This window comes from Amphibiibacter pelophylacis (assembly GCF_037688875.1).
GTDB lineage: Bacteria > Pseudomonadota > Gammaproteobacteria > Burkholderiales > Burkholderiaceae_C > Amphibiibacter > Amphibiibacter pelophylacis.
The window spans coordinates 1-86,479 of record NZ_JAWDIE010000014.1 but is presented as its reverse complement, the minus strand read 5'-3'; the positions used below and the strand labels follow the sequence as shown (position 1 = coordinate 86,479).

General features: G+C 67.2%; 78 protein-coding genes, 4 tRNA genes and 1 pseudogene. 31 read left to right on the top strand and 52 right to left on the bottom strand.

Annotated features, from left to right (window positions below):
- From RV045_RS10060 to RV045_RS10020, 9 genes are all read left to right on the top strand, one after another.
- Positions 1-758, top strand: a 758-nt coding sequence (locus tag RV045_RS10060) for a UPF0149 family protein (protein WP_423235648.1), incomplete at its 5' end; no start/stop codon positions are given.
- 9 nt (positions 759-767) lie between these two features.
- Positions 768-1,787, top strand: coding sequence for a heat-inducible transcriptional repressor HrcA (gene hrcA, locus RV045_RS10055; protein WP_423235647.1), 1,020 nt, complete (start codon positions 768-770; stop codon positions 1,785-1,787).
- Positions 1,784-2,440, top strand: coding sequence for an RnfABCDGE type electron transport complex subunit B (locus RV045_RS10050; RefSeq protein ID WP_423235646.1), 657 nt, complete (start codon positions 1,784-1,786; stop codon positions 2,438-2,440). Before hrcA ends, RV045_RS10050 begins: the two co-directional genes overlap by 4 nt.
- Entirely contained in the window at positions 2,437-3,387 is a 951-nt protein-coding gene (locus RV045_RS10045) for a DMT family transporter (protein ID WP_423235645.1), read from the top strand. The genes RV045_RS10050 and RV045_RS10045 overlap by 4 nt, the downstream gene beginning before the upstream one ends.
- Complete coding sequence (nth, locus tag RV045_RS10040) at positions 3,384-4,037, top strand: endonuclease III (RefSeq protein ID WP_423235644.1); 654 nt, start codon at positions 3,384-3,386, stop codon at positions 4,035-4,037. The genes RV045_RS10045 and nth overlap by 4 nt, the downstream gene beginning before the upstream one ends.
- Positions 4,034-4,234, top strand: coding sequence for a hypothetical protein (locus RV045_RS10035; RefSeq protein ID WP_423235643.1), 201 nt, complete (start codon positions 4,034-4,036; stop codon positions 4,232-4,234). The genes nth and RV045_RS10035 overlap by 4 nt, the downstream gene beginning before the upstream one ends.
- 28 nt (positions 4,235-4,262) lie before the next feature.
- Entirely contained in the window at positions 4,263-4,496 is a 234-nt protein-coding gene (locus tag RV045_RS10030) for a hypothetical protein (protein ID WP_423235642.1), read from the top strand.
- A gap of 340 nt (positions 4,497-4,836) precedes the next feature.
- The gene (locus RV045_RS10025) at positions 4,837-5,094 is read left to right on the top strand and encodes an excalibur calcium-binding domain-containing protein (protein ID WP_423235653.1); all 258 of its coding nucleotides are present in this window, start codon (positions 4,837-4,839) and stop codon (positions 5,092-5,094) included.
- Between the two features lie 7 nt (positions 5,095-5,101).
- Positions 5,102-5,563 (top strand): methyltransferase family protein, encoded by a 462-nt coding sequence (locus RV045_RS10020; RefSeq protein WP_423235641.1) that lies wholly within the window; start codon positions 5,102-5,104, stop codon positions 5,561-5,563.
- Between the two features lie 35 nt (positions 5,564-5,598).
- Here the strand turns inward: RV045_RS10020 and RV045_RS10015 are convergent, their stop codons facing one another.
- From RV045_RS10015 to RV045_RS09990, 6 genes are all read right to left on the bottom strand, one after another.
- Positions 5,599-6,822, bottom strand: coding sequence for a phosphopentomutase (locus RV045_RS10015; RefSeq protein WP_423235640.1), 1,224 nt, complete (start codon positions 6,820-6,822; stop codon positions 5,599-5,601).
- Positions 6,823-6,861: 39 nt separating this feature from the next.
- Positions 6,862-8,181, bottom strand: a complete 1,320-nt coding sequence (gene deoA / locus RV045_RS10010) for a thymidine phosphorylase (protein ID WP_423235639.1) — start codon at positions 8,179-8,181, stop codon at positions 6,862-6,864.
- A 25-nt stretch (positions 8,182-8,206) separates the two neighbouring features.
- Positions 8,207-9,004, bottom strand: coding sequence for a deoxyribose-phosphate aldolase (gene deoC, locus RV045_RS10005; protein WP_423235638.1), 798 nt, complete (start codon positions 9,002-9,004; stop codon positions 8,207-8,209).
- Positions 9,005-9,052: 48 nt separating this feature from the next.
- Positions 9,053-9,880: a purine-nucleoside phosphorylase gene (locus tag RV045_RS10000; RefSeq protein ID WP_423235637.1), complete on the bottom strand. Its 828-nt coding sequence runs from the start codon at positions 9,878-9,880 to the stop codon at positions 9,053-9,055.
- Between the two features lie 116 nt (positions 9,881-9,996).
- Positions 9,997-11,508 (bottom strand): glycosyltransferase family 39 protein, encoded by a 1,512-nt coding sequence (locus RV045_RS09995; protein WP_423235636.1) that lies wholly within the window; start codon positions 11,506-11,508, stop codon positions 9,997-9,999.
- A gap of 28 nt (positions 11,509-11,536) precedes the next feature.
- Entirely contained in the window at positions 11,537-12,139 is a 603-nt protein-coding gene (locus RV045_RS09990) for an OmpA family protein (protein WP_423235635.1), read from the bottom strand.
- A 145-nt stretch (positions 12,140-12,284) separates the two neighbouring features.
- On the opposite strand from RV045_RS09990, the gene pdxH reads away from it, so the two are divergent.
- On the top strand, positions 12,285-12,938 hold the full coding sequence (pdxH, locus tag RV045_RS09985; protein WP_423235652.1) for a pyridoxamine 5'-phosphate oxidase: 654 nt from the start codon (positions 12,285-12,287) through the stop codon (positions 12,936-12,938).
- A gap of 171 nt (positions 12,939-13,109) precedes the next feature.
- The gene (locus RV045_RS09980; protein WP_423235634.1) at positions 13,110-14,675 is read left to right on the top strand and encodes a TerC family protein; all 1,566 of its coding nucleotides are present in this window, start codon (positions 13,110-13,112) and stop codon (positions 14,673-14,675) included.
- A gap of 5 nt (positions 14,676-14,680) precedes the next feature.
- Here the strand turns inward: RV045_RS09980 and proC are convergent, their stop codons facing one another.
- Positions 14,681-15,604 (bottom strand): pyrroline-5-carboxylate reductase, encoded by a 924-nt coding sequence (gene proC, locus RV045_RS09975; RefSeq protein ID WP_423235633.1) that lies wholly within the window; start codon positions 15,602-15,604, stop codon positions 14,681-14,683.
- A gap of 40 nt (positions 15,605-15,644) precedes the next feature.
- Between proC and RV045_RS09970 the strand changes: the two genes are divergently transcribed.
- A complete protein-coding gene (locus tag RV045_RS09970; protein WP_423235651.1) occupies positions 15,645-16,919 on the top strand; it encodes a Glu/Leu/Phe/Val family dehydrogenase in 1,275 nt (424 codons plus the stop codon).
- Here the strand turns inward: RV045_RS09970 and RV045_RS09965 are convergent.
- The 7 genes from RV045_RS09965 to gyrA form a co-directional block, all read right to left on the bottom strand.
- Positions 16,910-19,297: a heavy metal translocating P-type ATPase gene (locus tag RV045_RS09965; RefSeq protein ID WP_423235632.1), complete on the bottom strand. Its 2,388-nt coding sequence runs from the start codon at positions 19,295-19,297 to the stop codon at positions 16,910-16,912. The two genes, RV045_RS09970 and RV045_RS09965, sit on opposite strands and share 10 nt — an antisense overlap.
- Positions 19,297-19,902 carry a rhomboid family intramembrane serine protease gene (locus RV045_RS09960; RefSeq protein WP_423235631.1) on the bottom strand — a complete coding sequence of 202 codons (606 nt, stop codon included), beginning with the start codon at positions 19,900-19,902 and terminating at the stop codon, positions 19,297-19,299. The genes RV045_RS09965 and RV045_RS09960 overlap by 1 nt, the downstream gene beginning before the upstream one ends.
- A 79-nt stretch (positions 19,903-19,981) precedes the next feature.
- The gene (locus RV045_RS09955) at positions 19,982-20,869 is read right to left on the bottom strand and encodes a prephenate dehydrogenase (protein ID WP_423235630.1); all 888 of its coding nucleotides are present in this window, start codon (positions 20,867-20,869) and stop codon (positions 19,982-19,984) included.
- Positions 20,869-22,008, bottom strand: coding sequence for a prephenate dehydratase (gene pheA / locus RV045_RS09950; RefSeq protein WP_423235650.1), 1,140 nt, complete (start codon positions 22,006-22,008; stop codon positions 20,869-20,871). Before pheA ends, RV045_RS09955 begins: the two co-directional genes overlap by 1 nt.
- A 104-nt stretch (positions 22,009-22,112) precedes the next feature.
- A complete protein-coding gene (gene serC / locus RV045_RS09945; RefSeq protein WP_423235629.1) occupies positions 22,113-23,201 on the bottom strand; it encodes a 3-phosphoserine/phosphohydroxythreonine transaminase in 1,089 nt (362 codons plus the stop codon).
- 12 nt (positions 23,202-23,213) lie between these two features.
- On the bottom strand, positions 23,214-23,786 hold the full coding sequence (locus RV045_RS09940; RefSeq protein WP_423235628.1) for a DUF2059 domain-containing protein: 573 nt from the start codon (positions 23,784-23,786) through the stop codon (positions 23,214-23,216).
- Positions 23,787-23,872: 86 nt separating this feature from the next.
- Positions 23,873-26,542: a DNA gyrase subunit A gene (gyrA, locus tag RV045_RS09935; RefSeq protein WP_423235627.1), complete on the bottom strand. Its 2,670-nt coding sequence runs from the start codon at positions 26,540-26,542 to the stop codon at positions 23,873-23,875.
- Between the two features lie 303 nt (positions 26,543-26,845).
- Between gyrA and ompA the strand changes: the two genes are divergently transcribed.
- The 5 genes from ompA (at position 26,846) to mnmC (ending at position 31,914) form a co-directional block, all read left to right on the top strand.
- Positions 26,846-27,508, top strand: a complete 663-nt coding sequence (gene ompA / locus RV045_RS09930) for an outer membrane protein OmpA (protein ID WP_423235626.1) — start codon at positions 26,846-26,848, stop codon at positions 27,506-27,508.
- 113 nt (positions 27,509-27,621) lie between these two features.
- Positions 27,622-28,341, top strand: a complete 720-nt coding sequence (ubiG, locus tag RV045_RS09925) for a bifunctional 2-polyprenyl-6-hydroxyphenol methylase/3-demethylubiquinol 3-O-methyltransferase UbiG (RefSeq protein WP_423235625.1) — start codon at positions 27,622-27,624, stop codon at positions 28,339-28,341.
- A gap of 8 nt (positions 28,342-28,349) precedes the next feature.
- Complete coding sequence (locus tag RV045_RS09920; protein WP_423235624.1) at positions 28,350-29,045, top strand: HAD family hydrolase; 696 nt, start codon at positions 28,350-28,352, stop codon at positions 29,043-29,045.
- Between the two features lie 104 nt (positions 29,046-29,149).
- The gene (efp, locus tag RV045_RS09915; RefSeq protein WP_423235623.1) at positions 29,150-29,704 is read left to right on the top strand and encodes an elongation factor P; all 555 of its coding nucleotides are present in this window, start codon (positions 29,150-29,152) and stop codon (positions 29,702-29,704) included.
- An 11-nt stretch (positions 29,705-29,715) separates the two neighbouring features.
- Positions 29,716-31,914 carry a bifunctional tRNA (5-methylaminomethyl-2-thiouridine)(34)-methyltransferase MnmC2/FAD-dependent 5-carboxymethylaminomethyl-2-thiouridine(34) oxidoreductase MnmC1 gene (gene mnmC, locus RV045_RS09910; protein ID WP_423235622.1) on the top strand — a complete coding sequence of 733 codons (2,199 nt, stop codon included), beginning with the start codon at positions 29,716-29,718 and terminating at the stop codon, positions 31,912-31,914.
- A gap of 63 nt (positions 31,915-31,977) precedes the next feature.
- Here mnmC and RV045_RS09905 read toward each other — a convergent pair whose 3' ends face one another.
- From RV045_RS09905 to leuA, 3 genes are all read right to left on the bottom strand, one after another.
- Entirely contained in the window at positions 31,978-32,442 is a 465-nt protein-coding gene (locus RV045_RS09905; protein ID WP_423235621.1) for a glutaredoxin family protein, read from the bottom strand.
- Between the two features lie 40 nt (positions 32,443-32,482).
- On the bottom strand, positions 32,483-32,830 hold the full coding sequence (locus RV045_RS09900; protein ID WP_423235620.1) for a RidA family protein: 348 nt from the start codon (positions 32,828-32,830) through the stop codon (positions 32,483-32,485).
- Between the two features lie 95 nt (positions 32,831-32,925).
- Entirely contained in the window at positions 32,926-34,617 is a 1,692-nt protein-coding gene (leuA, locus tag RV045_RS09895; RefSeq protein ID WP_423235619.1) for a 2-isopropylmalate synthase, read from the bottom strand.
- 329 nt (positions 34,618-34,946) lie between these two features.
- Here leuA and galU point away from each other — a divergent pair, with 329 nt between their 5' ends.
- A complete protein-coding gene (gene galU, locus RV045_RS09890; protein WP_423235618.1) occupies positions 34,947-35,840 on the top strand; it encodes a UTP--glucose-1-phosphate uridylyltransferase GalU in 894 nt (297 codons plus the stop codon).
- 1 nt (position 35,841) lies between these two features.
- Here galU and panC read toward each other — a convergent pair whose 3' ends face one another.
- From panC to RV045_RS09865, 5 genes are all read right to left on the bottom strand, one after another.
- Positions 35,842-36,807, bottom strand: a complete 966-nt coding sequence (panC, locus tag RV045_RS09885; protein WP_423235617.1) for a pantoate--beta-alanine ligase — start codon at positions 36,805-36,807, stop codon at positions 35,842-35,844.
- Positions 36,808-36,813: 6 nt separating this feature from the next.
- A complete protein-coding gene (minE, locus tag RV045_RS09880; RefSeq protein WP_423235616.1) occupies positions 36,814-37,077 on the bottom strand; it encodes a cell division topological specificity factor MinE in 264 nt (87 codons plus the stop codon).
- A gap of 3 nt (positions 37,078-37,080) precedes the next feature.
- Complete coding sequence (gene minD, locus RV045_RS09875) at positions 37,081-37,899, bottom strand: septum site-determining protein MinD (protein WP_423235615.1); 819 nt, start codon at positions 37,897-37,899, stop codon at positions 37,081-37,083.
- Between the two features lie 43 nt (positions 37,900-37,942).
- Positions 37,943-38,782: a septum site-determining protein MinC gene (minC, locus tag RV045_RS09870; RefSeq protein WP_423235614.1), complete on the bottom strand. Its 840-nt coding sequence runs from the start codon at positions 38,780-38,782 to the stop codon at positions 37,943-37,945.
- Positions 38,783-38,859: 77 nt separating this feature from the next.
- Positions 38,860-40,377 carry an N-acetylmuramoyl-L-alanine amidase gene (locus RV045_RS09865; protein WP_423235613.1) on the bottom strand — a complete coding sequence of 506 codons (1,518 nt, stop codon included), beginning with the start codon at positions 40,375-40,377 and terminating at the stop codon, positions 38,860-38,862.
- A gap of 165 nt (positions 40,378-40,542) precedes the next feature.
- On the opposite strand from RV045_RS09865, the gene dnaE reads away from it, so the two are divergent.
- Positions 40,543-44,136 (top strand): DNA polymerase III subunit alpha, encoded by a 3,594-nt coding sequence (gene dnaE, locus RV045_RS09860; RefSeq protein ID WP_423235612.1) that lies wholly within the window; start codon positions 40,543-40,545, stop codon positions 44,134-44,136.
- Positions 44,137-44,162: 26 nt separating this feature from the next.
- On the opposite strand, the gene RV045_RS09855 is transcribed toward dnaE, so the two are convergent.
- The 3 genes from RV045_RS09855 to RV045_RS09845 form a co-directional block, all read right to left on the bottom strand.
- Positions 44,163-44,552, bottom strand: a complete 390-nt coding sequence (locus RV045_RS09855; protein WP_423235611.1) for a ComEA family DNA-binding protein — start codon at positions 44,550-44,552, stop codon at positions 44,163-44,165.
- A 127-nt stretch (positions 44,553-44,679) separates the two neighbouring features.
- Positions 44,680-47,244 carry a putative bifunctional diguanylate cyclase/phosphodiesterase gene (locus RV045_RS09850; protein ID WP_423235610.1) on the bottom strand — a complete coding sequence of 855 codons (2,565 nt, stop codon included), beginning with the start codon at positions 47,242-47,244 and terminating at the stop codon, positions 44,680-44,682.
- Positions 47,241-49,766 carry a putative bifunctional diguanylate cyclase/phosphodiesterase gene (locus RV045_RS09845; protein WP_423235609.1) on the bottom strand — a complete coding sequence of 842 codons (2,526 nt, stop codon included), beginning with the start codon at positions 49,764-49,766 and terminating at the stop codon, positions 47,241-47,243. The genes RV045_RS09850 and RV045_RS09845 overlap by 4 nt, the downstream gene beginning before the upstream one ends.
- Positions 49,767-50,024: 258 nt before the next feature.
- Between RV045_RS09845 and RV045_RS09840 the strand changes: the two genes are divergently transcribed.
- On the top strand, positions 50,025-51,161 hold the full coding sequence (locus RV045_RS09840) for an SLC13 family permease (RefSeq protein ID WP_423235608.1): 1,137 nt from the start codon (positions 50,025-50,027) through the stop codon (positions 51,159-51,161).
- A 25-nt stretch (positions 51,162-51,186) separates the two neighbouring features.
- Here the strand turns inward: RV045_RS09840 and RV045_RS09835 are convergent, their stop codons facing one another.
- The gene (locus RV045_RS09835) at positions 51,187-51,528 is read right to left on the bottom strand and encodes a hypothetical protein (protein WP_423235607.1); all 342 of its coding nucleotides are present in this window, start codon (positions 51,526-51,528) and stop codon (positions 51,187-51,189) included.
- 328 nt (positions 51,529-51,856) lie between these two features.
- Between RV045_RS09835 and RV045_RS09830 the strand changes: the two genes are divergently transcribed.
- Positions 51,857-52,504 carry a C40 family peptidase gene (locus tag RV045_RS09830; RefSeq protein WP_423235606.1) on the top strand — a complete coding sequence of 216 codons (648 nt, stop codon included), beginning with the start codon at positions 51,857-51,859 and terminating at the stop codon, positions 52,502-52,504.
- Positions 52,505-52,663: 159 nt separating this feature from the next.
- Entirely contained in the window at positions 52,664-54,073 is a 1,410-nt protein-coding gene (gene fliD, locus RV045_RS09825; protein WP_423235605.1) for a flagellar filament capping protein FliD, read from the top strand.
- A 34-nt stretch (positions 54,074-54,107) separates the two neighbouring features.
- On the opposite strand, the gene aroC is transcribed toward fliD, so the two are convergent.
- Together aroC and RV045_RS09815 are read right to left on the bottom strand one after the other, a co-directional pair.
- Entirely contained in the window at positions 54,108-55,205 is a 1,098-nt protein-coding gene (gene aroC, locus RV045_RS09820; protein ID WP_423235604.1) for a chorismate synthase, read from the bottom strand.
- A 10-nt stretch (positions 55,206-55,215) separates the two neighbouring features.
- Entirely contained in the window at positions 55,216-56,043 is an 828-nt protein-coding gene (locus RV045_RS09815; RefSeq protein WP_423235603.1) for an outer membrane protein assembly factor BamD, read from the bottom strand.
- A gap of 113 nt (positions 56,044-56,156) precedes the next feature.
- Here RV045_RS09815 and RV045_RS09810 point away from each other — a divergent pair, with 113 nt between their 5' ends.
- From RV045_RS09810 to sodC, 4 genes are all read left to right on the top strand, one after another.
- On the top strand, positions 56,157-57,233 hold the full coding sequence (locus RV045_RS09810; protein WP_423235602.1) for an RluA family pseudouridine synthase: 1,077 nt from the start codon (positions 56,157-56,159) through the stop codon (positions 57,231-57,233).
- Positions 57,234-57,406: 173 nt separating this feature from the next.
- A complete protein-coding gene (gene groES / locus RV045_RS09805) occupies positions 57,407-57,697 on the top strand; it encodes a co-chaperone GroES (RefSeq protein WP_423235601.1) in 291 nt (96 codons plus the stop codon).
- 60 nt (positions 57,698-57,757) lie between these two features.
- Positions 57,758-59,404 (top strand): chaperonin GroEL, encoded by a 1,647-nt coding sequence (gene groL, locus RV045_RS09800; RefSeq protein WP_423235600.1) that lies wholly within the window; start codon positions 57,758-57,760, stop codon positions 59,402-59,404.
- 195 nt (positions 59,405-59,599) lie between these two features.
- Positions 59,600-60,151, top strand: coding sequence for a superoxide dismutase [Cu-Zn] SodC (sodC, locus tag RV045_RS09795; RefSeq protein WP_423235599.1), 552 nt, complete (start codon positions 59,600-59,602; stop codon positions 60,149-60,151).
- Positions 60,152-60,242: 91 nt separating this feature from the next.
- Here the strand turns inward: sodC and RV045_RS09790 are convergent.
- From RV045_RS09790 to leuC, 19 genes are all read right to left on the bottom strand, one after another.
- A tRNA-Asp gene (locus tag RV045_RS09790) sits at positions 60,243-60,319 on the bottom strand.
- A 45-nt stretch (positions 60,320-60,364) separates the two neighbouring features.
- A tRNA-Glu gene (locus RV045_RS09785) sits at positions 60,365-60,440 on the bottom strand.
- A gap of 40 nt (positions 60,441-60,480) precedes the next feature.
- Positions 60,481-60,556, bottom strand: a tRNA-Ala gene (locus tag RV045_RS09780).
- 123 nt (positions 60,557-60,679) lie between these two features.
- Complete coding sequence (gene gltX / locus RV045_RS09775; RefSeq protein WP_423235598.1) at positions 60,680-62,194, bottom strand: glutamate--tRNA ligase; 1,515 nt, start codon at positions 62,192-62,194, stop codon at positions 60,680-60,682.
- Positions 62,195-62,205: 11 nt separating this feature from the next.
- Positions 62,206-63,435, bottom strand: a complete 1,230-nt coding sequence (locus RV045_RS09770; RefSeq protein WP_423235597.1) for an O-succinylhomoserine sulfhydrylase — start codon at positions 63,433-63,435, stop codon at positions 62,206-62,208.
- 40 nt (positions 63,436-63,475) lie between these two features.
- Positions 63,476-65,050, bottom strand: a complete 1,575-nt coding sequence (gene purF, locus RV045_RS09765) for an amidophosphoribosyltransferase (RefSeq protein ID WP_423235596.1) — start codon at positions 65,048-65,050, stop codon at positions 63,476-63,478.
- 30 nt (positions 65,051-65,080) lie between these two features.
- A complete protein-coding gene (locus RV045_RS09760) occupies positions 65,081-66,028 on the bottom strand; it encodes an SPOR domain-containing protein (protein WP_423235595.1) in 948 nt (315 codons plus the stop codon).
- 9 nt (positions 66,029-66,037) lie between these two features.
- Positions 66,038-67,438 carry a bifunctional tetrahydrofolate synthase/dihydrofolate synthase gene (gene folC / locus RV045_RS09755; RefSeq protein WP_423235594.1) on the bottom strand — a complete coding sequence of 467 codons (1,401 nt, stop codon included), beginning with the start codon at positions 67,436-67,438 and terminating at the stop codon, positions 66,038-66,040.
- On the bottom strand, positions 67,438-68,355 hold the full coding sequence (gene accD / locus RV045_RS09750; RefSeq protein ID WP_423235593.1) for an acetyl-CoA carboxylase, carboxyltransferase subunit beta: 918 nt from the start codon (positions 68,353-68,355) through the stop codon (positions 67,438-67,440). The genes folC and accD overlap by 1 nt, the downstream gene beginning before the upstream one ends.
- Positions 68,352-69,233 carry a tryptophan synthase subunit alpha gene (trpA, locus tag RV045_RS09745; RefSeq protein WP_423235592.1) on the bottom strand — a complete coding sequence of 294 codons (882 nt, stop codon included), beginning with the start codon at positions 69,231-69,233 and terminating at the stop codon, positions 68,352-68,354. The genes accD and trpA overlap by 4 nt, the downstream gene beginning before the upstream one ends.
- A complete protein-coding gene (trpB, locus tag RV045_RS09740) occupies positions 69,230-70,489 on the bottom strand; it encodes a tryptophan synthase subunit beta (protein WP_423235591.1) in 1,260 nt (419 codons plus the stop codon). The genes trpA and trpB overlap by 4 nt, the downstream gene beginning before the upstream one ends.
- Positions 70,490-70,536: 47 nt before the next feature.
- Positions 70,537-71,241 (bottom strand): phosphoribosylanthranilate isomerase, encoded by a 705-nt coding sequence (locus RV045_RS09735; RefSeq protein ID WP_423235590.1) that lies wholly within the window; start codon positions 71,239-71,241, stop codon positions 70,537-70,539.
- Positions 71,238-72,134 (bottom strand): tRNA pseudouridine(38-40) synthase TruA, encoded by an 897-nt coding sequence (gene truA / locus RV045_RS09730; protein WP_423235589.1) that lies wholly within the window; start codon positions 72,132-72,134, stop codon positions 71,238-71,240. The genes RV045_RS09735 and truA overlap by 4 nt, the downstream gene beginning before the upstream one ends.
- Complete coding sequence (locus RV045_RS09725) at positions 72,127-74,670, bottom strand: type IV pilus assembly protein FimV (protein ID WP_423235588.1); 2,544 nt, start codon at positions 74,668-74,670, stop codon at positions 72,127-72,129. Before RV045_RS09725 ends, truA begins: the two co-directional genes overlap by 8 nt.
- Before the next feature lie 93 nt (positions 74,671-74,763).
- Positions 74,764-75,894 (bottom strand): aspartate-semialdehyde dehydrogenase, encoded by a 1,131-nt coding sequence (gene asd, locus RV045_RS09720; RefSeq protein WP_423235587.1) that lies wholly within the window; start codon positions 75,892-75,894, stop codon positions 74,764-74,766.
- A gap of 54 nt (positions 75,895-75,948) precedes the next feature.
- Entirely contained in the window at positions 75,949-77,022 is a 1,074-nt protein-coding gene (gene leuB, locus RV045_RS09715; RefSeq protein ID WP_423235586.1) for a 3-isopropylmalate dehydrogenase, read from the bottom strand.
- Positions 77,023-77,092: 70 nt separating this feature from the next.
- The gene (leuD, locus tag RV045_RS09710; protein WP_423235585.1) at positions 77,093-77,743 is read right to left on the bottom strand and encodes a 3-isopropylmalate dehydratase small subunit; all 651 of its coding nucleotides are present in this window, start codon (positions 77,741-77,743) and stop codon (positions 77,093-77,095) included.
- A gap of 95 nt (positions 77,744-77,838) precedes the next feature.
- Positions 77,839-77,979 carry an entericidin A/B family lipoprotein gene (locus tag RV045_RS09705; protein WP_423235584.1) on the bottom strand — a complete coding sequence of 47 codons (141 nt, stop codon included), beginning with the start codon at positions 77,977-77,979 and terminating at the stop codon, positions 77,839-77,841.
- 58 nt (positions 77,980-78,037) lie between these two features.
- Entirely contained in the window at positions 78,038-79,450 is a 1,413-nt protein-coding gene (leuC, locus tag RV045_RS09700) for a 3-isopropylmalate dehydratase large subunit (protein WP_423235583.1), read from the bottom strand.
- Positions 79,451-79,683: 233 nt separating this feature from the next.
- On the opposite strand from leuC, the gene RV045_RS09695 reads away from it, so the two are divergent.
- The 5 genes and pseudogenes from RV045_RS09695 (at position 79,684) to RV045_RS09675 (ending at position 83,358) form a co-directional block, all read left to right on the top strand.
- Entirely contained in the window at positions 79,684-80,505 is an 822-nt protein-coding gene (locus tag RV045_RS09695) for a leucyl/phenylalanyl-tRNA--protein transferase (RefSeq protein ID WP_423235582.1), read from the top strand.
- A complete protein-coding gene (locus tag RV045_RS09690; protein ID WP_423235581.1) occupies positions 80,502-81,335 on the top strand; it encodes an arginyltransferase in 834 nt (277 codons plus the stop codon). The genes RV045_RS09695 and RV045_RS09690 overlap by 4 nt, the downstream gene beginning before the upstream one ends.
- A 90-nt stretch (positions 81,336-81,425) precedes the next feature.
- Positions 81,426-82,715 (top strand): aspartate kinase, encoded by a 1,290-nt coding sequence (locus RV045_RS09685; RefSeq protein WP_423235580.1) that lies wholly within the window; start codon positions 81,426-81,428, stop codon positions 82,713-82,715.
- Between the two features lie 27 nt (positions 82,716-82,742).
- A tRNA-Ser gene (locus RV045_RS09680) sits at positions 82,743-82,835 on the top strand.
- Positions 82,796-83,358: pseudogene (locus tag RV045_RS09675) on the top strand (DUF29 domain-containing protein). The gene RV045_RS09680 and the pseudogene RV045_RS09675 overlap by 40 nt, the downstream one beginning before the upstream one ends.
- Positions 83,359-83,436: 78 nt before the next feature.
- Here the strand turns inward: RV045_RS09675 and rplI are convergent.
- The 5 genes from rplI to argA form a co-directional block, all read right to left on the bottom strand.
- Complete coding sequence (gene rplI / locus RV045_RS09670) at positions 83,437-83,889, bottom strand: 50S ribosomal protein L9 (protein WP_423235579.1); 453 nt, start codon at positions 83,887-83,889, stop codon at positions 83,437-83,439.
- Positions 83,890-83,900: 11 nt separating this feature from the next.
- On the bottom strand, positions 83,901-84,191 hold the full coding sequence (rpsR, locus tag RV045_RS09665; protein ID WP_423235578.1) for a 30S ribosomal protein S18: 291 nt from the start codon (positions 84,189-84,191) through the stop codon (positions 83,901-83,903).
- Positions 84,192-84,231: 40 nt separating this feature from the next.
- Positions 84,232-84,546, bottom strand: coding sequence for a primosomal replication protein N (locus RV045_RS09660; RefSeq protein ID WP_423235577.1), 315 nt, complete (start codon positions 84,544-84,546; stop codon positions 84,232-84,234).
- 13 nt (positions 84,547-84,559) lie between these two features.
- The gene (gene rpsF / locus RV045_RS09655) at positions 84,560-84,913 is read right to left on the bottom strand and encodes a 30S ribosomal protein S6 (protein ID WP_423235576.1); all 354 of its coding nucleotides are present in this window, start codon (positions 84,911-84,913) and stop codon (positions 84,560-84,562) included.
- A gap of 94 nt (positions 84,914-85,007) precedes the next feature.
- Positions 85,008-86,369 (bottom strand): amino-acid N-acetyltransferase, encoded by a 1,362-nt coding sequence (gene argA / locus RV045_RS09650; RefSeq protein WP_423235649.1) that lies wholly within the window; start codon positions 86,367-86,369, stop codon positions 85,008-85,010.
- Positions 86,370-86,479 lie beyond the last annotated feature (110 nt).

The window sequence follows — 86,479 nt, the reverse complement described above, 5'->3', positions numbered from 1 at the left end:
TCGCCATCCCCGAATCCTCCGAGGACGACATCAAAGCCCTCGAAGCCGCCTGCACACCCCTGAGCCCCGGCGAGGAAGACATCTCCATCGAATGGCTGGACGGCTACATGACCGCCCTGGCAGCCGGACCTTACCGCCCCACGCTTCATGAATGGGTGACGCAGCTGCGCCAGGATCTGGCCGAAAGCCAGGAGCCGCTTGCGCCCCTGCCCGAATCCGCCATGACGGCGCTGGCCGCGCGCTGGAAAGTGCTGCAGGCCCAGCTGGATCCGCAGGCCCTGATGGACGGTGACGAAAACGGCCTGCGCCTGCAGCCGCTGATCCTGACCCTGCCGGACGACGAGCGCGAGCGCCTGATCGCCTCTGGCGAGCTCACCGCCGACGACATCGACCCCGACGCCACCGTCTGGGCCAGCGGCTTCATGGCGGGCATGGATGCGGGCGGCTGGCCCGAAGCCGAAGCGCTGGATGGCGAGAACAGCGATCTCTACGAGGAAATCCTGGGCCGCATCATCGTGCTGACCGAAAGCGGCGAGGACCAGAAAGAATCGCTGCAGGCCCTGTTTGACGACGAAGGCGCGACCCTGACCCGCGAGGACCTGATCGACAGCGCACTCTTTGCCGTGCAGGACGCGCGCCTGCTGTGGCTGTCGGTGAAAATCGCCCGCGAGCCCATCACCGTCGCGCCCACGCCCGGCCGCAACGACCCGTGCTCCTGCGGCAGTGGCAAAAAGTACAAGAAATGCTGCGGCGCTTAAAATCGCTGCATGGATGAACGTGCCCAAGCCCTGCTGAACCTGCTGGTCGAACGCTATATCAGCGACGGCCAGCCGGTCGGATCGCGCACGCTGTCCAAAACGCCGGGCATGGTGCTGTCGGCCGCGACCATACGCAACATCATGGCCGATCTGGAAGAGCTGGGACTGATCGCCAGCCCGCACACCAGCGCCGGACGCATTCCCACCGCGCGTGGCTACCGTTTTTTCGTCGATACCCTGCTGACCGCACGCGGCCGCGACGGCCAGCGCGGACAGGTCGCGCTGCCGCCCCCGCTGGGCGAAGGCGGCCAGCCGCAGAAGGTCATCAGCCAGGCCGCGCAGGTGCTGTCGCAGCTCTCCAGCCTGGTCGGCGTGGTGACGGCGCCCAAGCGCAGCAGCATCTTTCGCCACATCGAATTTCTGCGCCTCTCGGAGCGCCGCGTGCTGGTCATCCTGGTCACGCCCGACGGCGATGTGCAGAACCGCGTGGTGCTGACGCCGCGCGATTTCACGCAGACCGAACTGATCGAGGCCAGCAACCAGCTCAACGAGCGCTTCACCGGCGTCGCGCTGGACACCGTGCGCCAGCGCCTGCAGGGCGAGGTCGAAGAGCTGCGCAGCGAAATCTCCAGCCTCATGCACACCGCCGTGCACAGCAGCGAACCGGCCAGCGATGCGGCCGGCGAGGTCGTCGTTTCGGGCGAGCACAACCTGCTGGATGTGCAGGATTTCGGCCAGAACCTGCAGTCGCTGCGGCGCATGTTTGATCTCTTCGAGAAGAAAACCGAGCTCATGCGCCTGCTGGACGGCTCCAGCCGCGCTGAGGGCGTGCGCATTTACATCGGCGGCGAAAGCCAGGTCGTGCCCTTTGAAGAACTGTCCGTGGTCAGCGCACCCTACCGCGTCGATGGCGAAGTCGTCGGCACCGTGGGCGTGATCGGCCCGACGCGCATGGCCTACGAGCGCATGATCGAAATCGTCGACATCACCGCCCGCCTGGTCGGCAACGCGCTGAGCCAGAAGGGATGAGCCCGCCCGCCAGCGAAGCGCAGGAGTGGGCTGACCTTTCGGTTGATCGTCTGGTTGATCGTATTGACGCCCTGCTGCCCCAGACGCAGTGCCAGCGCTGCGGCTACCCCGACTGCCGCGCCTATGCGCAGGCCCTGGTGGACGAGGCCGTGCCGCTCAACCGCTGCCCGCCAGGCGGCCCAGAGGGCGTGCAGCGCCTGGCGGATGTCCTGAACCGCCCCACCCTGCCGCTGGACCCGGATTGCGGCGAGGCGCAGGAGCGCTACGCCGTGCGCATCGTCGAATCCCAGTGCATCGGCTGCACGCTGTGCATCCAGGCCTGTCCGGTGGACTGCATTGTCGGCGGGCCCAAGCGCATGCACAGCGTCATCGAGGCCGACTGCACGGGCTGCGAGCTGTGCCTGCCCGCCTGTCCGGTGGACTGCATCACCTCGTTTTCCGTCACGCCCGGCCGAACCGGCTGGGACGCCTGGACGCCCGATCAGGCCGAAGGGGCCCGCCAGCGCTATCTGGACCGCCAGGCGCGCCAGCAGCGCCAGGCCAAGCGCCCGGACGATTCCCCCGTCGCGGAACTGGATCAACCCGGCACGCGCCAGGCCATTCTGGCGGCGGCGCTGGCCAAGGCGCGCCGCCTGCGCGGGGGTGCGGCATGACGCGCTGGCAATCGAACGCCGTCCTGACCTTCGTCTGCCTGATCTGGGGATCGGCTTTCGTCGGCCAGGCCTGGGGCATGAGCAGCCTGGGGCCGCTGTGGTTCACCGGCATCCGTTTTCTGATGGGCGCGGCGACCATCACGCCGCTGGTGTGGCTGGAACTGCGCCGCGTCGCGCGCCGCGAGGGCCTGGAGCCCACCCGCCAGCGCCTGCGCCACGGCCTGGGCCTGGGCGTGCTGGTCTGGCTGGGCGCCTGCCTGCAGCAGGCGGGCATCGTCCACACCTCGGTCACGCACGCGGGCTTTCTGACCACGCTGTATGTGCCGCTGGTGCCGCTGCTGGTGTGGATGCTGTTCCGCCAGCGCCCGCACTGGAGCGTCTGGCCCACCATGGTCGCCAGCCTGATCGGCCTGTGGCTGCTGACCGGCGAAGTCAATCTGACCCAGCTCAATCCCGGCGATGCGCTGGTGCTGGCCAGCGTCATCCCCTGGGCGCTGCACGTGGTCATGGTCGGCCACTGGGCCGGGCACAGCCAGCGCCCGCTGCTGCTGGCCTGGCTGCAGTTTGTGGTCTGCGGCCTGCTGTCGATGGCGACGGGCGCGGTGCTGGAGCCCGTTTCCTGGTCCGGCGTCCAGACCGCGATGGGCGCGCTGCTCTACACCGGCGTGCTGTCGGTCGGCGTGGGCTACACCCTGCAGGTGGTGGTGCAGCGCCACACCCAGGCCACCGACGCGGCCATCATCCTGACCAGCGAAACCCTGTTCGCCGCGCTGGCCGGGGCGATTTTCATGGGCGACCGCCTGGGCCTGGCCGCCTGGGCCGGCTGCGGCCTGATCCTGCTGGGAGTGGTTGCCGTGCAGCTCGTGCCGCTGCTGGAGCGTCAACGCCCCAATGCCCCGCCCCCCACCGCCGACCAGGCGCCCGAAGTGCCGCCCGCCCACCCATGAACCGCGCCGAAATCACCCGCTTCTTTGCCACCCTGCAGGCCGCCAACCCCGAGCCGCGCACCGAGCTGGAATACACCAGCCCCTTCGAGCTGCTGATTGCGGTGATGCTATCGGCGCAGGCCACCGACGTGAGCGTCAACAAGGCCACGCACCGCCTCTTCCCCGTCGCCCGCACGCCCCAGGCGATGCTAGCTCTGGGGCTGGAGCGCCTGGAAGACGCCATCCGCACCATCGGCCTCTTCCACACCAAGGCCAAAAACGTGCTGGCCACCTGCCAGATCCTGCTGGATGCGCACGGCGGCGAAGTCCCCGCCACCCGCGAAGCCCTCGAAGCCCTGCCCGGCGTCGGCCGCAAAACCGCCAATGTGGTGCTCAACGTGGCCTTCGGCCAGCCCACCATGGCGGTCGATACGCACATTTTCCGCTTGGGCAACCGCACGGGCCTGGCCCCCGGCAAAACCCCGCTGGCGGTCGAACAGGGCCTGCTGCGCCGCATCCCGCCCGAATTTATGCTTCACGCCCACCACTGGCTGATCCTGCACGGCCGCTATATCTGCACCGCCCGCTCGCCCAAATGCGCGCAGTGCGCCGTGGCGGATTGCTGCGACGAGGGGAAGCGGTTTTTGAAGAAGCAGAAGAAGGCGATATGAAATTCTCAAATCAACCCCTCACTGACAAAGAACTCGCCAGCTTTGAAACTGGGCGCGATCTTGCTGCTGAACTTCTGCAGGCCGTGCAGGAAATGAAGGCGGGGCACCTGCGTGTGGTGTCTTCACCTGTCATTGAAGCGCGGCAAAAAACGGGGCTATCGCCATTAATAACCCATCGCAGCGACGAAGTCGTATGATTTCAGTAATCGCTCATTTGAAAACAACATGAATTTCGATCTCTCCTTCAAAAATATTGCCGAATGGATCGCATTGGGTCATTCGATTTCAATTCAGACAGAAATCAATGGCTTATGCTGTGTCATTGCCTCCGATGAATCCAACATGCCCGTCGCCTTGATACACAAAGGCAAGTCACTGCACAAAACGCTCGAAAGACTGGATCGAGGCATTGCAAGCTACATGGAGGACGGCGAATTTATTGATGAAATCAACGGCTGAATTCACAAACCAGACCTCTTCGCCAACAAGTCACGAAAACACTCTACTGCCGTACACCTCAAGGAATCCCATGAAAAACTCTCTCGAACAGGTTCTGGGCGAAGTTGCAAAATTACCCCCCAGCGAACAGGATGTTCTGGCTAATTTACTCATAGATGAAATAAAATCCTAGCAAAAGTGGGCTCATCTTTTCAGTACTTCGGAAAATATTCTCGAATCGCTGGCCAACGAGGCATTATCTGAATTTGCAGTCGGTTCTGGGTTGGCTCGCATGCCGATTACGATGCGATGCTGAAGAAGATGTAAATCAATTTCGCAGAGAATTTGAGTGAGCCAATAAATCGCAATCTCACCACTCGTAAACATCAATACCCTAGTCCGCCTTCACCACCTCGCCAGGCTGGCTCTCGCGACACTTGCGATCACCCAGTCACTGGCAGTATCAGCAGCTCCTATCTACCGCTGCGACGGCCGAAAATTCTGCTCGCAGATGACCTCATGCGCCGAGGCGACGTATTTCCTGAAAAACTGCCCTACCGTCGAAATGGATGGTGACAACGACCGCGTGCCCTGCGAGGCACAGTGGTGCGGCAGGTAAGCCCCCCATGAACGCCCTGAACACCAAAATCCCACCGCCCATCGTCGCGCTGCTTCTGGCGCTTTTGATGGGCTGGCTGGCTGGTTGGGCGACTGGATTTTTCGTATTACCGCATTGGACCGCGTGGCTGGCGGTTCCGGTGCTGTGCGTGGGCCTGGTGTTTGATGTGTTTGGCATTATCCAGTTCATCCGGAACAAAACCACCATCAATCCGCTGTCGCCGCAGAAATCGTCGGTATTGGTGACACACGGCATTTACCGCATCACCCGCAATCCCATGTATGTCGGGATGGCACTGACTTTGACGGCGTGGGCGCTGTATCTGCAATCCATCCCAGCGCTGATCGGGCCGGTAATATTCGCCTCATATATCACCCGCTTCCAGATCAAACCCGAGGAAGATCACCTGTTGCAGATTTTCGGCGAGCCCTACAGAAACTATCTGCAGGAAGTTCGCCGCTGGCTGTAGGCAAGTGCATCAATAGCGATAGCGCAACTGCGCCGTCACTGCCCCAGCCGATTCACCCCATGCGCCAGCGCCCCCACGCCCAGCCAGTGGGACAGGCTCTGGCCGAGGTCGGCGAAGGTGTCGACGCGGCCCAGATCGTGCGCGGCGTGGATGCCAGGCCCGCTGAACAGCAGCGGCACGCACTCGCGGGTGTGGTCGCTGCCGGGCCAGGTGGGGTCGCAGCCGTGGTCGGCGCTGATGGCCAGCACGTCGTCCGGTCGCAGGCGGGCCTGGAGCTGCGGCAGCCAGGCGTCGAAGGCTTCCAGCGCGTCGGCGTAACCGGCCACGTCGCGGCGGTGGCCGTAGTGCATGTCGAAATCGACCAGGTTGGTGAAGACCATGCCGCCGTCCGGGCAGGCGTCCAGCGCGTCCAGCGTGGCGGCGCACAGGGCGGCGTTGCCGTCGGCTTTCCACAGGCGGCTGACGCCCCGGTGGGCGAAAATGTCGCCGATCTTGCCCACGGCGTGGACTTCGCGGCCCTGCGCCAGCAGGCGATCCATCAACGTCTCGCCGGGCGGGGGCGTGGTGTAGTCGCGGCGGTTGCCGGTGCGCACATAAGCGCCCGATTCGCCCTTGAAGGGCCGGGCGATGATGCGGGCGATGCGCGCCTGGTCAAAAATCGGCTTGGCCTTGACGCAGATGTCCAGCAGGCGCTCCAGCCCGAAATGCGTCTCGTGCGCCGCCACCTGGAAGACGCTGTCGGCGCTGGTGTAGCAGATGGGCCAGCCGGTGCGCACATGCTCGTCGCCGAACTGCGCGATCACTTCGGTGCCGCTGCCGTGGCCGTTGCACAGGCTGCCTTCCAGGCCGCATTCGGCCAGCCACTGCGCCATCAGCTCGGGCGGAAAAACGCTCTGCCCGGCGGGTGCGGATGCCGGTGCGGGGGCAAAGTAGCCCCAGTCGAAGGGCACGGGGCAGCCCATCATCTCCCAGTGGCCGCTGGGCGTGTCTTTGCCGAAGCTGATCTCGGCGGCAGCGCCATACACCGCCCGCGCAGGCTGTGTGTGCGGCAGGCCGTCGGGCCAGGCGCCGCTGGTGGCCTGCGCCGCCTGGCCCAGGCCCAGCGCCAGCAGGTTGGGCAGGTGCAGCGGCCGCCCCTGCTGCACAGCCCAGCGGGCGATGTGGCCCAGCGTGCTGGCGCCGGTGTCGCCAAAGCGGTCGGCGTCGGGCGCGGCGCCCAGACCAAAGGAATCCAGCACGATGACAATGGCTCGGGACATGGTGATTTCTCTCGTGGGTTGGGCCGTCAGTTTCGCAACTTATGCCGTGATTTTTTCAAGAAGAACCGGGGATGAGGCCACAGGCGCATCCGACCACTGCAGCGCGGCCAGCAGATCGGCCCTAGCCCGCTCAAACGACGCAGCATCGGCGGCATGGACGACGGCGAGGGGCTCGCCCGCCTGCACCGCCTGCCCCACCTGAACGAACTGGCTGAAGCCCACGCGGCCATCGACCGGATCGCTGGCGCGGTGGCGTCCGCCGCCCAGGGTGATGACGGCCACGCCGATGTCGCGCGTGGCCATGCCCGCGATGAAGCCGCTGCGTGGCGCCAGCACGGGCTGCACCACGGGGGCTTCGGCCACGTAGTGGTCAGGACGCTCCAGCAGATCGGCCGGGCCGCCCAGCGCCGCGACCATGCGGGCGAAGCGCTCGGCGGCAGCGCCGCTGTCCAGCGCGTGCAGCAGGCGCTCGCGGGCGGCGTCCGGCGTGGCGCACAGGCCTCCCAGCTGCAGCAGCTCGGCACCCAGCGCCAGCGTCACGTCCAGCAGGCGCGCATCGCGCCGCGGCGTGGTCAGGAAGGCGATGGCTTCGCGCACCTCGACGGCATTGCCCGCGCTCGTGCCCAGCACCTGGTTCATGTCGGTCAGCCAGGCGTGCGTGGGCAGCCCGGCCCCCCGGGCGACCTGGACCAGCGAGGTCGCCAGCTCGCGCGCCACGTCCAGCCGGGGCGCGAAAGCGCCGTTGCCCACCTTCACGTCCATCACCAGCGACTGCAGCCCGGCGGCCAGTTTTTTGGACAGGATGCTGGCCGTGATCAACGCTACGGGCTCGACCGTGGCGGTGACGTCGCGGATGCCGTACAGCCGCCGGTCGGCCGGAACCAGGTCCGCCGTCTGCCCGACGATGGCACAGCCGGCTTCGCGCACCGCCCGGCGCAGCGTGGCCAAGTCGGGCGCGGTCTGGTAGCCGGGGATGCTGTCGAACTTGTCCAGCGTACCGCCGGTGTGGCCCAGGCCGCGCCCCGAAATCATCGGGACCACGCCGCCGCAGGCCGCGACCAGGGGTGCCAGCATCAGGCTGACCTTGTCGCCCACGCCGCCGCTGGAGTGCTTGTCCAGCACCGACCCGGGTAAATCCTGGCCGCACCAGTCCATGCGTTCGCCCGAATCGCGCATGGCCAGGGTCAGCGCCACGCGCTCGGCGCGATCCATCCCCCGGAAGAAAATCGCCATGGCCAGCGCGGCCACCTGGCCTTCGCTCCAGCTGCCATCGACCAGGCCGTCGACAAAGCGCTGGATCATGGCGGGGTCGAGCGCGCCGCCGTCGCGTTTGATGCGGATGATTTCCTGCGCCAGCATGGCGGTGCCTCCGGTCAGCGGTGGATCAGTAGTGCGGGTTGGCGCCCGGCGCGGGAGCTTCCGCCGTGGCGCCCAGCACGCGGGCGATGTCGTTCCACAGGCCGCTGGCGCCAATGCGAAAACGCGCCGGAACCAGCGCCGCATCGCCCAGCGTGTCACGCACGGCCTGGAAATACGGCCGCGTGTCCGCCACCGTGCGGATGCCGCCCGAAGGCTTCAGGCCCAGACTGTCCCGGCGCGGGTCGGCGGCCATGGCGGCCAGCATGATCTGCACGGCCTCCAGGCTGGCGCCCTGCGGAATCTTGCCGGTGCTGGTCTTGAGAAAATCCACCCCCGCCGCCAGGCCCAGCGCGCTGGCGCGGGCGATCTGCGCGGCGTCCAGCGCGCCCGATTCCAGAATCAGCTTGAGCACCAGCCCCCGGCTGGCCTGGCGCACGCCGTTGAGCAGGCGGGTGCAGGCGGCGTCATCGCCCGCCTGCAGGGCGCGCCAGGGCAGGACGACATCCACCTCCTGCCCGCCGCCACTGCGGATGGTGTCGACCTGCGCGGTGACGGCCTCCAGCGCCTCGTCGCCGCCGGGGAAGTTGACCACCGCCGCCACCGCAATGCCCGGCGGCAACGCCGCACGCGCCTGCGCCACAAAGCGCGGCCAGACGCAGACCGCCGCCGTGCGCGGCAGCACGCCCGCTACGCCGCCGACCTCGCCCTGGGCCTTGCGGCACAGCGCGGCCACATCGGCCTCGGTGCAGGCGTCGCCCAGCTCGGTCAAATCCAGGCAGGCCAGCGCCAGTCGGGCGCAGCCGGTGTCAGAGGCGATATCCATAAACAGTCTCCAAAAAGAATGAGGGGAGGAAGATGACGGCTCGCCGTGTCAAAGAGCCAGTGCCGCGATCAAGCCATGCAGGAATCCGCTGGCGTGGGCGCTGCTGGCCTGCGCCTGCTGCAGGGTGTGGGCGTGGCTGAGGGTCTCGGCCGACAGCCCCGCGCCCATATTGGTCATGAGCGACAGCGCCAGCACGCGCATCCCGGCGTGGCGGGCGATGATGGTTTCGGGCACGGTGCTCATGCCGACGGCGTCGGCGCCCAGGACCTGCGTCATGCGAATCTCGGCCGGGGTTTCAAACTGCGGGCCCAGCAGCCAGGCGTAAACGCCCTCGTGCAGCGCCAGACCCTGCTGCGTGGCGTGCGCCCGGGCCTGCGCGCGCAGATCGGGGTCGTAGGCCTGCGCCATATCGACAAAGCGGGCGGAGCCGGTCTCGCCAACCAGCGGCGAGCGCTGCGCCAGGTTGAGGTGATCGGCCATCAGCATCAGGCTGCCGGGCGGCATATCGGCCCGCACGCTGCCTGCGGCGTTGGTCTGCACCAGCACGTCGCAGCCCCAGGCGCGCAGGGTGCGCAGCGGCACAACCATGCCGCTGGCATCGCCGGTTTCGTAGCTGTGTTTGCGCCCGGTCAGCACCGCCACCTCGTGCGCGCCGATGCGGCCGCACAGCAGATCGCTGGCGTGGCCCTGCACCGTCGGCTTGGGGAAGCCGGGCAGATCGGCGTAAGACACGCGCTGCGGCGCTTCGATGCGCTCGGCCACCCCGCCCCAGCCCGATCCCAGCACCAGCGCGATGCGCGGGCGGGCTTTGTGCAGACGCTGGCGCAGGACGTTCAAGGCGGCATCGACGCAATCGACAGGATCGGTGGGCGACATACAGGCTCCAGGCCAAATGAATGACCACCAGTCTAGCCCCGCTCCCGGGCGGTGTGGGAGGCAGTGTGAGACGTTTTTGGCGGGGGACTCACGCCGCGCCTCCGGTGCCGACCGCGTCAGTTCGGCGGAATGAACACCACGCTGTACGGCACGTCTTTCGGCTGACGCCAGTGCCAGCGCCAGCCGCTGGCATGCACGGTCAGGGTCTGCAGCGGCTGACCGCTGCGGCGGGCCAGCTGCTGCGCCTGCGCCGAGCAGGCGGCGTCGGCCCCAGCGCCCGGACACAGCCAGGCGCCCCACTGCCCGGCAAACTGGCCCTGGCGCGAGAACGTCAGGCTGACCGGGGTGTCGGGCCGTTCGGGCAGCACACGCACCTGCGCATCGCCATAAAAAGCCAACAGGGCAATTTCCGGCCAGGCGCCGCTGACCCAGGCCAGCTTCTGGCCCGGATGCTGCTGCTGCCACAGCGCCATCACCGCTTGGGCGGCGGCTTCGCGCGGCAGATCGTAAGCGCGCGACGGCTTGAAGGCGCTGACGGCCGTCATCACCCCCGCCAGGCCCAGCAGGGCTGCAGCGCCTTTGAGGCCATGACGGCGCAGAGCGGCCGCGCAGGCGTCGATCTGGCCATCATCCAGCGCCCGCACCAGCAGCACCGTGTAGGCAAAGCCGATGGGAATGATCCAGGGCAGCGACAGCTCGACAAAGCCCGACAGCCCAAAACCCATGGAAATCGCCCAGACCAGCACGCTGGCCGTCAGCAGGATGTCGTCCGGACCGCGCCAGATGCGACGCAGGGCGGCCCGGGGCTGGCGACGCACCGCCCACAGCACGCCCAGCAGCGGAATCGCCCAGTACATCAGCGGGCCCAGCGCAAACTTGAGCAGGTTGACCCCGCCGATCCGGCCATCGCCCTGATCTTCGACATATTTCAGCGGCAGACCTTCGTGGTGGACCAGCCAGGCCATGTGCGGCGAGAGCGCCAGCAGACACACGGCCAGCGCCAGCCAGGGCCAGCGCGTCAGGTACCAGCGCCGCCCGCTGGGCGACAGCAGCAGCGCCAGCGCCAGCGCCGTCAGCAGTACGGCCGAGTAGTATTTGCCCAGCATCGCCAGCGCAGCCAGCAGCCCCAGTGCCACGGCCTGCAGCAGCGGCCGACCGTGTGCGCGCACCGAGCGCAGCAGCACCCACACCAGCCAGGGCCACACGGCCAGCAGCACGCTGTTGGCGTTGAGCTTGCCCGCCAGCGTGCTGTAGGGCAGCGCCAGCGCGGCCAGCAGCACGGCCACCAGCGCGAGACTGCGGCTGCGCCCGGCTTTCGCGTCCTGACGCGCCAGCGCGGCAACCCCCGCCAGCGCCACCGCCACGTTCAGACCGGCCAGCAGCCAGTAGGCCCAGGCCGTGTCCGGCCAGACGCGAAACCAGGCCCCGGCCAGCCAGGCCTGCAGCGGCGGGTGCTTGTGCGTGCCCCACTCAAAGACCTGGCCCCAGGCGTAGTTCTCCAGCATGTCGCCGTAGCCGTCCAGATTCGGGCGGGCCAGGGTGCGCATGGCCCACCAGAGCAGCGTCCAGATAAAAACAAAACCGGCGACAGACAGGCTGCCACCGGTTCTCAGGCGCGGTATTTTCATCCGGCCTCTCCTTCAGCGTGAAAGGAGCTTATTTTTGCAGATTCAGCTCGACGCGGCGATCTTCTTTGGGGTCGGTGCTGAATTCGCTGGCGGCCGGCTTGTCCATTTCCAGCTGGCCTTCGGGCACACCCAGCTGGACCAGCGCGTCGCGCACGGCAAAAGCGCGCTTCTTGGCCAGTTCGGCGTTCTTGTCGGCGCTGCCGGTCTTGTCGTGATAGCCCGACAGGTGCAGTTTCAGCGCAGGCTCGGCCTTCAGGCGCTCGGCGACTTTGGCGATGCCGTCCTTGGCTTCATCGGGAATCGTTGAGGAAGCCACCGCAAAGTAGACGGTGCTCAGCACTTCCTTGCTGGGCGCTGCGGGTTCAGCCGCAGCAGCGTCCGCAGCCGGAGCGGCATCTGCAGCGGGAGCAGCTTCAGCGGCGGGTTCGGCGGCAGGAGCCGGCTCAGCCGGTGCAGGTGCCGGTTCTGCGGGCGCAGCAGGTGCCATGGCGGCGGGCGCGGCAGCCGCCAGCTTCTGCGGCTTGGTCGCCCACCAGGCGCCAATGGCGATGGCGGCGCCGACCACGGCAGCCAGGATCACGCCGGTGACGGCCATGCGTTCGCGTTCTTCGTCTTCACGTTCGGGAGTCATGGAATCTTCCTTGGGGTATCTTGGGATATAAACAGGCGGCAGTGTAAGTCAGCACGTCAGGCTGTTGGCCTGGCGTTTGCATCCGCAGCCCGCTTCGCTGCTTTTGACGGCATTTGGGCACTGCCTCGACATTTTTTTGTGGCTTTTGGAGCACACCGTGATCCGTATCAGTGAACTGCGTACCGACTACCAGATGGGCGAACTCGATGAGTCCAGCGCCCACGCCAACCCCATGATCCAGTTCCAGACCTGGCTGGACGAGGCCATTGCCGCCGGGGTGCCCGAACCCACGGCCATGACGCTGGCCACCGTGGACGCCGACGGCCAGCCCTCCACCCGCGTGGTGCTGCTCAAGGGCGTGGACGATGGCCTGGTCTGGTACACCAACCAGGACAGCCGCAAGGGCCGCGAGATCGCCGCCAACCCGCGCGTGGCGCTGCAGTTCCACTGGGTGCAGATGGAACGCGTGGTGCGCATCGAAGGCGTTGCGCAGATCGCCGAGAGCGAACTGGCCGACGCCTATTACCACTCGCGGCCGCTGGCCTCGCGCCTTGGCGCCTGGGCCTCGCCGCAGTCGCAGGTGATTGCCGGGCGCGACTGGCTGCAGCAGGCCTGGACGCAAGCTGGCGCCGAGCACGGCGAGCACCCGCAGCGACCGCCGCACTGGGGCGGCTACCGCCTTCTGCCGCGCGAATGGGAGTTCTGGCAGGGCCGCCGCTCGCGCCTGCACGACCGCCTGCGCTACCGCCTGGACCCGGCCGCGGGCGATGGCTGGCTGCGCGAGCGCCTGGCGCCCTGAGCGCGCGCAGTGGGGTCAGGAGGGTGAAACTTCGCTAGAATCAAGGGCTTTCAACTTTCTGTTCCCCGCTGTGAACCCAGACCCTGCGAGTCGACGCCCCTGCGCGTCGCACGGCTTTCCGAGCTTTTGTGAGGGCGCCTGTCGCGCCGTCCAGCCTGTCAGGAGGCCCGCATGGAACTGCTGATGGATCCGCAGATCTGGATTGGTCTGCTCACCCTGGTGGTGCTGGAAGTCGTCCTGGGCATCGACAACCTGGTGTTCATCGCCATCCTGGCCGACAAGCTGCCGCCCGAGCAGCGCGACCGCGCGCGCCAGATCGGCCTGACGCTGGCGCTGCTGATGCGGCTTCTGCTGCTGTCCGTCATCTCCTGGATGGTGACGCTGACCCAGCCGCTGTTCAGCGTGCTGGGCTGGCCGGTTTCGGGGCGTGACCTGATCCTGCTGGCGGGCGGGGTTTTCCTGCTCTTCAAGGCCACCACCGAGCTGCACGAGCGTCTGGAGGGCAACACCCAGCACGGCAGCGCCAACGTCGCCTACGCCAGCTTTGGTGTGGTCGTGGCGCAGATCGTGGTGCTGGACGCGGTGTTCTCGCTGGACGCCGTCATCACCGCCGTGGGCATGGTCCAGCATCTGGAAGTGATGATGGCCGCCGTGGTGATTGCGATGAGCCTGATGCTGCTGGCGTCCAAGCCACTGACGGCCTTCGTCAACGCCCACCCCACGGTGGTCATCCTGTGCCTGAGCTTCCTGCTGATGATCGGTTTCAGCCTGGTCGCCGAGGGCCTGGGCTGGCACGTGCCCAAGGGCTATATTTACGCGGCAATTGGTTTCTCGATCCTGATCGAGGGCTTCAACCAGTGGTCCATGCGCAACTCGGTGCGCCAGCAGGCCCGACTGCCGCTGCGCGAGCGCACCGCCGACGCCATCCTGCGCCTGATCGGCGGCCGCCAGCGTGGGGCCAGCGCCCCGGTGGCGGCCTCGGGCCAGGGATCGCACAGCGATGCCCGGCATGACGAACAGCCGCCCGCCTTCCGCGAGGAAGAGCGCTACATGATCAACGGCGTGCTGACGCTGGCCGAGCGCTCGGTCAAGGCCATCATGACGCCCCGCGCCAACATCAGCTGGGTCGATGTCGAGGACGACATTGACGCCGTGCGCCGCCAGATCCTGGACACGCCACACAGCCTGCTGCCGGTCTGCCGGGGTTCGCTGGACGAGGTGATCGGCGTGGCGCGCGCCAAAGATCTGCTCACCGCCGTGCAGGAGCACGGACACCTGCGCCAGTTCAAGCCCAAAACCCAGCCCAGCGTGGTGCTGGAGAGCGTGGACATCATCAAGCTGCTGTCGGTGCTGCGCCTGGCCAAGGGCTCGCTGGTGCTGGTCAATGACGAGTTCGGCACCGTGCAGGGCCTGGTCACACCGCTGGACGTGCTGGAAGCCATCGCGGGCGAATTCCCCGACGAGGACGAAACCCCCGACGTGATTTTTGACGGTCGGGCCTGGCTGGTCAAAGGCCACACCGACCTGCACCAGCTCGATCAGGTCATCGAAGGCGCAGGCTTTGTCGATGCAGACAGCGACAGCGTGTCGCTGGCGGGTCTGCTGCTGCGCTGGTTCGGCCACCTGCCCTCCAAGGGCGAATCGGTCGAGCGTCTGGGCCTGCGCTTTGACGTGCTGGAGGTGGCCGAGCGCCGCATCGCGCTGGTGCGCATCTCGCGGCTCAAGACCGCGAGCTGACAGGCTCAGGCCTGACCCAGCTCCTGCGAGCGCTCGCGCGCCTTGTGCAGCGCAGCCTGGACCAGCGCTGGCAGACCGCCGTCCAGCATGTGGCTGATGGCCGCGTGCGTCGTGCCGCCCGGTGAAGTGACGCGGGCGCGCAGCACGGCCGGATCGACCTCGCTGGCCCGCGCCAGCGCCGTGGCGCCCGCCAGGGTCTGCAGCACCAGCTGGCGCGCCGCCGCAGCGGGCAGGCCCATGTCGCGCCCGGCGGCCATCATGGCTTCCATCAGCAGAAACACATAGGCCGGGCCGGAGCCCGAGACGGCGGTGACGCTGTCCAGATCGCCTTCCGCTTCCACCCAGAGCAGCTCGCCCGTGGACTTCAGCAGTGCCTGCACGCTGTTGCGCTGCGCAGCGCTCACGGCCGGAGCTGCAAACAGCCCCGTCATGCCTTGCCCGACCAGCGCGGGCGTGTTGGGCATGGTGCGCACCAGCGCCGCTGCGCCGGTGGCCTGCGCCAGACGCGCCAGCGTCACGCCCGCCATGACGCTGACGTGCAGCGCCGGGGCCGCAAAGCCGGGTGGCAGTTCGGCCGCTGCCGCCGCAAAGCCCTGGGGCTTGACCGCCCACAGCACGGTGTCGCTGGCGTCCAGTTCTGGCGCCGCTGCAGGCAGCTCTGAGAGATCCGGCAGAACCGTCACGCCCAGATCGCGCGCCAGCGCGGTGCGCGTGTCTTCGCTGCGTTCGACCACGCGCACGCGGGCCAGCAGCGCTGCATCGGCCCCGGCCAGCGCGCCGCCCAGCAGGGCCCGCGCCATATTGCCGCCGCCCACCACCACAAGTCGGCCAGCCAGCGCTGCCGCCAGGCCCGGAGGCGGGGATGCGGGCAGGGTCTCTGGAGAGGGCGTCAGCCCCGTGTCATAAAATCCGCTGGTCTGGGTCTGCATGGTCGGGCCCCGCCGTTAGAACATCATTCCAAAAGGAGACATTATGCAAGGACTGTCCTTCGTCCAATCCCACCCCACCAGCCCGTGGACGACCTACCTGTCGCAGGTCGATCGCGTTGTGCCCTATCTGGGGCCGCTGTCGCGCTGGGCCGAAACCCTGCGCCGACCCAAGCGCACGCTGATCGTCGATGTGCCCATCGAGCTGGACAACGGCGTGGTGATGCATTACGAAGGCTACCGGGTGCAGCACAACCTGTCGCGCGGCCCGGGCAAGGGCGGCATCCGCTACCACCCGGACGTGACGCTGGAAGAAGTCATGGCCCTGTCGGCCTGGATGTCGGTCAAGACCGCCGCCGTCAACCTGCCCTACGGCGGCGCCAAAGGTGGCGTGCGCGTTGACCCCAAACAGCTCACGAGCAACGAACTCGAAAAACTCACCCGCCGCTACACCAGCGAGATCGGCATCATCATCGGCCCGCAGCAGGACATTCCGGCGCCCGACGTCAACACCAACGGCCAGATCATGGCCTGGATGATGGACACCTACTCGATGAACACCGGCGCCACTGCCACCGGCGTGGTCACCGGCAAGCCGATTCCGCTGGGCGGATCGCTGGGCCGGGTCAAGGCCACCGGCCGCGGCGTGTTCGTGACCGGGCGCGAAGCGGCGCGGCGCATCGGCCTGCCGCTCAACGGCGCGCGCGTCGCCGTGCAGGGCTTTGGCAACGTGGGCTCGTCCGCCGCCGAGCTGTTTGTGGGCGAAGGCGCCCGCATCGTCGCGGTGCAGGATCACACCGGCAGCATTTACCGCGAAGCGGGTTTTGACATGGCCGACCTGATGGCCCATGTGCGCGAGACCGGCGGCGTCGGCGGTTTTGCAGGCGGCGAGCCCATGGAGAACGAGAAGTTCTGGGACGTGCCCATGGACATCCTCATCCCCGCCGCGCTGGAAGGCCAGATCGACCCCGGACGCGCCCAGCGCCTCAGCGCGAAACTGGTGCTGGAAGGCGCCAACGGCCCCACCCTGCCCGAGGCCGACGACATGCTGGCCAGCCGCAACATCCTGGTCGTGCCCGACGTGATCTGCAATGCGGGCGGCGTGACGGTGTCCTACTTCGAGTGGGTGCAGGATTTCTCCAGCTTCTTCTGGACGGAAGACGAGATCAACCTGCGCCTGGACAAAATCATGGTCGATGCCCTGAAACGCATCTGGGACGTGGCTGACCACCACCGCATCAGCCTGCGCACGGCCACCTTTGTGGTCGCCTGCGAGCGCATCCTCGAAGCGCGCCAGGTGCGCGGTCTCTACCCCTGACCGGGGCTCTGCGGCCGGATCGGCGCGAAGCGGCGCAGGCGCAGCGCGTTGGTCAGCACGCAGACGCTGGACAGCGCCATCGCGCCTGCGGCAAAGCCCGGCGAGAGCGTCAACCCGAAGATCGGGTAGAACACCCCGGCGGCCAGCGGAATCAGCGCGGCGTTGTAGGCAAAAGCCCAGAACAGGTTCTGGCGGATGTTGGACAGCGTCGCGCGCGACAGCGCTACGGCGGTTGCCACGCCTTGCAGGCTGCCGGACATCAGCACCACATCGGCGGCCTCCATGGCCACATCGGTGCCCGTGCCCAGCGCCACGCCCACATCGGCTTCGGCCAGCGCGGGCGCGTCGTTGATGCCATCGCCCACAAAAGCCACTGCGCCAAAGCGTGCGCGCAAGTCTTTCACCGCCTGCGCCTTGCCGCCAGGCAGCACACCCGCCACGACCTCGGTGATGCCAAGCTGGCGCGCCACGGCCTGCGCGGTGCGGGCGTTGTCGCCGGTGATCATCGCCACGCGCAGCCCCATCTGGCGCAGCGTGGCCAGCGCCTGCGCGGTGTCGGGCTTGAGCGGATCGCTCACCGCCAGTGCGGCGGCGCAGTGGCCGTCAATGGCCACAAAAACCGGCGACTGCCCCTGATCCGCCCACTCAGCCGCTTTGGCGGTCAGCGCCGGGTTCAGGTTCTGGGCATGAACCTGACCCACGATCTGCTCGATATACGCCTGCGAGCCCAGGGCCACGCTGCGCGGCACGCCGCCCTGCAGCACCGTGCCGCGCACGCCCAGACCCACGGCGCCCTCGTAATCCCGCAGCTCGGGCAGCGTTAAACCGTCATCCTGTGCGGCGCGCACCAGGGCCTGCGCCAGCGGATGGCTGGAGCGCGACTCCACCGTCGCCACCGCCGCCAGCACCGTGGCGCGGTCAAAACCGGGCGCCAGATGCAGCGCGGTCAGCGCCGGTTTTCCGGCCGTCAGCGTGCCGGTTTTGTCCAGCGCCACCACACGGGTGTCGCGCAGCCCCTGCAGCGCCTGACCTTTGCGGAACAGCACACCCAGCGCCGCACCGCGCCCGGTGCCGACCAGAATGGCCGTGGGCGTGGCCAGGCCCATGGCGCAGGGGCAGGCGATGATGAGCACCGCCACCGCGCTGACCAGCGCGTGCGGCAGCGCCGGGACAGGCCCGAGCACCAGCCAGGCCAGGAAAGTCAGCAGCGCCAGCCCCATCACCACTGGCACGAACACCGCCGTCATGCGGTCCACCAGCGCCTGAATGGGCAACTTGCCCGCCTGCGCCTGCTCAACCAGCCGGATGATCTGCGCCAGCACGCTGTCACCGCCCACCGCCGTGGCGCGGATCACCAGGGCGCCCTGCTGGTTGACCGTGCCGCCGACCACGCGGTCGCCCGCGCGCTTGGCCACGGGCAGGGGCTCGCCGGTGATCATGGCCTCGTCCACCCAGCTCTCGCCGTCCAGCACCTCGCCGTCCACGGGCACGCGCTCGCCGGATCGCACCACCACCACGGTGCCCCGGGCCACCCGGGCCAGATCCTGCTCGGTGATGTCGCCGCCTGGCCCGCGCACCCAGGCCGTGCGCGGCTGCAGCCCGACCAGACGCCCGATGGCCAGCGCCGTGCGCCCGCGCGCCCGGGCCTCCAGCCAGCGCCCCAGCAGAATCAGGGTGACGATGACTGTGGCGCTTTCAAAATACAGGTGCGCCGCGCCTGCCGGCAGAAGCATCGGCGCCAGCAGCGCCACCATGGAATAGCCCCAGGCCGCCAGCGTGCCCACGGCCACCAGCGCGTTCATGTCCGGCGCGCCGTGCAGCAGCGCGGGCAGTCCACGCGCAAAAAAGCGCCGCCCCGGCCCAATCATCACCGCCGTGGTCAGCAGCGCCTGAAGGGCGCCGTTCAGGCCGTTCCCCAGCGTGGACTGGACCAGATGGTGCCAGCCGGGGATCAGGTGCGCGCCCATGTCCAGGACAAAAACCGGCCACGTCAGCAGCGCTGCCCGCAGCAGATCGCGGCGCAGCGAACGCAGCTCGGTGGCTTCGGGCGCTTCTTGGGGGTCGTACGCATGAGCGGATGCAGCAGATGCAGCGGATGAATCGGCTGAGTCGGCTTCAGCCGCTTTCTCTTCAGGAGCCGCTGGGTAGCCGGCCTTGTCCAGCACAGCGGCCAGAGCGTCACGCGACAGCGCCGCATTGCCTTCGACATCGGCCCGGCCGGTGACCAGGTTGACCGATACGGCGCTCACGCCATCCACCTTGCGCAGCACGCGCTCGACGCGCGCCGCGCAGGCCGCGCAGCTCATGCCGGTGACGGTGAGGTTCAGGTGCTGCGCGACCTCAGCCCTGTCGGGCGCCGCAGACTGCGCAGCAACCATCAGCGCCGACGGCGCGGAAACGGCGGCTGGCCGCGCCAGAAACGGATCATCAGAAAACCGCCCAGCATGCCACCCAGGTGGGCGAAGTGGGCGATACCGTCACCGCCGCCCGCCACGCCAGACAGCAGCGCCAGCGCGCCAAAGACCATCACGAAGTACTTGGCCTTCATGGGGATGGGCGGGAAGAGAGGCATGATCATGCGGTTGGGAAACAGCATGCCAAACGCCATCAGCAGGCCATAAAGTGCGCCCGAAGCGCCCACCGTGGGAGCGCTCATGCCGACAGAGAAGCTCAGCAGCAGCTGCGCCAGCGCAGCCGTCAGCGTGCTGGCCAGCAGGAAGTGCGTGTAGCGGCGGCCGCCCCAGATGCGCTCCAGCTCGCCGCCAAACATCCACAGGCCCAGCATGTTGAAGAACAGGTGGCCGAGGCTGGCGTGCAGGAAGCCGTAAGTCACCACCTGCCAGGGCCAGAACAGGCCGGAATTGACGGGCCACAAGGCCAGCCAGGCGCCCACGGCGCCAGCGCCGGGAACCAGCAGGGTCAGACAGAAGAGCGCCGTGCAGATCAGCATCAGCGCTTTGGTCACGGGAGGGATGGGCGGCACGATGAGCTCCGGCGGGTCGGTGGCGGGGCAGTATAGCAAGCGGCCTCAAGCCCCTGGGGAAGAAAGCGGCGGGCCAGGATCAGGCTGCAGGCCAGGCGCTGCGGCGGCGGGACACCGCCTCGATCTGCGCCTGCAGCGCGGCGCCGTCACCGCTGCGCAGGGTCTGGGCCAGATGCTCCAGCGCATCGCCAAAGGCCTGCGCCTGCGCCAGCACCGGGCCGCGGTTGGCCAGCAGAATGTCGCGCCACATGACCGGGTCGCTGGCCGCGATGCGGGTGAAATCGCGAAAGCCCGATCCGGCGTGCGCCAGCAGAGCCTCGCCGCCGGGCTGGTCCATCAGGCCCGCCATGTAAGCGAAGGCCAGCAGATGCGGCAGGTGGCTGACGGCGGCAAAGGTTTCGTCGTGCTGCAGCGGCGACATGCGGCTGACTCGCGCGCCCGTCAGCTCCCAGAGCTGCTGAGCGCGGGCGATGGCGTCGTCGCTGGACTGCGTCAGCGGCGTCAGGATGACGCGGCGGCCCTTAAAAAGTGCGCTCTCGGCGTGGGCCACGCCCGACTTTTCTTTGCCCGCAATCGGGTGCGCGGGCACGCAGTAGCCCAGATGCTGCGGCAGCGCCGCCTGCATGGCCGCCAGCACGTCGCGTTTGGTGCTGCCCGCGTCCATGACCAGCACCTGCGGCGCCAGGTGCGGAGCGATTTCTTCCAGCACCGCCTGCGTCGCGGCCACCGGCACCGCCAGCAGCACGGCATCAGCGCCCTGCACCGCCTGTGCGGCACTGGAGGCGACACGGTCGATGGCGCCCAGCTCCAGCGCTTTGTGCGCGCTGGCCGGGCTGCCGCTGCTGCCCGTCACTTCAGCGACCGCGCCAGCGGCCTTGAGCGCCAGCGCGAACGATCCGCCGATCAGGCCACAGCCGATCAGCGCCAGACGCTGAACGGCCGTCTTTTGCCCCATCTGGAGCGCCATCAGTGCGCGTCCAGCGGGTAGGTGCCCAGCTGGCGGTAAAAAGTGCAGACCTGGCGCAGACCCAGCAGCGCCCGCGCCACGTGCGGCTGGTCAGGATGGCCCTGAATATCGATGTAGAAGAAGTATTCCCACTGCCCGGAGCGCGCCGGACGCGATTCAAAACGCGTCATCGACACGCCGTTTTCCTTGAGCGGCATCAGCATGTCGTGCACCGCGCCCGCCTCGTTGGGCACCGAGACGATCAGGCTGGTGCAGTCGTTGCCGCTGGGGCCAGGCTGGCGCTGCGTCTGCGGGTGCGCCGCGATGACAAAGCGCGTGCGGTTGTGCGCATCGTCCTGGACGGCGGGCGAGACCACGTGCAGACCGTATTCGTTGGCCGCACGCGTGCTGGCCAGGGCGGCCAGGCTCACGTCCTGCCCGGCCAGACGCGCCCCTTCGGCGTTGCTGGATACCGGACGGCGCTCGGCGTGCGGCAGGTGCTGGCTGAGCCAGCCGTGGCACTGCGCCAGCGCCTGCGGGTGCGCGACGACGGCTTCGATGCCATCCAGCCGGTTCTCGCGGCGCAGCACATTGTGGCGCACGAACAGGCTGGTCTCGCCGATGATGAACAGCGGCGTGTTCAGGAAAAGATCCAGCGACCGCGCAACCACGCCTTCGGTCGAATTCTCGACCGGGATCACGCCGAAATCGGCCGCTCCGGCAGTCGTCGTGCGGAACACTTCGTCGATGCTGATGCACGGCAGGCGCACGATGCTGGAGCCGAAATAGGCCAGCGCCGCCTCTTCACTAAAGGTGCCCGCCGGGCCCAGATAGGCCACGCGCATGGGCGTTTCCAGGCTGCGGCAGGCGGCCATGATCTCGCGCCAGATCGGTGCGACGCTGGCCTCAGCGAGCGGGCCGGGGTTGATGTCTTTCAGGTTGGCGATGACCTGCACTTCGCGCTCGGGGCGGAAGACCACCGAACCCTCGTGCTTTTTGACCTCGCCGACCGCCTGTGCCAGGCGCGCGCGCTGGTTGATCAGATCAAGCAGCTGGCGATCCACGGCGTCGATTTCACCGCGCAGCGCGAGGAGCCGGGGATCGGGAGCCTGTCCAGCAGCAGGCGGCGTCGGGGATGGGGCGTCACTCGGGGTCATCAGCACACTCGTCAGGGAAGCACAATGCCCCGATTGTGCCGCGACTCCCGCGCCCTCAGGCACGCGGGGTCAGAAAAACTGGCGAGCGAAGTTGGCCAGAGCCCAACTCACTGCCCCCGCTCAAAATCCCGCAAAAAATCCACCAGCGCCTGTACGCCCGCCAGCGGCATGGCGTTGTAGATCGAGGCGCGCATCCCACCCACCGACTTGTGGCCTTTGAGCTGCAGCAGACCGCGGCTTTGAGCCTGCGCCAGGAAATCGGCGTTGCGCGATTCGTCCTTCAGGAAGAAGGGCACGTTCATCAGCGAGCGGCTGCCCGGCGCGACACGGTTTTCGTAAAAATCGCTGGCGTCCAGATAGTCATAGAGCAGCGCGGCGCGCTCCTGCGCAGCGGCCTGCATGGCGGGTACGCCGCCTTGGCGCTCGATCCAGTCAAACACCAGACCGGCCATATAAATGGCGTAAGTCGGCGGCGTGTTGACCATGGACTGCTGGGCCGCCAGCTCGGTGTAGTTCCACACCTGCGGACAGATGGGCAGCGCCCGGCCCAGCAGGCTGTCCTTGACAAAGACCAGCGTCAGACCCGCCGGGCCGATGTTTTTCTGCGCTCCGGCGAATGCCAGGCCAATGCGCGACCAGTCCATGGGCCGCGACAGGATGTGCGACGAGCAGTCGACCACCAGCGGCGCAGCGCTGCCCAAGGCGGCCAGATCCGGCCAGTCGGCCAGCTCGACGCCGTGGATGGTTTCGTTGCTGCACACATGCACATAGGCCGCGTCCGGGCGGATGCGCCAGGAGGCCGGGTCGGGCATGGCGCAGTAGCCGCTGTTTTTGGAACTGGCCGCAATCGCCACGTCGGCGTAGCGTGCGGCCTCTTGCGCCGATTTGGCCGACCAGGCGCCGCTGACCACCACATCCACCGCCCCGCCCCGGCTCAAATTAAGCGGCACAGCGGCGTTTTCGCCCAGCCCACCGCCCTGCACGAAGAGGATGTGAACATCATCCGGCACCGCCAGCAGGCGGCGCAGCGTGCTCTGGGCGTGATCGAGAATTTCGCCAAACGCACTGCTGCGGTGGCTCATTTCCATCACGCCAAGGCCGGTGCCGTGCCAGTCCAGCATCTCGGCAGCGGCCTGCTGGAGCACTTCCGTCGGCAGCGCGGCCGGGCCCGCCGAGAAGTTGTAGGGACGATGCACGGCCAACCCGGCTTACTTCTTGGGCGCAGCCACTGCAGGCGAGTTCGCCGGAATGTTCAGGCGCTTGCGCAGGCTGGTGTTCAGATTGGCGATTTTGGGCTGGATCTGCGCATCAGTGCTCTTGACCACGGCGTCCACCAGGGCCTGCTGAAGCTCGGGCGAAATCTGCTGCAGCTTTTTCTGCACGGGCGATTCCAGAATCTGGATGGCCTGCTGAAGCTCTTCAACCGTGAAGTTTTTCTCAAAAATCGGGCCCAGAACCGACGGCGCCAGCTTGGTCGCGCTGCTGCGCACCATGGGTAGGGCGTCGTCCATGTACTTCTTGACGTCGTCATCCACGCCCTTGGCCATGGCCTGCTGCTGCGCGGGCGGCACCTGCGTCTGGATGTAACCAGCGGCTTCGTCCAGCAGCTGCGAGGCAGGACCTTGAACCAGACCGCGCGACATGGCATCAATGCCCGGCTGCTGCAGCTGGACCAGCTTCTGGATCAGGGCCTTCTTGTCGGCCGACTGGGCCAGCGCGGGCTGCACCGCCAGAACGCCCATCACACACGCGGCCGCCACGGCCAGAGATTTGATTTTCATGACTTGCACTTGCACGTTTTTCCTTGGTAATTGATACGGTGAGCAACACGGGCTTGGAGTCAGTCCGCACGCAGAGGTTTCATCGTTTATTCAGCGGACGGTGTTTCAGGCCTGGCATCATCGGGGGCAGAAGCATCTGCGGCGCCGTCCAGCGTGACATCGGACACATCGTCAGCCGCATCGTTCTCGACAATGCGCTGCAGGCCGATCAGCTTGGCGCCTTCGTCCAGCGCAATCAGCGTCACGCCCTGGGTGGCGCGGCCCAGTTCGCGGATCTCGGACACCCGCGTGCGCACCAGAACGCCGGTGTCAGTGATGAGCATGATCTCGTCATCAGCGTGGACCAACGTCGCCGCCACCACGCGGCCGTTGCGGCCCGACTGCTGGATGGCGATCATGCCCTTGGTGCCGCGCCCGTGGCGGGTGTATTCGGTGATGCTGGTGCGCTTGCCGTAGCCGTTTTCGGTGGCGGTGAGCACGCTCTGTTCACCGTCGCCCGCGACCAGCATCGTGATGACGCTCTGGCCCTCATCCAGCATCATGCCGCGCACGCCGCGCGCCTGGCGGCCCATGGGGCGGACGTCGCCTTCGTCAAAGCGCACAGCCTTGCCGCCGTCACTGAACAGCATCACGTCGTGACGGCCGTCGGTCAGCGCGGCGCCCACCAGGTAATCGCCCTCGTCCAGGTCGACCGCGATGATGCCCGCCTTGCGCGGGTTGCTGAAATCGGGCAGCGCGGTTTTCTTCACGGTGCCCATGCGGGTGGCCATGAAGACAAAATGGTCCTCGGGGAAGCTGCGGAACTCGCCCGTCAGCGGCAGCACCACGGTGATTTTCTCGGCGGGCTGCAGCGGGAACATGTTGACGATGGGCTTGCCGCGCGAATTGCGTCCGCCCTGCGGCACTTCCCACACCTTCAGCCAGTAGACGCGGCCCATGTTGCTGAAACACAGCATCCAGTCGTGGGTGTTGGCCACGAAAAGCTGGTCCACCCAGTCGTCTTCCTTGGTCGTGGTCGCCTGCTTGCCGCGCCCGCCGCGCTTTTGCGCGCGGTATTCGGACAGCGGCTGGCTCTTGATATAGCCGGTGTGCGACAGCGTAACCACCATGTCCAGCGGCGTAATCAGGTCTTCCGTGCCCAGTTCCTGCGCGTTGTGCTCGATGTGGCTGCGGCGCGCGCCCAGTTTGGTCTCGCCGAACTCTTTGCGCAGCGCGTCCAGATCGCCCGCGATGATGGCGGTGACGCGCGCGGGCTTGGCCAGGATGTCGAGCAGGTCGGCGATCTGGTCCATGACCTCGCGGTACTCGGCGATGATTTTGTCCTGCTCCAGACCCGTCAGGCGCTGCAGGCGCATCTGCAGAATTTCGCCAGCCTGCGCGTCGGTCAGGCGGTAAAGGCCATCCGGCTGCAGTCCGAACTGGGCTGGCAGATTCTCGGGCGCGAAAGCGTCGCGGCCGCCCAGGCCCGCCAGCTCGGTGCGCTCCAGCATGGCCTTGACCATGGCCGAATCCCAGCCGCGTTCCATCAGCGCGGTGCGCGCAACGGGCGGCGTCGGCGATTCGCGGATGATGCGGATGAACTCGTCGATGTTGGCCAGCGCCACCGCCAGGCCTTCCAGGATGTGGCCGCGTTCGCGCGCTTTGCGCAGGTCGTAAACGGTGCGCCGGGTGATGACTTCGCGGCGGTGACGCAGGAAAACGGTGATCAGATCCTTGATGTTGCACAGGCGCGGCTGGTTGTCGATCAGCGCGACCATATTGATGCCGAAGCTGTCCTGCAGCTGCGTCATCTTGTACAGGTTGTTGAGCACCACCTCGGGCACTTCGCCGCGCTTGAGCTCAATCACCACGCGCATGCCGGATTTATCCGATTCGTCCTGGATGTGGCTGATGCCTTCGAGCTTTTTCTCGTTGACCAGCTCGGCCATGCGCTCCAGCAACGATTTCTTGTTGACCTGATAGGGGATCTCGTCAACGATGATCGCCTGGCGCTCGCCTTTGCCGATGTCCTCGAAGTGCACCTTGGCGCGCATGACCACACGGCCCCGCCCGGTGCGATAGCCTTCGCGCACGCCGGACAGGCCGTAAATGATGCCGCCGGTGGGGAAATCCGGCGCCGGGATGAACTGCATGATCTCGTCGATGCCAGCGTCGGGGTTCTCCAGCATGTGCTGGCAGGCGTCGACCACTTCGCACAGATTGTGCGGCGGAATGTTGGTGGCCATGCCCACGGCGATCCCGGCGCTGCCGTTGACCAGCAGGTTGGGCAGGCGCGTCGGCAGGACCAGCGGCTCGCTCTCGGAGCCATCGTAGTTGGGTCCGAAATCGACGGTTTCCTTGTCGATGTCGGCCAGCATCTCGTGGGCGATCTTGGCCAGACGGATCTCGGTGTAGCGCATGGCGGCGGCGTTGTCACCGTCGATCGAACCGAAGTTGCCCTGCCCGTCCACCAGCATGTGGCGCAGCGAAAAGGGCTGGGCCATGCGCACGATGGTGTCGTAAATGGCGCTGTCGCCGTGCGGGTGATATTTACCCATCACGTCACCGACTATGCGGGCGCTCTTGCGGAAAGCCCGGTTCCAGTCGTTGTTCTGCTCGTGCATGCCGTAGAGCACGCGCCGGTGCACGGGCTTGAGTCCGTCGCGGGCGTCGGGCAGCGCCCGGCCCACGATGACGCTCATGGCGTAATCCAGGTAGGACCGCTTCATCTCCTCTTCGAGGCTGATGGGCAGGGTTTCCTTGGCGAAAGAATTCATGGCGGTCCGGGAAGCGGTCAGTTCAACTAGTCATTGTAAAGGCTGCGCCAGGCGCTCACGCAGCGCTTTTGCACACCGGTGCGAAGCGGCCAGAAACCGGCCGCAAGCCGGTGGCTGTATCAAGTTTGCAACATTCGCCCACCGCCCCGGCAAGACCCCCGGGCAAAAAGCTCGCCCCCAAAAACCGTATGGCACAATCAGACCCGTTGGTGGTGATGCCCTGCGGCTCGCGGGTTCTCACCCTTCAAGTTTGCACGGGGCCTCTCTGTGGCCCGTGATTTATTTCCCACCGAGAGGAGAATCATGAAAAAACTCAACACCGTAACCCTGCTGGTTGCGTCTGCTGCCCTGTCCGCCTGTGCTTCCGTCGGCATGCCTTCTGGCAGCATGATGGACAACAGCCAGAACGCTGTGAACAACTGGCGCGCTGCTGATGGCACCGTCTGGATGAACGGCACCTTCGAGCACTGCTGGCGCAACAGCGTGTGGACGCCGGAAACCGCAGCTTCCGAAGCCTGTGGCAAGCCCGGTGCACCCGCTCCGGTGCCGGCACCCGCTCCGGCACCTGCACCCGCTACGGCACCTGCCCCCGCTCCGGCTGCTCCGGTCAGCGAAAAGGTCACCTTCCAGGCCGACGCCTTCTTCGACTTCGACAAGTCCGTGCTCAAGCCCGAAGGCCGCCGCAAGCTGGATGAGCTGTCGGGTCTGACCAAAGACATCAACCTGGAAGTCATCATCGCTGTTGGCCACACCGACAGCGTGGGCTCCGACGCCTACAACCAGAAACTGTCCCTGCGCCGCGCCAACGCGGTCAAGGAATATCTGGTCGGCAAGGGCATCGAGCGCAGCCGCATCTACACCGAAGGCAAAGGCGAAAAGCAGCCTATCGCCTCGAACAAGACGGCCGCTGGCCGCGCGAAGAACCGTCGCGTGGAAATCGAAGTCGTGGGTCAGCGCACCAAGTAATCCCTCACAGGATGCTCTTGGAGTCCGGCCCCGGCCGGGCCCACTGCTCGAAACCCCGCCTCGGCGGGGTTTTTGCATTGTGGCATCCTCCCCTTTGCTTTCAGGAGAGCCCCATGACTGTCGCCGCCGCCAACGTCAACCCACAGGAAATCGGCAAATTCGCCGCGCTGGCCCAGCACTGGTGGGATCCGGACGGCGAGTTCAAAACCCTGCACGACATCAACCCGCTGCGCACGCGCTGGATCACCGCACAGGCCCAGGTCGAGGGGCGCGACGTGTTGGATGTGGGCTGCGGGGGCGGTCTGCTGACCGAATCGCTGGGCCGCAACGCCCGCAGTGCGCTGGGCGTGGACCTGGCCGACGCCTCGCTGCAGGTTGCGCGCCTGCACGCGCTGGAGCAGGGGCTGGAGCACATCCGCTACGAAACCATCGCCGCTGAAGCGCTGGCCGAGCGCGAACCCCAGCGCTACGACGTGGTCAGCTGCATGGAAATGCTGGAGCACGTGCCCGACCCGGTCTCCATCGTCGCGGCCTGCGCGCGCCTGGTGAAACCCGGGGGGCAGGTGTTTTTTTCGACGCTCAACCGCCATCCGGCGGCCTTTCTGGGCGCCATTGTGGCGGCCGAATACCTGACAGGCCTGATTCCCAGGGGAACGCACGATTATGCGCAGTTCATCCAGCCGGCCGAGCTGGCCGCCTGGGCGCGCCATGCCGGGCTGCAGCTTGAGCGTGTCGCAGGCCTGGGTTACAACCCGATCACCCGGCGCGCCTGGATCAGCGCGCGCACCCCCATCAACTACATGATGTCCTGCCGCCGGCCGCTGCAGGGCTGAAACACGCCATGCCCTTGAACCGTAATCTGCCCACGTCACGGCCCGATGCCGTCTTTTTTGACCTGGACGGCACGCTGATCGACAGCGCCCCCGACCTGGCCGGTGCCGCCAACACGCTGCGTCGCCAGCGCGCTCTGGAACCGCTGCCCTTTGAAGCGCTGCGGCCGCAGGTCAGCAACGGCGCGCGGGGTCTGGTGGGTGTGGCGCTGGGGCTGACGCCCGACGATGACGGCTACGAGGCCGCACGGGTGGCTTTCCTGGCCGCTTACGAAACCGGGCTGCTGAACGAGACCCGCCCCTTCCCCGGCGTGCCCGAACTGCTGCAGACGCTGCACGATCTGGCCCTGCCCTGGGGCATCATGACCAACAAGCACACGCGCTACGCCCGGCCCGTGGTCGCCGGGCTGCGCGCGCTGGACGCCAGCCGTGTGCTGGTCTGCGGCGACACCACCGCGCACCCCAAACCGCACCCGGCGCCGCTGCTGCACTGCGCCGAAGCGCTGGGCGTGGCGCCGCAGCGCTGCGTGTATGTGGGCGACGATCTGCGCGACATCCAGGCCGCGCACGCGGCCGGCATGGTCGCGGTGGCGGCGGCCTGGGGCTACCTGGGCGACAGCGGCCCCATCGAAGGCTGGGGCGCGAATCACATTGCGCGCAGCCCGCAGGACCTGGCCGACTGGCTGCGCGACGGGCCCAGGGCCTGATTCCGGCGCATCGCGGCTGGCCGAATCGCCGCCGCGATGCGATAATGCCGGGTTATGCGCCGGACGCTCCGGCGAATCTCCTTTTTCGCTCCCCCCGAAACATCATGAAAATCGCTCAAGAAATCCGCGCCGGCAACGTCATCATGCACGGCAAAGACCCCATGGTCGTGCTGCGCACCGAATACAGCCGTGGCGGCCGCAACAGCGCCACCGTGCGCATGAAGCTCAAGAGCCTGCTGAACAACAGCGGCACTGAAGTTGTCTTCAAGGCCGACGACAAAATGGACCAGATCGTGCTGGAGAAGAAAGAGTGCACCTACTCCTACTTCGCCGATCCCATGTACGTCTTCATGGACGCCGAGTACAACCAGTTCGAAGTCGAATCCGAAAACATGGGTGACGCCATCTCCTACCTGGAGGACGGCATGGAAGTTGAAGTGGTGTTCTATGACGGCAAGGCCATTTCGGTCGAACTGCCCACCAGCGTCGTGCGCCAGATCACCTGGACCGAGCCTGCCGTCAAGGGCGACACGTCGGGCAAGGTGCTCAAGCCGGCCAAGATCGCGACGGGTTTCGAGATCATGGTGCCGATTTTCGTGGCGCAGGACGACATGATCGAAATCGACACCCGCACCCACGAGTACCGCAAGCGCGTGTGATTTCAGCCCGCATGTCGGCCAGCACCGGGCCGGATGATCAGGCCCCTTCGGGGGCCTTTTTTGTGTCTGGTCACGAAGGCAGCAACGCTGGGGGCGTGCGTCCGGCGCGGGTGGTGTTCGATGCTGAGGGCACGGCGCACGCGCCCGGCTTTGGCGATGTCTATCACAGCCGCGCGGGGGCCGCGGCGCAGGCGCGGGCGGTGTTTCTGGCGGGTAATGGCCTGCCGGAGCGCTGGCAGGATGCGGCGCAGTGGGGCGATCCGGCGCGGCCCTTCACGCTGCTGGAAACCGGCTTTGGGCTCGGGCACAACCTGCTCTCCACACTGCAGGCCTGGCGGGATACGCCCCGCACGCCCGGCGCACGGCTGCTTTATCTGGCCGTGGAGCAGTTCCCCGCCCGGCCGCAGGATCTGGCGCAGGCGCACGGCCTGGATCGCCAGAATCACCAGGTTGATCAAAAAGGCGACCTGGACCCGGCGGACATCCAGCGCCAGGCATTGGCCCGCGAACTGCTGGCCCAGTGGCCGCCCTGCACGCCTGGCAGCCACACGCTGCGCTTTGATGGCGGGCGCGTCACCGTTCGCCTGTGGCTGGGCGACGCCGCCCGCGTGCTGCCGCGCCTGCAGGCGCAGGTGGATGCGGTCTACCTGGACGGATTTTCCCCGCAGCTGAACCCCGCCCTGTGGTCGCCCGAGCTGATGCGCCAGGTGGCCCGGCTGTCGCGCCCCGGCGCCACGCTGGCTACTTGGAGCACCGCCCCGGCCGTGCGCGACGCGCTGACCGCCGCCGGGTTTGTCTGCCAAAGACGCCCCGGTTTTGGCGGCAAGCGGCGGCGCCTGGAAGCCCACTACCAGCCGCGCTGGCACGCACCGCGGCCCGCCGCCTTCCAGCCAGTGGCGTTGCCCCGGGACGGCGAAGCTCACGCCGTCATCGTCGGCGGCGGCCTGGCCGGGGCCAGCACCGCGCAGGCTCTGGCCCTGCGCGGCTGGCGTTGCACCGTCCTTGACGCCGCCGCACAGCCCGCCAGCGGCGCCTCGGGCAACCCGGCCGGGCTGCTGCACGGCATTGTTCACCTGGAGGACGGCAGTCACGCCCGCTGGCTGCGCAGCGCGGCGCTGTTCGCGCACGGACAGATCGCGCCGCTGCTGGCGCAAGAGACGGCGCCGGGGCGTGTGCCGGGTCGCCTGAACGGTTTTCTGCGCCTGCAGGATGACGACGCCCACGCCCTGCAGCAACAAATGGCCGCGCTGGGCATGGACGAGCGTTACGCCCGGGTGCTGGACGCCGCTGAAACCTCAGCGCTACTGGGCCTGCCACTGCAGCAATCGCCAAAGGGCAGCGCCTTGCTCTTTGCGCACGGCGGCTGGGTCAGCCCAGCCGCGCTGGTCCGCCACTGGCTGGATACGCCGGGCGTCCACTGGCGTGGCGGCGCAGACGTCGCCCGGCTGCAGCGGGAAACAGCGGGGGCCACAAGCGACACCCCGCCGCGCTGGCTGGCGCTGGACGCGGACGGCATGGCCCTGGCCGATCCGGCCGACGCCATCGTCGTCGCCAGCGCACACACTGCACTGCCCCTGCTGCAGCGCAGCCTGGCGCCGGATGGCGGCGCGCTGTGGTGGGCGCCCGAACTGCGCGCCCAGCGCGGCCAGATCAGCCAGATCCGCCGCGCCGACCTGGCTGCCGCTGGGCTGGGTAGCGCCCTGCCCCGCCTGCCGCTGTCGCGCTACGCCTACGCGCTGGACACCCAGCCTGGCCACCCCGGGGGCGGCGAGCTGGTTTTTGGCGCCACGCACCAGTGGGACGACGGCGATGAGCGCGTGCGGGACAGCGATCACCGGGACAACCTGCAGCGCCTGGCCGCCCTGCTGGGCGAGGACACCGCACAAAGCGCCTGGCAGGCCCTGCCCTGGCACGGACGCACCGGCTGGCGCTGCATCAGCCCCGACCGCCTGCCGCTGCTGGGCCGCGTCCCCAGCCCGGCGCCGTCCGACGCCCGCACGGCGCGCCGCCCCTACGCCAGCCAGCACATCGCGCGCGAAGACGGGCTGTATCTGTGCACCGCCCTGGGCTCGCGCGGCCTGACGCTGGCGCCGCTGCTGGGCGAGACACTGGCCGCGCTGATCACTGGCGAAGCCCTGCCGGTCGATACCCGCCTGATGGCCGCACTGGACCCAGCACGCTGGGCGCTGGCCACACTGGCCCGGAAATGACAGCGGGCGCCACCGGTATCACGGGGCGCCCGCTGACGGAATCAGGACGAGGTCAGAAGCTCATCAGCCCTTTTTGCGCAGCAGACGGATCACGCCATCCGGGTCGTAGCCCTGCATGAACTGCCCGCGCACCAGCGTCAGCGGCGTTCCGCGAATCTTGAGCGCGCGCTGGGCGGTGCGGAAGTTCTTCAGGCAATCGACATCCTCTTCGATGAAGCATTCGCCGAAGGGAATCTTGTGCGCTTCCATCCAGCCGCGCGCCCAGGAGCAGATGCCGCAGTTCACCGACGAGTACAGGAAAATGTCGCCCGCCTTGACCGTGCGGCGCAGCTGCTGGGCCTCATCGACGTACTCGGTGAGGAAATCGGCGTCGCCTTCGTCATCGTCAGCAGCCTGAACCTGCTGCGCCGCCGCCTTGGCGGGCGCTGCGTGAGACAGAACGGGCAGCGACAGACCCGCCACAGCAGCCAGGGAGAGCGCAGCAGTGCGCAGCAGACGCCAGAAAGGCAAAGAAGCGGTACGGGTCACGGCAGATCCTGCAAAGTCAAAAAACGGGGGGCGAAACGCCTCAGGCCGTGGCGGCGGTGATGACGATTTCAACGAGGTAAGCCGGGTTGGCCAGCGCCGCCTGCACCGTGGCCCGCGGCGGGGTCTGGCCGGGCACCACCCAGGCGTCCCAGATTTCATTCATGGCAGCGAAGTTGGCCAGATCGGGCAGGAAAATCTGCGCCATCACGATGCGGCTCTTGTCGCTGCCGGCCTGCGCGAGCAGGCGGTCTATGGTGGCCAGCACGTCGCGGACCTGGCCGCGAAAATCAAGCTGCGTGTCGCTGGCGACCTGGCCGGCCAGATAGACCGTGCCGTTGTGAATGGCGGCTTCCGACATGCGGTGCCCGACGCCCAGACGCTGAACCATGCTGAACTCCTAATACATCTGATGAAAATCCCTGATGAATCAGGGGTTTAGGCCCTGCCGCGACCCCTGAGGTCAAGGCAGGGCGTGATTCTAGCTCAGACCTTGACGGCGCTGGTGCTGGCCTCAGCCAAAGCCCCTGAGCGCTCCAGGCCCGACAGGATGGCTTTGAGCGAGGCCGACACGATGTTGGCGTCGCTGCCCACGCCAAACAGCGTGCGCTCGCCGATGCGCAGCTCCAGGTAGGCCACGGCGCGGGCGGCGGCGCCGGTGCTGATGGCGTGCTCGTGATAATCCAGCACGCTGACGCTCTGGCCGGTGACCGCCTGCAGGCCGTTGACAAAGGCGTCGATGGGGCCGGTGCCCTCGCCCTGCACGTCCATGTCGCGGCCGCCCAGACGGATGCGCGCCTGCAGGCTGACTTCGGTGCCCAGCTCGCCGGTTTTCTCGCTCAGGCTGTACTGCGGCGCGGTGGCGCTGCTCATGCGGAATTCGCGGTCAAAGAGCTGCCACAGGTCGTCGGCCACGAGTTCCTTGCCGTCGAAATCCATGACCTTCTGAACAATCTGGCTGAACTCGATCTGCAGACGGCGCGGCAGCTGCAGGCCGTATTCGCTCTCCAGCAGCCAGGCCATGCCGCCCTTGCCCGACTGGCTGTTGACGCGGATCACCGCCTCGTAGCTGCGGCCCACGTCCATCGGGTCGATGGGCAGATAGGGCATGACCCAGGGCGAATCGGGCTGGCGCGCGGCAAAAGCCTTCTTGATGGCGTCCTGGTGCGAACCCGAGAACGAGGTGTACACCAGCTCGCCCACGTAGGGGTGGCGCGGGTGGACGGGCAGCTGGTTGCAGTATTCAACCGTGTGGCGGATCTCGTCGATGCGCGAGAAATCCAGGCCCGGGTTCACGCCCTGGGTGTACATATTCAGCGCCACGTTGACCAGATCGAGGTTCCCCGTGCGCTCGCCGTTGCCAAACAGGCAGCCTTCCAGACGGTCTGCCCCGGCCATCAGCGCCAGTTCGCCCGCCGCCGTGCCGGTGCCCCGGTCGTTGTGGGGATGCACCGACACGGTGACGCTGTCGCGGCGCGCCATGTGGCGCAGCGTCCACTCGATCATGTCGGCGAACAGGTTGGGCGTGGAGTGCTCCACCGTCGAGGGCAGGTTGATGATGCACTTGTGCTGGGGCGTCGGCTGCCAGACTTCGGTCACGGCGTCGATGACGCGCAGCGAGAAATCCAGCTCGGTCCCCGAATACATTTCAGGCGAATATTCAAACGTCCAGTGCGTGCCGCCCTGTTTTGCGGCGAGATCGCGGATCAGCGCGGCGTGCGTGGTCGCCAGCTCGACGGTCTGGTCGCGATCCAGGCCCAGCACCACGTCGCGCATGATGGGCGCGGTGGCGTTGTACATGTGCACGATGGCGCGCGGCACGCCCTGCAGCGCCTCGAAGGTGCGTTGGATCAGCGCCTCGCGCGCGGGGGTCAGCACCTGCACGGTCACGTCGTCGGGGATCAGGCCGTCGTCGATCAGCTTGCGCAGAAAGTCGAACTCGATCTGCGAAGCCGACGGAAAGCCGACCTCGATCTCCTTGAAACCGATCTGCACCAGGGTTTTGAACAGGCGCAGCTTGCGCTCCATATTCATGGGCTCGATCAGCGCCTGGTTGCCGTCGCGCAGGTCGACGCTGCACCACACCGGCGGGCGGGTGATGACGGCGTCGGGCCAGGTGCGGTCCTTGAGCTGGATGGCGGGCGTGGCGCGGTATTTGGCGGCGGGATTCTGGAGCATGGACATGGTTTCTCTCGCTTTCTCGGTTCATGAAGCCCGGCAGCACAAACAAAAACGACCCGCTGCGTGGGCAGACGGGTCGCTGGTGGCTGGGCTGTGGCGCAGGCGGTATCAGGCTCCCGTCATGAGGGGGGCCAGTAGCAGCAGGGACAGGGGCAAGCCGGTGTTCATCCCGCAATCATCGCACAGAATCGGCCGTGTGGCGTGGGCTGCGGGCGACAGCGCGGACAAAATCGTGGCCCGAAATCCTCATCCGGCCCCGGTCTGGCGCTGCGGCTGGGCCACAATCGAAGGGTTGCCACTCTGCGCTGCCCACACAGCCTGCTGCCATGAACCAGAACCGCTCCCCCGTCAACAAGGCTGTTTTCCCCGTCGCGGGCCTGGGCACGCGCTTTCTGCCCGCCACCAAAGCGCAGCCCAAAGAGATGATGCCGGTGGTCGACAAGCCGCTGATCCAGTACGCCGTGGAAGAGGCTTACGCGGCCGGAATCCGCGAGATGATTTTCGTCACCGGTCGCCACAAGCGCCCCATCGAAGATCATTTCGACATGAGCTACGAGCTGGAAATGATGCTCGAAGAGGCTGGCAAGCAGGCGCTGCTGGAGGTGGTGCGCAGCGTCAAACCCGACGACATGGAGTGCATTTACGTGCGCCAGGCGCAGGCGCTGGGTCTGGGCCACGCCGTGCTGTGTGCGCGCCGCCTGGTGGGCAACGAGCCCTTTGCCGTGCTGCTGGCCGACGATCTGATGGTGGGCCAGCCGCCCGTGCTGGCGCAGATGGTCGAGCAGTTCCGCCACTGGCGCGTCTCGATGCTGGCCGTGCAGGAGGTGCCGCCCGAGCAGACGCGCCGTTACGGCATCGTGGCTGGTCGCGCCATCGACGACCGTCTGACCGACCTGGAGCGCATCGTCGAAAAGCCCGCCCCCGAAGCCGCGCCCTCGCTGCTGGGCGTGGCCGGGCGCTACATCCTGACGCCGGGCGTGTTTGACGAGCTGGCCACGCAGGAGCGCGGCGTCGGCGGCGAGATCCAGCTCACCGACAGCATCGCAGCGCTCCTGCGCCGCGAGAAGGTGTTCGCCTACCGCTACGAAGGCCAGCGCTACGACTGCGGCAGCAAGGAAGGGTTTCTGCAGGCCAATGTCGAGCTGTCACTGAATCACCCGGAAGTCGGCGCGGGCTTTCGCGCTTTTCTGCAGGATCTGGCGGCCCAGGGCCGGATTTGATTCAGGCGGGTGGCAGCAACTGCCACTCGTGATTATCAATCAGCCGGGTTTTACCCAGGCGCGCAGCGGCCAGCACCACCCAGCGGACATCGGCCTGCGCTTCCGGGCTGGCGCTGACAGCCTCCGCAGACAGCGCCTGCGGTGGGCAGAAATCGCGGGCGCTGCGCACTTCGACGTAATCGGGCGACCAGCCCAGGTCGCGCAGGCGCTGCAGAGCCACGTCCTGCGCGGCTTCGATGTGCGGGACGGCTGCGAGCGCGGCGGGCGACATCACGGCGCTGGCAGCAGCGTCTGACAGGCTCTGTGCCAGCGCCAAAAGCGTCTGGCGCAACTGGGGCGCGCGGGCGCGCTCGTCCGCGCTCAGGTAGGCGTTGCGCGAGGACAGCGCCAGGCCGTCTTCGGCGCGCACTGTGGGCGCGGCGACGATGTCCAGCGGCAGGCCCAGCTGCTGCACCATGTGGCGCACGATCAGGGCCTGCTGGTAATCCTTGCTGCCAAAAATGGCGACATCGGGCTGGACAAGGTTGAACAGCTTGAGCACCACCGTGCACACGCCCTCGAAAAAGCCGGGGCGGAACGCGCCTTCCAGCACCGCGCCCAGTTCGGGCGGCGTCTGCACGCGAAAGGTTTGCGCCACCGGGTACATGGTGCGCACCGACGGGGCGAAAAGCAGATCGCAGCCGCGCGCGTCCAGCAGCGCGGCGTCGCGGTCCAGGTCGCGCGGGTAGCTGTCGAAATCCTCGCTGGGACCGAACTGCAGCGGGTTGACGAAAATGGACGCCACCACAAGGCCCGGCGCGGAGTCACCCCCCGACTCAGCCGCAACGCGACGTCGCGCTTCGTCGATGAGCTGCAGATGCCCCTCGTGCAGACTGCCCATGGTCGGCACAAAAGCGATGCGCCCTTCCGCCCGGCGCACGGCGGCGATGCGCGCGCGCAGCGGCGCGATGTCGTGCAGCGTCTGCATGGGCGGTCAGCGGCGCTCGGGCAGCTCGATCTTGACCTGCAGCACGTCCAGATCGTCCTGCTTGCTCATATCGACCACGATGTCGTTGTCGCTGATCTGGATGTATTTGCGGATCACGGCGACCAGCTCTTTCTGCAGCTCGGGCAGGTAGTCGGGGTGACGGCCGGAGTAGTGGCCGTTGCGCTCGTGCGTCAGGATGATCTGCAGGCGCTCCTTGGCCAGGGAGGCGGATTTTTTCTTCTCGCCCCGGAAGAAGTCAAGAAAGGACATGGATCACCTCCCGCCGAAAAGGCGCTTGAAGAAGCCCGGCTTCTGGGCGTCGATGAAGCGCAGCGGGCGCTCGGTGTCGCCCAGGAAGCGCTCGACCACGTCGCCGTAGGCTTCGGCCACGTCGGTGCCCTGAAGGTGGATAGCGGGCAGGCCCTCGTTGGACGCCTTGAGCACGCTGTCGCTCTCGGGGATGACGCCGATCAGCTTGATGCGCAGGATGTCGGTGATGTCTTCCAGCGACAGCATCTGCCCGTCGGCAACGCGGCTGGGGTTGTAGCGCGTGATCAGCAGGTGCTCCTTGATGGGCTCCTTGCCTTCCATGGCGCGGCGCGTCTTGCTGCCCAGCATGCCCAGGATGCGGTCGGAATCGCGCACGCTGGAGACCTCCGGGTTGGTCACCACCAGCGCCTCGTCGGCGAAGTGCATGGCCATCAGCGCGCCGGTTTCGATGCCGGCCGGGCTGTCGCAGACGATGTAATCGAAGCCCATGGTGGCCAGATCTTCCAGCACCTTCTGCACGCCTTCGAGCTTGAGCGCATCCTTGTCGCGCGTCTGGCTGGCGGCCAGGACGAAGAGGTTGTCGCAGCTCTTGTCCTTGATCAGCGCCTGGTTGAGGTTGGCCTCGCCGTGGATGACGTTGATGAAATCGTAGACCACGCGGCGCTCGCAGCCCATGATCAGGTCCAGGTTGCGCAGGCCGACGTCAAAGTCGATGACGGCCGTCTTGTGCCCGCGCAGGGCCAGGCCCGTGGCGAAGCTGGCGCTGGTCGTGGTCTTGCCCACGCCGCCTTTGCCGGAAGTGACAACGACGATCTTGGTCATAGCGGGGTTCTTTCTGCCTGTTTTTCTGAAAAAGGATGCATGTTCAGGAGGTCAGCGCCTGGATGACCAGACGCTCCTGCCCGGCGCCGCCGCTGCTGTCCAGCCAGACCTGCGCGGGCTGGCCGTCCAGGCCGCCGGGCAGCGGGACTTCGCTGGTGCGGTAAATGCCCGCGATGGAGATCAGCTCGGGCGACAGGCCCAGCGCAAACACGCGCGCCTGCGGGTTGCCACGCGCCCCGGCGATGGCCTTGCCACGCAGCGCGGCGTAAACATGGATGCTGCCGTCGGCGATGACTTCAGCGCCCGGGTTGACCGTGCCCAGCACGATCAGATCGCGCCCGCGCGCATAGACACGCTGGCCCGATCGCACCATGCGGTCGATGACCAGCGGCTCGGGCAGCCCGGCAGTGGGGTCGGGCGCGGGCTCGATGGAAGCCTCGCTGGGCGTGGGCGTGGGCTCGCTGCGCTGGAAAATCGGCGCAAGGCCTCCCGGCGCCTGCAGCCCGGCGGCCACAGCGGCGGCGGTCTGGCTGGCGCTGCCACCGTAGACCGCCCACGGCTGCAGCCGGTAGCGGCGCAGCAGCGCGCACAGGGCGACAAAATCGACGCAGACATCGGGCACGGCGTCGTCCGCTTCGGGCGCGTCGGGGGCACCGTCGGAGCCGTCCGGGTCAGCGGCTTCAGAGGGCGGGGCCTGCAGCGGCGCCAGGTCGATGACCACGGGCTCGTCGTCGAAAAAATCGGGGATGGCGCCAAAGCGCTGGTCGAACTCCTGATCCAGCAGGGCCAGATCGCCCGAGCGCAGCTGCAGCGTCAGCGCCGGGACGCGGGCGCTCTTGATTTCGAAGGAGGACGGCGCCTGGGCGGCGAGAGCAACAGTCATGGCGGTGCGGCTGGGGCCGCAGGGCGGCCAGTGGAAATTCTGGTCTGTATCTTATCCGATCGCCAGACTGCCCCGCCTCAGGCGATGCGCCGCCGCGAAGCGGGCGGATTGCGCGAGAAATAGCCGCGCACGCCCGAAAACAGCGCCTGCGCCAGGGTCTCGCGGTAGGCGTTGGTGGCCAGCAGGGCCTCTTCTTCCGGGTTGGAGATGAAGGCCGTCTCCACCAGAATGGACGGGATGCTCGGCGAGCGCAGCACCGCGAAGTTGGCGTATTCGACGCCCTTCTTGTGCAGATCGCCGATGCGGCCCAGGTGACCCAGCATGGCTTGCGCGGCCACGGTGCTGTCCTTGATCTGGGCGGTGGTGCTCATGTCCAGCATGGCGCGCATGACCGATCGGTCGTGGGCCAGGCGGCTGCTGACGCCGCCAATGATGTCCGACGCATTTTGCGTGCCCTGCAGGTAGCGCGCGGTCGAGCTGGTGGCGCCGCGCGTGCTCAGGGCGTAGACCGAGCCGCCTTTGGGACGCGGGTTGGCCACCGCATCGGCGTGGATGGACATGAACAGATCGGCCTGGACGTGCTGCGATTTGCGCACGCGCTCGCCCAGCGGCACGAAGAAATCGGCGTCGCGGGTCATGAAAGCCTTCATGCCCGGCACGCTGTTGATCAGGTTGGCCAGGCGCGTGCCCACGGCCAGCACCACGGTTTTTTCCATCAGGCCGCTGGGGCCGATGGCGCCCGGGTCTTCGCCGCCATGGCCCGGGTCGATCATGACGATGGTCAGGCCGTTGACGCTGTTGCGCGCCTCAGCCACCGCCTGGCTGGCTTCGCGCAGTTCGGCCGGAGGTGCGGCCGGCGCGGGCCGGGCCGGACGACCCGACGACCGGGCGGGCGGGCGCGGGGTGGCGCTGGCCACGACGGGCGGTTTCGGGCCGTTGAGGCGCTCTTCCAGGGCGCCGTTGATGAAGCGGCTGAGTTCGTCCTCCTGCGCGACCTGCTCGTGGCGCTGGGCCAGGAAGTCGCGCAGCGCGTCGTCGCTGGCCTGGGTGCCGGATTTTTCGCGGATCAGCGCCAGCAGCGGGTCGCTGACCTGAACCGGGTGCAGATCAAACACCAGACGATTCTGGTAGGTGGCGACGGGCGCCAGCGCAAACTGCTCCGGGCGCACCGGCTGCTTGAGGCGCAGATCCAGCTGCACCGCGTCCGGCCCCGCCGCGCTGACCTGCAGCGCGGCAATGAAGGGATCGCCCGGCAGCACGCGGCCGCTCAGGCTGCTGAGGGCGTCGTTCAGCGCCAGGCCGGGGATGCGGATGCGCAGCGCCTGGCCGCCGTCCTGCAGGGTGTGCGTGGCGCTGAGCTTGCCGTCGCTCTCGATGGTCAGCCGGGTGTAATCGGGCGCGGGCCACAGACGCACGGCCACGGCGGTGGCGCCAAAAGCCAGCTGCGCCGGGCCCAGCCACAGCGCCGAGACGGCCGCGCCCAGCAGGCCGGTGCGGGGCAGCGCGGTCGCGGCCACGCCCGTGGCGACCTGGCGCAGCCAGCGACGGCGCTGGGGGTGGTGGGACGAAGAAGGGGCAGATTTGGAGCGGAACATGCGGCAGCAGGAGAAATCAGGCGATGGCGATCAGATCACAGATCAGCACGAATGGCTTTCAGTTTACACGCCAGGCCCCTGACGATAAAGGGATTTTTGAGCAGCGATCCGGCTGCTGCGCCGCGCTTTCACCCGCCAGCCAGGCCGACACCTACAATGCCGGGCATGAGCGACTCCCCTGCCCTGACCCCCGATTTTGTCCACCTGCGCGCCCACACCGAATACTCGGTGGTGGACGGCATCCTGCGCATTGACGACTGGGTGGACGCCGCTGCCGATGACGGCCAGGCCGCGCTGGGCATTTCTGATCTGAACAATCTGTTTGGCACCATCAAGTTCTACAAGGCCTGCCGGGGGGCGGGCCTCAAGCCGCTGATCGGCGCCGACGTCTGGCTGGCGCCGGTGGACGGCGACGGCGTGCTGACCCGGCTTTTGCTGATCGCGCAGAACCCCGAGGGCTACCACCACCTGTGCGAGCTGCTCAGCCTGGCCTGGCTGGGCGAGCCGTACGAGCACCAGGCCTGCGTGCAGCTGGACGACGTGCAGGCGCACAGCGCGGGCCTGATCGCGCTGTCGGGTGGCGCCACCGGCTGGCTGGGCCGCGCGCTGGCAGGCAGCGATCCGGCGCAGGCCGACCGGGTGGCGCAGCGCCTGGAGGATATCTTCCCCGGGCGCTTTTACATCGAGCTGCAGCGCGCCGGGCTACCGGGCGAAGAGGATTACATCGCCGCCGCCCTGCCCCTGGCGGCGCGGCTGCAGCTGCCGGTGGTGGCCACCCACCCCATGCAGTTCCTGACGCAGGTCGAGTTCGATGCCCACGAGGCGCGCGTCTGCGTCGCCGAGGGCGACAAGGTGGCCAACCCGGCGCGTGTGCGCCGCTTCACGCCGCAGCAGCACGCCCTGACGCGCGCGCAGATGCACGAGCTGTTCGCCGACATCCCCAGCGCCCTGGCCAACACCGTGGCCATCGCGCAGCGCTGCACCGTGCCGCTGGTGCTGGGCCAGCCGCGCCTGCCCGATTTCCCCACCCCGCCGCTGGCCGATGGCAGCGCCATGCCCATCGCCGACTACTTCCGCCAGCTCTCGCAGGAGGGCCTGGAAGACCGCCTGGCGCGGCGCTTTCCGGTCGCCGCCCAGCGCGACGCGCAGCGCCCCACTTACCAGGAGCGCCTGGATTTCGAGATCGGCACCATTCTCAAAATGGGCTTTCCGGGCTACTTCCTGATCGTGGCCGACTTCATCCGCTGGGCCAAAAGCCACGGCTGCCCGGTGGGCCCGGGCCGGGGCTCGGGCGCGGGCTCGCTGGTGGCTTACGCGCTGGGCATCACCGACCTGGACCCACTGCAGTACAAGCTGCTGTTCGAGCGCTTTCTCAACCCCGAGCGGGTCTCGATGCCCGACTTCGACATCGATTTCTGCCAGAGCAACCGCGACCGCGTCATCGATTACGTGAAAGAGCGCTACGGCCGCCAGGCCGTCAGCCAGATCGCCACCTTCGGCACCATGGCCGCCAAGGCGGCGCTGCGAGACATCGGCCGCGTTCTGGACATGAGCTACGGCCAGGTCGATGGCATCGCCAAGCTGATCCCGGCGCCGCCGGGCAAGACGGTGACGCTGGCCAAAGTGCCCGAAAAGCCCAGCAGCAAGCTGATTTACGCCCGTCTGGAAGCGCCCGAACTGAACGAGCGCGAGGCCAACGAGGAGGACGTCGCCATCCTGCTGGAGCGCGCCACCCAGGTCGAAGGCCTGGTGCGCAACGTGGGCATGCACGCGGGCGGCGTGCTGATCGCACCGGGCAAAATCACCGATTTCACCCCGCTCTACCAGCAGCCTGGCAGCGACAAGGCGGTCAGCCAGTTTGACAAAGACGACGTCGAGGCCGCGGGCCTGGTCAAGTTCGACTTTCTGGGCCTGGCCACGCTGACGATTCTGGAAGAGGCCAAAAAGCACATCCAGCGCCAGGGCAAGGCGCTGGCCGAGTTCGATTTCGAGCAGATTCCGCTGGACGACACGCGCACCTACAAGCTCTTCGCCGAAGGCCGCACCGAGGCCGTGTTCCAGTTTGAAAGCACGGGCATGCAGCGCATGCTGCGCGACGCCAAACCCAGCCGCCTGGAGGATCTGATCGCGCTCAACGCGCTCTACCGCCCGGGGCCGATGGACCTGATCCCCAGCTTCGTGGCGCGCAAGCACGGCGATGAAACGGTGGAATACCCCCACCCCTCGCTGGAATCCGTGCTGTCCGAGACCTACGGCATCATGGTCTACCAGGAACAGGTGATGCAGACGGCGCAGATCCTGGGTGGTTATTCCCTGGGCGGCGCCGACCTGCTGCGCCGCGCGATGGGCAAGAAAAAGCCCGAGGAAATGGCCCAGCACCGCCTGCTCTTCCGCGAAGGCGCCGCCAAGAACGGCATCGCGCAGGCGCAGGCCGACGAGGTGTTCGACCTGATGGAGAAGTTCGCGGGCTACGGCTTCAACAAGTCGCACGCCGCCGCCTACTCGCTGCTGGCCTATCACACGGCCTGGGTCAAAGTTCACCACACCTGTGCGTTTTTCGCCGCCAACATGACGGTGGAAATGGACAACACCGACAAGCTCAAGGTGCTGCGCGACGATGCCGTGGACTTTGGCATCGTCTTCGATCCGCCCGATGTCAACCAGGGCACGCACGCCTTCGAGCCGCTGGACAAAACCCGCCTGCGCTACGGCCTGGGGGCCGTCAAGGGGACGGGCAAAGGCGCCATCGAGGCCATCGTGGCAGCGCGCGGCGACACGCCCTTCACCAGCCTGTTTGATTTCTGCCACCGCGTGGACCGCACCCGCGTCAACCGCCGCGTGATCGAGGCGCTGATTCGCGCAGGGGCGTTCGACAGCCTGCACCCCGACCGCGCGCCGCTGCTGGCCAGCCTGGGCCTGGCCTTCGACTGGGCCGAGCAGCAGGCCATCAACGCGCTGCAGGGCGACCTGTTCGCGGGCGACAGCCACTCCAGCGCCGACACCGAACCGCCGCTGCTGACCTGCGAGCCCTGGAGCGTGCGCGAGCGGCTGATGCAGGAAAAAATCGCCATCGGCTTCTTTCTGACCGGCCACCTGTTTGAAGAGCACGCCGCCGAGATCGCCAGCCTGGTCGACGGCGATCTGGCCAGCATCACGCCCGGCGAAGCGCCGGTCTGCCTGGCGGGCCTGGTCAGCGACAGCCGCACCATCACCGGCAACCGCGGCAAGGTGCTGATTTTCAGCCTCGACGATGGCAGCGGCCGCCAGGAAGCGTCCCTGAACGAGGAGCAGATCGCCCGCTTCGGGCCGCTGATCCGCGAGGACGAACTCATTGTCATTCTGGCGCGCGTGCGCCAGGACCGCTTCAGCGGCGGCGTGCGCCTGAACATTCAGGCGGTGTGGGACTTGCCCACGGCGCGGGCGCTCAAAGCTGCCGCCGTGCGTGTCTGCCTGACCCTGCCCCAGGCCGCGCAGGAACAGGACAGCGCCGCGCTGCTGGACGGCCTGACCCGGCTCGCCCGCGAGTGGCCAGTGCAGCCGCTAGGCGACGAAGGCAGCGCAGGCCTGCCGCTGCAGGTGCAGCTGAGCCTGCCGCAGGACGACGCCACCGTCTGCGGCCTGCTGGAGCTGGGCCCCGCCAGCCGCTTCTGGCCCGGTGATGACGCACTGACCGCGTTGCGCCGCCACCTGCGCGAATCGGGCTGGCCCGACGGCAGCACGCAGGTTCAGGTGCAGTACCGGCGCGGCGCGGGCGCCTGAGGCCAGTCCGTCAGGCCATCAGCGGCTCAGGGCTTGGCCGCCGGTTTGGCGCCCGGCAGCACCGCCGCGCCTTTGGCGGCAGCCGCTGCCGGGCTGGCCGCCGCGACCCGCGTGCCGCCTGCACCTATCGTCAGGCCCTGGCTTTCGAAGCGCTTTTGCGTCTTGTCGCCGATGCCGCTGACGCGGGTGCGCACATCGGCCCAGTCCTTGAAGGGCGCCTGCTGGCGCGCCGTCACCAGGCGCTGGACCATTTTGGGTCCGATGCCGTCAATGGCATCAAGCTCGCTGGGGCTGGCCTGGTTGATGTCCAGCGCCAGCGCTGTGCCTGCCAGCGGCAGCATCAGCAGGCCGATCAGACTGCGGGACAAAATCTTGCGGACAGAAGCAGCGGCAGAAGAAAAACGGGGGGTGGTCATGGTGGCTCTCCGGTGGGCACCTGGCGGCTGCCGGGTGTAGAGCCATTGTCAGCACGGCGCCCTGCGGGCAACAGCCCCTCCCCTTGCGAGGGGGGGGGAGTGTCTCTGCGCATCGTCCTGGCCCCGGTCAGCCCACGTCGCTGCTGACCGGGCGTCGGGCCACGCCGGCATCGTCCTGCCCGGCGTGGCGGGCGGCCCATTGCAGGAATTCGTCCAGCGGCTTGGGCGGACTGTAGAGATAGCCCTGGATGTAATCGCAGCCCGCGCCGTCGAGCACGTCGCGCTGCACGGCGGTTTCGACGCCTTCTGCGATGACCTTCATGCCCAGCTTGTGCGCCATGACGACCATGGCCTCGCAAAGCGCCTGGTCGCTGCTGCCCACCGACAGGTTTTTGACAAAGCTGCGGTCGATCTTGATGAAATCGATGTCGAACACCTTCAGGTAGGCCAGCGAGGAATAACCCGTGCCGAAATCGTCCAGCGAGACCTGGATGCCCAGATCGCGCAACTGCATGAACTTGTCCTTCACCGCGGCGCTGGCCTCCATCAGCATGCTTTCGGTGATTTCCACGCACAGGTTGTGGCCCTGGTGCTCCTTGAGCAGACCGCTTTCGCGCGGCTGCTGCAGCGCGGCGTCGTGCAGGAACTGACGCGGCGATTTGTTCACCGACACCTGGAAAGCATCGCCCAGCGCCGCACGCAGGCGGTGCAGATCGCGGTCGACCTGCTGCAGGATCCACTCGCCGATGGGCAGGATCAGGCCGGTTTCTTCGGCCACCGGGATGAACTCGGCCGGGCTGACCAGACCGCGCTGCGGGTGCTTCCAGCGCAGCAGCACTTCGGCCTTGTCGACCCGCTGCGTGCGCTGGTGGACGATGGGCTGGTAGACCAGATAAAACTCGTGCCGGTCCAGCGCCAGGCGCAGATCGGCGCCCAGCACGCGACGCTCGCGGGCGCGCTGCTCGATGCGGGCGTCGTAAGCGCGGTGGTGACCCCGGGCCTGCGCCTTGGCCAGCAGCAGCGCCATTTCGGCGTGGGCCTGCAGCACTTCGGCGTCGGCCCCATCGGCCGGATACAGCGCGCTGCCCGCCGAGGCCTGGACAACGATGGGCAGCTCGTCGATCTCGAAAGGCCGGGCCACCTGCCACAGCAGGCGCTGCACACGCCGGTCCAGCGCGGCGCGGGCGCTGTCGCCCGGCGGCAGCGTGGCGGCGTCCAGGCGCAGCAGCAGCGAGAAGCCGTCGCCCGCCGTGCGCGCCAGCAGCTCTTCGGGCTGCAGGGCGTTCTCCAGCAGCACCGCCACGCTGCGCAGCACGGCGTCGCCGGTGCGCCGTCCGTGCTCTTCGTTGACATCCTTGAAGCCGTCCAGGTTGAGCACCACCACGGCGCATTCGCCCTCGACCTGGACGCTGTCATCATCGCCCCCGGGCAGCAGCGTCATCCCGGCCAGTTCCTGGCGGCTGATGGGGTTGTCCAGCGCCAGGCGCAGCGAGCGCTGGAAGCCCGCGCGGTTGGGCAGACCGGTGAGCGGGTCCACCCAGGCCATGTGGCGCATTTTTTCTTCCATCAGATGGCGCTCGTGCACATGCGTGTGCACGCCCAGCAGGTAGACCGGGCGCTCCTGCGGGTCGAACTCGATGGACTGCACCCGGGCCTGCAGCCAGACGTAGCGCCCGCGCTGGTCCAGATGGCGGTAGCGGTACTCGACCATGCGTTCCTGCCCCGACAGCAGCTGCGCCTGGCGGCGGCGCACGCGCTCGCGGTCCTCGGGGTGGATCATCGCCGTCACTTCCGCGCGCGGGCGCAGGGTGAAATCCTGCACGGGCTCCTCGTAGCCCAGCTGGGTGTACCAGCGCCGCGACAGTCGGATCTGCTGCGTCTCCAGGTCGATTTCCCACAGCGCGTCATTGGCGCCCTCGATGGCAAAGCGCCAGCGCTCCTCCTGGCGGCGCACCTCGCGCGCGCCATTGACCACGCCAAAAATCAGGCGCTGGGCCATGATGCCGCCCAGCGAAACCAGCAGGACGAACTGGATCACGATGGTCCAGAACACCGTGTCGGCGATGCCGCTCACCAGCGTCTGCAGCGCCTGCGACAGGTCGTCCGAGAGTCCGTCCAGGCGGCTGTCCAGCATCATGATGCGGTCGGCCAGTTCGCGGCGCAGGGCCGTATCACGGCCGCCGGCGCTGATTTCGGCGCGCACCGCATCGCCCAGAGGTTCCAGGCGGCGCACCGCCGAGCTGGCTTCCTGCCACTGGTCCAGCACCGGCTGCACGCCGGGCAGCCAGCCCAGGTGCTGCATGAAAAACAGCACAGGGGCGATCTCGTGCTGGGGCAGGCCAAAATTCAGCAGGTGACGCCGCGCGCCGACCGCATCAGCGGGCGTCTGCTGCAGGCTGGGCAGCACGCGGCTGGCGCCGCCGAGCGCCACCATGGTGCGGCGGAAATTCACCCAGGTGCTTTCCTGTCCCCGGGTGTTGTAATCGAGCAGACGCACCACTGCGGTCTTGCTCTCGGCCGACCAGTGGCCCTCCAGCGCCGCCACCGAGCGACCGGCCGACAGCAGGTACAGGCCACCCAGGCTGGTCAGCAGCATCAGCAGCGTGAAAACGGCAAACGGCCAGGAAAAGTGCCACTCGCGTCGCAGCGGCTCGCGCCAGGAGGACGGGGGCGGTTTGTGGGGGACCATCATGACGCAACCCCGTTCAGCGGCGCGGGCAGCGCAGCCAGCGAAGACGTCAAAGGCAGCGGTGCGGGGGCCGGGCCCGCGACAGGGCCGGACACGCCGTGGTGGCGCCGCACCCAGTCGACCAGCTCGGCCAGGACGACGGGCGGGCAGAAGTGGAAGCCCTGGATGTAATCGCAGCCCGCTTCGGCCAGCACGGCCAGCTGCTGCGCTTCTTCGACGCCTTCGGCGATCACTTTCACGCCCAGGCGGTGCGCCATGACGATCATGGCCTCGCACAGCACCTGGTCGCTGCTGCCCGGCGCCAGGTTTTTGACAAAGCTGCGGTCAATCTTGATGTAATCGATGTCAAACATTTTCAGATAAGCCAGCGAGGAATAGCCCGTGCCAAAATCGTCCAGCGAGACCTGCACGCCCATGTCGCGCAGCTGCATGAACTTGTCCTTCACCGCCGGGCTGGCTTCCATCAGCATGCTTTCGGTGATTTCCACGCACAGGCTGCTGCCCGCCAGCTCGCCCAGCGCGGCTTTTTCGCGCGGCACGGCCAGGCGGGCGTCGTTGAGGAACTGGCGCGGCGATTTGTTCACCGACACCTGGAAGGTGTCGCCCAGCGCCGCGCGCAGCACGGCCAGATCGCGCACCGACTGCTCCAGCACCCACTGCCCGATGGGCAGGATGAGGCCGGTTTCCTCGGCCACGGGGATGAACTCGGCCGGGCTGATCAGGCCGCGCTGCGGGTGCTTCCAGCGCAGCAGCACCTCGGCCTTGTGCACGCGCTGGCTGGCCAGGTGGACGATGGGCTGGTAGACCAGAAACAGCTCGCCCGCATCCACCGCCCGGCGCAGGTCGGCCGCCAGGTGGCGGCGCTCGCGCACCATCTGCTGCAGCACGGGGTTGTAATCCTCGTGGCGGCCCCGGCCCAGCGCCTTGGCCTGCGCCAGCGCCGATTCCACGTCGGCCAGCAGCTCGTCGGCGCTGTGGCTGTCGCGCGGGTAGACTGCCGAACCCAGCGACATCCCCAGACTGATCGCGTGGCCATCGATCTGGAACGGCGACTCGACCTGCTGCATCAGCGCCGCCACGCGCTGGCGCAGGCGCTGGGGAGAATCGACATCGGCCAGCAGGACGCGAAACTCGTCGCCCGCCACACGGGACAGCACATCCTGCGCGGCCAGCTGCGGCGTCAGCCGCACGATCAGCTGCTGCAGCAGCGCGTCGCCGACGCGGCGGCCGTGCTCCTCGTTGACATCCTTGAAGCGGTCCAGATCAATGGCCAGCACAGCGAAGCTCAGCCCGCCAATGCGCGCCGCATCGAGACGCTGGGCCAGCACGCGGGCAAAGTGCAGGCGGTTGGGCAGACCAGTCAGGCTGTCGTGATAGGCAATGTGGCGCAGGCGCTGCTCGATCTCGTGGCGGTCGTGGATGTCGCTGTTGACGCCCACCAGGCGCTCCAGCGCACCGCCCGGACGGCGCGAAATCACCCACACGCGCGACTGCATCCAGCGGTAACTGCCGTCGCGGCAGCGGTAGCGGAACTCGTACTCGATGGCGTTCAGCTCTGGCCCCGTGCGCAGCCGCTCGATCTGGGCCAGCACGCGGGGGCTGTCTTCGGGATGGATGTGGGCCACCATCTGCTCGCGCAGCACGTCGCTGAAATCCACCCCCGGATCGGGATAGCCCAGCTGGGTGAACCAGCGGCGCGACACCTGGGCCACGCCGGCGTCCACATCCAGATCCCAGACCGCGTCGTTGACCCCCTCGACCGCATAACGCCAGCGCCGCTGGGTTTCGATGACGTCTTTTTCGCTGTCGTAGCCGCGGCGGATCATCACCAGCGAGGCCCACATGCCCGCCGCCAGCAGCAGCACGATCTGCAGCGGCACCATGATGCGCAGGCCGTTCTCTACGGTGACCGTGGCCTCGTTGAGGCGGGCGGAAAAGCGCGTCGCCAGCAGCTGCATGGTCTGGCGCAGCGCCGCCACGCGCTGGTCATAGCGCGCAATGGCCTGCGGCGTATGCCGGCCCTGGCGCACGCTGGCTTCCATGGCATCGGCCAGCGCAACCAGCTCCTCCAGCTGCGGCAGCACCTCCTGCCAGAGCTGCTCCGACGGCCGCAGCAGCGACAGGTGGCGGAAGTGCGTGTAAAGCCAGATCATGCGCGGCACGTCGGGCGGGTAGAGATTCATCGCCCGGAAATGGCGCGCAGCCGCGTCCAGATCAGGCTCGCGCGCATCCATGGCGCGCTTGGCCAGGCTGGCGCTGACAGGAATGTGAATGGCGGTGCGAAAGGCCGCCAGATCCTGCGGCCGCCCGCTGCGGTTGTACTCATCCAGGTAAAAGACAGCGTCTTTCTGCGCGCGCGACCACTGGCTTTCCCCGGCAATGAAGGCGCGCGCGCCGTCCATCACGCTGAAACCCAGCCAGGCCAGCGCCGCGTTGGTGACCACCAGGGCCGCCAGTGGCGCACTGTGACCCACCGTGCGCCGCAGGGGCTCACGGCAGGACTGCCACCACGCCTTGAGTCTCATCGCTTGCTGCGCCTTGTCTGGATCGGTCTGCCGGAAGGGCTCTGCTGTGGGCGACAGACACTCAGGCCTGTTGCCTTCTATATTGCTTTTTTCGCCACGGAATAACCCAATGTCACGGGATTCTGTCACGGCAACCGTGGTCTCCGGGCCATGAATCCGTGCCAGATTTAACGGCCCAGCGGGCTGACTCGATCTGGCACGGCTCAGCGCCTGGCGCAGCGCGCCGATAGAATCTGCCCTTTGCCCGGGAATGGCGCCATGCCTCTTCTGACGACCGTGCTGGGTCTGGCGCAGCGCCTGCGACGCGAGCGCTTTCTGCTGGCCCTGCTGCTGCCCGCCGTGCTCTGGGCGCTGGTGCACCCGCACGATGCGCTGAACTACCCGCAGGCCATAGACTGGCCCACGCTGGCCACCCTGGCCGCCCTGCTGGCCCTGACGCAGGGGCTGCAGTCCAGCGGCGCGCTGGCCCCGCTGGCGCTGCGCCTGATGCACCACCTGGACAGTCCGCGCCGCCTGGCGCTCTTCCTGGTGCTGGCGGCGGCGGCGCTGTCCACCGTGCTGACCAACGACGTGGCCCTGTTCATCACCGTGCCGCTGACCCTGACGCTGCGCGGTCGCGCCGACCTTCCTGTGGCGCGGCTGGTGATTTTCCAGGCCATGGCGGTCAACGCCGGATCGCTGCTCAGCCCCATCGGCAATCCGCAGAACATCCTGCTGTGGCAGCAGTCGGGGCTGAGCCCCGCCGCCTTCGTGGCCCAGATGGCACCGCTGGCGCTGGCCAGCCTGGCCACGCTGCTGGCGCTGACGGCCGCCGTGTTCTCCGGCCAGCCCTGCGCGCCCGCGCCAGACGCCGGGCGCAGCGCCACGGACCGGCCGCTGCTGGCCCTGTCCTGCGCGCTGTATGGGCTGTTTCTGCTGGCGCTGCACCTGCAGCAGCCGCTGGCGGGCCTGGCGCTGACGCTGGCCGGGCTGGCGGCACTGCGCTGGCGCCTGCTGCTCAAGGTGGACTGGCCGCTGCTGGCAGTGTTCGCGCTGATGTTCATCGACATCCAGCTGCTGGCCTCGCTGCCGCTGATCAACACCGCCCTGACGGAACTGGCCGGCGCGGGCGAAACCGTCCGCTATCTGGGCGCGGTGGGGCTGTCGCAGCTCATCAGCAACGTGCCAGCAACCATGCTCTTGCTGCACAGCCAGCCGCCCGGCGCGCTGCTGGCCTACGCCGTCAACGTGGGGGGGTACGGCTTCGTGCTGGGCTCGCTGGCCAATCTGATCGCCCTGCGCCAGCTGGGGGCGGAGGGCCGCTGGGGCGCTTTCCATGCCTGGTCCGTGCCGCTGCTGGGTCTGAATCTGCTGCTGGGATGGCTGCTGCTGCGCGTCTGGCCCGGGCTGGCCTGAAGGGCGCACAGCCACACCGGCGTAGTCAGTCCAGCTGGATCACGCCAAACGAAAAGCCGCTGACGGCCTCGACCGCGCCGCGCCAGTACACGCCGTCGTCGGAGGGCACCGACTGGCCGCTGGCGGTGTAAAAGCGCGCATTCTTCAGGTGGATGAAGTTGGGCGCCCCGGCCGGGCTGGCATTGCCGCCGGACTGCTGGATGAAGCGCTCCACGCCTTCGACCGCGCTGTTGTGGTGCAGGTACTGGGCAAAACTGACGATTTCGCCCGACACCAGGAAGCCGTCGACCAGCAGGGTCACGCCCTGTTCCAGCGGCCTGTCCATTTCGGCAGCAGCAATCAGCGTCATCAGCAGGGCGTCTTTCATGGGGGTTCCTTGGCCGGTTCAGGCGGGGTTTGTGGCTCTGGCGCACGCCAGAGCATCTTCAACCCATTCTGGCGAACCGGACCGCTCCAGTCCGCTGGATCAGACCGGGCTTACACCCTCATTTCAGTCTTGCAGCGTTCTGCCACGACGCGGCGAAAACACCTTTTCCGATTTAGGTGATTTCCCTGATTTAAGTCCTGAAACATCGCCAAGAGTTTGATTCTTTTGAAAAAACCCTGAAAAAAGCCTTGACGCTCTGCCGGGCCACCGGTATCCTTCGGCCTGTTTTTGCGATCCCGCTTTGTCTCTTTTATACAACGACACGACGATGCCCCCACACGCACGCCGCTTTGCTCCCCAGTTTCTTGTCTGCGCCTGTCTGGCCCTGTCGATCCATGCAGCCCACGCCGCTCCGGCTGACGGCAGCGCAGGTGGCCCGCCCCCCGATCAGGGCGACGCCATGATGCAGATGCTCCGCCAGCACAGCCTGGGCGACATCATCCAGAACATCTCCCCCGCCGAAATCACCAGCAACCTGCGCGACAAGGCCTCGTCCATGATCGACACCGCGCTGGATTACCTGGGCGTTCCCTACCGCTACGGCGGCACCACGGCGCGCGGCTTTGACTGCAGCGGCTTCACCCGCTATGTCTTCGAGAAGACCCTGGGCATCACCATTCCGCGCACAGCCGCCGAGCAGGCCCACTACGCCGGTTTCCTGAAAGTCGACCGCAGCGACCTGCAGCCCGGCGATCTGGTGTTTTTCAACACCATGCGCCGCGATTTCTCGCACGTCGGGATCTATCTGGGTGACGGCAAGTTTGTGCACAGCCCGCGCACGGGTTCGGTGGTTCGCGTGGACCGCATCGCCAACTCTTACTGGAGCGCCCGTTTTGACGGCGCCCGCCGCGCCACGCAGATGCGCACCGCTTCAGCCTCGGCCCCGGACGACATCGCCGCCTTCGCGTCGCGCTGAAGAGCCGGTCTGCTCCCCCGAAACAGCGGCCAGTCGGCCGCTGTTTTTTTTCGATCTACCCCCGGCCCGGGGCCTCAAGTCTGCCGAACGGCCGCCGATAACTGCCCAGGGGCTCCACGTTTGGACGGAGCGCCATCACAGAATCACCTGGAGGGCGACATGGCAACCGGTTCATTTTCATTCGCAGGCATCGGCTCGGGGCTGGACGTCAGCAGCATGATCTCCCAGCTGCGGGCGGTGGATCTGCAGGCGCTCAAGCCGCTGCAGACCACGGCCAGCAAGCTCAATGCCCAGCTGTCCAGCGTCGGGCTGATGAAGAGCTATGTCACCAACATCCGCGACGCCGCGCAGGCGCTGAGCAAGCCCGAGCTGTGGGCCAACACCACATCGACCAGCAGCGATGAGAAAACGCTCAAGGTCACGTCCAGTTCGGGCGCGGTGCCGGGCAATTTCTCGGTCTCGGTCGAGCAGCTGGCCAAACCGCAGACCGCACAGTCGGCCCTGATCGCCAAGGACCAGACCTTCAGCGTGGGCGAAATCACCATCAAGTCGGGCAGCAAGAGTCCGGTGACGCTGAACCTGGGGTCAGACAGCGCCAGCCTGGAATCCGTGGCGCGCAAGATCAACGACGCCAAGGCGGGCGTCACCGCCACCGTGATCAGCGGCGAACAGGGCAAGACCCTGGTCTACCAGTCGGCCGACGGTGGCGCCAGCAACACCTTCTCGGTGGACATCACCGACAACAGCGCCAGCAAGGCGGCGGTGGCGAACATCTCATTCAATATGTCTTTTGGCGCCAGCCAGGCGGCGATGGCTGAAACGGCCAAAGGCCAGGACGCCAAAGCCACCATCAACGGCGTGGCCGTCACCAGCAGCAGCAACACCTTCAAGAGCGTGATGCAGAACGTGGACATCACGGTCAGCGCGCTCACCGAAGCGAACAAACCCGTGCAGGTCAGCGTGGCCAACAGCAGTGACGAGCTGATGAAGGCCATGGACAACTTCGTGAAGGTCTACAACGACTACTCGAAATTTGTAAAAGACCAGACCAAATACGACGCGGCCACCAAAAAAGGCGGTGCCCTGCAGGGCGATTCGGCCACCATTGGCCTGCAGCGCCAGATGCGCCAGGCGCTGACAGGCGGCACCACCATCGACGGCAGCCTGCAGCTGGCCAGCAGCTTTGGCCTGTCGGTCGGCAGCGACGGCGTGCTCAGCCTGGACAAAAGCAAATTCACCAAGGCGCTCCAGGACAACCCGGCCGCACTGCAGAAGGCCTTCTCGACGGCCGGTGATGCCAACGGCAATGGCATCGGCATCATGGCGCGCATGGCCCAGACCACCAAAGCCGTTCTGGACACCGGCGGGCTGCTGGACAACCGCACCGAAGGGCTGAACAAGCTGATCAAAAGCAACCAGGCCAATCAGGACAAAGTCACCGAGCGGGCTGACAGCAATGCCGCCCGTCTGCAGACCCAGTTCCAGCGTCTGGACACGATTGCGTCCAAGAACAATGCGCTGCAAAGCTATGTCACGACGCAGCTGGCCGCACTGAACCGCTACGCCTGACCAGCCAGACGCGGCTGGCGCGCCGCTTGCCGGTTCAGCCCGGGCGGCGTGCCGGAACCGGCATCACGGTGTGGCGTACGTCGCCGCACTGGGCGCGGTGGCGCAGGGCGTGATCCATCAGGACAATGGCCAGCAGCGCCTCGGCGATGGGCGTGGCGCGGATGCCCACGCAGGGGTCGTGGCGGCCCTTGGTCACGACGGTGGTCGGTTCGCCGTCGCGGGTGACCGAGCGGCGCTCGAGGCTGATCGAGCTGGTCGGCTTGATGGCCAGGGACACGCGGATGTCCTGCCCCGATGACACGCCACCCAGCACCCCGCCCGCGTGGTTGCTGACAAAGCCCTCGGGCGTCATTTCGTCGCCGTGCTCGCTGCCTTTTTGTGCGACGCTGGCGAAGCCGTCACCGATCTCCACGCCTTTGACGGCGTTCAGGCCCATCATGGCGTGCGCGATGTCGGCATCCAGGCGGTCGTAAATCGGCTCGCCCCAGCCGGGCGGCACGCCGGTGGCCAGCACCTCGATGCGCGCGCCCACCGAATCGCCCTTGAGCGCCCGGATGTCTTCCTCCAGCTGCGCGATCAGGCTGGCGTTGGCCGCGAAGAAGGGGTTGTTGGCGATGTGTTCAAAGCCCTCGAAAGGGATGACGCGCGCGCCCATCTGCGACATCCAGCCCGTGATGCGCACGCCCGCGTGCTCCAGCAGCCATTTGCGCGCCACAGCGCCAGCGGCCACCGTGGGCGCGGTCAGCCGCGCCGACGAGCGCCCGCCACCGCGCGGATCGCGCACGCCGTATTTGCGGAAGTAGCTGTAATCGGCGTGACCGGGGCGGAAGGTGTCCAGCAGGTTGCCGTAATCCTTGCTGCGCTGGTCGGTGTTGCGGATCAGCAGCGCGATGGGCGCGCCGGTGGTCAGGCCCTCGTACAGGCCGGAGAGGATTTCTACCCGGTCCGCCTCGCTGCGCTGCGTGACCACGCTGCTGGTGCCGGGGCGGCGGCGGTCCAGGTCGTGCTGGATGTCGTCCGCCGACAGCATCAGCCCGGGCGGGCAGCCGTCGATGACGCAGCCGATGGCCGGGCCGTGGCTTTCGCCGAAGTTGGTGACGCGAAACAGTTCGCCCAGGGTGTTGGCCGACATACCGCGCCCCTTACCAGAAACGCCACCAGGGGCGGCTGTTTTCGATCAGGCCGGCCGGCTGGCGGCTCAGGTACTCGCTGTTCGGGAAGCTGGCCTTGAGCACGCGCAGCGTGTCCGACTGCAGATCGTTCAGGCCCATGTGGCCGTAGGCCTGCGCCAGCACCCACAGCGCCGCCTCGTTGGCGGGCGTGTTGGGGAACTCGCGGATGACCTCCTGCGAGCGGTTGACCGCCGCCTGGTAGGCACCGCGCTGGAAGTAGAAATCGGCCACGTCCAGCTCATTGCGCGCCAGCGCGTTGACGATGTAGGCCATGCGCTGCCGCGAATCGGGCGCGTACTTCGAATTGGGAAAGGCGCTGACCAGCTGCGCGAAAGCCTTGTAGGAATCGCGCGCCGACTGCTGGTCGCGCTCGGCCAGATCCTGGCCCGTCAGGCGGCCAAAAAAGCCCTGGTTGCCGATGAAGCTGATCACGCCCTTCAGATAAAAGGCGTAATCCAGCGCCGGGCTGGACGGGTTGTAGCGGATGAAACGGTCCAGCGTGGTCAGGGCCAGCACCTTATCGCCATTTTTGTAATAGGCGTAAGCCAGATCCAGCTGCACCTGCTGGCCCAGGGCTGATCCGGCCGTGCGGCCTTCCAGCGCTTCCAGCGCCTTGACGGCCTGGGTGTAATTGCCGTCAGACAGCGACGACTGGCCTTCGCTCAGGACCTGGCCATTGCTTTTGCCCGCGAATTCGTCGGTGCTGGCGCAGGCCGACAGCAGCAGGGCCGCCGACAGCGCCAGGGCAGCGGCAGACCGGTGGCGGGCCGGGACAACGGGAGTGTTCAGTTGGGTCATGGTGGGCAATATCTGGGAGAATCGGCGGTTTTGGAAGGCCGGATGGCGCATTATAGGGAAGCCCCTGGTCCGCGCCGCTCCCCCTTTGAGACAGGCATAGCGCCAGGGTTCACATGACAGCCGGGAATGACACGACAGCCGCCACCACGCTGGCCACAGAAATCGGCATGGACGCCCACAACCAGCGCCTGGACCGCGTGCTGGTGCAGCTGGCGCCGGAGTTCTCGCGCAACCACCTGCAAAGCCTGATCGAGCGCGGCTGCGTGCTGCTGGATGGTGTGGCGCAGGGCTCGGCCTCGAAGCGCGTGCGCATGGGTCAGCAGCTGCAGGTGACGCTGCTGCCCACCGCGCAGAGCCTGTCCTTCACGCCCGAAGCCATGGCGCTGCCGATTGTTTTCGAGGACGATCACCTGATGGTCGTCAACAAGCCGGTGGGCCTGGTCGTCCACCCGGCGGCGGGCAACTGGTCGGGCACGCTGCTTAACGGCCTGCTGGCCCACCACGCGGTCGCGCAGCACCTGCCGCGCGCCGGGCTGGTCCACCGCCTGGACAAAGACACCTCCGGACTGATGGTCGTGGCCAAGACGCTGGAAACGCACACCGCGCTGGCGCGCCAAATCGCCGCCCGCGAGGTCCACCGCCAGTATCTGGCCCTGATTCTGGGCTGGCTGCCGCCTGCGCCTTTGAGCATTTCCGCGCCCATTGGGCGCGATCCGCGCGCGCGCATCCGCATGGCGGTGACCACGCGCGGCGGCAAACCCGCCCGCACCCACGTGCAGGTGCTGCAGCAGGCGCTGCTGCCCATCGCGGGGAGCAAAATCCCGCAGCGCGTCAGCCGCGTGCGCTGTGTGCTCGACACCGGGCGCACGCACCAGATCCGCGTCCACCTGAGCCACAAGGGCTGGCCGCTGGTCGGCGACGCGCTCTATGGCGGCAAGGCCCTGCCCGGGCTGGAACGCCAGGGCCTGCACGCCCACCGCCTGGAGTTCACCCACCCCGCCACCGGAGCGCCGCTGGCCTTCGAAGCCGACTGGCCGCAGGACCTGTCGGATTTCTGGGCGCAGTGCGAAATCACCCTGGACGCCACCGAAGACGCCCTGACCCGCCTTGATCTGGCCGACGACGACGAAATCGACGACGACTGGGACGACGACCTGGACGGCGCCGAAAGCGTCTGGGTGCGCGGCTGAAATCCACTTCGGATTGAAATGGACACTTGAAAAGGTCCGCCGTGCCCCTATAATCCATTTCCGTTAGCACTCGCATTCAGTGAGTGCTAACAGCGAACTACCCGGCCGGGCCTCTGGCCTGGTCTCCCTCTCCGGCCTCTGCGCCGGCCTGCAACGCACTTAGGAGCACCCCCATGAAACTGCGTCCCCTGCACGACCGCGTGATCGTCAAACGCCTGGAACAGGAAACCAAAACCAACTCCGGCATCATCATCCCCGACAACGCCGCCGAGAAGCCTGACCAGGGCGAAGTCCTGGCGGTGGGCCCGGGCAAGCGCAACGACAAGGGCGAGCAGGTCGCCCTGAACGTCCAGGTCGGCGACCGCGTGCTGTTTGGCAAGTACAGCGGCCAGACCGTCAAGGTCGATGGCGACGAACTGCTGGTGATGCGCGAAGAAGACCTCTTCGCCGTGGTCGAGAAGTAATTCCCGCCTCCACCCGCTTATCAAAGAATCCAGACTGAATCTGAATCAGGAGAAACAAAAATGGCAGCAAAAGACGTCGTGTTCGGTGGCGAAGCCCGTGCCCGCATGGTCGAGGGTGTGAACATCCTGGCCAACGCCGTGAAAACCACCCTGGGCCCCAAGGGCCGCAACGTGGTGCTGGAGCGCTCTTTCGGCGCCCCCACCGTGACCAAGGACGGTGTGTCCGTCGCCAAGGAAATCGAGCTCAAAGACAAGCTGATGAACATGGGCGCGCAGATGGTCAAGGAAGTCGCTTCCAAGACCAGCGACAACGCCGGTGACGGCACCACCACCGCCACCGTGCTGGCCCAGGCCATCGTGCGCGAAGGCATGAAGTACGTGGCCGCCGGCATGAACCCCATGGATCTGAAGCGCGGCATCGACAAGGCCGTGACGGCCCTGGTCGCCGAGCTGAAGAAGGCCTCCAAGGCCACCACCACCTCCAAGGAAATCGCCCAGGTCGGCGCCATTTCCGCCAACAGCGACCACAGCATCGGCGAAATCATTGCCAACGCCATGGACAAAGTCGGCAAGGAAGGCGTGATCACCGTGGAAGACGGCAAATCGCTGGACAACGAGCTGGATGTCGTCGAAGGCATGCAGTTCGACCGTGGCTACCTGTCGCCCTACTTCATCAACAACCCCGAGAAGCAGGCCGCCCTGCTGGACAACCCGTTTGTCCTGCTGTTCGACAAGAAAATCAGCAACATCCGTGACCTGCTGCCCACGCTGGAGCAGGTGGCCAAGAGCGGCCGTCCGCTGCTGATCATCGCTGAAGACGTCGATGGCGAAGCGCTGGCCACCCTGGTGGTCAACACCATCCGTGGCATCCTGAAGGTCGTGGCTGTCAAGGCCCCGGGCTTTGGCGACCGCCGCAAGGCCATGCTGGAAGACATCGCCATCCTGACGGGCGGCAAGGTCATCGCTGAAGAAGTCGGCCTGACGCTCGAGAAAGTCACGCTGGCCGATCTGGGCCAGGCCAAGAGCATCGAAGTCGGCAAGGAAAACACCACCATCATCGACGGTGCTGGCGAAACCGGCGACATCGAGGCCCGCGTCAAGCAGATCCGCATCCAGATCGAGGAAGCCACCTCCGATTACGACCGCGAGAAGCTGCAGGAGCGCGTCGCCAAGCTGGCTGGCGGCGTGGCCGTGATCAAGGTCGGCGCTGCCACCGAAGTCGAAATGAAGGAAAAGAAAGCCCGTGTCGAAGACGCCCTGCACGCCACGCGTGCTGCGGTGGAAGAAGGCATTGTGGCCGGCGGTGGCGTGGCTCTGCTGCGCGCCAAGCAGGCTGCGGGCGAGATCAAGGGTGACAACGCCGACCAGGACGCGGGTGTCAAGCTGGTGCTGAAGGCCATCGAATCGCCCCTGCGCGAAATCGTGGCCAACGCCGGTGGCGAGCCCAGCGTAGTCGTCAACGCCGTTCTGGCGGGCAAGGGCAACTACGGCTTCAACGCCGCCAACGACACCTATGGCGACATGATCGACATGGGCATCCTGGACCCCACCAAAGTGACCCGCACCGCGCTGCAGAACGCCGCCAGTGTGGCCAGCCTGATGCTGACCACCGAGTGCATGGTCGCCGAAGCGCCCAAGGAAGAATCCAGCGCCGGTGGCATGCCCGACATGGGTGGCATGGGCGGCATGGGTGGCATGGGCATGTAATTGCCCCGCTGTCCGGTCTGAGGGCTCCGGCCCTCACCCCAGCAAAAACCCCCGGCCGGGAAACTGGCTGGGGGTTTTTTTGTGGGAACCCGAAGTCAGGAAGCGTATTTTTTTGATTTCCAAATTTGATCAAAAATAGATATCAATAGATCAATACAATGAGAACCCCCTACTTTGAAATCACAAGGAGCTTTCATGACCCGAACCTTGACCGCACTCAGCATCGCCGCTGCCTGCATTGCCAGCGCGGCCTGTACCGCCTTGCCCCAGTCATCCACAGCGCAGAGCATCACCGTGCCCGTCAGCCTGCTGGACGCGCAGGGGCAGGTCACGCCAGCGGGCAGCATCACCATCAGCCCGAGCCGCTACGGCCTGATTTTCACCCCGGCGCTATCGGGCCTGACCCCTGGCGTGCACGGGTTTCACCTGCACGAGAAGAATTCCTGCGACGCAGGCGTCAAAGACGGCCAACCTGTGCCCGGTCTGGCCGCAGGCGGGCACTGGGACCCGCAGGGCACCGGCAAGCATCTGGGCCCCTGGGGTGAAGGCCACCTGGGCGATCTGCCCGCGCTGCAGGCCGACGCCCAAGGCAAGGTGAGCACAGCCGTTCTGGCACCGCGCCTGACCGATCTGCAGGCGGTGCGCCAGCACGCGCTGATCATTCATGCGGGAGGCGACAACCACAGCGATCACCCCGCCCCGCTGGGCGGTGGGGGCGCACGCATGGCTTGCGGCCTGATCCCGTAATAGGGCGTACAAGCGCAACAAGCGATAGCAACAAGCACCAGCAACGCGCAATAAAAAACCCTGCAGACCGAAATCTGCAGGGTTTTAATGTTGGCGGAGTGGACGGGACTCGAACCCGCGACCCCCGGCGTGACAGGCCGGTATTCTAACCAACTGAACTACCACTCCTCAATCAGGTTACGATTATAGCAAGCTACAAACGGTACCGTCATCTGGCGTCCCCTAGGGGATTCGAACCCCTGTTACAACCGTGAAAGGGTCGTGTCCTAGGCCTCTAGACGAAGGGGACTTCGTCGATACAAACCGGGTTGCCCCAATCTGCCCTATCTTGGTGGAGGTAAGCGGGATCGAACCGCTGACCTCTTGCATGCCATGCAAGCGCTCTCCCAGCTGAGCTATACCCCCAAGAATTCACATTTGCGCCGGTAAGCACAAACCAGAATTATAACGCTTTTCAGGGCTGTTTTTCATTCTGGGGGATGGCGCTGAACGAGTCTGTTTTTGCGTCATCTGCGAAAGATCAAAATTCTACACCAGATTTTTGACAGTGCGCAAGCGGTCCAGCGCAATTTTTTGATCGAGCAGCGACAGCATCTGATCGACCGACGGCGTCTGCGGGCGGCCAAAGGCCAGCAGGCGCAGGGGAATAGCAAGCTGCGGCATTTTCAGGCTGTGCGCCTGCAGCGTGGCCTTGAGCGCCTGCTGGATGGCTTCGGGCTGCCACTGCGGCAGAGCCTGCAGCGCGTCGGCCAGCGCCAGCAGCGCGGGCGCCGCATCGGCCCCCTTGTGCTGGGCCCAGGCGGCCTGCCAGGTGGCGTCGGCGGTATCGACTTCGCCCAGCACCTGGCGCAGGGTGAGCGCCAGCTCCTGTGTGGTGCTGCTGCGGTCTTTGAAGAGCGCGCAGGCGCGCTGCAGGGTGGCGTCGTCGAGCACCGGGGCGCCCTGCCTGGCCTCCAGCGGCCAGTGTGCGCGAACCAGCTGCGCCAGACGCGCATCCGATGCCTGCTTGATCCAGTGGGCGTTGACCCAGGCCAGCTTGGCCGGATCCCACTGCGCGGCGCTGCTGGACAGGTGGCTGCCGTCGAACCACTGCACCAGCTGCTCGCGGCTGAAAAGCTCTTCGTCGCCATGGCTCCAGCCCAGGCGCGCCAGGTAGTTCAGCATGGCCTCGGGCAGGTAGCCCAGCGCTTCGTACTGGTTGACGCCGACCGCGCCGTGGCGCTTGGACAGCTTGCTGCCGTCCTGGCCCAGGATCATGGGCAGGTGGCCGAACTGCGGCAGCGGTGCGCCCAGGGCGTTGAAAATGTGAATCTGGCGCGGCGTGTTATTGACGTGGTCGTCACCCCGGATGACGTGGGTGATGCCCATGTCCCAGTCGTCGACCACCACGCAGAAGTTGTAGGTGGGCGTGCCGATGAGCGCCGCCACATCGGGCTGGGCGCCAGCGTCAGCCAAGGCCTGCGCGCTGACCGGACGGGCGATGATGAGATCGTCCAGCGTCTCGCTGGCGAAGCGGATCTCGCCCTTGACCAGATCGGTCCAGGCCACGCTGCCCTCGGTGGGCGTGCGAAAGCGCACCACGGGCGCCACGCCCGCAGGCACGGGCGGCAGGGTTTTGCACGGCTCGGGGCGCCAGGTGCCGTCGTAGCGCGGGTTTTCGCCGCGCGCGCGCTGGGCCTCGCGCATCGCGTCCAGCTCGGCGGGGCTGCTGTAGCAGAAGTAGGCATGGCCGCTGGACAGCAGCTGCGCGATCACCTCGCGGTAGCGCGCCATGCGCTGCATCTGGAAGAAGGGGCCTTCGTCGTAATCGAGTTCCAGCCAGCGCATGGCCTCGATGATCTGGTCGACCGCCGCCTGGGTGGAGCGCGCTTCGTCGGTGTCCTCGATGCGCAGGATGAAATCGCCGCCGAAGTGGCGGGCGTAAGCCCAGCAGTACAGCGCCGTGCGCGCCGTGCCCAGGTGCAGCAGGCCGGTCGGCGATGGCGCCACGCGGGTGCGCACGCGGCGGGCGGTGCTGGCGGTGGAGGAAGAAATGTCGCTCATGTCAGGATGCCTCAGCGGCCCAGGCCGCGCTGCAGGTCGTCGGTGATGTCGTCCACGTGCTCCAGGCCCACGGCCAGGCGCACCAGCCCCTGGGTGATGCCTGCGGCCTGGCGCTGCTCTTCGCTCAGGCGCCCGTGCGAGGTCGTGGCCGGGTGGGTGATGATGGATTTGGTGTCGCCCAGGTTGGTGGCGATGCTCAGCACCCGCGTGCTGTCGATGACGCGGAAAGCCGCCTCGCGCGCGGCCTGCGGCGAATCGGCGCGCACGTCAAACGACAGCACCGCGCCGCCCAAGCCGGACTGCTGCGCCATCGCCAGCGCGTGCTGCGGGTGCGAGGCCAGGCCCGGGTAGTAAACGCGAGACACGGCGGGATGCGCCTCCAGCCACTGCGCCACGGCCAGCGTGGCGGCACTTTGCGCCTTCATGCGCAGGTGCAGCGTTTCCATGCCCTTGAGCAGCACCCAGGCGTTGAAGGGCGACAGCGTCATCCCGGCCGTGCGCACCACGGGCGCGAAGGCGTCGCGCACCAGGCGCTCGCTGGCGCACAGCGCGCCGCCCATGACGCGGCCCTGCCCGTCCAGGTATTTGGTCGCGGCGTGCATGACCACGTCGGCGCCCAGCGCCAGCGGCTTTTGCAGCGCGGGCGAGCAGAAGGTGTTGTCCACCACCAGCAGCGCCCCGGCGTTGTGCGCCAGATCGGCCAGCGCACGGATGTCGCAGACCTCGGTCAGCGGGTTGGTCGGTGTTTCGGCAAAGAGCAGCTTCGTGCTGGGGCGGATGGCGGCGTGCCACTCGGACAGGTCGGTCTGCGAGACAAACGTCGTCTCGACCCCGAACTTGGCGAATTCCTTGCCAAACAGGCCGATGGTCGAGCCAAACACCGAGCGCGAACAGATCACGTGGTCGCCCGCCTTCAGCGTCGCCATGATGAGCAGCAGGATGGCGCTCATGCCGGTCGCGCTGGCCACGGCGGCTTCGGCGCCTTCCATGGCCGCCAGGCGCATCTCGAAGCTGCGCACCGTGGGATTGCTGGTGCGGCTGTAGGTGAAATCTTCCATCTGCGCGAAGCGCTGCGCCGACGTGGCCGCGTCGGGCTGCACGTAGGTGCTGGTCAGGAAGAGGCCTTCGGAGTTCTCGCCATGCTGGCTGGGCGCCAGGGCCAGGCGCACCGCCAGGGTTTCTGGGCGCACGCCTTCGGGCAGCTGCGCCCGCGCCAGGCGCCGGGATTCGTTGTCGTTCATCGCTGGATCTCGGTTGAAACGGGTTCGGGCCGCCCCGCCTTCACAGGGTCAGGCGCTGGCGGCCGTGGGGGGCGCTGTCACGCTCGCTGTCGCCGTCGGCCTCGTCGACCGCCACGCTGCTGGCGGCGGTGCTGGGGCGTGCGGCGCCCTGAAAAAGTTCGCCCTGCAGGTCATCGCGCGCACCCTCGACCCACTGGCCGTTGACGATTTCGCCGTGGACGTATTCGCCGCTGAAGCACGAGGCCTCGAAGCGCTGCATGGCCGGGTTCAGGCTGGCCACGCAGGATTTCAGCGCGTCCAGATCCTGATAGATCAGGGCGTCGCAGCCGATGTAGGTGCGGATCTCTTCCAGGCTGCGGTCGTGGGCGACCAGCTCGGACTGGGTGGGCATGTCGATGCCATAAATGTTGCTGAAGCGCACCGGCGGTGCGGCCGAGGCCAGATAAACCTTGTTCGCCCCGGCGTCGCGTGCCATCTGGACGATTTCCTTGCTGGTCGTGCCGCGCACGATGGAATCGTCCACCAGCAGCACATTGCGCCCGCTGAACTCCTGGGCGATGGCATTGAGCTTCTGGCGCACCGATTTACGCCGCACCGCCTGCCCCGGCATGATGAAGGTGCGCCCGACGTAGCGGTTCTTGACGAAGCCCTCGCGGTAGGGCTTGCCCAGGCGGTGGGCCAGCTGCATGGCCGACGGCCGACTGGATTCCGGAATCGGAATGACGACGTCGATGTCCGCCGGTTTGACGAAGTTGATGACGCGCTGGGCCAGCGTTTCGCCCATGTTCAGGCGGGCGCGGTAGACCGAGACGCCGTCCAGCACCGAATCGGGACGCGCCAGATAGACGAATTCGAACAGGCAGGGCAGCAGCTCGGGCTGGTCGGCGCACTGGCGCGAATGCATCTGCCCCTTCTGGTCAATGAAAATCGCTTCGCCGGGAGCCACGTCGCGCTGCTGCTGCAGGCCCACGCCCTCGATGGCGACGCTCTCGCTGGCGACCATCCAGGTGGTTTCGTCGCCCGCCCCGCCCCGCCCCAGAGACAGCGGGCGTATGCCTTTGGGGTCGCGGAAAGCCACCAGGCCCTGACCGGCGATCAGCGCCACCACGGCGTAAGAGCCACGCACGCGGCGGTGCACAGCGGACACGGCGCGGAAAATGGCGTCGGGCGTCAGCGGGACGCCGCTGAAACGGCCCAGCTCGTGCGCGAAGACGTTGAGCAGCACCTCGCTGTCGCTGTCGGTGTTGATGTGGCGGCGATCCACCTCGAACAGTGCGCGCTTGAGCGCCACCGCATTGGTCAGATTGCCGTTGTGCACCAGTGCCAGGCCAAAAGGCGCGTTGACGTAGAAGGGCTGGGCCTCTTCCTCGCTTTCGGCGTTGCCGGCCGTGGGGTAGCGCACCTGGCCCAGGCCCGTATTGCCCGGCAGCGCACGCATGTTGCGGGTGCGGAACACGTCGCGCACCATGCCGCGCGCCTTGTGCAGGTGGCAGCGCTGTCCCTGCAGGGTGACCATGCCTGCGGCATCCTGGCCGCGGTGCTGCAGCAGCAGCAGGGCATCGTAGAGCAGCTGGTTGACTGGCCCGCTGGACACGGCCCCCACGATTCCGCACATGTGATATTCCTTGTCAGAGCGCGGTGGCGCTCATCGCGCCACCATCACTGTTCCGCCCAGACCCAGCGCCTGGGCTTTGGCCGCCGCAGAGGCGGCCTGGGACTGCGTGGCAAACGGACCCATACGCACGCGGGTGCGGGTGCCGCCATCGATCTTGACCACCTGGGTGTGCGAGGACAGGCCCTGCTGGCCCAGCCGCGCCCGGGCGCGCTCGACCGAGGCCTTGTCGGCATAGGAACCCACCTGGACCACGTAGCCATTGGCGGCCGGAGCCGGTTTGGTTTCAGCCGCTTTGGGTTCAGCCGGTTTTGCCGGAGCGGGTTTTGCAGCCACTTTGGGCGCAGGCGCCGGTTTGTCTTCCAGGGCGCGGCGGGCGCGTTCGGCTTCCGCCTGACGCTCGCGGGCGGCCGCTTCCTGCTTCGCCTTGCGCGCTTCGCGCAGCTGGCGGGCTTTTTCGTCGCGCTGCTTCTGCTCGCGGGCTTTCTGTTCGCGCAGCTTCTGCTGACGCAGGGCCTTCTGGCGCTCGGCGTCCGTGGCGGCACTGGCAGCGGGCTGGGGCGGGGTCACAGCCGGTACAGGCTCGGGGGCGGGCACAGCCGGTTCTGGCGCTGGAGCGGGTTCGGGCGCGACAGGCTGCGGCACGGGCTTGCCATCGGCGGGCAGCACCGGGGCCACCGGCATCGTGCCGCTGTCCACCGGCGCAGGACCGCCAACCCCGCCGCCCGATGCGGCCGGTGGCGTGGCCTGATCCACCGTCAGGGTCTGGCCCGTGGTGTCTTCGACCTTGACCGGTGCGGGCGGCGGCGTGCCGCCCCGGCTGAACAGCCAGGTCAGTACGGCCAGGCCCAGAACGACCAGGATCAGCACCCCGATCAGGCGCTGGCGCGAGCGGCGGCGCACATCGGCCACCACCGAGGATTCAGCGGCGGGGGTATCGGGAGTCAGGGGGGTTTCGGAGGAAGGGTCGAAAGATGACATGCGTGTCCGTCAGGCTGAACCGGGTGTGGCCAGCCCGGAAGCCGCTGGCGCATGAGCCGCCGCCAGTCGGGGCAGCCCGGCGGCCAGAACGCCACCCACGGTGTAGAAAGAACCAAAGACCACGATTCTATCAGCAGCGTCTGCACGCTCCAGCGCCAGCGCCAGCGCGGCGGCCGGGTCAGCCGCCTGCAGCACCAGCGGTTCGGGGCGCTGCGCGTCCACGCGGCCCGCAGCGCGCTGCACGTCCTGGTCCTGCTGCCAGGCCCGGGCGACCCGCCCGGCCAGATCACTGCTGCGCGCCGCGCGCGGCGTGGGCAGATCGCAGACCACCCAGGCATCGACCACCGGCAGCATGGCGCGCAGGCAGCCGGAAATGTCCTTGTCGGCCATCATGCCCAGCACCGCCCAGGTGCGCGGGAAAAATCCCATCTGGTCCAGATTGCGCGCCAGCACCGACACCGCCTGCACGTTGTGGCCCACATCGAGCACCAGTGCGGGCTGGCCGGGAAGCTGCTGGAAACGGCCCGGCAGGCTGACCCGCGCCAGCCCCAGGCGCACCGCCTGCGCAGTCAGCGGCAGACGGCTGGCCAGGGCCTGCAGCGCAGCCAGCGCGCCGCTGGCGTTGAGCAGCTGGTTGGCACCCCGCAGCGCCGGGTAGGCCAGCGCGTGCCAGCGCCGCCCGGGCCCGGACCACGACCACTGCTGGCGATCGCCGCTGTGGTGGAAATCGCGCCCGGCCAGCCAGACCGGGGCGCCCACCGCGTCGGCGTGGCGCATCAGGCTGTCGGGCGGCTCGGGTTCGGCGACGACCAGCACACGGCCTGCGCGGGCAATCCCGGCCTTCTCGAAACCAATCGATTCGCGGTCCGGACCGAGGTAATCGGTGTGGTCCAGCGCCACGTTGGTGACGATGGACACATCGGCATCGAACACGTTGACCGCGTCCAGGCGCCCGCCCAGGCCGACTTCCAGGATGACCACGTCCAGCGGCGCCAGCGCCAGCGTGCGGGCGATGGCCAGGGTGGTGAATTCGAAATAAGTCAGCGACACGCCACAGGCGGCGCGTGCGGCCTCGACGGCCTCGAAGTGCGGCACCAGCACCGCCTCGTTCACCGATTCACCGCCGATGCGGCAGCGCTCGGTGAAGTGCACCAGGTGCGGCTTGGCATAAAGCCCGACGCGGTAGCCCGCCGCCAGCAGGATGGATTCCAGCAGCGCGCAGGTCGAGCCCTTGCCATTGGTGCCCGCCACGACGATCAGTGGCACCTCGAAGTGCAGCCCCAGGCGCGCACGCACGGCCTGGGTGCGCGCCAGGCCCATGTCGATTTCGCTGGGATGCGCCGCTTCCAGGTGGGTCAGCCAGCCCGCCAGCGTGTCTGGCAGACCGTGGGGCAGCGGGTCAGCCGCCATCAGCTCACGCGATCCACGGCGGGCGGGACCACTGGTTCGGGCCCGGCGGCGTCAGCCGTGTTTTCCTGCTGCTGCGACAGCAGGCCGATCAGGCCCGCGATGCGGCCGCGCAGCTCGCGGCGGTCGCAGATCATGTCGATGGCGCCTTTTTCGAGCAGGAACTCGGCGCGCTGGAAACCTTCGGGCAGCACCTCGCGCACCGTGTTTTCGATGACGCGTGGCCCCGCAAAGCCGATCAGCGCCTTGGGCTCGGCGATCACCACGTCGCCCACAAAAGCGAAGCTGGCCGAGACGCCGCCCATGGTCGGGTTGAGCAGCACGCTGATATAAGGCAGCCCGGCCTGCGCCAGACGCGTCAGCGCGCTGTTGACCTTGGCCATCTGCATCAGGCTGAGCAGGCCTTCCTGCATGCGCGCGCCCCCCGAGGCCGAGAAGCACACAAACGCCGCCTTGTCCGCAATGGCGCGCTCGATGCCGCGCACCAGGCGCTCGCCGACCACCGAGCCCATCGAGCCGCCCATGAAGCCGTACTCGAAACAGGCCGCGACCACCGGCAGGCCGCGCACGGTGCCGCGTGTGACGCGCATGGCGTCGGTCTCGCCCGTGGCCTTGGCCGCCGCTTTCAGGCGGTCGCTGTAGCGCTTGCTGTCCTTGAACTTGAGTGTATCGACGGGCTGCACGTCCTGGCCGATCTCCTGGCGGCCATCCGGATCCAGGAAGAGATCCAGGCGCTGACGCGCCGTCAGCTCGTTGTGGTGACCGCACTGCGGGCAGACGCTGGCGTTGTGCTCCAGATCGGTCTTGTACAGCACGGTCTCGCACGACGGGCACTTCAGCCACAGCCCTTCGGGCATGTTCTGGCGCGATTCGCCGATGCGGCGGATGCGCGAAGGCAGCAGTTTTCCAAGCCAGCTCATGAGGGGTTCTCCAGGGGAGCGCGGTCCATGGCGGATCGCACCGGGGTGAGGAAATCGCGCACCGCCTGCGCCACGGCCTGCGACTGCGCGTCGCTGCCTTCGGGGTGGTTTTCGGCGGCGGCGTGCATCAGCTGCACCAGGCGGCTGCCGATGACGACCGCGTCAGCCACAGCGCCCACGGCGCGGGCGCTTTCGGCGTCGCGGATGCCAAAGCCCACGCCCACGGGCAGCGAAACCTGCTGGCGGATCAGCGGCACCACGCGGGCGACCTCCGCCGTATCCAGGCTGGCCGCGCCCGTCACGCCCTTGAGCGACACATAGTACACATAGCCCTGCCCCAGCTCGCCCGCCGCGCGCATCCGCGCTTCGCCCGACGTCGGCGCCAGCAGGAAGATCGGGTCCAGCCCAGCCTCTTTGAGCTGGGCTGAGAAGGCATGGCACGATTCGGGCGGGTAATCGACCACCAGCACGCCGTCCACACCCGCTGCAGCGGCATCGCGGACAAAGGCGCCGTTGCCCCGGCGCTGGTCGTAACGCTCGACGGGGTTGGCGTAGCCCATGAGAACCACGGGCGTGGTGGTGTTGCTGGCGCGGAACTGGGCGACAACCTCGATCACCTGCGCCAGGTTGACCTTGCGCGCCAGCGCCCGCTCGCCCGCCAGCTGGATCACCGGGCCATCGGCCATGGGGTCTGAAAACGGCACGCCCAGCTCGATCACGTCGGAGCCCGATTCGACCAGCGCGTGCATGGCCGCCAGCGTGGCGGGCAAGCTGGGGTCGCCCGTCATGATGAAGGAGATCAGGGCGCTGCGGCCCTCTTCTTTCAGGGCGGCAAACACCGCAGCAATGCGGCTGGACCCCTGGCGGGATGCACTCATGCGAAACCTCCCAGCACCTGGCGGCGCAAATCTTCGGGCATGTCGTAACGGCCAGCGCTGGCGCGGGCCACCGAGCCGATGTCTTTGTCGCCCCGGCCGGACAGGTTGATCAGGATGTGCTGGTCGGGCCGCATGGTGGGCGCCAGCTTCATGGCGTAAGCCACCGCGTGGCTGGATTCCAGCGCCGGGATGATGCCTTCGGTGCGGCACAGGTGGTGGAATGCTGCCAGCGCCTCTTCGTCGGTGATGCCCACGTACTGGGCGCGGCCGATGTCCTTCAGGTAGGCGTGTTCGGGGCCGACGCCGGGGTAATCCAGGCCAGCCGAAACCGAATGCGTCTCGATCACCTGGCCGTCATCGTCCTGCAGCAGATAGGTGCGGTTGCCGTGCAGCACGCCGGGCGAGCCCATGGACAGGCTGGCCGCGTGACGGCCGGTCAGCAGGCCGTCGCCGGCCGCTTCCACGCCGATCAGGCGCACGCTGTCGTGGGTGATGTAAGGGTAGAAAATGCCCATGGCGTTGCTGCCGCCACCCACGCAGGCGATGACCGCATCGGGCTGGGTGGCGGTGCCAAAGAGGCGCTGCGTGGTTTCGGGCATCTGCTCCAGGCACTCGTTGCCGATGACGCTCTGGAAATCGCGCACCATGGCCGGATACGGGTGCGGCCCGGCCACCGTGCCGATGATGTAGAAGGTGTTTTCGACGTTGGTCACCCAGTCGCGCAGGGCCTCGTTCAGGGCGTCCTTCAGGGTGCGGCTGCCCATGGTCACAGGCACCACCTTGGCGCCCAGCAGGTGCATGCGATACACATTGGGCGCCTGGCGCTGCACGTCGTCGGCGCCCATGTAGACCACGCACTCCAGCCCGTAGCGGGCGCAGATGGTGGCGGTGGCGACGCCGTGCTGGCCCGCGCCAGTCTCGGCGATGATGCGCGGCTTGCCCATGCGTTTCGCCAGCAGCGCCTGGCCGATGGTGTTGTTGACCTTGTGCGCGCCGGTGTGGTTGAGGTCTTCGCGCTTGAGGTAAATCTGCGCCCCGCCCAGTTCGCGGCTCATGCGTGCGGCGTGGTAAATGGGGCTGGGACGGCCCACGAAGTAGGCGAGTTCATCCGCGAATTCGCGCAGGAACTCCGGGTCTTCGCGGTATTGCGCGTAGGCGGCTTTGAGCTCGTCCAGCGCAGCGATCAGGGTTTCCGACACGAAAGTGCCGCCGTAGGGGCCAAAGTGGCCCTGTTCATCAGGTTGGTGGTAATGCATGGTGTTTTCCAGACGGGATCTTCGTCCCGGGCCAGCCGGTGACCGGCTCAGGGGGCGTTGGTGTGGGCGCTGATGCGGACATTAATGCGGGCATCGGCCTGACGGACCGCCTCACAGAAGGCGTGCATCAGGTCCGGCGATTTCACGCCCCGGCTGATCTCTATCCCCGAAGAGACATCGACCGCCCATGGGCGCACGCAGCGGATGCCATCGGCGACATTGCCGCTGTGCAACCCACCAGACAAAACGACCGGAAGGCCGGCGTCCTGCGCGATCAGGGACCAATCGAAGACCTTTCCTCCCCCACCATAGCCCTCGACGTGGGCGTCGAGCAACAAGGCCTGTGCGGTGGGGATGCTGTGAGCCAAGTCTAGCAAATTCACACCGGGCTTCATGCGCACGGCCCGCAAAAAGGGGCGTCCGGGGGCGGTGCATTGCTGCGGCGTCTCGTCGCCATGAAACTGCAGCACCGCCGTGGGACAGGCGTCCAGCGCGGCGGCGATCTCACCGGGCGTGGCGTTGACCAGCAGCACCACGGGCGTCACGAAAGGCGGCAGGCGCCGCGACAGGTCGCGCAGAGCATCCACGCTCACCGCGCGGGGGCTGGGCGGATACAGCACAAAACCGACCGCATCGGCTCCGGCCGAGACGGCGGCTTCGACATCGGCGGGCGTGCTCAGGCCACAGAGTTTGATGCGTGTGCGGTGCGGCGTGGGAGTTCTGGCGGGAGCGGCGGAGACAGACGTGTTCATGCCCCGCAGTATGCCGGATGCGCTGCAGCCTCCGCCGCCGCGCCCGGCAACCAGTCCATGCCCGGGGTGTACTCGGGCAGTTTCCAGGACGGGTCGTAAACCGGGCCCAGAAAGTACAGGCCCTGCGGCGGGTAGGTCGGCGCGGCCAGGTCGCGGCGGCGCGCGGCCAGCACCTCGCCCAGCCACTGCGGCGGATGCCTGCCCTGCCCCACATAAACCAGACAGCCGACCAGATTGCGCACCATGTGGTGCAGAAAGGCGTTGCCTTCGACATCGATGCGCCAGCAGCTGCCGTGGCGCGTGACCTCGGCGCGGTACAGCGTTTTCACCGGCGACAGCGCCTGGCACTGCGAGGATCGGAAGGCGCTGAAATCGTGCTCGCCCAGCAGCAGGTCGGCCGCAGCCTGCATGGCCGCGCCGTCCAGCGGGCGCACGCTCCAGCCGCAGGCCTGGGCCTCGAAGGCCGGGCGGCTGGCCGATTCGCGGATCAGGTAGACGTAGCGGCGGCGACGCGCCAGGCGCCGGGCGTGAAACTCCGGCCCCACCGCCGCGCACCACTGCACCGCAATATCGGGCGGCAGAAAACGGTTCACGCCGCGCACCCAGGCGTGCGGCGGGCGCTGCACCGGCACATCCAGGTGCACGACCTGGTTGAGCGCGTGCACGCCCGTGTCGGTGCGTCCACTGCAGCGCAGGCCAAAATCGGCGACGGGTGCGGTTTCGCCGAGCACAAAGTGGCTCAGGGCGCGCTGGACGTGATCCTGCACCGTCTGCCCGCCAGGCTGGCTCTGCCAGCCGAAGTAGGCCTCGCCGCGATAAGCCAGCCCCAGCGCCAGACGATAAGTCGCTGCTGCCGCTTCGAGGGCCACCGCTGCGGCCCGCTCTTCAGGCACTGCGCTTTGCGGGTTCGCCGTCAGATCCGGGCTCCTGCGCAGGCTGGGGCACGGCTTGCGCCCCCGACACCAGCGCGTCGTCGGGCACCGGCTGCGGATCGACCAGGGCCAGGCTCAGATCACCAAAATCAAAAAGGCCCTCTTCCACTGACGACGAGGCCGGGGTGACAGCCGCCAGATCGCTCTCAGTGACTTCAGGCAGATCCGGAAGTTCAGACAGCGTGTTGTCCAGCATGGAGCTGGTGGGCTCCAGCAGTTCGATGCTGTTCAGGCTGTCGCTGTCCAGCGGGGGGGGCGCATCGACATGGGCAGCGGCATGGTGCGGTTCTGGCGAAGCGGCAGGAGACGGCGGTGGCGAAGGTGCGATCTCTTCGGCTTCTTTTTCGGCTTCTTTCGCGGGCGCAGCCGCAGCCAGGGCCACCGCTCCAGCACTTGCGCCCGCACCGACCAGCAGCGAGCGCAGCATGTGCTGCCCGGTGACCGGAATTGCAGCAGGCGCCTGCAGGCGCACAGGGCCCGGCGCAGGCGTTGGTGCCGGGGCGGGAACAGGTGCAGGCTCAGCCGCCGCAGCGGGTGCGTCGGGTTCGGGGGTATTTTGCAGCGCAGAGGAAACGGCCTCCACCTCAGCCCGGTAGAGCCAGTGATCGGGATCGATCTCGCGGCCCATGGACTGCACGGCCGCCCAGTCGGGGCCGGAGCCGCCGGTGCGCTCCAGCATCCATTGCGCCTGGGTCGCATAGGCCACAGTGTGCTTGCCCTGGGCCAGAACTTCGAGCAGCAGGCGGCGCAGCTCGATGTTGTCGGGGGAGAGCGCAATGGCTTCTTCCAGAATCTCGCGCGCCTCGTCCACGCGGCCGTAGGCGACGTAAACGCGCGCTTCCTGCAGCGGGTCCACGCCCTCGCTGCTGCCCCCGACATCGGCCGGTTCGATCTGGCCCTGGGCCATCGGCAGCACCGAAGCCCCGCCCACCGCACCCACGGTGGTCAGGCCCAGACGCGATTCGGTATCCACCGTCTGCCCGCCCTCGTGCACCAGCAGCCCGTCGTCGTCGGACTGGCGTGAATTCTCGAAAGCCGCGAAATCGCTGGGCGCTCGCCAGCGCCGCCAGCCCCAGAGCACGGCCGCGCCGACCAGCAGCCCGAGCAGGCCACCCAGCGCGGGGCGCAGCCAGGAGCGCTGGGGCGTTTCGGCCCCCGCCGCTGCCAGAGCCACCGGCGTTGCGGCCTGTGCGGACGAAATCATGCCCGCCGCAGGGGCCTCGACCGGCACGGTCGCCGGGGTGGCGGCCTCCGGCCGAACTGCAGCGGCAGGGGCCGCAGGCGCAGCCGGGCCGGGAGCGGCGGCGGGTGCCGCCAGAGCTTTCAGATCCTGCAGATTGCGCTCGACCTCGGCCATCTGCTCATCCGCATCCTTGCGCTGGCCCTCCTGGGCGATCTGGCTGAGCTCCCTGTCCTGGCTGTCCTTTGCAGCGGCCTCCTGCGACAGGCGCAGCTGGTCGGGCGACTGCGCCACTGCAGCGCTGCGCCCGTCCTGCACGCGGGCGGACGGCGTCAGCACGTCGCCAGTGCGGCTTTGTGCGGCGGATTGCGCCACGCTCACCTGCGGCGCCTGGCCCGCCAGCGTGGTGCGGTAGCGGTCAAAATCGGCGCTGTGCGCGACGACCAGCTCGGTGGCCTCACCAGCGTCCACGCCGCGCAGGCGGGCCGGGCTGGGCACGCGCAGCACCACGCCCGCGCGCAGGCGATTCATGTTGTCGCCGGCAAAGGCTTTGGGATTGCTGCGGTACAGGCCGACCAGCACCTGATCCAGCGAGACGCCCTGCACATGGCCCTGCACCCGGCGCGCCAGACCGCTGAGGGTATCGCCGCGCCGCACGCGCAAGGCCTGCAGCTCGGGCGAAGCCCGCACGCTGCCGCGCGTCTCCTGACGGGCCCTCTGGCGCGCCTCCTGCGGGGTGCGCGATACGCGCGACACCGCGGGTGCCGCTGCTGCGCGCGCGGCCTGGGCGGCCTGCGGTTCAGCCCCTTCAGCGGGGGAAGCGGGTGCAGTCAAGGCCAGCGCCGCCACCGGAGCGCCCGAATAACCGATGGTCGGGCCAGCCGACGTGTCTGGCTCTGCAGCCGCAGGCGACAGACGCGCCACGGCCGCAGGCTGCAGCACGCCGCGCGGGTTGACCAGCAGCGAGACCTCGCGCATCAGCTGTCCGCTGGGGGTGTTGAATTCGAGCACCAGCTGCACCACGGGCTCGGACACCGGGGCGCGCGTGCTGAGCACCACCTTGCCATCCCCGGCCGCATCGACGCTGAGCCGCGCCGCCACAGGCGGCAGGGCTGGCAGACCCGCACCCGGCACTGCGGACACCCCCACGCGCACGCCCTGCCCCGAAGGCGGCAAGCCCCGCAGATCCAGTTCGGCCTGCAGTGGCTCGCCCACCGAGGAGCTCACCCGGACCTGGCCAAACTGCTGCGCCCAGACGGGCACGGGCCCCAGCAGGGCCGCTCCAGCCATCATCAGGGTCGCGAGGGGCGTTTTCATGTCCTGTCTCCGGTGGGCAGGGAAAATTCAGAAGTCATCATCATGCCGCAAGGTCCGCCATCACCATACCGGAAAAAACGCCCGCCGAAGCCCTCAACCCTGCAGCAGAATGCGCAGCATGCGGCGCAGCGGCTCGGCGGCGCCCCACAGCAGCTGGTCGCCGATGGTGAAGGCGCCCACATAGTCCGGCCCCATGGCCAGCTTGCGGATCCGGCCCACAGGAATGGTCATGGTGCCGGTCACCGCCACGGGCGTCAGATCCTGGATCGTGGCCTCGCGGGTGTTGGGCACCACCTTGACCCACTCGTTGTCGGCGGCGATCATGGCCTCGATGTCGGCCACGGGCACGTCTTTTTTCAGCTTGAAGGTCAGCGCCTGGCTGTGGCAGCGCATGGCGCCGACGCGCACGCAAAAGCCATCGACGGGCACAGCAGCGCTGCCAAAGCCCTCGCCCTGACCCAGGATCTTGTTGGTTTCGGCCATGCCCTTCCACTCTTCCCTGGACATGCCGTTCCCGAGATCCTTGTCGATCCAGGGGATGAGCGATCCGCCCAGCGGCACGCCAAAGTTGGCGGTCTCGGCCGCAGACAGGGCACGCTGGGTGGCGACGACCTGGCGGTCAATCTCCAGAATGGCGCTTTTCGGATCGTCCAGCAGCGCCTTGACCGAGGCGTTGAGCGTGCCGTACTGCGTCAGCAGCTCACGCATGTGTTGTGCGCCGCCGCCCGAAGCGGCCTGATAGGTCTGGGTGGACATCCACTCGACCAGGCCGGCCTTGTACAGCGCACCCACGCCCATCAGCATGCAGCTGACGGTGCAGTTGCCACCAATCCAGTTGCGTCCGCCCTGGGCCAGCGCGTTCTTGATGACCGGCAGGTTGACCGGGTCCAGAATGATGACGGCGTCCTGCTCCATGCGCAGCGTGCTGGCGGCGTCGATCCAGTGGCCCTTCCAGCCTGCGGCGCGCAGCTGGGGGAAAACGGCGCTGGTGTAATCGCCGCCCTGGGCGGTGACGATGATGTCACAGCGCTTGAGGGCGTCAATGTTGTGCGCATCCTGCAGGGCGGTTTCGTTTTTCGCCTGCGCGGGAGCCTGACCGCCCGCGTTCGAGGTCGAGAAAAACAGCGGCTCGAAGTGATCGAAATCCCCTTCGGCGTTCATCCGGTCCATCAGGACCGAACCCACCATGCCACGCCAGCCGACCAGACCCACCAACTTGCTCATTTTTTGTCCTTTGAAAAGAATCTCTGCTGTGCCATCGAGAGGCGCCGGAAGCGGTCAGCCCAGCGCGCGCACCACCGCCTCGCCCATGGCGCGAGTGCCGACCTTCTGGCAGCCTTCTGACCAGATATCGGCCGTGCGCAGGCCCTGTTCCAGCACCTTCTGCACAGCGGCCTCGATGCGCTGGGCCGCAGGCGCCAGGTCCAGCGAGTAGCGCAGCATCATCGCCGCCGACAGGATGGTGGCCAGCGGATTGGCCATGTCCTGGCCCGCGATGTCGGGCGCGCTGCCGTGGCTGGGTTCGTACAGGCCCTTGTTGTTCGCATCCAGCGAAGCCGAAGGCAGCATGCCGATGGAGCCCGTCAGCATCGCGGCCTCGTCGCTCAGGATATCGCCGAACAGGTTGCCGGTGACCAGCACATCGAACTTGCGCGGCGCCTTGACCAGCTGCATCGCGGCGTTGTCCACGAGCATGTGCTCCAGCGTCACGTCCGGGTACTCTTTGTGGACTTCGACGACCACGTCTTTCCACAGCTGCGAGGTTTCCAGCACGTTGTTCTTGTCCACGCTGGTGACATGACGGCCCCGCTGGCGCGCCGCCTGGAAGGCGACGTGGGCGATGCGTTCGATCTCCGGGCGGCTGTAGCGCATGGTGTCGAAGGCTTCCTCGGTGCCGGGGAAGTGGCCGTCGGTGGCGGTGCGGCGGCCGCGCGGCTGGCCGAAGTAGATGTCGCCGGTCAGTTCGCGGATGATCAGGATGTCCAGCCCGGCGACCAGCTCGGGCTTGAGGCTGGACGCGTGCACCAGCTGCTCGTAGCACAGCGCCGGACGCAGGTTGGCGAACAGTCCCAGCGCCTTGCGCAGGCCCAGAATGGCCTGCTCGGGGCGCAGGCGGCGCTCCAGTACGTCGTACTTCCAGTCGCCCACGGCGCCGAACAGCACGGCATCAGCGCTTTGCGCCAGCGCCAGCGTGGCCTCGGGCAGCGGGTGGCCGTGAGCCTCGTAGGCGGCGCCGCCGACCAGAGCCTCTTCAAAGGCCAGCGGCAGATCCAGTGCGCGCAGCACGGCCAGCGCCTGCGCCATGATTTCCGGGCCGATGCCGTCACCGGCCAGAACTGCAATCTTCTTCATCGGGATTCTTCTGTTTTTGGGGAAAGGAAAGAGGGAAGGACGCCTGGCCCCCATCGGGCGAACGAGGCGCTCAGCCCGCCAGACGCTGGCCCAGCCAGGGCTTCTGCAGCAGGCGCTCGGCCTCGAAGGCCTGGATTTTGTCCTTGTGGCGCAGCGTCAGGCCGATGTCGTCCAGGCCGTTGACCAGGCAGTACTTGCGGAAGGACTGCACCTCGAAAGGCAGCTCCTCGCCCTGGGGCAGCACAACAACCTGGCGCTCCAGATCGATGGTCAGGCGGTAGCCGGGGAAGGCCGCGACCTCGTCGAACAGCCGCGCGATCTGCGCCTGCGGCAGCACGATGGGCAGCAGACCGTTCTTGAAGCAGTTGTTGAAAAAGATATCGGCGAAGCTGGGCGCCAGAATGGCGCGAAAGCCGTACTGGTCCAGCGCCCAGGGGGCGTGCTCGCGGCTGGAGCCGCAGCCGAAATTCTGGCGGGCCAGCAGGATGCTGGCGCCCGCGTAACGCGGCTGGTTGAGCACGAAATCGGGGTTGGGACGGCGGCTGGCCGGATCCTGGCCGGGCTCGCCCGCGTCCAGATAACGCCACTCGTCAAACAGGTTGGGGCCGAAACCCGTGCGCTGGATGGATTTCAGGAACTGCTTCGGAATAATCGCGTCGGTATCGACGTTCTCGCGGTCCAGCGGGCAGACCAGCCCCTGGTGTGTGGTGAATTTCTGCATGATGTCCTGCGCGGCCGGGTCCAGAAAAAAACAGGACGCGCGGTGGCGCCGGGGCACCGCCGCGCGTCAGGCATCCGGGGATGCCTTCAGCCCATTTACTTGGCGACTTTTTCGATGGCCTGACCGGCGGCCTGGCCACCCGACTGGACATCCTTGCCAAAGCCCTGAACGGTGTTGCAGGCGCTCAGGCCCAGAACCAGCGCGCACAGCGACAGGACAGATGCGATTTTCTTCATGGTCTTTCTCCTTGGGGTTAACGACAGAAAACGGCCCGGTCAGGCCACGGGAAACACGTCACACAAACTGACGCACATCAACGAAGTGCCCATGCACGGCGGCGGCGGCGGCCATGGCCGGGCTGACCAGGTGGGTGCGCCCGCCCGCGCCCTGGCGGCCTTCGAAATTGCGGTTGCTGGTCGAGGCGCAGCGCTCGCCCGGCTCCAGGCGGTCGGCGTTCATGGCCAGACACATGCTGCAGCCCGGGTCGCGCCACTCGAAACCGGCGGCTTTGAAAATCACGTCCAGCCCTTCGCGCTCGGCCTGTTCCTTGACCAGGCCCGACCCCGGCACCACCATCGCCAGTCGCACGTTGGGCGCCACGCGGCGGCCCAGATGGCGCACCACGCGGGCGGCTTCGCGCATGTCCTCGATGCGGCTGTTGGTGCACGAGCCGATGAACACCTTGTCGATGTGGATGTCAGCGATGGCCTTGCCGGGTTCCAGCGCCATATAGCCCAGCGCGCGCTCCATGGCGGCGCGGCGCACGGCGTCTTTCTCTTTGTCGGGATCGGGCACCAGCGCGGTCACCGGCAGGACCATCTCGGGCGAAGTGCCCCAGGTCACCTGCGGCACCAGGGCGCTGGCGTCCAGCACCACATGCGCGTCAAAGTGCGCGCCCGGATCGGAATGCAGGGTGCGCCAGTAGGCGATGGCCTGATCCAGCAGCGGGCCGGTCGGGCTGAAGGGACGGCCCTGGACGTACTGGATCGTGGTGTCGTCCACAGCCACCAGCCCGGCGCGCGCGCCCGCTTCGATGGCCATGTTGCAGACCGTCATGCGGCCTTCCATGCTCAGGGCGCGGATGGCGCTGCCCGCAAATTCGATGGTGTAGCCCGTGCCGCCCGCCGTGCCGATCTGCCCGATCACGGCCAGCACGATGTCCTTAGCGGTGCAGCCCGGCGGCAGCGTGCCGTTGACTTCCACCAGCATGTTCTTCGCTTTTTTGGCCAGCAGCGTCTGCGTGGCCAGAACGTGTTCGACCTCGGACGTGCCGATGCCGTGTGCCAGCGCGCCAAACGCCCCGTGCGTGCTGGTGTGGCTGTCGCCGCAGACCACCGTCATGCCGGGCAGCGTGGCGCCTTGCTCGGGGCCGATCACATGAACGATGCCCTGGCGGCGATCATTCATCTTGAACTGGGTGATGCCGAAGCGGTCGCAGTTGGCGTCCAGGGTGTCGATCTGCAGCTTTGACACCGGATCAGTGATGCCCTGGTCGCGCGCCGTGGTCGGCACATTGTGGTCGCTGACCGCCAGGTTGGCCGACAGGCGCCACACGGGGCGTCCAGCCAGCGTCAGGCCCTCGAAGGCCTGCGGGCTGGTGACTTCGTGCAGCAGGTGGCGGTCGATGTAAAGCACCGCCGTGCCGTCGTCTTCGGTGTGGACGACATGTTCGTCCCAGATCTTGTCATAGAGGGTGCGCGCGACCATGCGGATATCCTTTGCAGCGCTGGCGGCTCATGGGCCAGCAAGGTTGCCATTCTAAAGCGTGCGGCAACCCGTCTGCCGGGTGTGGGCGATCCCGTCCGTCCAGGGCCTGAATTACACTGCGAATGAAGAAAAGATGGCCTGTGCAGCCCGTGGCAGGCTCAATCAGTTTGTGTTCTTTTCCTGCCCCGATTTGTCCCAATCAGCCGCACTTGGCCCGAGGTCACCCCCAGCGCATGTCCATTCCTGCGGAACTGCTCTTCATTCTGGATGACGCCCCGCTGCCCGCCCCGCACAGAGCGCTGGGCGCGGGTTCGGTGGCGCCCGGTCTGGTAGCGGTGGGTCCGCCGCCGACGCTGGCGCGCCTGGAACAGGCTTACGCCCAGGCCACCTTCCCCTGCTACGGTGCGCGCGAGCTGCCGCTGTGGTGGTGCCCCGACCCGCGCATGGTGCTGGATGTGCAGGCGCTGCGCGTGACGCGCTCGCTGCGCCAGCGCCTGCGGGCCACGCGCGTGATGCAGTCCGGCGAATATCCACCCGCCAGCGGCTGGGCGATCAGCGCCAGCCGCTGTTTCGATGCGGTCATGGCCGCCTGCGCCAGCACGCCCCGGCGCGGTCAGAAGGGCGACAGCGGCGTCTGGATCCTGCCCGAACTGCGCCGCAGCTACGGCCAGTGGCACCGCCTGGGCAGGGCGCACAGTGTGGAAGTCTGGTGCGATGGCGTCCTGGCGGGCGGGTTGTATGGCGTCAACCTGGGCGCGGTGTTTTTCGGCGAATCGATGTTCAGCTGGCGCAGCGACGCGTCCAAGATCGCTCTGGCGGCGCTGGTCGCGTGGTGCCAGCGCATTGGTATCCCCATGATCGACTGCCAGATGCACAGCGCCCACCTGGAATCGCTGGGCGCGCGCCAGGTGCCGCTGGACACCCTGCTGCGCGCCCTGCCCCCTGCCGCGGTCTGCGAGCATCCCGATCACCCGGCTCACGTCTGGCGCCCGGATGCCGTCTGGCCCGCCGATCTGCTGGACGGCCTGGCGCACCCCGCCACACCTCTGACATGACCGGCGATCGCAACACACCGCCGCCCGGCGCCGCCCTCCCGCGCCCGCCGCTGCCCCTGACGCAGGACGGCGATCTGCATTACTTCCTGACCTCGCCCTACGCGTGCAGCTATCTGGCGGGGCAGACGGCGCGTTCGCTGGTCATTCACCCGGCGCGCTCGACGCAGCAGCTGCGGCCGGTGCACTTCAACGAACTGGTGCAGGCGGGCTTCCGGCGCAGCGGCAACATCATCTACCGTCCGCAGTGCGAGTCGTGCCAGAGCTGCCAGTCGCTGCGCCTTCCAGTAGCCCGCTTTGTGCCCGACCGCTCGCAAAAACGCGCCTGGCGGCGTCATACCGGGCTGCTGGCCTGCATCCACCGCCCGCACTTTGACCCGGAGCACTTTGCGCTCTACCAGCGCTACCAGTCGGCGCGCCACGCCACCGACGTGCACGGCCGCCCCGAAGCGCCCGCCAGCAGCGGCGTCTACCGCGATTTTCTGGTCAGCAGCCCCGTGCCGACCTGGCTGGTCAGCTTCCACGAAGGACCACCGTCGCGCGATGCCACGCCCGACGATCCTGTGGTCATGGTGTCCATCATCGATCTGGTCAGCGACGGGCTCTCGGCGGTCTACACCTTTTACGAGCCCCGGGAACACACCAGCTACGGCACCTGGGCCATCCTGTGGCAGATCGGGCAGGCGCGCGAGATGGGTCTGGCCCATGTCTACCTGGGCTACTGGGTGGATGGCTGCACGCGCATGGCCTACAAAACGCGCTTTGCACCGCACGAAATCTACCGGGGCGGGCAGTGGCAGCCCCCCGCGCCTGAAGGTGTGGCGCCAGACTGACGTCAGCAGCGGGCGCCGCAGCGTTTAGAATGGCGCCCGACATGCAGAAGGCCCATGAGGGCCCTGCGCGATATTTTCCGGAAACACACCATGGCACTGATCGTACACAAATACGGCGGCACGTCGATGGGCTCGGTCGAGCGCATCACGGCTGTCGCCAAACGCGTCGCCAAATGGGTCAGGGCGGGCCACCAGCTGGTGGTGGTGCCCTCGGCCATGAGCGGCGAAACCAACCGGCTGCTGGGTCTGGCGCGGGAGATCAACGCCAGCGACACCCATTCGCCCGAGTACCGGCGCGAACTCGATGCCATCGCCGCCACCGGCGAGCAGGTGTCAGTGGGCCTTCTGGCGCTGGCGCTGCAGGCCCAGGGCGTTCCCGCCATCAGTTTCGCGGGCTGGCAGGTCGCCATCCACACCGACAGCGCCTACACCAAGGCGCGCGTGGACGCCATCGACGACAGCCGCATCCGCGCTGAACTGGCGGCGGGCAAGGTGGTCATCATCACCGGCTTCCAGGGCGTGGACCCGGAGGGCAACGTGACCACGCTGGGCCGGGGTGGCTCGGACACCTCGGCGGTGGCCGTGGCGGCGGCGATCAAGGCCGACGAATGCCTGATCTACACCGACGTGGACGGCGTCTACACCACCGACCCGCGCATCGTGCCGCAGGCGCGGCGCATGAACACCATCAGCTTCGAGGAAATGCTGGAAATGGCCTCGCTGGGCTCCAAGGTGCTGCAGATCCGCAGCGTGGAGTTCGCGGGCAAGTACCGCGTGCCGCTGCGCGTGCTGTCCAGCTTCACTCCCTGGGACATCGATCTGGCCACCGAGGCGCGCTCGGGCACGCTCATCTCATTTGAAGAGGACGAAAACATGGAAAAAGCCGTCGTTTCAGGCATCGCGTTCAACCGGGACGAGGCCAAGATCACCGTCACCCGCGTGCCCGACACCCCGGGCGTGGCCTACCAGATTCTGGGCGCCGTGGCCGATGCCAACATCGATGTGGACATCATCATCCAGAACATCGCGCAGGACGGCCGCACCGACTTTTCCTTCACCGTGCCGCGCGCCGATTACCAGCGCGCCATCGATCTGCTCAAGGGCGACGTGCTGAAAACCACCGGCGCCAGCACCGTCGTGGGCGACAACAAGATCTGCAAGGTCTCCATCGTCGGCATTGGCATGCGCAGCCACGTGGGCGTCGCCAGCCAGATGTTCCGCTGCCTGAGCGAGGAAGGCATCAACATCCAGATGATTTCCACCAGCGAGATCCGCACCAGCGTGGTCATCGACGAGAAGTATCTGGAGCTGGCTGTGCGCGCCCTGCACCGCAGCTTTGGCCTGGACACGCAACCGCAGGATGAAAGCACCGGCGCCTGATTTTTCGGCTATAATTTTTGTCTTGCTGGAGTCGTGACCGAGAGGCCGAAGGTGCTCCCCTGCTAAGGGAGTATGCGGTGATGAGCTGCATCGAGGGTTCGAATCCCTCCGACTCCGCCAGCAAACCCCACTCAAAACCGTCTGAGCAGACTCTGTTCAGGCGGTTTTTTTGTATCGTCTTTTCATCGATTCAGGAGAAGACCATGCCTTCCACTTACGACACCGACATTGTTGCGTGGGCCAACGAGCAGGCCGCCCTGATCCGCGCAGGCCGGCTGGAGGAGCTTGATCTCGACAACCTCGCCGAGGAGATTCTTGATGTGGGCAACAGTGAAAAACGCGAGCTGGTCAGCCGCATGGCCGTTCTGCTGGGCCACTGCTCAAGTGGCAGGTTCAGCCCGAGCGGCGGGACTCCATCGGCTGGGCTTTGACGATTCGCCTTCAGCGTGAAGCCATCAAAGACCACCTTTCGGATGCCCCCAGCCTTCGCCCCCTGCTGTCTGATCCGCAGTTTATCCGGCGCTTCTGGCTGGATGCCCTGGCGTTTGTCGTACGGGAGACCGGAATCACCTCGCTGCCCGAGTCATGCCCCTGGAATCCGAACGAAGCACTGAGCGATGGCTGGCTGCCACCTTCGCACTGAAAGAAGACAGTTCGAGACAGAACCAAAAAAGCCGACCCGGTCTCCCGGGTCGGCTTTTTGTTCGTGCTGATGCAGGGATCAGACGTGTTCGCCGTGGATCTCGACGGTCACTTCGACCACGACGTCGGGGTGGGGAGCCACCTCGATCGTGTGTTCGCTGACGGTCTTGAAGGGGCCGTTGGGCAGGCGGACCTGCGACTTCAGCACCTCGCAGCCCATCTTGACCAGGGCGTCGGCGATGTCGGCATTGGTGACGGAGCCGAACAGGCGACCGTCAACACCGGCTTTTTGCGTGATGCGCACGGTCTGGCCCGACAGCTTCTGGCCCAGCGCCTGGGCGGCAGCCAGCTTTTCAGCGGCGGCTTTTTCCAGCTCGGCACGACGGGCTTCGAACTCTTTGAGAGCGGTTTCGGTAGCGCGGCGGGCACGCTTGGTGGGGATCAGGAAGTTACGGGCGTAACCGTCTTTGACCCGGACCACATCGCCGAGGTTGCCCAGCTTGGCGACCTTGTCCAACAAAATGACTTGCATGACCGATCTCCTTAGACTTTGTGCTGGTCGGTGTACGGCAGCAGGGCCAGCACGCGGGCGCGCTTGATGGCCGTGGTCAGCTGACGCTGGTAGTAGGCGCTGGTGCCCGTGAGGCGCGCCGGCGTGATCTTGCCGTTTTCGGCGATGAAGTCACGCAGCGTGTCCACGTCCTTGTAGTCGATTTCTTCGACGCCAGCCACCGTGAAGCGGCAGAAGCGCTTGCGGCGGAACAGCAGGGACTGCTGGTTGCGCTTGGGTTTCTTGTCCTTGCCAAAACGGCCTTTGCCTTTGGGGGGTGCCATGTTGAACCTCTTGATCGTGTATCGGTGTTGGTAAAAAACATCAAGTGAGCGTGTCGGTCTGGGGATGCGCCTCGACGGCTGTCAGCCTCAGGACGATGCCTTTGCCGCGAAGACCGTTGGACAGGAAACCCGTCGCGGTCAGTTCGCTGTCCAGAGCCAGGCTTTCGATGCGGGTGACCAGCAGGTCGCCCAGCGCGAGGGCCTGGATGTCGAGCTTCACGGTGCGGGGCAGACCGTTTTCAACCACCTGTCCTTCGTAGGTCAGGCCCAGTCTGACGGAGGGCTCTCCGGCCGGCGTGTAACGCCGCAGCTGCCGGGAAAAAAGCCTTGCGCGCAGGCAGGTCTGGTTGGTCACGCTCCGGCGGAAATCAGCTCGCTTCGGGCGCCTTGCGCTCTTCGCGGTCCACCGTCTTCATCATCACGGACGGGCCAGTTTCGGCCTTGGTCTTGACGATGGTCATGTGGCGCAGCACGGCGTCGTTGAAGCGGAAGCCGGTTTCCAGCTCGGTCAGTGTGTCGTTCGAGCACTCGATGTTCAGGCACAAGTAATGCGCCTTGCCGAGTTTCTGGATCTGGTAGGCCAGCTGGCGACGACCCCAGTCTTCGACACGGTGGACCACGCCACCGCCGCCAGTCACCAGGTTTTTATAGCGTTCCAGCATGGCCGGAACCTGTTCGCTTTGATCCGGGTGGATCAGCAGCACGATTTCGTAATGACGCATATAGACTCCTTATGGATTCCACAACAGGAAACCAGCCTGCGGCGTCGGACGCGGGCTGGCAAGGGCAATCGAAGATTCTAGCACGGGGCGGCGCTCAGCGCCAGGCTTCGCCGGGGCTGCCCAGGCGCTTGACCAGCACCTGCGAGCGGCGTTCGCGGTTGTATTTGCGCTTGCGCGCCTCGGGCAACCATTCGGGATCGACCAGCTGGAAACCGCGTTTGATGAACCAGTGCATGGTCTGCGTGGTCAGCACGAAAATACTTTCCAGCCCCTGCGCGCGGGCGCGCTGCTCGATGCGGCGCAGGATGCGCTCGCCATCGCCCTGGCCCTGGACGTGGTCGGCAACCGTGAGCGCCGCCATTTCGCCCGTGCGCGCCTCGGGATAGGGGTAGAGTGCCGCGCAGCCGAAAATAATGCCGTCGTGCTCGATCACGGTGTAGAGCGCGATGTCGCGTTCAATATCAGCGCGGTCGCGCTTGACCAGCGCCCCACGCTGCTCCAGCGGTTCGATGATTTTCAGGATGCCGCCCACGTCGTCCGAACTGGCTTCGCGCAGGCTTTCCAGCTTCTCGTCCACGATCATGGTGCCGATGCCGTCGTGCGTGAAAACTTCCTTGAGCAGCGCGCCATCGAAGGCAAACGGCAGGATGTGCGAGCGCTCGACCCCCGCGCGGCAGGCCTGCACGCAGTGGGTGAGGTAGAAGCTTAAATCGGTGGGCTGCTCGGGGCGCGGCAGACGGGCCAGCAGGCGCTCGGCATCGGCGACGGTGAGTTCGGTGTCGATGGGGCTGTCAGGGTCCAGCGGCGATTCGTGGATGCCGTCGATCTCGGTCATGAACAGCAGCTTGTCCGCCTTGAGCCCGATCGCCACCTGTGTGGCCAGCTCTTCCATGACCAGATTGAAAGCCTCGCCGGTGGGCGAAAAGCCAAAGGGCGAGAGCAGCACCATGGCGCCGCCGTCGATGATGGCGCGGATGGACGCGCTGTCCACCTTGCGCACCGCGCCGCTGTGCATGAAGTTGACGCCGTCGATGATGCCGTAGGGCCGCGCCGTCACAAAGTTGCCCGAAATGATGCGCACCGTGCTGTTGGCCATCGGCGTGTTGGGCAGGCCCTGCGAGAAGGCGGCTTCGATCTCGAAGCGCAGCTGTCCGGCCGCTTCCTGCGCGCAATCCAGCGCGATGGGGTCGGTGACGCGCCGCCCCTGGCTGAAGACCGCCGGGTGGCCCTTGGCGGCCAGCTGCTCGTTGACCTGCGGGCGAAAGCCGTGCACCAGCACGATCTTGATCCCCATCGCGTGCAGGATGGCCAGGTCCTGCACAAAGGCCGTCAGGCGCCCGGCAGCGATCAGCTCGCCGACGATGCCCACGACAAAAGTCTGGCCGTGATAGGCGTGGATGTAAGGCGCCACGGCGCGGAACCAGGGGACAAAATGCTCGTCCAGCACCTTGTTCATCATGCGGGAAACTCCTTGGAGGCGGGGGCGCAGGGTGTCGCAGGGCCGCCGTGCAGATCGGGTCAGGTCGGCATTGTGACGGATAATCCCGCCCGTGAAGAGCCCCCCCA

Excerpts from the sequence above, each read along its gene's own strand:
- hrcA (WP_423235647.1), top strand. The coding sequence starts at position 768 with ATGGATGAACGTGCCCAAGCCCTGCTGAACCTGCTGGTCGAACGCTAT.
- RV045_RS10050 (WP_423235646.1), top strand. The coding sequence starts at position 1,784 with ATGAGCCCGCCCGCCAGCGAAGCGCAGGAGTGGGCTGACCTTTCGGTT.
- RV045_RS10045 (WP_423235645.1), top strand. The coding sequence starts at position 2,437 with ATGACGCGCTGGCAATCGAACGCCGTCCTGACCTTCGTCTGCCTGATC.
- nth (WP_423235644.1), top strand. The coding sequence starts at position 3,384 with ATGAACCGCGCCGAAATCACCCGCTTCTTTGCCACCCTGCAGGCCGCC.
- RV045_RS10035 (WP_423235643.1), top strand. The coding sequence starts at position 4,034 with ATGAAATTCTCAAATCAACCCCTCACTGACAAAGAACTCGCCAGCTTT.
- RV045_RS10030 (WP_423235642.1), top strand. The coding sequence starts at position 4,263 with ATGAATTTCGATCTCTCCTTCAAAAATATTGCCGAATGGATCGCATTG.
- RV045_RS10020 (WP_423235641.1), top strand. The coding sequence starts at position 5,102 with ATGAACGCCCTGAACACCAAAATCCCACCGCCCATCGTCGCGCTGCTT.
- RV045_RS10015 (WP_423235640.1), bottom strand. The coding sequence starts at position 6,822 with ATGTCCCGAGCCATTGTCATCGTGCTGGATTCCTTTGGTCTGGGCGCC.
- deoA (WP_423235639.1), bottom strand. The coding sequence starts at position 8,181 with ATGCTGGCGCAGGAAATCATCCGCATCAAACGCGACGGCGGCGCGCTC.
- deoC (WP_423235638.1), bottom strand. The coding sequence starts at position 9,004 with ATGGATATCGCCTCTGACACCGGCTGCGCCCGACTGGCGCTGGCCTGC.
- RV045_RS10000 (WP_423235637.1), bottom strand. The coding sequence starts at position 9,880 with ATGTCGCCCACCGATCCTGTCGATTGCGTCGATGCCGCCTTGAACGTC.
- RV045_RS09995 (WP_423235636.1), bottom strand. The coding sequence starts at position 11,508 with ATGAAAATACCGCGCCTGAGAACCGGTGGCAGCCTGTCTGTCGCCGGT.
- RV045_RS09990 (WP_423235635.1), bottom strand. The coding sequence starts at position 12,139 with ATGACTCCCGAACGTGAAGACGAAGAACGCGAACGCATGGCCGTCACC.
- RV045_RS09980 (WP_423235634.1), top strand. The coding sequence starts at position 13,110 with ATGGAACTGCTGATGGATCCGCAGATCTGGATTGGTCTGCTCACCCTG.
- proC (WP_423235633.1), bottom strand. The coding sequence starts at position 15,604 with ATGCAGACCCAGACCAGCGGATTTTATGACACGGGGCTGACGCCCTCT.
- RV045_RS09965 (WP_423235632.1), bottom strand. The coding sequence starts at position 19,297 with ATGGTTGCTGCGCAGTCTGCGGCGCCCGACAGGGCTGAGGTCGCGCAG.
- RV045_RS09955 (WP_423235630.1), bottom strand. The coding sequence starts at position 20,869 with ATGGCGCTCCAGATGGGGCAAAAGACGGCCGTTCAGCGTCTGGCGCTG.
- RV045_RS09940 (WP_423235628.1), bottom strand. The coding sequence starts at position 23,786 with ATGAAAATCAAATCTCTGGCCGTGGCGGCCGCGTGTGTGATGGGCGTT.
- gyrA (WP_423235627.1), bottom strand. The coding sequence starts at position 26,542 with ATGAATTCTTTCGCCAAGGAAACCCTGCCCATCAGCCTCGAAGAGGAG.
- ompA (WP_423235626.1), top strand. The coding sequence starts at position 26,846 with ATGAAAAAACTCAACACCGTAACCCTGCTGGTTGCGTCTGCTGCCCTG.
- ubiG (WP_423235625.1), top strand. The coding sequence starts at position 27,622 with ATGACTGTCGCCGCCGCCAACGTCAACCCACAGGAAATCGGCAAATTC.
- RV045_RS09920 (WP_423235624.1), top strand. The coding sequence starts at position 28,350 with ATGCCCTTGAACCGTAATCTGCCCACGTCACGGCCCGATGCCGTCTTT.
- efp (WP_423235623.1), top strand. The coding sequence starts at position 29,150 with ATGAAAATCGCTCAAGAAATCCGCGCCGGCAACGTCATCATGCACGGC.
- mnmC (WP_423235622.1), top strand. The coding sequence starts at position 29,716 with ATGTCGGCCAGCACCGGGCCGGATGATCAGGCCCCTTCGGGGGCCTTT.
- RV045_RS09900 (WP_423235620.1), bottom strand. The coding sequence starts at position 32,830 with ATGGTTCAGCGTCTGGGCGTCGGGCACCGCATGTCGGAAGCCGCCATT.
- leuA (WP_423235619.1), bottom strand. The coding sequence starts at position 34,617 with ATGCTCCAGAATCCCGCCGCCAAATACCGCGCCACGCCCGCCATCCAG.
- galU (WP_423235618.1), top strand. The coding sequence starts at position 34,947 with ATGAACCAGAACCGCTCCCCCGTCAACAAGGCTGTTTTCCCCGTCGCG.
- panC (WP_423235617.1), bottom strand. The coding sequence starts at position 36,807 with ATGCAGACGCTGCACGACATCGCGCCGCTGCGCGCGCGCATCGCCGCC.
- minE (WP_423235616.1), bottom strand. The coding sequence starts at position 37,077 with ATGTCCTTTCTTGACTTCTTCCGGGGCGAGAAGAAAAAATCCGCCTCC.
- minD (WP_423235615.1), bottom strand. The coding sequence starts at position 37,899 with ATGACCAAGATCGTCGTTGTCACTTCCGGCAAAGGCGGCGTGGGCAAG.
- minC (WP_423235614.1), bottom strand. The coding sequence starts at position 38,782 with ATGACTGTTGCTCTCGCCGCCCAGGCGCCGTCCTCCTTCGAAATCAAG.
- RV045_RS09865 (WP_423235613.1), bottom strand. The coding sequence starts at position 40,377 with ATGTTCCGCTCCAAATCTGCCCCTTCTTCGTCCCACCACCCCCAGCGC.
- dnaE (WP_423235612.1), top strand. The coding sequence starts at position 40,543 with ATGAGCGACTCCCCTGCCCTGACCCCCGATTTTGTCCACCTGCGCGCC.
- RV045_RS09855 (WP_423235611.1), bottom strand. The coding sequence starts at position 44,552 with ATGACCACCCCCCGTTTTTCTTCTGCCGCTGCTTCTGTCCGCAAGATT.
- RV045_RS09850 (WP_423235610.1), bottom strand. The coding sequence starts at position 47,244 with ATGATGGTCCCCCACAAACCGCCCCCGTCCTCCTGGCGCGAGCCGCTG.
- RV045_RS09845 (WP_423235609.1), bottom strand. The coding sequence starts at position 49,766 with ATGAGACTCAAGGCGTGGTGGCAGTCCTGCCGTGAGCCCCTGCGGCGC.
- RV045_RS09840 (WP_423235608.1), top strand. The coding sequence starts at position 50,025 with ATGCCTCTTCTGACGACCGTGCTGGGTCTGGCGCAGCGCCTGCGACGC.
- RV045_RS09835 (WP_423235607.1), bottom strand. The coding sequence starts at position 51,528 with ATGAAAGACGCCCTGCTGATGACGCTGATTGCTGCTGCCGAAATGGAC.
- RV045_RS09830 (WP_423235606.1), top strand. The coding sequence starts at position 51,857 with ATGCCCCCACACGCACGCCGCTTTGCTCCCCAGTTTCTTGTCTGCGCC.
- fliD (WP_423235605.1), top strand. The coding sequence starts at position 52,664 with ATGGCAACCGGTTCATTTTCATTCGCAGGCATCGGCTCGGGGCTGGAC.
- aroC (WP_423235604.1), bottom strand. The coding sequence starts at position 55,205 with ATGTCGGCCAACACCCTGGGCGAACTGTTTCGCGTCACCAACTTCGGC.
- RV045_RS09815 (WP_423235603.1), bottom strand. The coding sequence starts at position 56,043 with ATGACCCAACTGAACACTCCCGTTGTCCCGGCCCGCCACCGGTCTGCC.
- RV045_RS09810 (WP_423235602.1), top strand. The coding sequence starts at position 56,157 with ATGACAGCCGGGAATGACACGACAGCCGCCACCACGCTGGCCACAGAA.
- groES (WP_423235601.1), top strand. The coding sequence starts at position 57,407 with ATGAAACTGCGTCCCCTGCACGACCGCGTGATCGTCAAACGCCTGGAA.
- groL (WP_423235600.1), top strand. The coding sequence starts at position 57,758 with ATGGCAGCAAAAGACGTCGTGTTCGGTGGCGAAGCCCGTGCCCGCATG.
- sodC (WP_423235599.1), top strand. The coding sequence starts at position 59,600 with ATGACCCGAACCTTGACCGCACTCAGCATCGCCGCTGCCTGCATTGCC.
- gltX (WP_423235598.1), bottom strand. The coding sequence starts at position 62,194 with ATGAGCGACATTTCTTCCTCCACCGCCAGCACCGCCCGCCGCGTGCGC.
- RV045_RS09770 (WP_423235597.1), bottom strand. The coding sequence starts at position 63,435 with ATGAACGACAACGAATCCCGGCGCCTGGCGCGGGCGCAGCTGCCCGAA.
- purF (WP_423235596.1), bottom strand. The coding sequence starts at position 65,050 with ATGTGCGGAATCGTGGGGGCCGTGTCCAGCGGGCCAGTCAACCAGCTG.
- RV045_RS09760 (WP_423235595.1), bottom strand. The coding sequence starts at position 66,028 with ATGTCATCTTTCGACCCTTCCTCCGAAACCCCCCTGACTCCCGATACC.
- folC (WP_423235594.1), bottom strand. The coding sequence starts at position 67,438 with ATGGCGGCTGACCCGCTGCCCCACGGTCTGCCAGACACGCTGGCGGGC.
- accD (WP_423235593.1), bottom strand. The coding sequence starts at position 68,355 with ATGAGCTGGCTTGGAAAACTGCTGCCTTCGCGCATCCGCCGCATCGGC.
- trpA (WP_423235592.1), bottom strand. The coding sequence starts at position 69,233 with ATGAGTGCATCCCGCCAGGGGTCCAGCCGCATTGCTGCGGTGTTTGCC.
- trpB (WP_423235591.1), bottom strand. The coding sequence starts at position 70,489 with ATGCATTACCACCAACCTGATGAACAGGGCCACTTTGGCCCCTACGGC.
- RV045_RS09735 (WP_423235590.1), bottom strand. The coding sequence starts at position 71,241 with ATGAACACGTCTGTCTCCGCCGCTCCCGCCAGAACTCCCACGCCGCAC.
- RV045_RS09725 (WP_423235588.1), bottom strand. The coding sequence starts at position 74,670 with ATGAAAACGCCCCTCGCGACCCTGATGATGGCTGGAGCGGCCCTGCTG.
- asd (WP_423235587.1), bottom strand. The coding sequence starts at position 75,894 with ATGAGCAAGTTGGTGGGTCTGGTCGGCTGGCGTGGCATGGTGGGTTCG.
- leuB (WP_423235586.1), bottom strand. The coding sequence starts at position 77,022 with ATGAAGAAGATTGCAGTTCTGGCCGGTGACGGCATCGGCCCGGAAATC.
- leuD (WP_423235585.1), bottom strand. The coding sequence starts at position 77,743 with ATGCAGAAATTCACCACACACCAGGGGCTGGTCTGCCCGCTGGACCGC.
- RV045_RS09705 (WP_423235584.1), bottom strand. The coding sequence starts at position 77,979 with ATGAAGAAAATCGCATCTGTCCTGTCGCTGTGCGCGCTGGTTCTGGGC.
- leuC (WP_423235583.1), bottom strand. The coding sequence starts at position 79,450 with ATGGTCGCGCGCACCCTCTATGACAAGATCTGGGACGAACATGTCGTC.
- RV045_RS09695 (WP_423235582.1), top strand. The coding sequence starts at position 79,684 with ATGTCCATTCCTGCGGAACTGCTCTTCATTCTGGATGACGCCCCGCTG.
- RV045_RS09690 (WP_423235581.1), top strand. The coding sequence starts at position 80,502 with ATGACCGGCGATCGCAACACACCGCCGCCCGGCGCCGCCCTCCCGCGC.
- RV045_RS09685 (WP_423235580.1), top strand. The coding sequence starts at position 81,426 with ATGGCACTGATCGTACACAAATACGGCGGCACGTCGATGGGCTCGGTC.
- rplI (WP_423235579.1), bottom strand. The coding sequence starts at position 83,889 with ATGCAAGTCATTTTGTTGGACAAGGTCGCCAAGCTGGGCAACCTCGGC.
- rpsR (WP_423235578.1), bottom strand. The coding sequence starts at position 84,191 with ATGGCACCCCCCAAAGGCAAAGGCCGTTTTGGCAAGGACAAGAAACCC.
- rpsF (WP_423235576.1), bottom strand. The coding sequence starts at position 84,913 with ATGCGTCATTACGAAATCGTGCTGCTGATCCACCCGGATCAAAGCGAA.
- argA (WP_423235649.1), bottom strand. The coding sequence starts at position 86,369 with ATGAACAAGGTGCTGGACGAGCATTTTGTCCCCTGGTTCCGCGCCGTG.